The 113083-nt window shown below is 47.5% G+C and carries 107 protein-coding genes, 1 tRNA gene and 1 rRNA gene; 66 read left to right on the forward strand and 43 right to left on the reverse strand.

Annotated elements, in window-relative coordinates; all coding sequences use genetic code 11:
* Window positions 1-96: ribosomal RNA gene (gene rrf / locus H7F15_RS17765) — 5S ribosomal RNA — on the forward strand; the annotation flags it as partial.
* 287 nt (window positions 97-383) lie between these two features.
* Here rrf and H7F15_RS17770 read toward each other — a convergent pair.
* The 5 genes from H7F15_RS17770 to H7F15_RS17790 all read right to left on the reverse strand — a co-directional run bounded on the left by H7F15_RS17770 (window position 384) and on the right by H7F15_RS17790 (window position 4868).
* Window positions 384-1100, reverse strand: coding sequence for an SAM-dependent methyltransferase (locus tag H7F15_RS17770; protein WP_185198349.1), 717 nt, complete (start codon window positions 1098-1100; stop codon window positions 384-386).
* 106 nt (window positions 1101-1206) lie between these two features.
* A complete protein-coding gene (locus H7F15_RS17775; RefSeq protein ID WP_185198350.1) occupies window positions 1207-1983 on the reverse strand; it encodes an alpha/beta fold hydrolase in 777 nt (258 codons plus the stop codon).
* Window positions 1984-2064: 81 nt separating this feature from the next.
* Window positions 2065-3117, reverse strand: coding sequence for a selenide, water dikinase SelD (gene selD / locus H7F15_RS17780; protein WP_185198351.1), 1053 nt, complete (start codon window positions 3115-3117; stop codon window positions 2065-2067).
* A 2-nt stretch (window positions 3118-3119) separates the two neighbouring features.
* Window positions 3120-4148: a tRNA 2-selenouridine(34) synthase MnmH gene (mnmH, locus tag H7F15_RS17785; RefSeq protein WP_185198352.1), complete on the reverse strand. Its 1029-nt coding sequence runs from the start codon at window positions 4146-4148 to the stop codon at window positions 3120-3122.
* A 6-nt stretch (window positions 4149-4154) separates the two neighbouring features.
* Window positions 4155-4868 carry a pyridoxine 5'-phosphate synthase gene (locus H7F15_RS17790; RefSeq protein ID WP_185198353.1) on the reverse strand — a complete coding sequence of 238 codons (714 nt, stop codon included), beginning with the start codon at window positions 4866-4868 and terminating at the stop codon, window positions 4155-4157.
* A gap of 169 nt (window positions 4869-5037) precedes the next feature.
* On the opposite strand from H7F15_RS17790, the gene H7F15_RS17795 reads away from it, so the two are divergent.
* The 16 genes from H7F15_RS17795 to hemH all read left to right on the forward strand — a co-directional run bounded on the left by H7F15_RS17795 (window position 5038) and on the right by hemH (window position 19782).
* Window positions 5038-5499, forward strand: a complete 462-nt coding sequence (locus H7F15_RS17795; RefSeq protein ID WP_185198354.1) for a GatB/YqeY domain-containing protein — start codon at window positions 5038-5040, stop codon at window positions 5497-5499.
* A gap of 134 nt (window positions 5500-5633) precedes the next feature.
* Window positions 5634-6152 (forward strand): CvpA family protein, encoded by a 519-nt coding sequence (locus tag H7F15_RS17800; protein WP_185198355.1) that lies wholly within the window; start codon window positions 5634-5636, stop codon window positions 6150-6152.
* Window positions 6153-6197: 45 nt separating this feature from the next.
* Window positions 6198-6593, forward strand: a complete 396-nt coding sequence (locus tag H7F15_RS17805; RefSeq protein WP_255481317.1) for a PH domain-containing protein — start codon at window positions 6198-6200, stop codon at window positions 6591-6593.
* Between the two features lie 28 nt (window positions 6594-6621).
* A complete protein-coding gene (locus H7F15_RS17810; RefSeq protein WP_185198357.1) occupies window positions 6622-7191 on the forward strand; it encodes an aminodeoxychorismate/anthranilate synthase component II in 570 nt (189 codons plus the stop codon).
* A 27-nt stretch (window positions 7192-7218) separates the two neighbouring features.
* Window positions 7219-7992, forward strand: a complete 774-nt coding sequence (locus H7F15_RS17815; RefSeq protein WP_185198358.1) for an alpha/beta fold hydrolase — start codon at window positions 7219-7221, stop codon at window positions 7990-7992.
* Entirely contained in the window at window positions 7989-8654 is a 666-nt protein-coding gene (locus H7F15_RS17820) for a CBS domain-containing protein (protein ID WP_185198359.1), read from the forward strand. Before H7F15_RS17815 ends, H7F15_RS17820 begins: the two co-directional genes overlap by 4 nt.
* 30 nt (window positions 8655-8684) lie before the next feature.
* Window positions 8685-10049, forward strand: a complete 1365-nt coding sequence (locus tag H7F15_RS17825; RefSeq protein ID WP_255481318.1) for a POTRA domain-containing protein — start codon at window positions 8685-8687, stop codon at window positions 10047-10049.
* Window positions 10050-10059: 10 nt separating this feature from the next.
* Window positions 10060-10947, forward strand: a complete 888-nt coding sequence (locus H7F15_RS17830; protein ID WP_185198360.1) for an NAD kinase — start codon at window positions 10060-10062, stop codon at window positions 10945-10947.
* Between the two features lie 110 nt (window positions 10948-11057).
* Window positions 11058-12071 (forward strand): DUF6089 family protein, encoded by a 1014-nt coding sequence (locus H7F15_RS17835; RefSeq protein WP_185198361.1) that lies wholly within the window; start codon window positions 11058-11060, stop codon window positions 12069-12071.
* 48 nt (window positions 12072-12119) lie between these two features.
* Entirely contained in the window at window positions 12120-12884 is a 765-nt protein-coding gene (locus H7F15_RS17840; protein ID WP_185198362.1) for a DUF6089 family protein, read from the forward strand.
* Window positions 12885-12944: 60 nt separating this feature from the next.
* On the forward strand, window positions 12945-13688 hold the full coding sequence (locus tag H7F15_RS17845; protein WP_185198363.1) for an isoprenyl transferase: 744 nt from the start codon (window positions 12945-12947) through the stop codon (window positions 13686-13688).
* A 7-nt stretch (window positions 13689-13695) separates the two neighbouring features.
* The gene (gene bamA, locus H7F15_RS17850) at window positions 13696-16179 is read left to right on the forward strand and encodes an outer membrane protein assembly factor BamA (protein WP_185198364.1); all 2484 of its coding nucleotides are present in this window, start codon (window positions 13696-13698) and stop codon (window positions 16177-16179) included.
* 15 nt (window positions 16180-16194) lie between these two features.
* Window positions 16195-16857 (forward strand): OmpH family outer membrane protein, encoded by a 663-nt coding sequence (locus H7F15_RS17855; protein ID WP_185198365.1) that lies wholly within the window; start codon window positions 16195-16197, stop codon window positions 16855-16857.
* Between the two features lie 30 nt (window positions 16858-16887).
* On the forward strand, window positions 16888-17511 hold the full coding sequence (locus H7F15_RS17860; RefSeq protein ID WP_185198366.1) for an OmpH family outer membrane protein: 624 nt from the start codon (window positions 16888-16890) through the stop codon (window positions 17509-17511).
* Between the two features lie 84 nt (window positions 17512-17595).
* A complete protein-coding gene (locus tag H7F15_RS17865; RefSeq protein WP_185198367.1) occupies window positions 17596-18633 on the forward strand; it encodes an RluA family pseudouridine synthase in 1038 nt (345 codons plus the stop codon).
* 120 nt (window positions 18634-18753) lie between these two features.
* Entirely contained in the window at window positions 18754-19782 is a 1029-nt protein-coding gene (gene hemH / locus H7F15_RS17870; RefSeq protein WP_185198368.1) for a ferrochelatase, read from the forward strand.
* Window positions 19783-19907: 125 nt separating this feature from the next.
* Here the strand turns inward: hemH and H7F15_RS17875 are convergent, their stop codons facing one another.
* From H7F15_RS17875 to glmM, 3 genes are all read right to left on the reverse strand, one after another.
* Window positions 19908-20489, reverse strand: coding sequence for a TIGR00730 family Rossman fold protein (locus H7F15_RS17875; RefSeq protein WP_185198369.1), 582 nt, complete (start codon window positions 20487-20489; stop codon window positions 19908-19910).
* A gap of 83 nt (window positions 20490-20572) precedes the next feature.
* Window positions 20573-21715 carry a cysteine desulfurase family protein gene (locus H7F15_RS17880; RefSeq protein ID WP_185198370.1) on the reverse strand — a complete coding sequence of 381 codons (1143 nt, stop codon included), beginning with the start codon at window positions 21713-21715 and terminating at the stop codon, window positions 20573-20575.
* Window positions 21716-21851: 136 nt separating this feature from the next.
* The gene (glmM, locus tag H7F15_RS17885) at window positions 21852-23243 is read right to left on the reverse strand and encodes a phosphoglucosamine mutase (RefSeq protein ID WP_185198371.1); all 1392 of its coding nucleotides are present in this window, start codon (window positions 23241-23243) and stop codon (window positions 21852-21854) included.
* 124 nt (window positions 23244-23367) lie between these two features.
* Between glmM and mazG the strand changes: the two genes are divergently transcribed.
* The 13 genes from mazG (at window position 23368) to H7F15_RS17950 (ending at window position 35343) form a co-directional block, all read left to right on the forward strand.
* Entirely contained in the window at window positions 23368-24177 is an 810-nt protein-coding gene (gene mazG, locus H7F15_RS17890; protein ID WP_185198372.1) for a nucleoside triphosphate pyrophosphohydrolase, read from the forward strand.
* A gap of 511 nt (window positions 24178-24688) precedes the next feature.
* Window positions 24689-25555 carry a MotA/TolQ/ExbB proton channel family protein gene (locus H7F15_RS17895; protein WP_185198373.1) on the forward strand — a complete coding sequence of 289 codons (867 nt, stop codon included), beginning with the start codon at window positions 24689-24691 and terminating at the stop codon, window positions 25553-25555.
* A gap of 25 nt (window positions 25556-25580) precedes the next feature.
* Window positions 25581-26186 (forward strand): biopolymer transporter ExbD, encoded by a 606-nt coding sequence (locus H7F15_RS17900; protein ID WP_185198374.1) that lies wholly within the window; start codon window positions 25581-25583, stop codon window positions 26184-26186.
* Window positions 26187-26204: 18 nt separating this feature from the next.
* Window positions 26205-26726 (forward strand): biopolymer transporter ExbD, encoded by a 522-nt coding sequence (locus H7F15_RS17905; protein WP_185198375.1) that lies wholly within the window; start codon window positions 26205-26207, stop codon window positions 26724-26726.
* Between the two features lie 3 nt (window positions 26727-26729).
* Window positions 26730-27557 (forward strand): energy transducer TonB, encoded by an 828-nt coding sequence (locus H7F15_RS17910; RefSeq protein WP_185198376.1) that lies wholly within the window; start codon window positions 26730-26732, stop codon window positions 27555-27557.
* A gap of 199 nt (window positions 27558-27756) precedes the next feature.
* Window positions 27757-28599, forward strand: coding sequence for an energy transducer TonB (locus tag H7F15_RS17915; protein WP_185198377.1), 843 nt, complete (start codon window positions 27757-27759; stop codon window positions 28597-28599).
* 127 nt (window positions 28600-28726) lie between these two features.
* Window positions 28727-28984: a hypothetical protein gene (locus H7F15_RS17920; protein WP_185198378.1), complete on the forward strand. Its 258-nt coding sequence runs from the start codon at window positions 28727-28729 to the stop codon at window positions 28982-28984.
* Window positions 28974-29912 carry a substrate-binding domain-containing protein gene (locus H7F15_RS17925; protein ID WP_185198379.1) on the forward strand — a complete coding sequence of 313 codons (939 nt, stop codon included), beginning with the start codon at window positions 28974-28976 and terminating at the stop codon, window positions 29910-29912. The genes H7F15_RS17920 and H7F15_RS17925 overlap by 11 nt, the downstream gene beginning before the upstream one ends.
* Before the next feature lie 51 nt (window positions 29913-29963).
* Window positions 29964-31613 (forward strand): tetratricopeptide repeat protein, encoded by a 1650-nt coding sequence (locus H7F15_RS17930; RefSeq protein WP_185198380.1) that lies wholly within the window; start codon window positions 29964-29966, stop codon window positions 31611-31613.
* 812 nt (window positions 31614-32425) lie between these two features.
* Entirely contained in the window at window positions 32426-33313 is an 888-nt protein-coding gene (gene era, locus H7F15_RS17935) for a GTPase Era (RefSeq protein ID WP_185198381.1), read from the forward strand.
* Window positions 33314-33382: 69 nt separating this feature from the next.
* Entirely contained in the window at window positions 33383-34696 is a 1314-nt protein-coding gene (der, locus tag H7F15_RS17940; protein WP_185198382.1) for a ribosome biogenesis GTPase Der, read from the forward strand.
* Between the two features lie 80 nt (window positions 34697-34776).
* On the forward strand, window positions 34777-34968 hold the full coding sequence (locus tag H7F15_RS17945; protein WP_185198383.1) for a hypothetical protein: 192 nt from the start codon (window positions 34777-34779) through the stop codon (window positions 34966-34968).
* Between the two features lie 189 nt (window positions 34969-35157).
* Window positions 35158-35343, forward strand: a complete 186-nt coding sequence (locus H7F15_RS17950) for a hypothetical protein (RefSeq protein WP_185198384.1) — start codon at window positions 35158-35160, stop codon at window positions 35341-35343.
* A gap of 60 nt (window positions 35344-35403) precedes the next feature.
* Here the strand turns inward: H7F15_RS17950 and H7F15_RS17955 are convergent, their stop codons facing one another.
* Window positions 35404-35973, reverse strand: a complete 570-nt coding sequence (locus tag H7F15_RS17955) for a hypothetical protein (RefSeq protein WP_185198385.1) — start codon at window positions 35971-35973, stop codon at window positions 35404-35406.
* 187 nt (window positions 35974-36160) lie between these two features.
* On the opposite strand from H7F15_RS17955, the gene H7F15_RS17960 reads away from it, so the two are divergent.
* On the forward strand, window positions 36161-37243 hold the full coding sequence (locus H7F15_RS17960; RefSeq protein WP_185198386.1) for a hypothetical protein: 1083 nt from the start codon (window positions 36161-36163) through the stop codon (window positions 37241-37243).
* A gap of 7 nt (window positions 37244-37250) precedes the next feature.
* Here the strand turns inward: H7F15_RS17960 and murQ are convergent, their stop codons facing one another.
* From murQ to H7F15_RS17980, 4 genes are all read right to left on the reverse strand, one after another.
* The gene (gene murQ, locus H7F15_RS17965; RefSeq protein WP_185198387.1) at window positions 37251-38066 is read right to left on the reverse strand and encodes an N-acetylmuramic acid 6-phosphate etherase; all 816 of its coding nucleotides are present in this window, start codon (window positions 38064-38066) and stop codon (window positions 37251-37253) included.
* A 56-nt stretch (window positions 38067-38122) separates the two neighbouring features.
* Window positions 38123-38995 (reverse strand): hypothetical protein, encoded by an 873-nt coding sequence (locus tag H7F15_RS17970; protein WP_185198388.1) that lies wholly within the window; start codon window positions 38993-38995, stop codon window positions 38123-38125.
* A gap of 33 nt (window positions 38996-39028) precedes the next feature.
* Window positions 39029-39310: a cytochrome b5 domain-containing protein gene (locus tag H7F15_RS17975; protein WP_185198389.1), complete on the reverse strand. Its 282-nt coding sequence runs from the start codon at window positions 39308-39310 to the stop codon at window positions 39029-39031.
* Between the two features lie 163 nt (window positions 39311-39473).
* On the reverse strand, window positions 39474-40631 hold the full coding sequence (locus H7F15_RS17980; RefSeq protein ID WP_185198390.1) for a formimidoylglutamase: 1158 nt from the start codon (window positions 40629-40631) through the stop codon (window positions 39474-39476).
* 219 nt (window positions 40632-40850) lie between these two features.
* Between H7F15_RS17980 and H7F15_RS17985 the strand changes: the two genes are divergently transcribed.
* The 7 genes from H7F15_RS17985 (at window position 40851) to H7F15_RS18015 (ending at window position 50410) form a co-directional block, all read left to right on the forward strand.
* Window positions 40851-42614, forward strand: coding sequence for a long-chain fatty acid--CoA ligase (locus H7F15_RS17985; protein ID WP_185198391.1), 1764 nt, complete (start codon window positions 40851-40853; stop codon window positions 42612-42614).
* 156 nt (window positions 42615-42770) lie between these two features.
* Window positions 42771-43313, forward strand: coding sequence for a hypothetical protein (locus tag H7F15_RS17990; protein WP_185198392.1), 543 nt, complete (start codon window positions 42771-42773; stop codon window positions 43311-43313).
* A 221-nt stretch (window positions 43314-43534) separates the two neighbouring features.
* Window positions 43535-43969, forward strand: a complete 435-nt coding sequence (locus H7F15_RS17995) for a MarR family winged helix-turn-helix transcriptional regulator (protein ID WP_185198393.1) — start codon at window positions 43535-43537, stop codon at window positions 43967-43969.
* 23 nt (window positions 43970-43992) lie between these two features.
* Window positions 43993-46395: a 3-hydroxyacyl-CoA dehydrogenase/enoyl-CoA hydratase family protein gene (locus H7F15_RS18000; RefSeq protein WP_185198394.1), complete on the forward strand. Its 2403-nt coding sequence runs from the start codon at window positions 43993-43995 to the stop codon at window positions 46393-46395.
* Window positions 46396-46487: 92 nt separating this feature from the next.
* Window positions 46488-47666, forward strand: coding sequence for an acetyl-CoA C-acyltransferase (locus H7F15_RS18005; RefSeq protein WP_185198395.1), 1179 nt, complete (start codon window positions 46488-46490; stop codon window positions 47664-47666).
* Window positions 47667-47707: 41 nt separating this feature from the next.
* Entirely contained in the window at window positions 47708-49501 is a 1794-nt protein-coding gene (locus H7F15_RS18010; RefSeq protein WP_185198396.1) for an acyl-CoA dehydrogenase family protein, read from the forward strand.
* A 177-nt stretch (window positions 49502-49678) separates the two neighbouring features.
* Window positions 49679-50410, forward strand: coding sequence for a glycosyltransferase family 2 protein (locus H7F15_RS18015; RefSeq protein WP_185198397.1), 732 nt, complete (start codon window positions 49679-49681; stop codon window positions 50408-50410).
* On the opposite strand, the gene H7F15_RS18020 is transcribed toward H7F15_RS18015, so the two are convergent.
* Window positions 50398-51846 carry a hypothetical protein gene (locus tag H7F15_RS18020; RefSeq protein ID WP_185198398.1) on the reverse strand — a complete coding sequence of 483 codons (1449 nt, stop codon included), beginning with the start codon at window positions 51844-51846 and terminating at the stop codon, window positions 50398-50400. The genes H7F15_RS18015 and H7F15_RS18020 overlap by 13 nt on opposite strands.
* A 282-nt stretch (window positions 51847-52128) precedes the next feature.
* Between H7F15_RS18020 and H7F15_RS18025 the strand changes: the two genes are divergently transcribed.
* Window positions 52129-52350 (forward strand): hypothetical protein, encoded by a 222-nt coding sequence (locus H7F15_RS18025; protein WP_185198399.1) that lies wholly within the window; start codon window positions 52129-52131, stop codon window positions 52348-52350.
* A 6-nt stretch (window positions 52351-52356) separates the two neighbouring features.
* Here the strand turns inward: H7F15_RS18025 and recG are convergent, their stop codons facing one another.
* The 6 genes from recG to mutY all read right to left on the reverse strand — a co-directional run bounded on the left by recG (window position 52357) and on the right by mutY (window position 58780).
* The gene (gene recG / locus H7F15_RS18030; protein ID WP_185198400.1) at window positions 52357-54456 is read right to left on the reverse strand and encodes an ATP-dependent DNA helicase RecG; all 2100 of its coding nucleotides are present in this window, start codon (window positions 54454-54456) and stop codon (window positions 52357-52359) included.
* A 122-nt stretch (window positions 54457-54578) separates the two neighbouring features.
* Window positions 54579-55106 (reverse strand): hypothetical protein, encoded by a 528-nt coding sequence (locus tag H7F15_RS18035; RefSeq protein WP_221627121.1) that lies wholly within the window; start codon window positions 55104-55106, stop codon window positions 54579-54581.
* A gap of 50 nt (window positions 55107-55156) precedes the next feature.
* Entirely contained in the window at window positions 55157-55777 is a 621-nt protein-coding gene (gene gldD / locus H7F15_RS18040; protein WP_185198401.1) for a gliding motility lipoprotein GldD, read from the reverse strand.
* Window positions 55737-57101, reverse strand: coding sequence for a gliding motility-associated protein GldE (gene gldE, locus H7F15_RS18045; protein ID WP_255481319.1), 1365 nt, complete (start codon window positions 57099-57101; stop codon window positions 55737-55739). The genes gldD and gldE overlap by 41 nt, the downstream gene beginning before the upstream one ends.
* Window positions 57102-57127: 26 nt before the next feature.
* Window positions 57128-57589, reverse strand: a complete 462-nt coding sequence (locus tag H7F15_RS18050; protein WP_185198402.1) for a single-stranded DNA-binding protein — start codon at window positions 57587-57589, stop codon at window positions 57128-57130.
* A 102-nt stretch (window positions 57590-57691) separates the two neighbouring features.
* Window positions 57692-58780, reverse strand: a complete 1089-nt coding sequence (gene mutY, locus H7F15_RS18055; protein ID WP_185198403.1) for an A/G-specific adenine glycosylase — start codon at window positions 58778-58780, stop codon at window positions 57692-57694.
* A gap of 313 nt (window positions 58781-59093) precedes the next feature.
* Between mutY and H7F15_RS18060 the strand changes: the two genes are divergently transcribed.
* From H7F15_RS18060 to H7F15_RS18070, 3 genes are all read left to right on the forward strand, one after another.
* Window positions 59094-59399, forward strand: a complete 306-nt coding sequence (locus H7F15_RS18060) for an HU family DNA-binding protein (RefSeq protein WP_007655567.1) — start codon at window positions 59094-59096, stop codon at window positions 59397-59399.
* A gap of 64 nt (window positions 59400-59463) precedes the next feature.
* Complete coding sequence (locus tag H7F15_RS18065; protein ID WP_185198404.1) at window positions 59464-60327, forward strand: lipopolysaccharide assembly protein LapB; 864 nt, start codon at window positions 59464-59466, stop codon at window positions 60325-60327.
* A gap of 208 nt (window positions 60328-60535) precedes the next feature.
* Window positions 60536-62131: an Rne/Rng family ribonuclease gene (locus tag H7F15_RS18070; protein WP_185198405.1), complete on the forward strand. Its 1596-nt coding sequence runs from the start codon at window positions 60536-60538 to the stop codon at window positions 62129-62131.
* A 69-nt stretch (window positions 62132-62200) separates the two neighbouring features.
* On the opposite strand, the gene H7F15_RS18075 is transcribed toward H7F15_RS18070, so the two are convergent.
* Window positions 62201-62863, reverse strand: a complete 663-nt coding sequence (locus H7F15_RS18075; protein ID WP_255481320.1) for a porin family protein — start codon at window positions 62861-62863, stop codon at window positions 62201-62203.
* Window positions 62864-62938: 75 nt separating this feature from the next.
* On the opposite strand from H7F15_RS18075, the gene gldB reads away from it, so the two are divergent.
* Both gldB and H7F15_RS18085 read left to right on the forward strand, forming a co-directional pair.
* On the forward strand, window positions 62939-63931 hold the full coding sequence (gene gldB, locus H7F15_RS18080; RefSeq protein ID WP_185198407.1) for a gliding motility lipoprotein GldB: 993 nt from the start codon (window positions 62939-62941) through the stop codon (window positions 63929-63931).
* Window positions 63932-65149 (forward strand): glycosyltransferase family 4 protein, encoded by a 1218-nt coding sequence (locus tag H7F15_RS18085; RefSeq protein ID WP_255481321.1) that lies wholly within the window; start codon window positions 63932-63934, stop codon window positions 65147-65149.
* Window positions 65150-65248: 99 nt separating this feature from the next.
* On the opposite strand, the gene H7F15_RS18090 is transcribed toward H7F15_RS18085, so the two are convergent.
* Window positions 65249-65749, reverse strand: a complete 501-nt coding sequence (locus tag H7F15_RS18090) for a YdeI/OmpD-associated family protein (protein WP_185198408.1) — start codon at window positions 65747-65749, stop codon at window positions 65249-65251.
* A gap of 223 nt (window positions 65750-65972) precedes the next feature.
* On the opposite strand from H7F15_RS18090, the gene H7F15_RS18095 reads away from it, so the two are divergent.
* Window positions 65973-68798, forward strand: coding sequence for an outer membrane beta-barrel protein (locus H7F15_RS18095; protein WP_185198409.1), 2826 nt, complete (start codon window positions 65973-65975; stop codon window positions 68796-68798).
* A 93-nt stretch (window positions 68799-68891) separates the two neighbouring features.
* Here the strand turns inward: H7F15_RS18095 and H7F15_RS18100 are convergent, their stop codons facing one another.
* From H7F15_RS18100 to H7F15_RS18130, 7 genes are all read right to left on the reverse strand, one after another.
* Window positions 68892-69584, reverse strand: coding sequence for a hypothetical protein (locus H7F15_RS18100; protein WP_185198410.1), 693 nt, complete (start codon window positions 69582-69584; stop codon window positions 68892-68894).
* 139 nt (window positions 69585-69723) lie between these two features.
* Complete coding sequence (locus H7F15_RS18105; protein WP_185198411.1) at window positions 69724-70737, reverse strand: hypothetical protein; 1014 nt, start codon at window positions 70735-70737, stop codon at window positions 69724-69726.
* Window positions 70738-70898: 161 nt separating this feature from the next.
* Window positions 70899-71582 (reverse strand): endonuclease III, encoded by a 684-nt coding sequence (gene nth / locus H7F15_RS18110; protein WP_185198412.1) that lies wholly within the window; start codon window positions 71580-71582, stop codon window positions 70899-70901.
* Window positions 71583-71601: 19 nt separating this feature from the next.
* Entirely contained in the window at window positions 71602-71832 is a 231-nt protein-coding gene (locus tag H7F15_RS18115) for a hypothetical protein (protein WP_185198413.1), read from the reverse strand.
* On the reverse strand, window positions 71807-72409 hold the full coding sequence (locus H7F15_RS18120) for an RNA polymerase sigma factor (RefSeq protein ID WP_162428452.1): 603 nt from the start codon (window positions 72407-72409) through the stop codon (window positions 71807-71809). The genes H7F15_RS18115 and H7F15_RS18120 overlap by 26 nt, the downstream gene beginning before the upstream one ends.
* 433 nt (window positions 72410-72842) lie before the next feature.
* Entirely contained in the window at window positions 72843-73220 is a 378-nt protein-coding gene (locus H7F15_RS18125) for a group III truncated hemoglobin (protein ID WP_185198414.1), read from the reverse strand.
* A gap of 156 nt (window positions 73221-73376) precedes the next feature.
* Entirely contained in the window at window positions 73377-73712 is a 336-nt protein-coding gene (locus H7F15_RS18130; protein WP_185198415.1) for a hypothetical protein, read from the reverse strand.
* Window positions 73713-74233: 521 nt separating this feature from the next.
* Between H7F15_RS18130 and H7F15_RS18135 the strand changes: the two genes are divergently transcribed.
* Window positions 74234-75487, forward strand: a complete 1254-nt coding sequence (locus H7F15_RS18135) for an MFS transporter (protein ID WP_221627122.1) — start codon at window positions 74234-74236, stop codon at window positions 75485-75487.
* Window positions 75488-75552: 65 nt separating this feature from the next.
* On the opposite strand, the gene H7F15_RS18140 is transcribed toward H7F15_RS18135, so the two are convergent.
* Window positions 75553-75675, reverse strand: coding sequence for a 30S ribosomal protein THX (locus H7F15_RS18140; RefSeq protein WP_185198416.1), 123 nt, complete (start codon window positions 75673-75675; stop codon window positions 75553-75555).
* 66 nt (window positions 75676-75741) lie between these two features.
* Complete coding sequence (locus tag H7F15_RS18145; protein WP_185198417.1) at window positions 75742-76743, reverse strand: T9SS type A sorting domain-containing protein; 1002 nt, start codon at window positions 76741-76743, stop codon at window positions 75742-75744.
* Window positions 76744-77313: 570 nt separating this feature from the next.
* Between H7F15_RS18145 and uvrA the strand changes: the two genes are divergently transcribed.
* From uvrA to H7F15_RS18180, 7 genes are all read left to right on the forward strand, one after another.
* Window positions 77314-80121, forward strand: a complete 2808-nt coding sequence (gene uvrA, locus H7F15_RS18150) for an excinuclease ABC subunit UvrA (protein WP_185198418.1) — start codon at window positions 77314-77316, stop codon at window positions 80119-80121.
* Window positions 80122-80935: 814 nt separating this feature from the next.
* Window positions 80936-81697 (forward strand): triose-phosphate isomerase, encoded by a 762-nt coding sequence (tpiA, locus tag H7F15_RS18155; RefSeq protein WP_185198419.1) that lies wholly within the window; start codon window positions 80936-80938, stop codon window positions 81695-81697.
* A 94-nt stretch (window positions 81698-81791) separates the two neighbouring features.
* On the forward strand, window positions 81792-82157 hold the full coding sequence (locus H7F15_RS18160; protein ID WP_185198420.1) for a DUF6150 family protein: 366 nt from the start codon (window positions 81792-81794) through the stop codon (window positions 82155-82157).
* A gap of 8 nt (window positions 82158-82165) precedes the next feature.
* Complete coding sequence (gene prmA / locus H7F15_RS18165; RefSeq protein ID WP_185198421.1) at window positions 82166-82993, forward strand: 50S ribosomal protein L11 methyltransferase; 828 nt, start codon at window positions 82166-82168, stop codon at window positions 82991-82993.
* A 24-nt stretch (window positions 82994-83017) separates the two neighbouring features.
* Window positions 83018-87817 carry a hypothetical protein gene (locus tag H7F15_RS18170; protein ID WP_185198422.1) on the forward strand — a complete coding sequence of 1600 codons (4800 nt, stop codon included), beginning with the start codon at window positions 83018-83020 and terminating at the stop codon, window positions 87815-87817.
* Window positions 87818-87974: 157 nt separating this feature from the next.
* Window positions 87975-88619 carry a glycerol-3-phosphate 1-O-acyltransferase PlsY gene (gene plsY / locus H7F15_RS18175; RefSeq protein WP_185198423.1) on the forward strand — a complete coding sequence of 215 codons (645 nt, stop codon included), beginning with the start codon at window positions 87975-87977 and terminating at the stop codon, window positions 88617-88619.
* A 26-nt stretch (window positions 88620-88645) separates the two neighbouring features.
* A complete protein-coding gene (locus H7F15_RS18180) occupies window positions 88646-90070 on the forward strand; it encodes a dipeptidase (RefSeq protein WP_185198424.1) in 1425 nt (474 codons plus the stop codon).
* Between the two features lie 94 nt (window positions 90071-90164).
* Here the strand turns inward: H7F15_RS18180 and H7F15_RS18185 are convergent, their stop codons facing one another.
* The 8 genes from H7F15_RS18185 to H7F15_RS18220 form a co-directional block, all read right to left on the reverse strand.
* Complete coding sequence (locus tag H7F15_RS18185) at window positions 90165-90812, reverse strand: porin family protein (protein WP_255481322.1); 648 nt, start codon at window positions 90810-90812, stop codon at window positions 90165-90167.
* Window positions 90813-91134: 322 nt separating this feature from the next.
* On the reverse strand, window positions 91135-91680 hold the full coding sequence (locus tag H7F15_RS18190) for a porin family protein (RefSeq protein WP_185198425.1): 546 nt from the start codon (window positions 91678-91680) through the stop codon (window positions 91135-91137).
* Between the two features lie 219 nt (window positions 91681-91899).
* Window positions 91900-93438 (reverse strand): YifB family Mg chelatase-like AAA ATPase, encoded by a 1539-nt coding sequence (locus H7F15_RS18195; protein WP_185198426.1) that lies wholly within the window; start codon window positions 93436-93438, stop codon window positions 91900-91902.
* 138 nt (window positions 93439-93576) lie between these two features.
* Window positions 93577-94236 carry a hypothetical protein gene (locus H7F15_RS18200; RefSeq protein ID WP_185198427.1) on the reverse strand — a complete coding sequence of 220 codons (660 nt, stop codon included), beginning with the start codon at window positions 94234-94236 and terminating at the stop codon, window positions 93577-93579.
* 75 nt (window positions 94237-94311) lie between these two features.
* Window positions 94312-94884: a D-sedoheptulose 7-phosphate isomerase gene (gene lpcA, locus H7F15_RS18205; protein ID WP_185198428.1), complete on the reverse strand. Its 573-nt coding sequence runs from the start codon at window positions 94882-94884 to the stop codon at window positions 94312-94314.
* A gap of 9 nt (window positions 94885-94893) precedes the next feature.
* Window positions 94894-95241 (reverse strand): hypothetical protein, encoded by a 348-nt coding sequence (locus H7F15_RS18210; RefSeq protein WP_185198429.1) that lies wholly within the window; start codon window positions 95239-95241, stop codon window positions 94894-94896.
* Window positions 95242-95370: 129 nt separating this feature from the next.
* Complete coding sequence (locus H7F15_RS18215; protein WP_185198430.1) at window positions 95371-97209, reverse strand: ABC transporter ATP-binding protein; 1839 nt, start codon at window positions 97207-97209, stop codon at window positions 95371-95373.
* 235 nt (window positions 97210-97444) lie between these two features.
* Entirely contained in the window at window positions 97445-99133 is a 1689-nt protein-coding gene (locus H7F15_RS18220) for a capsule assembly Wzi family protein (protein ID WP_255481323.1), read from the reverse strand.
* A 213-nt stretch (window positions 99134-99346) separates the two neighbouring features.
* Between H7F15_RS18220 and upp the strand changes: the two genes are divergently transcribed.
* Entirely contained in the window at window positions 99347-100003 is a 657-nt protein-coding gene (gene upp / locus H7F15_RS18225; RefSeq protein ID WP_185198431.1) for a uracil phosphoribosyltransferase, read from the forward strand.
* A 210-nt stretch (window positions 100004-100213) separates the two neighbouring features.
* Complete coding sequence (locus tag H7F15_RS18230) at window positions 100214-100621, forward strand: small multi-drug export protein (protein WP_185198432.1); 408 nt, start codon at window positions 100214-100216, stop codon at window positions 100619-100621.
* 59 nt (window positions 100622-100680) lie between these two features.
* Here the strand turns inward: H7F15_RS18230 and H7F15_RS18235 are convergent, their stop codons facing one another.
* The 3 genes from H7F15_RS18235 to H7F15_RS18245 all read right to left on the reverse strand — a co-directional run bounded on the left by H7F15_RS18235 (window position 100681) and on the right by H7F15_RS18245 (window position 102860).
* Complete coding sequence (locus H7F15_RS18235; protein ID WP_185198433.1) at window positions 100681-102039, reverse strand: DEAD/DEAH box helicase; 1359 nt, start codon at window positions 102037-102039, stop codon at window positions 100681-100683.
* A gap of 280 nt (window positions 102040-102319) precedes the next feature.
* Window positions 102320-102652: a type II toxin-antitoxin system RelE/ParE family toxin gene (locus H7F15_RS18240; protein ID WP_185198434.1), complete on the reverse strand. Its 333-nt coding sequence runs from the start codon at window positions 102650-102652 to the stop codon at window positions 102320-102322.
* Complete coding sequence (locus H7F15_RS18245) at window positions 102642-102860, reverse strand: hypothetical protein (RefSeq protein ID WP_185198435.1); 219 nt, start codon at window positions 102858-102860, stop codon at window positions 102642-102644. Before H7F15_RS18245 ends, H7F15_RS18240 begins: the two co-directional genes overlap by 11 nt.
* Before the next feature lie 69 nt (window positions 102861-102929).
* Here H7F15_RS18245 and H7F15_RS18250 point away from each other — a divergent pair, with 69 nt between their 5' ends.
* The 5 genes from H7F15_RS18250 (at window position 102930) to H7F15_RS18270 (ending at window position 106475) form a co-directional block, all read left to right on the forward strand.
* A complete protein-coding gene (locus H7F15_RS18250) occupies window positions 102930-104264 on the forward strand; it encodes a dihydroorotase (protein ID WP_185198436.1) in 1335 nt (444 codons plus the stop codon).
* Between the two features lie 2 nt (window positions 104265-104266).
* Window positions 104267-104635, forward strand: a complete 369-nt coding sequence (locus tag H7F15_RS18255; protein WP_185198437.1) for a hypothetical protein — start codon at window positions 104267-104269, stop codon at window positions 104633-104635.
* Window positions 104636-104996: 361 nt separating this feature from the next.
* A tRNA-His gene (locus H7F15_RS18260) sits at window positions 104997-105073 on the forward strand.
* 134 nt (window positions 105074-105207) lie between these two features.
* The gene (locus H7F15_RS18265; protein WP_185198438.1) at window positions 105208-106131 is read left to right on the forward strand and encodes a PfkB family carbohydrate kinase; all 924 of its coding nucleotides are present in this window, start codon (window positions 105208-105210) and stop codon (window positions 106129-106131) included.
* 143 nt (window positions 106132-106274) lie between these two features.
* The gene (locus H7F15_RS18270; RefSeq protein WP_185198439.1) at window positions 106275-106475 is read left to right on the forward strand and encodes a hypothetical protein; all 201 of its coding nucleotides are present in this window, start codon (window positions 106275-106277) and stop codon (window positions 106473-106475) included.
* A 69-nt stretch (window positions 106476-106544) separates the two neighbouring features.
* Here H7F15_RS18270 and H7F15_RS18275 read toward each other — a convergent pair whose 3' ends face one another.
* Complete coding sequence (locus H7F15_RS18275; RefSeq protein WP_185198440.1) at window positions 106545-108272, reverse strand: M61 family metallopeptidase; 1728 nt, start codon at window positions 108270-108272, stop codon at window positions 106545-106547.
* Window positions 108273-108548: 276 nt separating this feature from the next.
* On the opposite strand from H7F15_RS18275, the gene rpmH reads away from it, so the two are divergent.
* From rpmH to H7F15_RS18305, 6 genes are all read left to right on the forward strand, one after another.
* Window positions 108549-108710 carry a 50S ribosomal protein L34 gene (gene rpmH / locus H7F15_RS18280; RefSeq protein ID WP_162347583.1) on the forward strand — a complete coding sequence of 54 codons (162 nt, stop codon included), beginning with the start codon at window positions 108549-108551 and terminating at the stop codon, window positions 108708-108710.
* A gap of 44 nt (window positions 108711-108754) precedes the next feature.
* Window positions 108755-109165, forward strand: a complete 411-nt coding sequence (gene rnpA / locus H7F15_RS18285; protein ID WP_185198441.1) for a ribonuclease P protein component — start codon at window positions 108755-108757, stop codon at window positions 109163-109165.
* Between the two features lie 28 nt (window positions 109166-109193).
* Complete coding sequence (locus H7F15_RS18290) at window positions 109194-110849, forward strand: S41 family peptidase (protein ID WP_185198442.1); 1656 nt, start codon at window positions 109194-109196, stop codon at window positions 110847-110849.
* A 120-nt stretch (window positions 110850-110969) separates the two neighbouring features.
* Window positions 110970-111662: a tRNA (adenosine(37)-N6)-threonylcarbamoyltransferase complex dimerization subunit type 1 TsaB gene (gene tsaB / locus H7F15_RS18295; protein WP_185198443.1), complete on the forward strand. Its 693-nt coding sequence runs from the start codon at window positions 110970-110972 to the stop codon at window positions 111660-111662.
* Window positions 111663-111674: 12 nt separating this feature from the next.
* Window positions 111675-112184: a DUF2480 family protein gene (locus tag H7F15_RS18300; RefSeq protein ID WP_185198444.1), complete on the forward strand. Its 510-nt coding sequence runs from the start codon at window positions 111675-111677 to the stop codon at window positions 112182-112184.
* Window positions 112185-112534: 350 nt separating this feature from the next.
* Window positions 112535-112870, forward strand: a complete 336-nt coding sequence (locus tag H7F15_RS18305; RefSeq protein WP_185198445.1) for a hypothetical protein — start codon at window positions 112535-112537, stop codon at window positions 112868-112870.
* Window positions 112871-113083: the final 213 nt, after the last annotated feature.

Here is a 113083-nt window from a genome sequence, read left to right on the forward strand (position 1 = left end):
CCGGTGAGCACCTCTTCCCATCCCGAACAGAGAAGTTAAGCCCGGACGCGCCGATGGTACTGGAGTCACATCCGGGAGAGTAGGTGGCCGCCAACCCCAACAAAACACCCCTTGTCCCCTTAAAAAGACAAGGGGTGTTCTCGTTTTAACGCATAAGAAGGAGAGAGGGAACGATAACTATCATAGTCTCTTTAGATAGCTCAATTTGATGCTACCCCTGATTCAATCATTTTATAGCTTAATCGAGCTAAGACTGACTAAATAGATCGATACTAAAAATTATAATTCAAAAGCTTAATATTAATTGCATAGTATTTATGCGAACTTATCAAACAAAAATGGCAGCTCTAAAAAGCTACCATTTTTGTTTATTACTTCTAACGCTATCTATAGATCAGGAACACAGCGGGCTGTTTATGAATGTCGGGCAACTTGCCTTTCCATTGGCTAATTGTCTTTGTCTGAATGAATTCATGTTCTGGTGAGGTGATGTTCGCTGCTATGCAAAGTTTTGTTTCCGGATGGAGTGTAGTGAGCAGGTCTTCTAAGAGTTTGTTATTCCGATAAGGCGTTTCCATAAAGATCTGAGTTTGTTTACGCTGTTGCATTTCCTTCTCTAACTGACGCAAAGCTTGTAGTCGTGGACCTTTATCTATTGGTAAATAACCATGGAAGGCAAACTGTTGTCCGTTAAAGCCACTGGCCATTAAGCTCAGTAGGATGGCAGATGGACCCGCAAATGGAATAACTTTAATTTCTTTTTGATGTGCATATTTTACTATTTCTGCACCTGGGTCAGCAATACCGGGGCAACCAGCTTCTGAAATAATTCCTGCATCTATACCTTTTTCAACTATGGGTTTTAATGAAGCCTGTACCTGTGCTGGGGTAGCATCCTTATCTATCTGAACAAATGTTAACTCTTCTATAGTTAGTTCCGGGCATATCATTTTAACATAACGACGGGCCGTACGAAGATTCTCAACTATAAAATAGCTTAAATTACGAACTGTGTCTTTTACCTGTGGCGAGATAACCTGATCAGCTGTGCCCTCTGCCAGTATAGTAGGAATCAGGTATAAGTTACCGGTCTTTTTCATGCTACAAAACTATTAACTATAAGCGGATAAAAATATAAAAGCTGCCTCGGCCACTTAGCAAAGACAGCTTTTAAACTATAGGTGAATTATACTATTGATAACAGTTCTATAGTGAATCTGCACTCAGGAAAGTAGTTACCAGTTCATATACCTGATCGGGGGCTTCAGCATGTACCCAATGCCCGGCATTTGGTATAGTTTCTACTTCAACTAAGGTAAATAACCGCTCGATGCTGTCATAAATATCTTCCGGTTTGATATACCGTGACCGGCCACCTTTAATAAACAAGGTATGCTTTTTAAATGGCACATCCGATGTAATGGCTTCTGCAACCATTGCATAATTTCTCTCAATCGCATCCAGGTTCATGCGCCATCCAAAAGTGTTGTCCTCTTTGCGGTAGAGGTTCTTCATCAGGAAAAGGCGTACATCTTCTTCCTGTATTTGTTTCGCTAATTGTGCATCTACTTCACCGCGGCTCGTAACACTTGCCAGATCTACCGACTGCAGCGCATCTATAATTTCGTCGTGGTGCGGTGGATAGGCTTTGGGAGCAATGTCTACAACTATAAGCTTGGTGATGCGGGTTGGATATTTCAGCGCGTAGTTCATGGCAACCTTACCACCCATCGAATGGCCCATTATAGCTGGCGTTGGGATTTGTAGTTCATCTACCAGGCGTAATACGTCTTCGGCCATGGCATCATAATCGTGCTCCTCGGAATGTGGCGAACGACCATGGTTGCGAAGATCAACCAGAAAAACATTGTAGTGCTCAGCAAAACGTTTTGCCAGCGTCTGCCAGTTGTCTAATGTGCCAAACAAGCCGTGCAGGATAAGCAACGGTTGACCATGGCCCATTTCTTTATAGTGTAGTTTCATTATTTCAGTTATCAGTTAACAGTAAATAGGTATCAGTTTAGGCTTACGAAACTATAGTTTGAGAGATATAGACTATAGTAACTATAGTACAGTTATCAGTTTTTCTTCAGCTCCGCGCTCTTTTAAAATACCCAATGGCTGAAGGTCTAAGCTATAGTTGGCAAACAGTTGCAACACTTCATCGCGGCCAGCCGGATCGACAGCCACTAACAGACCGCCGCTTGTTTGCGGATCGCAGAGCAGGTGTTTCTGGTCTGGAGTAAGGTCTGCTATTTTGTGGCCGTAGCTGTCGAAGTTGCGGTTTGTGCCGCCTGGTATAGCTTTCTGTGCCAGGTACTCCAGCGCTTCCTGTATTACCGGTACTTTATCAAAGAAAACCTCTGCGGCCAAATTACTGCCTTCGCACATTTCCGATAAGTGGCCTAACAAACCGAAACCGGTAACGTCGGTCATGGCTTTTACTTGTGGCAGTTTGCCAAGTTCAGCACCGATCTTATTCAGCTGCATCATTTGCTTTGGTGCCAGGTCAGTATGTTCTGGTTTAAGGATTGCTTTTTTCTGAGCGGTAGTAAGGATGCCAACACCAAGCGGTTTAGTTAAGTATAGTTCGCAGCCGGCAGTGGCCGTATCATTGCGTTTCAGGTTCGGGATGTCGAGCATGCCGGTAACAGCCAGGCCAAAGATTGGCTCGGGGCTGTCGATGCTGTGGCCGCCGGCTAAGGGGATACCAGCTTCGTGGCAAATACTGCGGCTACCTTCAATTACACGCTTAGCAACCTCGGGTGTTAGTTTATCTATCGGCCAACCCAATACAGCAATCGCCATTATCGGAGAGCCGCCCATGGCATACACATCCGAGATAGCATTAGCCGAGGCAATACGACCGAAATCATAGGCATCATCAACTATAGGCATAAAAAAGTCGGTGGTGCTGATAACGGCGCGGTCATTGCCAATGTCATAGACAGCGGCATCGTCGCGCGACGAATTACCAACTATAAGCTTTTTATCTTCGGGATAGCTGATGTCGGAATGGAGGATAGCGTCCAGCACTTTTGGTGCAATTTTGCAGCCGCAACCGGCTCCGTGGCTGTACTGGGTAAGTTTTATAGTTTGAGCAGATGTTTCTTCCATGGTTAAATCAGGTTGTTGGTTTTGGCGAAAGCTATGAGTTGCTGTGCGTTTTCCTCGGGATCTATAGTTTGTAGCGGCAGCATGTGTACCTGTTGCTTTGGTTTTAACTGATAATGATATGCTTTGTCGTAGTACGAAAGCGCAATCTCCACCATTTTCTCCATATCGCCGGTTGCAATGGCGTCCAGCGCCTCTTGGGTAGCTAAACCGCCCAGGCGTTTCTTTATCTTAACTATAGCTGCTTCCAGTACGGTTTTATCGGTGCGGCAATATTCGTGCGCCAGCTTTTGCACGCGCAGTTTTTTAGGTACATCTATAACTATAGTTGGCCGCTGCTGCATGTAAGTGAAAAACTCATGCGGCATTTTTACTCGACCGATCGTTTCACCTTCATCTTCAAACCAAACCGACTGCTCCGGATTTAGTTTTAAAAGTGCAGAGCCAAGCAGGTTCTCGAATTGCTCTGTAGTGGGTTGTGCGGGCATGCCTATACTTCCGAAGGCAGAGCCTTTGTGGTTAGCCAATCCTTCCAGGTCTATAGTTTGCTGGCCAAGCTTTTGCAGGTAAGGCAGTATGTCTGTTTTGCCACTACCCGTAAAACCGCTGAGTACAACTATAGGCCATGGCTTCGTGAATTGCTCCTGTATAAAGTGCCGGTACGCTTTGTAACCGCCTTGCAGCAGGTGTACCTTAAACCCCGCAAAGCTCAGCAGCCAGGCCATTGCCCCGCTACGCATACCACCACGCCAGCAATGCAACAGTACTTCCTTATCCGGAGCTATGTTGGTAGCACTTTTCACAAACTCCGACATCTTTGGCCCAAACAGATCCAGGCCCAGTAACACGGCCGGGTCGTGGCCTTGCTGTTTGTAAGAGGTCCCAACTTTTGCACGTTCTTCATCCGTAAAAATCGGAAAGCTTTGCGCCTGTAAAATATGGCCAGCTTCGTATTCTTTGGGTGCGCGCGCATCCAGCACAGGCAGCTTTTCAGCCTTCTGCAGAAACTCCTCTATCGTTACCGGGTTTATCAAAATGGCTTATTTAAGCTGGCGCAGGTATAGTTGTATGGTGTTCTCCAGGCCATAGTACAGCGCGTCGCAGATCAGGGCGTGGCCAATGCTCACTTCCAGCAATCCAGGCAGATTATCTTTCAGATATTTCAGGTTGTCCAGATCCAGGTCGTGGCCGGCGTTCAGGCCAATGCCGTATTCCTGTGCCTTAACAGCTGCTTTTACATAGGGGGCAATGGCTGCTTCGCGGTTGGCGTGGTACTGGCGGGCGTAATCCTCAGTGTATAGTTCAACGCGGTCGGTGCCAACTATAGCAGCGCCTTCAATCATGCTTTCTACCGGGTCTACAAAAATAGAAGTGCGGATTCCCAGACTTTTCATTTCCGAAATTATATCCGTCAGGAAGTTCTTATGTTTTATAGTATCCCAGCCGGCATTGGAGGTGATGGCATCCGGGGCATCGGGCACAAGTGTTACCTGCTCCGGCTTTACGTCTTTTACCAATTTCAGGAAATCAGGTGTCGGGTTGCCTTCTATGTTAAACTCGGTTGTAACTATAGGTTTCAGGTCGTATACATCCTGGTAGCGGATATGGCGCTCGTCTGGGCGCGGATGCACGGTGATGCCCTGTGCTCCGAAGCGCTCACAATCTTTGGCAGCCTGCACTACGTTTGGTCTGTCGCCGCCGCGGGCATTCCGAAGCGTGGCTATTTTGTTTATATTTACACTGAGTTTGGTCATGTTGCTTGGTTGCCGCTTATAGGTACGGCTATTTTACTTTTAAACGAGATGACTAAATTAATGGAAATTTAAATAAGATGTTATGCCCGGGGTGTTGCCTCTAAAGCAAAAGCTCCGTAGAAGTAGCATAACTCCTTGTGCTGATACATACTATAAAAGATTAAAAACTATGACCTTAAAAGAAAGAGTAGAAGCTGATATAAAGCAGGCCATGCTGGCAAAAGATAAACCACGCTTACAGGCCCTGCGAAGTATAAAATCGCTGATACTGCTGGCCGAGACCGAAAAAGGCGGTGGCGAAGGCTTAACTCAGGGCACCGAGCTGAAGCTGCTGACTAAAGCAGCCAAACAGCGCCGTGAATCGGCGGAAGTATATGCACAGCAGAACCGCGCCGACCTGGAGCAGATTGAACTGGGCGAACTGGCTGTGATTGAAGAATACCTGCCAAAACAGCTGGATGAAGGCGATCTTCGCATCCGGTTGGTAGAGATCATTCAGCGCCTGGGAGCTACCGGGCCATCGGACCTGGGACGTGTAATGGGCGTTGCTTCTAAGGAGCTGGCTGGTCAGGCTGATGGTCGTGCCATTTCTGCTGCGGTAGGAGCTTTGCTGAACAACACCGATTTTTAATTTACGATCAAAACTATAGTTACCACCTTCATCTATAGTTGGTAGCCTAAACCGATTATTTTATCTTAGCGCTGCTGCATTGGCTTTACACCTGTGCAGCAGCGTTTTTATTTAGATTCTATAGTTTCTGCCCCATGAGCACTTTCGATTATTTCCTGCTGGTCCCGATCTTGTTTGGGGCATTTATGGGCTTCCGGAAAGGGTTGCTGCTGGAGCTGGTGTCCTTACTGGCGCTGGTGCTGGCGATACTTGGCGGGCTGAAGTTTCTGAATGTGGCGCTGCCTATAGTTCGGGACTTTGTTGGCGATGTGGGTGGTGTGCTGCCGTACCTTACATTTATAGTTGTTTTTATCGCGATCATTATCACTGTTTACCTGATCGGGTTCATCCTCAAAAAGGCCATCGACTTTACACCTTTTGGCTTCTTCGATAATTTTCTGGGAGCAATACTGGGTGCGCTGAAGTGGTGCTTTGCCATCAGCCTGTTGCTTTATGTTTCGGATATAGCCGGCATAAGCATTACAGAAGAGACCGCTTCTGAATCTATAGTTTACCCGGTGGTGCTCAAAACCACGCCTTACGCCCTGGACATCCTGAGCTATGTACTGCCATTCGTTAAAACACTGATGGATTCGTTGAAAGGGTTTTTTTAAACTATAGTTATGGTAAAAAAATATAAAGCAAACCGGAAAGGCCCTATGCCTTATATAATAGCCTTGTTGGTGTTGTTACCCTTTGTGGTTTTTGCGCTTGATACAGAGGCTTTCCTGAAGCAGCCTTATATTTTATTACCCTTGCTGGCCCCGCTGGCACTTCTCTTATGGTCTTTCTTTGGCACCTGGTACAAAGTAGTTGACGGAAAGCTAAGGTATAGATCAGGTTTCCTGACGGGTGAGATCAACATCAGCCACATAAGGCAGCTTATAGTTGGCGAAACCATGTGGGCAGGCATTAAACCGGCAATTGCCAGCAAGGGCATTATTATAAAGTATAACCGTTACGACGAGATCTACATTGCGCCGGAAAACAACTCGGAGTTTGCAGAAGATTTGAAAGCACTAAACCCAACTATAGAGATTATCTATAAGCAGTAACTTAATACCTTATCAGTACATCCAATCCATGTTGCTCCTGCTCGATAACTTTGATTCGTTTACCTATAACCTGGTGGACTATTTTGGTCAGTTGGGAGTGGAAGCGCATGTGGTCCGCAACGACGTGCCGTTGGCAGAAATTAAGAAACTGCCCATTAAAGCTATAGTTCTCTCGCCGGGGCCGGGTACGCCGAACGGAGCAGGTGTGTTGATGGATGTGATACACGAATACCACGAACGCGTACCGATGCTGGGCATTTGTTTAGGGCACCAGGCGCTGGGCGAATTTTTCGGGGCAAAGCTGGAGAAAGGGGAAAAGCCCATGCATGGCAAGATCTCAGAAATAATCTGCGAACCGGATCCGATTTTTGAAAATCTGCCGGAGAAGATGGAAGTGGTACGCTATCATTCGCTGGTGCTGCGCCACACGCCGCCAACTATAGTTCCGCTGGCTCACACAGCTACAGGCGAGCTAATGGCATTTAAGCATAACTCATTGCCACTGTACGCGTTACAGTTTCATCCGGAGGCGGCGCTTACTACTTATGGCTTAGAAATGCTACGAAATTGGCTGAGTATTGCTAATATTGCAGTATAATTTATATTTTTTGCATAGTTTACCTATATGGATCTACAAGTCAGACAAGAAGGCGAATTTCAGTATATTGATGAAGGGCAGGGAGAAGTGCTATTGCTATTGCACGGCTTGTTTGGCGCTCTCAGTAACTGGAATGGCGTCGTAGACCATTTTTCCAAGAATTACCGCGTTGTTATTCCGCTCATGCCTATCTACGAGATGGCGTTGCACAAGGCCGGCGTACCCGGACTGGTTAATTTTGTGGAAGACTTCGTGAAGTTTAAGAAGCTGGACGACCTGACCCTGCTGGGTAACTCGCTGGGCGGACACGTAGCACTGGTTTACTCCTTAAATAACCCTGCCAAAGTAAAGCGCCTGGTGCTTACCGGTAGTTCTGGCCTGTTCGAAGACTCGATGGGGGGCTCTTTTCCGAAGCGCGGCAACTATGAGTATGTAAAAGAACGCGTAGAGTATACCTTCTACCGCCCTGAAACGGCAACAAAGGAACTTGTTGATGAAGTTTTCAACATTACCAACAGCAATGCCAAGTGTTTGCGTATCATAGCTATAGCCAAGTCGGCGCAGCGCCACAACATGGCCAAAGATATTACAAACATTAAAGTTCCTACCCTGTTAATCTGGGGACTGAATGACACCATAACGCCGCCGCTGGTAGCACACGAGTTTAACCGGCTGATGGAAAACTCGGAACTATACTTTATAGATCAGTGCGGCCACGCCCCTATGATGGAACATCCGGAGCGTTTTAATAGTATCTTAGAAAGATTTTTAGACAGAACCAGCATACAGCAACCCACATGATCGCAGAAGAACTCATCAACCAAATGATCCCGCCGCTTAAGCTCTATGATACCGTAGAAAAAGCGCTGCGCTGGATGGATGAGTTCCGTGTAAATGAATTGCCTGTAGTTAGCAACCGCAAGTACCTGGGCATGGCTACCGAGCAGGACCTGGTAGACCTGACCGACCGCAACCAAACCCTGAAAGAAGTTGAACTGGATTACCAGGATGTGCATGTGATGCACTTTCAGCACTTTTATGATGTGATGGAAGCGGCCATTAAAAACAAGATACAGGTAGTGCCCGTGCTTGATGAGATGCAGGAGTACATGGGCATTATAACTATAAACGATACCCTGGCAGCCTTCGGGCAGATGTCGGCGTTGCAGGGGCAGGGCAGCATACTGGTGTTGAGCATGCCGGAGCGCGATTATTCCCTGAGCCAGATCAGCCGCCTGATTGAAGAAGAAAACACTAAAATTCTGAGTGCCTACGTGTCGCCGGACGAGCTGGATCCCTATAACATAAAGCTTACGCTAAAGCTGAACGCCACCGATCTCTCACGGATAATTGCCACGTTAGAGCGTTTTCAGTACCGCATTACAGCCCAGTTTAACGATGGCAACTCCTTTGATGTAGGCAAAGACCGCCTGGATATGTTATTCAAGTACCTGGATATCTAAAGACCGGTGCTACGGATCAGCCTGCTTTTTATGCTTATAGTCTGGAACTGCGCCATGGCAGTTGCTTTGTCGTGCACAGAGCCGAAGGTAGTGATACAAGCGGTGCAGTTTACCGGCAATGAGACCACCAAAGAGTTTGTGCTGGCCCGCGAACTCACCTTTAAACCCGGCGATACGATTGTTACCGAAAGTCTGGAAGCACAACTCGAGGAAAGCCGCAAGCGCATCTATAATCTCCGTCTGTTTCACCATATCAACTATAGTTATACCTGCACTGATGGCCAGGTTATAGTTACTTATACCGTGCAGGAGCGTGTGCATTTGTACCCTATTCCTGTGTTCGATATAGCTGACCGTAACTTTAACGCCTGGCTCGAGAAAAAGGACCTGCGCCGCCTGGACTATGGCATTGTGCTCACGCGTAAAAACTTCAGAGGTAGGAACGAGGACATCCGCCTGCGCCTGCAGCACGGCTTTAACCGCCGGCTGGAGCTTTCGTACCGGGTGCCTTACCTGGGCGGTAGCCGCAACTGGGGCTACGAAGTAGGTATAGCCGATTACCGCAGCCATACCATCAGTTACAACATCCTGAACAACCGCCAGTATTTTTATGAGCAGGAAGAAGGCATGCCCATTAACCGGACAAGTGCCGCCGCCGCGATAGTTCACCGGCAGAGTGTGCAACGCCAGTCAGCGCTCCGTTTGGCTTACCTGCACGAGGAAACCTCCGATACCATAGTTACCCTGAACCGCGACTACTTTAACACCGGCCTGTCACATCGCAACTCCATTCGCCTCGACCTGACACATGTTATAAACCAGCGGAATACCTTTGCCTACCCGCTTACGGGCAGCTATTTTGATGTGGGCATCGGCCATGCTTTTTTCCTGAACGATACGGGTACTGGCTTTACAACTGCACGTGCCAAGTACGTAAACTATAGCCAACTATCAGAAAAATTTTATTATACTGTAGGTGCCGAAGTGCAGGCACGGCTGGGCAGCAATTTTGCTGTAACCGATAATGTGGCGCTTGGCTACCGGTCACTGGTGCGTGGCTACGAACTATACGTGGTAGGTGGGCAGCATTACGGGCTTTTTAAACAGGGTCTGTCGCGGGAGATGCTCAACATAAAAGGCATCCATCTTAACTTTATAAAAAACCCGAAGCTGAACAAAGTGCCCTTAGCGTTGTATTTAAATGCCTTTACCGATGCCGGGTATACTATAGATGAGGTGTATGATGCCCATAACCCGCTTACAAACAAGTTGCTGGTAGGTGGTGGCATTGGCCTGCATGTTGTTACGTTTTATGATATTGTACTGCGCGGCGAGTACACGGCCAACCGCGAAGGCAACCGGGGCCTTTACCTGAACATGGGATACCCTTTTTAATGAACTGCTTATGAGAATTGCTATACTTGGTAAACCTTTCAGCGAACGGATCGCACCTTTTATTCAGGAACTGTTTGATGAATTGCTGCGCCGCAAAGCAGATATGATGCTGGTAGAGCATTTTCAGTTGTACCTGCAAAACACCCTGCGTATCCCGAATGATATTCCGACCTTCCGGCGTGGCGATGACCTGGCTGGTGTGGATGTGGTGCTGAGCATTGGCGGTGATGGTACCCTGCTGGATACGGTGACCTATGTAGGGGCGCAACAGATACCAATACTGGGTATAAACACCGGCCGTCTGGGCTTTCTTGCTACCATTTCGCACGATGCCATCAACATTGCGCTGGATGCTTTGTATAAAGGCAAATATACCCTCGACGACCGCGCCCTTATCAGCGTAGATTCCGATCAGGACATTTTTGAAGGCGTTAACTTTGGTTTAAATGAGTTTAGCTTACAAAAACGTGACAGTTCGTCTATGATTGCGGTGCATACGTATATTGATGGAGAATACCTGAATTCTTACTGGGCAGATGGATTGGTAGTGGCTACGCCTACCGGCTCTACCGGGTACTCGCTAAGTACCGGCGGACCGTTGGTGCTACCGCAAACCAACAATTTTGTTATTTCACCCGTATGTCCCCACAACCTTAATGTGCGGCCAATGATCGTATCAGACAAGAGTGTGATCTCGTTTGAAGTGGAAGGTCGTAGCAGCAGCTACCTTGCTTCGCTCGATTCAAGGTCTGTGCCCGTTGATATGAACGTGAAGCTGGCTGTCAGGCGGGAAAAGTTTGTAGCAAGGCTGGTAAAGTTGCCTCACGTCAACTTTTTTTCTACGTTGCGCAGCAAATTAAACTGGGGAATGGATAACAGAAACCTCTTTCAGAAGTAACAGATTAAATATATGTAATATTATTTCTTTAATAATACATAATCTTTATTTTTGTCTTTATAACTTTAGGAGGGGTGTCTGTAAAGCAGCCACTTGCATAGCATTTTGATATGAAAAAACTTTGTACCCTTGTCCTGCTGCTTGCCTTTGCCATGTGTTTTGTGGCTACTGATGCAGATGCTCAGCGCTTCACATTAAGGAAGCGGTACGCGTCTGTCGGGGTGCACCTGGGAGCTATGAACTACTTCGGCGATATCGTACCTCAGCCGGATTTTACCAGTCTCCGCTTCAAATCTACCCGGCCAAACGTAGGTATCAGCTATACTTATCGTTATTTCCCGCGCGTGTCGGTACGTGGCAGTTTTCACTGGGGCCGTATATTAGGGGATGATAAGTTAAGTGCAGCTGCTTCCGAGTCAGAGAACCTTGGCCGCTACAAACGTAACTTATCCTTCCGCAACGATATCAAGGAGCTGAGCGGCGTAGTTATAGTTGACCTGTTCGAAAACCGCCAGACCTACCGCCGCCGTCCGGACTTCGTGCCATACGGTTTTGTGGGTGTTGCCGTATTCCACCACAACCCGAAAGCATATTACAAAAACGGTTCCCGCAGCGATATAGCTGCTGCAGACGATATTCCGACAGGCTGGTATGAACTACAACCCCTTGGTACGGAAGGCCAGTATGTAGAAGGAAAAGGTTATCCGGAGCCATACAAGCGTGTACAGTTTGCTATTCCGTTTGGCTTGGGTGTGCGATATAAAGTTGACAGATACTGGGACTTAAGCTTTGAAGTTGGCTGGAGAAAAACATTTACCGATTACCTGGATGATGCAAGTACTTCATTTGCGGACAAAGCAGACCTGTTAAACAATAATGGAAGTACAAATCCTAAAGCATCCGCTATCTTATCTGACAGAAGTTTTGAAGGCGGTGCTCAGGAATTCCCAAGCCAGATAATGCCTGATCCATCTCCGGGAGTTCCTTATAAGAGGTTGAACGGTTATGGCACATCAGCTAATACTATGCGCGGTGACAGGACCGATAAGGACTGGTACATTGTTACGGGCGTAAGTGTAAACTATATTTTAACACCAAGAATCAGAAGTCCGAAGTTTAGATAATAGAACAAAGTACTGTTCGTTGTTACCTAAACCCTGTTTAGCGAATACATGATTTTACATAAGATTAAACAAGCACTCCTTATTTGTGTAATGCTGCAAGTAGGGAGTGCTTTTTTTACCACTCCTGCAGTAGCACAAGCTTTTATTACCAGCGAGATTGGTATTGGGCTTGGCGGTGCCAACTATAAGGGGGAACTTGCCCCTAATTACCGCTTTCTGAACAACCAGCCTGCGCTTACACTCTTTTACCGTCGCGACCTTAGCCCGTCGTTTACAGCACGGGGCGGTATTATGCTCAGTCACCGTATTGTAGATGATAATACGATTGGCGATGGAGTGCAGGACCTGCCCCTACCTAACTATAGGCAGTCCGAACTGCGTCTCAGCCTGGCCGAAGTATCAGCTGTAATGGAGTATAACTTCTTTGATTACTACGACCTTTCGCAGAAGGTCCGGATCTCGCCCTACTTTTTTGCGGGTGTGGCCGGCCTGATCTATAACAAAAAGCTTACCTCCGATAACCCGAGTCTGGATGAACTGAACAAGCCATTTGATACGGACCTGACAGTGAGCATCCCGTTCGGTGTTGGAGTGAAGTATGCCCTGAACAAACACTGGAACCTGGGGCTGGAATTTGGTACCCGCATGTTGTTTAACGATAACATGGATTTCCTGACAGAAGCAGACGGTAAGCACGTGGCCAACCCATACGACAAAGACTGGTATTTCTACAACGGAATAAGCATTTCCTATACCATTTACACTATAAAATGTCCGCCACCATACAGGCGCCAGCCAGGCATATTAGATTAGCCATTTAAAATTTAATTAAATTATCCTGCTTTTTGTAACTTGCAAGGAAATAGTGGTTAAATGGATCTCAAGGAGAAAGTAGATAGGAACAATTTACCCAGGCACATAGCCGTTATAATGGACGGCAACGGGCGATGGGCTAAGCAGCGGGGAGGATTACGCATTTTCGGACATAAAAGTGCGATTACAGCTGTGCGCGAAACCGTAGAGGCGGCCGCAGAGCTTGGCGTAGAATACCTGACTTTGTATGCTTTTTCTACGGAGAACTGGTCGAGACCGGCGAGTGAGGTATCGGCGCTGATGCAGCTGCTGGTAACTACCATACGCAAGGAGACGGCCACACTTAACAAGAACAACATACGGCTGCAAACTATAGGCGATACGGCCAGCCTGCCGGCAAGTTGCAGACGGGAATTAGAGGAAGCCATAGAAATAACGAGCAACAACAGCCGCATGACGCTGGTGCTGGCCCTGAGCTATAGTGGCCGCTGGGAGCTGACGCAGGCCATGCGAAAACTGGCAGCAGAGGTAGAGCAGGGTAAATTGCAGGCTTCCGAAATTAATGAGCACATGATCGCAGAAAGCCTGGCAACCGCCGGTATGCCAGACCCGGAACTGCTTATCCGGACCAGTGGCGAGATGCGCATCAGTAACTTTTTATTGTGGCAATTAGCTTATACCGAATTATACATTACCGAACTGCTTTGGCCGGATTTCCGGAAGGAGCACCTTTATGAGGCAATATTATCTTATCAACGTCGCGAGAGGCGCTTCGGAAAGACGAGTGAACAACTAATCAAGTAAAATATTAATGACAAGATCCATTTGGGTGCTGTTCTTCCTGCTTCTGGCAGGTACAGCCTCTTCACAAGTGCGCAACAACCCTACGCAAACAAACCCTGTAGATTACATGCAGCCGCGCCAGTATCAGATTGGCGGCATTACCGTGAGCGGGGCTAATTTCCTGGATCCGAATGCTCTTATAGCTGTTACAGGCCTGAAAGTGGGTGACGAGATTACCGTGCCCGGCGAGGATATAGGGCAAGCCATCCAGAAACTATGGGCGCAGGGTATTATCGGCGATGTGGATGTAACCATTACCCGCATAGAAGGAAACCAGATCTTTCTTGATTTTCATCTGAAGGAGCGTCCGCGTCTTTCCAGATTTGAGTTTTCGGGGGTAGGTAAATCGCAGCAGGAAACCCTGCGCGAGAAAGTAAGCCTGCAGCGCGGCCGTACCGTGAACGACGCCACCCTGAACAGCACACGTACGATCATCAAAAACTACTTTGCCGAAAAAAGTTACCTGAATGCGAAGGTGAATATTATGCAGCGCCCGGATTCGCTGTTGCCAAACAGTGTGGTGCTCGATATCCGCATCGATAAAGGCGACAAGGTAAAGATAGGTAACATTGATATAGTTGGTAACGAAGCCTTCTCTGACAGAAAACTGGAGAAGCAAATGAAGAAGACAAAAGAGAAGAGCATTCTTAACCTTTTCTCTTCCTCCAAGTTCCAGGAAAACGAGTTTGAGAATGATAAACAGCTCCTGCTGGATTTCTATAACTCAGAAGGCTACCGCGATGCGGTTATAGTTTCGGACTCGGTTTACAGAATAAGCGACGACCGCCTGGGCATTGTGATTACTGTAGATGAAGGCAAGCGCTATTATTACCGCAACATTACCTGGAAAGGCAACTTCCTGTACGACGACGAGTACCTGACCCGCGTGCTGGGTATAGAAAAAGGTGATGTGTATAACCGCCAGGAACTGGACAAACGCCTGAACTATAACCCGACAGGGATTGACGTGTCGGCGCTTTACCAGAACGACGGTTACCTGTTCCAGAGCATTGATCCGGTGGAAGTACGTGTAGAAGGCGACTCGATTGACCTGGAAATGCGCGTGTACGAAGGACCGCAGGCAACTATAAAAAATGTAGTGGTTACCGGTAACACCAAAACAAGCGAGCACGTGATCCGCAGAGAGCTGCGCACCTTGCCTGGCGAAAAGTACAGCCGCGACGATCTGATCAGAACAAGAAACGAACTGGCAGCCTTAGGGTACTTTGACCCGGAGAACATCGGTCTTCAGCCTATCCCGAACCAGGAAGATGGTACCGTGGATATACATTACTCTGTAGTTGAGAGACCAAACGACCAGATCAGCTTGTCTGGTGGCTGGGGTGGTTCTATCGGAGCGATCGGTACGGTGGGCTTAACACTGAACAACTTCTCTACCCGCAAGTTCTGGGATCTGGATGAGTGGAGACCAGTGCCAAGTGGTGACGGACAGCGCCTGTCGCTGAACGTGCAGGCAAATGGTAAGTACTATCAGTCTTATTCATTGTCGTTCACAGAGCCGTGGCTGGGTGGCCGTAAAGCAAACTCACTTACAGTAAGCTTGTTTAAAACAGTTTACCGCCGCTCCAGCAGAAACGAAGCAGACTCGAAACTGAATGTGGACGGAGCCTCTGTAACATTAGGCCGCCGCCTGAAGTGGCCGGATGATTTCTTCCAGATGAGCCACTCGTTGTCTTACAGCCGTTATAACCTGGACAACTATACCTACCTGTTCCCTGATTTTACAGATGGTATATCCAACAGTATCTCGTTTGTAAACACACTTTCACGCTACAGCATTGATAACCCGACCTTCCCGACACGTGGTTCGCAGCTGACACTGAGCGTAAACCTGACGCCGCCTTACTCGCTGTTTAAGGACAATGCAGGCAAGTACGAGTTTGTAGAATTTAATAAATGGATGTTTGATGCATCGTATTTTATAAACTTGGCAGGGAAATTGGTGTTGAATACCAGAGCGCACTTTGGTTTCCTGGGCAAGTATAATTCTGATGCTACCATTGGTCCTTTTGAGCGCTTCAAACTGGGTGGTGCCGGACTTGGTGGCGGTAACGTATTTGTTGGTACCGAGTACATTGGTCTGCGCGGATACGAGGATGAAAGCGTGGTGAATGAGAGTGACCCGACCGTGCAGCAGGCAGGTGGTATAGCTTACAACAAATTTGTAATGGAACTACGCCAGCTGATCTCGCCGAGCCCGGCCGCAACAATTTATGGTTTGGCCTTTGTGGAGGCAGGTAACAATTTCGGATCATATAAAGACTATAATCCGTTTAAGTTATATCGCTCGGCAGGTATAGGTGCCCGTATCTTTATGCCAGCCTTTGGCTTACTTGGATTTGACTATGGCTGGAGACTGGATGATCTGCCAGGTCAGCAGGATGCGAAGCGAGGTATGTTCCACTTTATTATCGGGCAGCAGCTGCGCTAACCAAATTGAATTAGTATGAAAAAGTTTTTGTTCATCTTTTTAGCTGGCTTTTTTCTGACGCATATTTCCAATGCGCAGAAGATTGGGTATATTGATTCGAACTTTATACTGAGCAAAATGCCTGCTTACAACAAAGTACAGCAGGAGATGGACAAATATGCGGAGACCTGGCAGCGGGAGCTCGAAAGCCTGCAGAAGGATGTAGACAAGCTGAAACAGGAATACCGTGCCGAAGAGGTGCTGCTTACCGAAGAAATGAAGAAGAAGCGCCAGGCCGAGATCAGCAAGAAAGAAACAGAGGTCCGGGATTACCAGCGAAAGGTTTTTGGCTACGAAGGCATGATGTTTAAGCGCCGCCAGGACCTGATGCGCCCGATACAGGACGAAGTTTTTACAGCCGTAGAAAAAGTATCGAAAGCAAAGCAGATCGCGATTATGTTCGATAAGTCGGGGGACCTGGTGATGATCTATACCAACCCGGTGCACGATTATACAGAGTATGTGCTGGAAGAACTGGGGCTGGCATCTGATAAAGCAAACACCCCGGGTGCACGGCCAGCCGATGCGCTGAAAGAGAGCCCTGATGATTTGCCGGCAGTAGGAGAGGAAGCCCAGGAAGAGCAGAAACCGGTGGAGCAACCAAAAAAGCCAGCAACTAAAAAGAAGCCAAACAACTAACCAGAATAACTATTATTAATTAACCAACCAATGATGAACAAAATCAAAACCTTAGTAGTAGCGTTTTTACTGATCAGCTTTGCCTCTTTTGCACAGAGCAACGACCAGCCCCTGAAGATTGGTTATACTAACGTTGAATACATCTTACTGCAAATGCCAGAAAGCAAGCAGATAGAGTCGTCTTTGAAAGACCACAGCACACAGCTTGAGAACCAGCTGAAAGGCAAATACAGCGAGTACGAAGCCAAACTACAGGCATACGAAAAAGGCGCTGCTACCATGGATAAAACTATCCGTGAGGACAAAGAAAAAGAACTGATGAACCTGAACAACTCTATCCAGGAGTTCCAGCGTAACGCGCAGCAGTCGCTTCAGCAGAAAGAGAAATCTTTAGTTGATCCGGTTATCGCTAAAATCGACAAAGCTATTAAAGATGTAGCAAAAGAGAACGGCTATACTTACGTGATCAGCAACCAGGCTTTACTGGCAGGCCCAGAGGATGGCGACATCTCTCCGCTTGTACTGAAGAAATTAGGTGTTGACCCAACAAAAGCTGCTGCCAAGCCAGAGCCGGCTGCTGCAAAGCCAGCTGCTACACCAGCTAAGACGCCTGCTAAAACACCAGCAAAATCTAATACTAAGAAGAAGAACTAATAACGTACTTTCTTATAGTTTTGAAAGCCGATGTGATAAACTTCGGCTTTCTTTTTATTTATAGTTTATAGTTACAGCATACCCGTGGCAGATTACGAAGAACAGGACATAACCGCAGAAGACTCCGACGAACTATACGAGCACCACCGCATTGTAGTGGATAAAGGGCAGGCACTGCTCCGTGTAGATAAGTTTCTGATGGACCGGCTGGCCAATGTTACCCGCAACAAACTACAGGAAGCCATCAGGGCGGAATCGGTGCAGGTGAACGACAAGCCGGTAAAGGTTAGCTACAAAGTAAAGCCACTGGATGTAATAACCATAACCCTGGCCGAGCCACCACGCGATACCGATATAGTGCCGGAGAACATTCCGCTAACTATAGTTTACGAAGACGAGGAACTACTGCTGGTAAACAAACCGGCCGGCATGGTGGTGCACCCGGCTTACAACAACTGGACCGGCACGCTGGTAAATGCCTTAACTTACCATTTGCAAAACCTGCCTACCCACCGCAACGGCGAGGGCCGCCCGGGGCTTGTGCACCGCATTGATAAGGATACATCCGGGTTGCTGGTTATTGCCAAAACAGACTATAGCATGGCTTTTCTGGCCAAGCAGTTTTACGACCACACCATAGAGCGCACCTATTATGCACTGGTATGGGGCGTGCCAAAACAGGATGCCGGAACTATAGTTGGCCACGTAGGCCGCAGTGCCAAAGACCGTAAGGTGATGACCGTTTACCCCGATGGCTCTTATGGCAAGCATGCAGTTACGCATTACAAAGTGCTCCGCAAGTTTAAATATGTAACGCTGGTGCAATGTAACCTGGAGACGGGCCGCACACACCAGATACGGGCGCATATGAAACACATTGGGCATCCGCTTTTTTCAGATGCAACCTATGGCGGCGATAAAATTGTGTACGGAACCCCGAATGGCAGTTACAAAGCTTTTGTAGAGAATGCGCTGAAGCTGATGCCGCGGCAGGCGCTGCATGCCAAATCGCTGGGCTTTATACACCCCACTACCAAACAGGAACTGCAGTTTAATTCCGAACTGCCTGAAGATTTTGTAGCTGTACTGGAAAAGTGGGCACTGTATGAGAACGAAGCGTAAACAATTTCTATAGTTACTGCTTTACACATCGTTGTCTCTATTGCGCTATAGAAATTATTGATCAACAACTAACGTGCTATAGTTCGTATCTTTGTAAAGCAACCGTACCAAAACGTATAGATGAGCAAAAAGAATAAGGGCAAAACAGGGGTGCTGCTGGTAAATCTGGGTACACCCGATACGCCCTCTACACCTGATGTAAGAAAATACCTGCGTGAGTTCCTGCTGGATAAGCGCGTGATAGATATTAACCCCGTAGGCCGCTATGCCCTCGTGAACGGCATTATCGCCCCGTTTCGTGCGCCGAAATCTGCCAAGGTCTATCAGCAACTATGGACCGACCGAGGTTCGCCGCTGATGTACCATGGCCGCGACCTGCAGGCAAAACTACAGACAGCCTTAGGAGAAGATTATCACGTAGCCTTTGGGATGCGTTACCAGAGCCCGAGTATAAAAAGTGCGTTGGAAGAGCTGCGCGAACTTAGTGTGGACCGCATCATTGTAGTACCGCTGTTTCCGCAATATGCCGCCGCTACCACCGGCTCGGTGCACGATAAGATCATGGAGATCGTGAAAGACTGGTGGATCATACCAAGCATTAACTTTATCTCCAGCTACTGCGACGATCCTAATTTTATACAGGCGTTTGCTGAGCTGGGTAAAAAGTACATGGCCGAAGATACCTATGATCATGTGGTGTTCAGTTACCATGGCGTACCCGAAAGGCAGGTGTTAAAAGGCAGTGATCATGGTTACTGCAAACTGGGCTCCTGCTGCAACAGCTACAACAAACGCAACAAATACTGTTACCGGGCTTCCTGCTTTGTTACATCCAGGTTGCTGGCCGAGGCCCTTGGCCTGCGCGAAGACCAGTACACAATAGCTTTCCAGTCCAGGTTGTTGAGCGACCCATGGCTGCAGCCATATACCGATGACGTATTGAAAACGCTTCCGGCCAAAGGCATTAAGAAAGTGCTGGCCTTTAGCCCAGCCTTCGTAGCCGATTGCCTGGAGACAACTATAGAGGTAGGCGAAGAATTTAAGGAAATGTTTGAGCACGCCGGCGGCGAAAAATGGGTGCTGGTAGAAAGCCTGAACTCAAGCGACGCCTGGGTAGATGCCCTGAAGCAAATGGTGTTGGAGAATTGATAAGACTTGAAAATGAGGAGATCTGAAAATCTGAAGATCATCTCCGCAAAACTATAGCAAAAGAGCCTCTGAACATATCAGCGGCTCTTTTGCTATAGTTGAATTTAGATCTGTAAAATCAGCAATCAGATCCTTTTAAAGTCAACCCAGTAATCAGAGGTGGCATCGGAATAGGAGCGGAGCTTTTGGAGGAGGATGATGGGGTCCTCTTCCACGATAATATTATGGCGCTGGTCTGCTTTTACAAAGCCTTCGGCAACTGTGTGGTCGATCATCTCAAAGAACCTGTCGTAGTAGCCATTGATGTTGTAAAAGGCCACCGGCTTCCGGATAATACCTAACTGGTTCCAGGTAATGATCTCGCAGATCTCATCGAATGTGCCAAAACCGCCTGGCATGGCAATAAAGGCATCGGAGCGGGCGGCCATCATAGCCTTGCGCTCGTGCATGGTCTGTACCACATGTTGTTCATGCAGCCCGGTATGGGCCACCTCGCGGTCAACCAGGCTTTGCGGGATTACGCCTATTGCTTTGCCCCCATGTGCCAGCACCGCATCGGCTATCACCCCCATCAGCCCTACATTGCCACCACCATACACCAATGCTATAGTTTGCTCGGCCATCAGCTTGCCTAACGCCGCCGATGCAGTGCTATAGTTTGGGTTTATGCCTATGTTGGCTCCACAAAAAACGCCTATGCTTTTCATTTTAGGTTCTGTTTGTAATTAAATAAAGAAAAGCTCCGGTTTTACTGTCGGAGCTTTTCTTGTTAGAATCTATAGTTGCGTTACTAAGCTGTAACCTTGTTGTATAGTTTGGCCAGGGTCTCCACGGCATAATCAATCTCAGCCTCTGTATTGTATTTGCTGAACGAGAAGCGAACTGAACCACGGGCAGGATCAACGTTAAGGGCACGCAGCACATGCGAGCCGGCATTGGCACCACTACTGCAGGCACTACCACCTGATGCCGAAATTTTGGCAATGTCCAGGCTAAACAGCAGCATCTCGTTGATGTCAGACGCAGGCAGGCTAACGTTCAGTACCGTGTAAAGGCTCTTATCTCCGAACTCCGACATGCCGTTAAAGCTCACATCGTCCATCTGCTCACGCAGTTTATAAATCATTCTGTCCTTCAGGCCTTGTATATGTCTGGTGTGATCTTCCATATCACGGTAAGCTATCTCCAGCGCTTTTGCTAAACCAATAATGCCGTACACGTTCTCGGTACCGCCACGCATGTTGCGCTCCTGCGCACCACCTTGAATAAGAGGCTGTATTTTATAGTTTGCATCGCTGTACAGGAAACCAACACCTTTCGGGCCATGGAACTTGTGTGCAGAGCCAACTATAAAATGAGCGCCCAACGTTTGCAGGTCGTGCTTATAGTGTCCCATTGTCTGCACCGTATCCGAATGGAAAACCGCGTTGTACTTTTGGCAAATCTCACCTATTGCCTGGATGTCGTTCAGTGTACCGATCTCGTTGTTGGCGTGCATGACAGATACCAGCGTCTGTGGTTGGTTGGCCAGCAATTCTTCCAGGTGCTCTAGGTCCAGGTTGCCGCGCTCGTCGTGGCGCAGGTAGCTTACCTGTACGCCAAACTGTTTCTCCAGCATCTCCATGGTGTGCAGCACGGCGTGGTGTTCCATTCTGGTAGTAATGGCGTGCTTAATACCTAAGGTGCGGCAGGTGCAAACTATAGCTGCATTGTCGGCCTCGGTACCACCCGATGTAAAAAAGATCTCGGCAGGCGATGTATTTAATAAACCAGCTACTGTTTTACGCGCTTTTTCGATGGCTGCCCTTACCTCACGCCCGTGAGAGTGAATAGAAGAGGGGTTACCATAGTGCTCCAGCATAAACGGAGCCATAGCATCAAAAACTTCCTTGTCTAAAGGAGTGGTGGCAGCATTGTCTAAATATACACGCATGTTGGTAAGGGTTTGCATTACTATATAACGAACTACTAAAGTATCAAAAAAAGTTGCGCCAAGGAGAAAAGAACTTTACTTCTTCTCCTTGGCGCAAAGGATATTTGTTAAACAATATGTCTACAACAACAGCACATTATGCTTTAACAGAGATGATTTCTTTAATGTCAGCAATAATTTTATTGGCCAGGTGCTCTGCCGTAGCGTTGCTATCCGACTCGGCATAGATACGGATGATCGGCTCGGTGTTGGACTTGCGCAGGTGCACCCACTCTTTGTCGAACTCAATCTTCACCCCATCTATCGTATTAATCGGCTGCTTGGCATAGCGCTGCTGCATTTGTGTTAACACAGCATCTACGTCCACATCCGGGGTAAGCTCTATCTTGTTTTTAGAGATATAATAATTCGGGTAGCTGGCACGCAGGCGCGTCATGCTCATATCGGCTTTAGCCAGGTGCGTCAGGAACAGGGCAATACCAACCAACGCATCGCGGCCATAGTGCAGTTCAGGGTAAATGATACCACCATTGCCTTCACCACCAATTACGGCATTCTGCTCTTTCATCATGTTTACCACGTTTACTTCGCCAACGGCAGCCGCATAGTAGTTACCGCCTGCTTTCTCCGTAACATCGCGCAACGCTCTGGTAGATGAAAGGTTAGAAACCGTATTGCCTACTTTATTCTTCAGGATATAATCTGCTACAGCTACCAGCGTGTATTCTTCGCCGAACATGCTGCCATCTTCGTTTATCAGCGCCAGGCGGTCCACATCCGGGTCCACTACAATACCCAGATCAAACTTGCCTTTCTCGATCACTTTGGAGATTTCGCGCAGGTTTTCTGGAAGCGGCTCCGGGTTGTGCGGGAAATGTCCGTCCGGCTCGCAGTATAGTTTTTCTATCGTTTTAACGCCCAGCGCTTTCAGCAGCATTGGCACAGCAATACCACCGGTAGAGTTAACGCAATCGATAGCGATCTTAAATTTCTTTGCTTTTACAGCTTCCACATCTACTAAAGGCAAGGCCAGTATCGCTTCAATGTGTTTGTCTATCGCATCCTCGCGCTGGGTGTAGGTGCCTAACTCTGTTACCTGTGCAAATTCAAACGCTTCTTTATCGGCCAGTTCCAGCACCAGTTTGCCTTCCGCATCCGAAATAAATTCACCTTTATAGTTCAGCAGCTTCAGCGCGTTCCACTGTTTCGGGTTATGGCTGGCTGTAAGTATAATTCCGCCACCGGCTTTCATTTCCGGCACCACCATCTCCACAGTTGGCGTGGTTGATAAACCTACATCTACTACGTTAATGCCCAAGCCCTGCAGGGTGGCACATACCAGTTTGTTTACCATGTCGCCGGAGATGCGTGCATCGCGGCCTACCACAATAGTGTTGTTGCCGGTAGTCTGTAATACCCAGGTCCCGTAAGCAGCAGCAAACTTAACCACATCTACAGGGGTTAGTGCTTCGCCAGCCTGCCCACCTATCGTTCCTCTTATTCCTGAAATTGATTTTATTAAAGCCACTTGAGTAAAAGTTAATAGATCGCAAAAGTAGCAATAATTCGATTTATAAGTTTACACTTTGATCTAATATATGCCGGAGTTATTCTTACAAACACCAGCAGCCGTATTTTAGTATATTTGCCTTATGGATACTACTGTTTTTGATGATACTCCGCGCGGCCGGCAGCTGCAGGCCTTCAACCGCCTGCTGGATGTGATGGACGACCTGCGCGAGAAATGCCCCTGGGACCGCAAGCAGACTATGGAGAGCCTGCGCCACCTAACTATAGAAGAGACCTACGAACTATCGGATGCCATTTTAAAGAAAGATCTGCCTGAAATAAAAAAAGAGATCGGCGACCTGATGCTGCACCTGGTGTTCTATGCCAAAATAGCCTCCGAGCAAAATGCCTTTGATATAGCCGATGTACTAACTGCGCAGTGCGAGAAACTGATTTTCAGGCACCCGCACATTTATGGGGATGTAACCGCTGCTACCGAAGAAGAAGTAAAAAAGAACTGGGAACAGCTGAAACTGAAAGAAGGAAACAAATCGGTGTTGGGTGGCGTGCCTGGGTCGTTGCCGGCGCTGGTAAAGGCCATGCGCATACAGGAGAAAGCCCGCGGCGCCGGTTTTGACTGGGACGATAAGAGCCAGGTATGGCAGAAAGTACAGGAAGAGCTGTGTGAGTTTGAAGAGGAATTTAATGTTGCCGATACCACAACTATAGATAAAGAACGTGCCACTGCTGAGTTCGGAGACCTGCTGTTTTCACTCATCAATTTTGCACGCTTCGTAGATATAAACCCTGAGGAAGCCCTGGAAAGAACCAACCTGAAATTTATTGAGCGATTTAAGTATCTGGAGACGGAGGCAGCTAAAGATGGAAAGAGATTACAGGATATGAGCTTGGAAGAAATGGATTTTTACTGGAATCGTGCAAAAAAACTGTAGGCACGCATACAGTTTAAGTTTTCATTTTATATATTTAAATCGTTTTTCTTCAGAAAATCATCAAAAGGTGTTTAAACATTTAACACACAGGTAAATTAGAATATTTAAAGTGCATCACTCGTAACGACAGCTTAGGACCTGTTGCAGTGCCGAAAGTAAAGCCCCCGATAGTTACTCCGTTTAAGTTTAAATGCAACAATTGTATGCCGCCTGTGTATAATGGTAGTGCTCAATTTTTATATTTAAATTTTTTAAGAGATTGTAAGGCCGACTGAAGTTATACTTTGGATAATATTCTAAAATACATAGATTTGTGAATGTGCTTTTAAATTCCGGTGCCGGCGACGCAGTTTTGTAGAGAGTAAGTGTGTGGCAGGATTTACAGGATAAACTCCCTTTGGTAAAAAAGATAGAGCTATAAAGAACTAAAACTGAAACAATTACATTTTTATAATAACACAATCAATTTTAAATTACAACACAAACAGCTAAACTTTAAACTTTAATCAAAATGGAAAAAAAGACTGCAGTAGTGAGCAAAAATGCTAATGTAGAGAAAAAACCAAGTGCAGTGGGCTCTCTATTTGCGAGCATAGTTATTCCGCTTGCAATTATAGCATGTGTGCTTATCTATATGTTCGTGCTTGGTAACCCTGCCAACTTCGAAGGAAATGATCCTGCTAATCACCCGCTTCCAGGTAACTATCTTGGTATAGTTTATAAAGGTGGCTGGGTTGTTCCAATCCTGATGTCACTTAACCTAATGGTATTCATCTTCGCTATCGAGCGTGCACTTACTATTGGTAAAGCAAAAGGTACTAAGAGCGTTGCTGATTTCGTACGCACTATTTCTGCAAAACTTAACCAGCGCGATGTAAACGGTGCTATTGCTGCCTGCGATGCGCAGAAAGGTTCTGTAGCAAACGTAGCGAAAGCTGGTCTGCTGAAGTACAGAGAAATGCAGACTGAAACTGAACTGCTGAAAGCAGAGAAAGTAGCTGCTATCCAGAAAGAGATCGAAGAATCTACTTCACTTGAGCTGCCAATGCTGGAGAAAAACCTGGTGGTTATCTCAACTATCGCCTCTATCTCTACACTGGTAGGTCTGATCGGTACGGTACTTGGTATGATCAAAGCGTTCTCGGCTCTTGCAACTTCAGGTGCTCCTGACTCAGTAGCGCTTGCAAACGGTATCTCTGAGGCCCTTATCAACACAGCCCTTGGTATCATCGGTTCTACGATCGCGATCATCGCTTATAACTACTTTACAAGCAAAATCGACGAGCTTACTTACAGCATCGACGAAGCTGGTTTCAGCATGGTGTCTACTTTCGCTGCGCAGCACGATGCAGCTAACGTAAGACCACAAACTGTATAAGTTACACCGTATTTAACCAGATAAGATGCCAAAAGTAAAAGTAAAAAGAACAAACCCCTCATTGGACATGACGCCAATGGTGGACTTATTCTTCTTGCTGGTTACTTTCTTTATGCTGACTGCAACAGCCCGTCCTGACGAAGCTGTTATAGTTGATACCCCTTCATCTGCTTCAGAAATCAAGATACCGGATACCAACGTAATTACTATTACGGTTGATAAAAATGACCGTGTATTCTTTGGAGTGGACGGACAGCAGACAAAGGAAGCATTGCTTGATAAAATTGGAAGTAAGTATGGCGTGAGCTTCACCCCGGAAGAAAGAAAAACTTTCTCGCTCCTGAGCAACTTCGGTGTGCCGATCAATCAGCTTAAGTCTTACTTGTCAATGGAATCTAATGCACGCAAGGAGGTAAACCAGCCGGGAATACCAGTTGACTCTACTCATAACGAGCTTGGTGACTGGGTACTGCAAACACGCCTTACAAACCCGAATGTGGTAATTGCCATTAAGGGCGACCAGGATGTGAGCTACCCAACCGTGAAGCGCGTGATTGATATCCTGCAGGATAAAAAGGTTAACAGATTTAACCTGATTACTGACATGGAGATGAAACCAACGGCACTATAATTAGAAAGGAGAAAAGAAATGGCAGAAATACAACAACAGGCCGACTCCGGTAAAGGTGGGAAAAAACGCGCCAAACGTCAATCAACCAAGATTGACATGACGCCGCTGGTAGACCTTGCCGCCCTTCTGATTACGTTCTTCATGCTTACAACCACGTTTAACAAGCCACAGACCATGGAAATTAACATGCCTGTGAAGCCTGATAACATAGAAGAGCAGATTGCCCTGAAAGCAAGTAACGCCATGACTATTATTCTTGGCGAAGACGACAAGGTATTCTACTACTTCGGGTTGGCGGAAGATAAGCCAGAAGTGCTTGAGACAACATACGCCGCAGACGGTATCCGCAAAGTTCTGGTATCACCACAGGTTAAGTCTAACGACAAAATGACCATTATGGTGAAGCCTATGGATGGTTCCAGATACAAGAACATGGTGGATATCCTGGATGAATTAAAAATAACTGATACCAAAAAGTTTGCGTTAGTTGAGATAGCTGATGCGGATATAAAACTGGTACAAGAACAAATTGGAGGTTAAGAAATGGACGCAAGTAAGTTAGCAAAAGCATCGCTCGATGATATCGTCTTCGAAGGACGAAACAGAGCTTATGGTGCCTACCTACTTCGCAGACTTTACAACAAGCATATCACGGTTGCGACAACAGTAGCAATTATCTTGTTCTTCCTGTTCCTGAGCATTCCTTTGATCAGTAAAATGATACAGGGAGACCAGGATGATGAACAAGTGGTAGAGCGAATTGTAACAGAAGTAGACCTGGCCCCGCCACCACCACTGGATGAGACGACGCCGCCACCGCCGCCACCTCCACCAGATCTTCCGCCACCGCCGCCACCGGTACGTGCTACTGTAAAGTACACCCCGCCGGTAGTTAAACGTGATAACGAAGTGGCTGAGGAGGAAGAAGTTCCGGATCAGGAAGTACTGGAAGAAATTGACGCCGGTAAAAAAACAGTGGAAGGCGTTAAGAACGCTCCGTTAGACTTAGGTGAAATTGACGGTACCAGCGACGTAGTTGCTGAAGTAGTGGAAGAGAAGCCTTTTGACTATGTAGAGCAGATGCCAACTTTCCCTGGTGGTGAGATGGAACTACACAAGTGGGTAAGCAAAAACACAAACTATCCGCCGGCTGCACGTCGTGCAGGCGTGGAAGGTCTGGTTGTTGTTACCTTCGTAATCGGCAAAGACGGATCAGTATCAGATGTTAAGGTTGTGAAAGGCCTTGGCGCAGGAACTGATGAAGAAGCCGTTCGTGTAGTGAAAGCAATGCCAAAATGGAATGCTGGTAAACAGAACGGTAGAGCTGTGCCAGTTCGATATACCTATCCATTCCGCTTCAAACTGCAATAGTTTAACTATAATTATAGAAAACCCGGTCATGAAAATGGCCGGGTTTTTTTGTGCAAAATAAAAAAGCTCGGCAAGCATACTATTTAAAATTATTTCCGTATATTCAGAATACTATATTCAACAGATCAATGCAATTACCAAAAGATAAAAACAGCGAAATGAACACCTGACATATTGTTAAACTAAAACCCCCAAAGCCATGAAAGAGAGCTATTTATTCGACATGACCCTGAACAACATTGTGTTTGAAGGGCGGAACAAAGCCTACGGCGCGTACAAATTGCGCAGCATTTACCACAGGCATATAACTATAGCAGCTATAGTTGCAGTGGCAACTTTTTCAGCAGGGCTGGTAGGGCCATTAGTAAACAGTATGGTAGCCGGCGAAAAGGAGAAATATGTTAAGCCCACGCTTACCATTAAGGATCCGGTTGTGATTTATCTGCCACCGCCACCCGTTGCCCCGCAACCCGAGAAAGCACCTGCTTTGCCGGCAACTCCCGAAAAGGTGAAGATAGCCACAGAAGTGTATGCCGACACCAAAGTTGTAAGGGACAAAGACGTTGTGAAAGAAGTGGAGCTGGCAAACCAGGAAGATCTGAAGAATGCTAATTTCGGGACAGCCAAAGAAGAAGGGATAAAGCCGGATAACCTGAACACCACCCTGCCAGAAGATGCCCTTAACGGAATTGACGGAGGGACAGGAGAGACAGCACCTGCAGACGAGGCGCTGATATATGCTGATGTAATGCCACAGTTCGAAGGCGGCATGGATGACCTGATGAAATACCTGCAGCGCAAAATGCGTTATCCGGGAGCGGCGCAGTCAGCTGGTATAGAGGGTACTGTAGTAGTAACATTTATAGTTGACCGTACCGGCAAGGTAAGCAACGTGCAGGTGCTGAAAGGCCTCGGGTTTGGTACCGACGAAGAAGCAATGCGCGTTGTAAAAGGAATGCCGGACTGGACTCCGGGCCAGCAGAATGGTAGACCTGTGGCTGTGCGGTATACCTTGCCCATTAAATTTTCCCTAAAAAAATAAAAATCAGCTAATAAAACAGGGGGCAGAGACTAAAAAAGCATAAGCTTTGTAGTCTCTGCTTTTATATTTAAAGTGATACCATTAACTTTAATGGTTAAAGAATTCGTATGTTACTATAACGTGTAACATGTTAAGACCACAGAAAGAAAAGCCAAACACTACATCCTTCGCCAAGTTTGTGCGGATTTTTACCCTGTTGATGACCCTATTGTATATGTTGGCAGGGCTGTTCATTATATTTGCGGATGAACAAATGATGAACATTGGCATGGCGCAGAACACCCGCTACATGCTGGGCGGTATCCTTATCCTCTATAGTTTAGTACGGTTTGTACGGGCCTATAAAGCAAATACAGACAAAGACAGAAACAGGTATGAAGAATAGAATATGTGCGGCGCTGCTTGCAATGGGAGTAGCTGCTTTAGTAGGGTGCAATAACTCCGGAAACGCTCCGACCGATACACCTACCTCCGGTAAGATCAGCATTAGCGTGGACGAATCGTTTCAGCCGATCATTGAAACGCAGGTCAGCACCTTTGAGGGCATCTATAAGTACGCTGACATTACCGCCAACTATAGACCCGAAGGACAGGTAGTAAAAGACTTGCTTAATGACAGCACCCGGATAGCCGTATTGTCGCGGGAACTGACACCGGAAGAAAAAGAAGTTTTTGATAAGAAGCAGCTGGTACCACGCTATACCAAAATAGCGATAGATGCCATTGCCATAATTGTAAACCGCAACAACCCGGATTCGCTGCTGACCCTTGAACAACTGCGCAACGTGTTTGACGGTAAGGTAAAAAGCTGGCAGCAACTGAACGGGAAGAGCAACCTGAAAGACATAACCATTGTATTTGATAACAATAATTCGAGTACGGCACGTTATGTGAAAGATTCGCTTACCACAAACCATACGTTGCCACAAAACACATTTGCATCAGACTCGCACAAAGCCCTGATAGATTACGTAACACAAAATGAGAACGCCCTGGGCGTGATCGGAGTGAACTGGATCAGCGACCTGGACGACACAACGGCAATTGGTTTTCAGAAACGAATTAAAGTAGTGGGCATCAGTACAGATCCGGCGCCTCTCTCAACAGAAAGTTATTATCAGCCGTACCAGGCTTACATTGCGCAGGGCAAATACCCGCTGCTCCGGTACCTTTACATCATCAGTACCGAAGGGCGCACAGGCCTTGGCACAGGTTTTGCAGCATACGTAGCAGGAGATAAAGGCCAGCGCATTATTCTGAAATCAGGATTGGTGCCAGCTACAATGCCGGTGCGTGTGGTGGGGCTTAACTAAGAATACCTTTACTCAACAATTAGTGCATATAAACTTAACAAGCAAATTAAAATGACGAACAACTGGAAGTATATCCTTTTGATGGCCACAGCCTTCCCGACTGCAGCTGCTTTTGCTCAGACAGGAGATGCGGGTAAAAGAGCGTTAGACCTGGAGCGTTACGACGAGGCAAAATCGATCTATAAAAAACAGCTTAATGATAAGAATGCAGATAAAGCTTATTATACATTAGGTGATATTTATCTTAAAACAGAGAAGCTGGACTCGGCTGCTTATTACTTTAACCAGGGTATTGCCAAAAACAAGAAATCTGCCATTAACTATGCAGGTTTAGGTAAACTGGCCATGGAGCAGGGCAACAAAGCAGAGGCAGAAAAGAATTTTGACCAGGCCCTGAAGCTGAGCAAAAAGAAAGATGCAGATGTGCTGGCTGCTGTAGCAGAAGCTTATATTAATGCTGATAACAGAACAGATGCTGATCTGCAGAAAGCGGTTGAGTACCTGCAGGCTGCCGTGCAGCGCGACAAAAACAACGCCGCAGCTTACCTGCTGTTAGGTGACGCGCAGCTTGACCTTAAGAAAGGTGGCGAGGCCATGACCTCTTATGATAATGCTATCCGTATTGATGCAAACAATACAAAAGCATACCTGAGAAGAGGCCAGCTGTACACCAGATCAAGAAACTATGCTGAAGCTGAAGCTGCTTTCCAGAAAGCGATTGAGATAGATCCGAACTTTGCACCGGCTTACCGCGACCTGGGCGAACTATATTATTTCGCAGGCCAGTACGACAAAGCACTTTCTACCTTCCAGAAATATGTGGATATGGCAGAAAAAACGCCTGAAACAAGAGCGAAGTATGCTTCATTCCTGTTCCTGACCAAGAACTACGACAAGACGCTGACAGAAGTACAGGAAGTGCTGAAAACAGATCCGAACAACACAGTAATGAACCGTCTGTTGGCTTACTCTTACTTAGAGTTAGGCAAGCCGGAAGAAGCGCTGAAGGCAATGGAGAGCTACCTGCAGAAAGTAGATAAGAGCAAGCTGATTGCAGAAGACTACGAGTACTATGGACGTATCCTGAGCAAGAACAACCAGCACGCCAAAGCTACAGAAAACCTGCAGAAGGCAATCGAGATGTCGCCTGACAAAGTGGAACTGTACCAGGAACTGGCATCAGCCTATGCAAAAGCAGGGCAGTACGACAAAGCTGTAGCCGTGTACGACAAGAAGCGCGAGAGAACAGAGCCATCTAACGCTGACTTCTACTATGTTGGTAACATTTACATGCAGGCTGGTGCCGAAGCTGCCAATGCAGGAAATGCTGCCAAGGCAAATGAGTTCTTCAAGAAAGCAGATGAAACGTATGCAAACGTAACTACCAGTAACCCTACCTACGCGTATGGCCACTACTGGAGAGCACTTGCCAATGCCAACATGGACCTTGAAAGCTCTAAAGGTTTAGCGAAGCCACACTTTGAGGAGTTCATTAAACTGGCCAGCGCTGAGCCCGATAAGTACAAAGCAGCTCTGATTGATGCAAACAATTACCTGGGCTACTACTACTATGTAACGCAGCCAAACAGAGAACTGGCAGAGAAACATTACAAAGAAGTACTGAAGTTAGATCCGAACAATGAGCAGGCAAAAGCTGCTATGAACGAGATCAGCAAAACGCCAGCTAAAAAGAAGAAATAAGGTATAAACCTTAGCTATACACAAAAGCCTGCTCCCATAGAGCAGGCTTTTTTTGTCCGGGCCAATGATTAGAGGGATTAGGTTGATTGATAGGATTTCTGTTTAGGCTATAGTTAGAACTGCTATAGTTTCATAGTTACGGTTGGTCCAACCACCCCTACCCCTCCTTAGCCAAGGAGGGGAGCTATGCCACTACTATAGTTTGAATTTTTAGATTTATAGTTACAGACCAATAGTAGGCAGGCGCAGCCTGCCCCAAGGAATTATAGCCACGAGGAAAGCTACAGAACTATAGCTGTGCCAGTAAACTATAGTTTAGCTATCGAAAGATTACAGTCTTTGGGTTGAGCGCCTTGTAGATTTCCGGTGGCGCAGCCATTGCGAGGTACGAGCAAAGGAAATGTACACCGCGCGATGCCCGAAGACGGGGCCTCCCGGCCTGGGAGGGAGCCAAGTAAACTATAAAACAGTAGGTAAGTAGAGCTCTCAGGATTAGAAGCAACTATAAAACAACGGCTTGGTTCCAGCAGTAGGCAAAGCAGACTATAGAACTATAGCATTTCAGCATCAACTATAGTTTGAGATAGATTTCTCACTACGTTCGAAATGACAAAAGAGAGGAATGAACTATAGAACACATAAGATGTCTTGACTGTGCTCGACATGACACTTCAGAAACTATAGAACTATAGCAGCAAGAAAGCTGCAAGCTATCCCCTCTCCCTTACTATACAACTATAAATCAATAAATTCAGCGAAAGACAGGCCGTCTCGTAAAAAAGAAGTAATTTTGCATCCTTAAATTTCAGAGCATGACAGAAACTCCGCATAAGGCAGGTTTTGTAAGTATAGTCGGGAAACCAAACGTTGGCAAATCTACGCTAATGAATGCATTGGTGGGCGAAAAGCTTTCCATCATTACCTCTAAAGCGCAGACAACGCGGCACCGGATCATGGGTATTTTGAATGGCGACGATTTCCAGATCGTGTATTCAGATACGCCTGGTATTATAAAACCACAGTATGCCCTGCACGAGTCGATGATGAGCTTTGTGCGTACTTCACTGGAAGATGCTGATGTTATCCTTTTCGTGACAGACATTTACGAGAAGCACAACGAGGATGACGTGATCAAAAGATTACAGCATGCACAGGTGCCTATTCTGCTGCTGATCAACAAAATTGACCAGGCTACAGAAGAGGAAGTGAAGGAGAAAGTGGCTTACTGGCAGGAGAAGATGAACCCTACTGAAATCCATCCGATCTCAGCGCTGCACAAATTTGGCTTAGACCAGTTGTTCCAGCGGTTGCTTCATTATCTGCCCGAACATCCGGCCTTTTACCCGAAAGATGAACTGACTGACAAGCCGGAGCGTTTCTTTGTGTCGGAGATCATCCGTGAAAAGATTTTCCTGAACTATAAGAAAGAGATCCCTTACAGCTGCGAAGTTGTGGTAGAGGAGTTTAAAGAGGAAGAAGAGATCATCCGGATAAGAGCCGAAATAAGTGTAGAGCGCAAAAGCCAGAAGGGTATTGTCATCGGCAACAAGGGCGAGGCACTAAAAAAAGTGGGCATGCAGGCCCGCATTGATATGGAAGAGTTCTTCCAGAAAAAGATATTTCTTGATTTGTATGTGCGCGTGAACGAAAACTGGCGAACAGACCAAAAGCTGTTAAGGCGATTTGGTTACAGCGAGTAAGTAGGCGCATGTATTAAAGCTTCGGGGCAAGGTGCTCCGGGGGCACTTTAACTATTTTATATTTTAATAATGTCAACAAACATTATTGCCATTGTAGGCCGCCCGAACGTGGGTAAGTCTACTTTATTTAATAGGCTTGTCGGACGCAGACAGGCTATTATGGACAACGAAAGCGGCGTAACCCGCGACAGAAGCTACGGCCACGGCGAGTGGTGCGGTCACTTTTTTACCGTTATTGATACAGGCGGTTACGTGCACGGCTCCGACGATATTTTTGAAGGCGAAATAAACAAGCAGGTAGAACTGGCCATTAAAGAAGCCGACGTGATCCTGTTTATGGTGGATGTGGATGCCGGCCTTACAGGCCTGGATGAAGAGTTTGCCCATGTACTGCGCCGCTCAGATAAACCCATTTTTTTAGTAGCAAACAAAGCTGATACCAACGCCCGCGCGCACCAGGTTGGTGAGTTCTATGGCCTGGGTATTGCCGATGAGATTTATCCGATCTCTTCGCAGAGCGGCTCCGGAACCGGCGACCTGCTGGATGAAGTGGTAAAACATTTTAAAGACAAGGGCATTGAAGACCCGGAAGCTGGTATCCCGAAAATCGCGGTGCTTGGTCGCCCGAACGTAGGTAAATCATCGTTTGTGAACCTGCTGCTGGGTGTGGAGCGAAATATTGTGACGGATATTGCCGGAACTACCCGCGATGCCATTCACTCGCACTACAAAGCGTTCGGGAAAGAGTTTATTATAGTTGATACCGCTGGTCTGCGCCGCAAAAGCAAGGTGAACGAAGATATCGAGTTCTATTCGGTGATGCGCTCTGTGCGTGCCCTGGAGGACTCCGATGTGTGTATTGTGATGCTGGATGCTACCCGCGGCATTGAAGCCCAGGACGTGAACATTATTACCCTGGCCGAAAAGAACCGCAAAGGCATTGTAATACTGGTGAACAAATGGGACATGGTAGAGAAGAATACCAACAGTTCTAAAGAGTTTGAAGAAGAGATACTGGACAAGATCGCGCCTATCAAGTATGTTCCGGTTGTCTTTACATCAGTGCTTACCAAGCAGCGTATACACAAAGCCATAGAGGTGGCCATGCAGGTGTACGAGAACAAGACACAGAAAATACCTACCTCAAAGCTGAACGATGCCCTGTTGCCGGATATAGAGCGTTACCCGCCGCCATCGGTAAAAGGGAAGTTCATTAAAATAAAGTACGTAACACAGCTGCCTACCCATAACCCTACGTTTGCTTTTTTCTGCAACCTGCCGCAGTATATAAAAGAAGCGTACACCCGTTACCTGGAAAACAGAATCAGGGAACATTTCGGGTTTGAAGGTGTGCCGATAAAGGTGTTGTTTAAGAAGAAATAAAAAAATATTCGCGAAAACATTACGGCATTAAAATATAGTTATATATTTGTAACTCGTTTTCAAAAAAACAACAAAACATCATGAAAAAAGTATTCGGTTTATTATTCGTTGCTGGTCTGTTCGCTTTCGCATCTTGCAACAATGCAGAAGAAACAGCTACTGAAGTTGAAACTACTGAGACAACTGTAGAAGAGACTGTAGTTGAAGACACTACTGCTGTAGAAGTTGACACAACTGCTACTCCAGTTGATTCAGCTGCTGCTACTCTGTAATCAGCAACAGTAACCGCCCGGCGTATGGCCGGAGAAGAGAAAGGCACCTGATTTCAGGTGCCTTTTTTGCTTTTATACAACTATATAGATTTGTTCGCGTATTCGGTGGCATAATAGCTGAAAGTAGCATAAAGCTTTGCGATGGGCTGCTCCGGCTAACAAAATGCGTTAAACCAAAACAGACACAATATGAAAAAGTCGATTTTTATGCTAGTGGCCGCAGGCCTGTTTACATTTGCATTTGCATCATGCGACTCGCCTGCTGAGAACCGCGCCGAAGAAAATGCAGAACAAATGGAAGATAATGCTGAAGATGCAGCCGACAATATGGAAGATGCTGCCGAAGACACAGCAGATACTACAGAAGTGATGTAGTTGCACTACTACAATAAAACTATAAGGGGCGGCACCGGTAAGGTGGCTGCCCCTTATAGTTTAAGCACCCAGCCGGCGCTGCATCAGGTTCTGGATGAGCGCGTACAGCCTTTTAGGGGGCATGGTGCGCCAGTTTACCATCTCCAGGTTGCCGCCATAGTTCAGGTAATAGTCCAGGTTATAGTTCTTCATCTCGCTCAGCACAAAATCTTGGAAACCGATGGCCACGATCCAGCCATCTTCCACATCCTCAAACCATTCTTCGTAATAGGAGTCATCAGAGCCGTGGAAGTTAAAGATGTTCTCGCCGATAAGAATAAAATGCGTGATGCCTTCTTTCACCATCGGGTCGATGATGTTGCGTTTCAGTTTCATGATGTCGTTGTGCAGCGCGTCGTTCCACTCGCCTATAAACTCGATAACGGCAAACCCGAGCTCATAATCTGCAAAAAGAATCTTCAGGAACAGCGTTTCAGACTCGATGTCGTCCCATTGCGGGTGTATGTAATAACCATAGATGGTATTCGTATACTCCGACAGGCTGTTTTCGGCGCCAAACAGCGGGGATCTTGGGTCTTCTGAAGCCGAATAAAGCTCCAGCCAATTGTAAAAAGGCTCTATGTTATGCATAAATGTTACTTTCTGTCGTTAAAAATAATAACACAAGCCGGACTGTAGGAGTATAAAGTACCGCCTGCTGTTTTTCGGATATACTATTGGCCTAAACTATAGTTATAGCTCCGGAGTAAAGTTATATCGGATATTTTTTGTTTTAGTGATGCGGCTTTGGATTGCCTGCTTTTTACCCTAACGTAGTATGTCGTTAAATTATACCTGCTTCCGCTCCCTGCTTTTGGTATTTGTGTTGCTGCTGGTACGCCCGGTACTGGCAACCGATACCGATTACATCAAAGCCTATCACCCGCTGGTGCACGAAGCCGAGTTACTGATCATCAATAAAGACTATGCCGCAGCACTCGAGAAATACAAGACTGCTTTTGCTGCCGTGCCGGAGCCCTTCGCCCGCGACTACTATAACGCCGCTGTGTGTGCCACCCTCTCCGAAGATAAAAAGCAGACCTTCGATTACCTGAAACAGCTTGCCCTGAAAGGCGTGGACCTGGCTTTTGTACAGAAGCAGAAAGTGTTTGAGCCGCTGTATGAAACAAAGGACTGGCGAAAATTTGAGAAAAAATACCCGAAGTATCACCGGAAGTACAAGCGCCGCACCAACCAGGAGGTAAGAGCTGAATTAGACGAACTGTACTACCGCGACAGGAAATACCGGTTTGCCGAAGGCGGCCTGCGCGTATACGCGGATACACTGCGCAAAATTGAGGATGAAAACGTAGATATGCTCCTGCGAACTATAGCCAGGCATGGCTTCCCCGGCGAGAAACTGATAGGAGCAGGAGCTGCCATGGAGCAACTGCCTCGCTTCAGTATTGTTATAGAGCGACAGACCACTGCCAAAAAAGGCTTCGATTTTACGCCGTTGCTGCAGGAGGCCGTGCAGCAGGGCAACCTCACACCCCAGGCGGCTGCCTACCTAATGGAGGCACAGGCCGGTAACCGCAAATACAAAACAATAGCGCTGGTAAAAGTAGCCTGCACCAACCCAAAAGACTGCGAAGGACCAAAAAAACTGAAACTGTTGGATAAATACTTGGTAGAACGCTTAAGTACCCGCGAAGAAGATAAAGTAAACACCCTGCGTGCCAGCCTTGGCCTGGAGCCCCTGATCGACTATCGTAAAAAGGTACTTTATAGTTTGCAGGATAACCGGTTTATGCTGGCCAGTAACTGGTCTGTAAAAAACTATGTGGTGCCAAGCAAAGAGGCCGCCAAAGTACTGACAGACGGATTTATAGTTGCCGAAACAGCGCTGGCATCGGAGTAACTATAGGTTAACCCTGTTGCTCTTTTCTGTAGGCTTCAATTGCTGCGCGTACGCCGCCGTGCTTCTGCAACAGAGCTTCGGCTTCCGGACGGGGCAACTGCAGTTCTTCCATCAGCATGCGGGTGCCACGGTCCACTAATTTCAGGTTCGAAAGCTGCATGTCCACCATCTTGTTGCCTTTCACGCGGCCCAGCCGGATCATGGTGGAGGTGGTGAGCATGTTAAGCGCAAGCTTTTGAGCGGTGCCGGCTTTCATGCGGGTACTACCGGTTACAAACTCCGGCCCGGTAATGATCTCTACCGGGTAGTCGGCGGCGGCAGCTACGGCGCTATTGGCGTTGCAGACGATACAGCCCGTGGCTATGCCGTGCGCACGGCAGGTTTTAAGGCCACCTATCACGTAAGGTGTTCTGCCCGATGCAGCTATTCCAACTACAATATCCTTCTCGTTAATGTCATGCGCCTGCAGATCTTTCCAGGCCTGCTCTTCGTCGTCCTCAGCAAACTCTACTGCCTTACGTATGGCTGTATCGCCGCCTGCTATCAGACCTATTACCATGCCGTGCGGTACACCGTAGGTTGGCGGGCACTCCGAGGCATCTACCACGCCCAAGCGGCCACTGGTACCGGCACCAATATAAAACAGCCGTCCGCCCTGCTGCAAGCGCTCTATGGTGGCATTAACCAGTTGCTCTAACTGTGGTATGGCTTTCTCTACGGCCAGTGGTACAGTTTTATCTTCCTGGTTTATGCTTTCCAGCAGCTGCCGCACGGGCATTTGCTCCAGGCCGTCGTAGTTAGATGCGGATTCGGTAGTAGACACTATAGTTAAGTATGAATGATGGATTAGGAATTAAGAATGGACGCCGGAGCTATAGTTTACGCATTGCTGGCTGTGCCGGACTTTTGCAGCAGTTGCTGATGGTAACTGATCAGGCCTTCGCTGGGGCTTTGTATGATCGTGCCTACGTGCAAGCCATACTTCCTGGCTGCTGATTTCAGGATGTCGGCAAAATAGTAAGCTATAGAGCCTACAAAGTTAACCGGCAGCTTGGTATGGTCTTTATACTTGAGCACATGGCGTTCAAAAAACAGCTCAAAGTTCTCGTAGATCATCTCTTTTATAACCGGATGCTTGCGCTTGTCGTGCATAAACCTGGCAAAGGTGGCAATGTAGCGGCTGGGCACATCGGCGCCGTACAACGTGTCCAGAAACGTGTCTTTGGAAAGATGATAGGTGTTTTTTAACGATTGTGCCAGTTCATCGGGAAGCTCACGGTAAAAGTATGCTCTTAGTAAAAGCTTGCCCATGTAGGCACCGCTTCCTTCATCGCCCAGCAAAAAGCCCAGCGAGGGTACATTGTCTGTTATTTTAGAGCCATCGTAGAGGCAGCTGTTGGAACCGGTGCCCAGTATGCAGGCAATGCCCGGGTTATGGCCACAGGCGGCGCGTGCAGCACTCAGCAGGTCGTGGTCTATGTGCACTTCACTTTCCGGGAACAAGCGCTGCAATGCATCCGATACCCGTTTGTTACGCTCCGGCGAACTGCAGCCGGCACCGTAAAAGTAAATGGCCGCCGGTGCTTTATGGGTTAGCTGCGGCAACAAAGTTTTTTCCAGCTCGCTGTATATCTCTTCTGCATCCTGGTACATAGGGTTAAAGCCAATTGTCTGCACATGCTCTAACACATTCGTAGCCGTCAGGATATTCCAGTCTGTTTTGGTAGAACCGCTATCTGCAATAAGAACCATAGTTTATTTCTTTATACACTGTATTAACCCGGTTTATAGTTTATAGTTATCCGGGCCGGCATCGGTTGTCCGGTAAACAGAGTTTTTTACCAGCCCGATCGCCTCAAATTTATCAAAAACATACGCAGTATGCGGGGCATCTTTCAGTTCTTCGGTCAGGTCCTGCCCGGCCCAGTGCTCGTAGTGCTTGCCCGCGCGCCACAGCCGCGACTTCTGCACATCATAGATCACACCTTTATATGCCACCCAGATATCGTCCCGGTCCTGCCCGTTGCGCAGCGCAAGTTGCTGTAAAGTATATTCTGGTAAAGTCATTTTCGTTGATTTGAAGATTGGGAAATTTGGAGATGTAAAGATGACTTCAGTTTATAAAATTCGGTAATCTGATCCACTTAACCCCAATTCAGCTTTACAACTATAGTTTATGTTCAGTATAATTTTCAAATCTCCAAATCTTCACATCTCCAAATCTGTAAAATTACCCTATCCGTGCCTGTGTCAGAATCCAGCGGTTAGGTACCTCGCCGTTGGTTGCCTGCAGGTAGTCTTCGTAGCTGCAGGGCACAATGTGCGGGCTTTTGCCTTCCGTCAGCGATTCTACTTCCAGCCACCATTTCTCGGATTGCTTGCTTTTATAGAATACCATGCGGTCGGGTTCCTCGTTAAAGGCCACTGCATATTTGGTAAACTGGCCGCTACTAAAGCTGATCTCATTTTTACGGTGATAAAAGCCTTCGATAAAATACCAGATCATGGTAGCTATAGTTGCAGCTGTTAACTGGCGGTCGTCGAGGGCGGGGTTGTATTCGTAAATGCCCAGTGATGTCAGGTTATCGTTCAGGCCGGCATACCAGCACAGCTGGCAGGCTTCTTCGCCGGTAAGGCCAAACGGGTTGGCTGGTTCGTAGCCCGGTGCATCCTGGTGGCGGATGGCCGAGATATCTATCGTTAAAAGATCTGCCAGGCGCACCACCGGTTCCATTTCCTGCACATTGCGGTGTACTTCCCCAACGCGGTACGCTTCAAAATGCATCTTCTCCAGCGTAGCCATCACTTCCGGCTCCACAAGGTACGACTGGTAACCGATCTGTCCCAGGCTGAACAGGTAGTTAGGTTCGTGCATCAGTATCTGGCGCAGCTGCTTTTTATTGGCCGTTGCGTCGGTGTCTTCGGTCATGTCTACGCTGCTGTCTATGGTTACCATGTTCACTACACGTTCCAGGTGCTCGTAGCCCATGTACTGGCCGTACTCCAGATCGTGCGAGCCGCCTATGATAACCGGTATGGTGTTATGCGAGATCAGTACTTCCACGATCTCTTTTATGCGCAGGTAAGTATCATCCAGCGTAATGCCGGGGCGCAGGTTGCCCATGTCCACTACTTTGCAGCTGCCGGTACCTTTGTTGAGCGTGTATAGTTTCTGGCGCACCGCGCGGGCCGGGGCCATAGCTGGTTCGGGGTTTTCGGTGCTGCCGCTGCCGCGGTGTTCGTTTACGCCAAAAATGGCAATATCGGCAGCGCGCCAATCCGGGAACTTGCTTACAAAGCGGCTGATATATGCGCCCAGGGTGCGGGGCTTGTTCATGGCCGCAAAAATGTCTTCGTTCAGCGGCTCAAAAAAAATAGACAGGTTCATAAATGTCGGGCTGTTTGTAGCACTCTATAGGCCGGGCAGGCTGCTGCGATCAACCTGCCCGGCCTATAGCACTCTAATATAAACCTAAATAAATATTTGTGTGCCGGAAAGTGGCAGAAATAAAAAAAAATAATTAAAATGCACTAACGAAAGCCCGACTCTCAGGCTTACCCTGCTCCTGATGTAGCAGGCAACAACCACCAAACCACAAACACGAGCATGAGTATTACCCGTACTATTGACCTGCTGTCTCATCAGCTGGAGAGCTATCCGAAGCCTGACTGCCTTGCCTCTAAAGTAAATGGCCAATGGGTAAAATACAGCACCCAGGATGTGCAGAATATGGCGAACCTTGTGAGCTTAGGCCTTCTTAAGTTAGGGATCGGTAAAAACGACAAGGTAGCGATCATCTCTTTCAACCGTCCTGAATGGGTATTTGCCGACTTTGGTATTCAGCAGATAGGGGCTATTAGTGTGCCCATGTACCCTACCATTACCGTGGAGGACTACCGCTATATTTTCAACGATGCCGAAGTAAAAGCCATATTTGTTGCCGACAGCGAACTATACAACAAGGTAGTGGCCGCTACTGAAGGGCTGGAAGGCATAAAAGAGATCTTTACATTTGATGAAGTGCACGGTGGCAAACACTGGAGCGAGATAGTGGAACTGGGCAAGCAGTCCGGGGAAACTGAAAAGCTGAACGAGCTGCGCGCCGCTGTAACACCAGACGATACCCTGACCATTATCTATACATCGGGCACCACGGGCAACCCGAAAGGCGTAATGCTGACGCACAATAACCTGATCAGCAACGTGCAGGGCACTGTGCCGTACGTGCCGGTAAACAATACGCACCGCGCACTCAGCTTCCTGCCGCTTTGCCATATTTTTGAGCGTATGCTGCTGTATCTGTACATGCGCATGGGTACCTCTATTTACTATGCCGAAAGCATTGAAAAGGTAGCTGAGAACCTGAAAGAGGTACAGCCGCATGTATTTACTACGGTGCCACGCCTGCTCGAGAAAGTATATGACAAGATTGTAGCCAAAGGCATGGAACTGACCGGCGTGAAGCGCAAGCTGTTTTTCTGGGCACTGGAACTGGGCCTTAAGTACGATACACAGGAGGACCAGGGATGGTGGTATAACCAGCAGCTGGCACTGGCCAATAAACTTATTTTCAGTAAGTGGCGCGAGGCGCTGGGCGGTAACGTAATTGCCATCGTTTCGGGTGGTGCGGCGCTGCAGCCACGCCTGGCACGTGTGTTCTGGTCGGCTAACATCCGCGTTATGGAAGGATATGGCCTGACGGAAACATCGCCGGTAATAACGGTTAACCGCTTTGAGCCGGAAAATAACATGATCGGAACGGTGGGCTTGCCTATAGATGGTGTGGAAGTTAAAATTGCCGAAGAAGATGGCGAGATCCTGACCCGCGGACCACACGTGATGAAAGGCTACTACAAGCGCGACGACCTGACTGCCGATGTGATAGACAGCGATGGCTGGTTCCATACCGGTGACATCGGGGAGATGGTGCAGGGCAAGTACCTGAAAATTACGGACCGCAAAAAAGAGATCTTTAAAACATCTGGCGGTAAGTACGTGGCACCGCAGCCAATCGAGAACAAGCTGAAAGAGTCTGTGGTGATAGAGCAGGCGATGATCGTGGGTGAAGGGCAGAAGTATGCGGCAGCGCTTATAGTTCCATCGTTTATGGGCTTACAGGACTATTGCCAGCATAAAGGAATTCCTTATACCTCTGATGCCGATATGATTACCAAGCCGGAAATACTGGATAAGTTCCAACGCGAGATCAACAAGGCAAACCAGGGACTGGCGCAGTACGAAACCATCAAAAAGTTCACGCTCATCCCGAACATGTGGACTGTAGAAACCGGCGAGCTGACTCCAACCCTGAAAGTGAAGCGCAAAAACATCAGCGCCAACTATAAGAAAGAGATCGACAGTATGTTTTAAACTATAGACTATAGTTTGTGCTGCTCTTGTTGCTAAAGCTATAGTTTATTACCAGTAATGTCATCCTGAAAGGATCCTGGTTAAAGGTAGGTGAAGCACCTGCTCCAAACCCAGGCTTTTCAGGATGATTTTTTTGTGAACCAATCTATAATTGCCATGCGCAGATACCTGGTTATAGTTTTAGCTATAGTTTGTTTTGCCTGTAAAGAGCAGAAGCAGACTGAAACTATAGTTGCTGAGAATTCTGAGCCGGTGAAAGCTGAAGAGATAGAATTTGAAAAGATTACTCTATCAATGTGGTGTCCATGTCCTAAATGGAATACTAAAGATTTAGAAATTCTATCTGATGGTACTTTTTATTATAGGTTAAGAGATGATTATGATGAAGCTATGAGAGAAAACTATAAAGGAGAAATTGATTCTATAGGCATGGCTCAGGTATATACATTTCTAGACTCTCTGGATTTTAATACTCTTAAAGCCAGCCTCACCGAAGCGCAAGATGCTGCTGATCACTCAATACATATTAAATTATCTGATGGTGAAGTCAAGTTAAGAGGTGATTTAGATGACAAGGGCGCTTTGGCAGTTTATAAGCTATTCAAGTTTATTGATAAGAATAAAATGAGTGTTAATGAAAGTCACTACTTTAGTACTGAGAAAGAAGTTAGGTTCATACCCCCATATCCCCTCCCGTAACTGCATAGGTTCAATTCTTTATACTAAACAAAATTGTTTTGTACACACCTAAGCCCTTCCCACACAGGAAGGGCTTTTTATTTATACCAACTATAGCACAAACTATAGTATCTGTAAATCGCATCTGTCGTACTATAATTTTATGCATGCCGAATAAATTTTCTGAAATAGTATGCTTGCATAACATTTATTTTTTATATTTGGTATATACCAATGTGTTTATGAAGCCAGAAGAGACAGTAGATTATAATGTGAAAGTATGTTGGCATGCCATTTCGCGCATGTACAACACCGAGGCCGCCAAAAACGACATTACAACATCTATAGGGTTTGTGTTGTTGAACATAGACCAGGAGGCAGGTACGCCTGCTACCAAGATTGCTCCTTTGCTGGGTCTGGAGGCCCGCAGCCTTACCCGCATCCTGAAAAGCATGGAGGAAAAGAAGCTGATCTTTAAAGTTTCGGACCCCAGTGATAAACGTTTGGTGCGCATTTTCCTGACCAAAAAGGGACTGGAGAAAAAGGAGATTTCGAGAAAGACCGTGCTGCGCTTTAACCACAAGGTTTACGAAACTATAGCACAAGAAGAACTGGATGCATTTTTCAGAGTGTGTGGCCGCATACAAACTATGATCGAGAATAAAGAGATATTTTAACCATAGACAACTATAGCTATTCTATGAAGAGGATAATTAAGAAAGTAGCCGTACTTGGTTCCGGTGTAATGGGCTCGCGTATTGCCTGCCATTTTGCCAACATCGGGGTGCAGGTGCTGCTGCTCGACATCGTACCGAAGGAGCTGACGCCCGACGAAGAGAAAAAAGGCCTGACGCTGGAAAACAAAGCCGTTCGTAACCGCATTGTAAACAGCTCGCTACAGGCAGCACTGGCTTCTAACCCGTCGCCGATCTACCGCAAGGCAGATGCACGCCTGATACAGACAGGTAACTTCGAGGACAACATGAAGGATATCGCTACCGCTGACTGGACCATTGAGGTAGTAGTGGAGAACCTGAAGATCAAGAAGATTGTGTATGACCAGGTAGAGCAGCATCGCAAGCCGGGCACACTCATTACGTCCAACACATCGGGCATTCCGATCCACATGATGCTGGATGGTCGCTCTGATGACTTTAAAAAACACTTCTGCGGAACGCACTTCTTTAACCCACCACGCTATTTAAAGCTTCTCGAGATCATCCCGACGCCTGAAACCGATCCGGCTATAGTTGATTTCCTGATGCACTACGGTGATCTATACTTAGGTAAGACAACTGTATTGGCTAAAGATACACCAGCCTTTATAGCGAACCGTGTGGGTATCTATGCCATTATGCAGGGCCTGCAGGTAATGAACAAGCTGGGTCTGAATGTAGATGAAGTTGACAGAATTTCCGGCCCGATCATCGGCCGTCCGAAATCAGCTACTTTCAGAACCCTGGATGTGGTTGGTCTGGATACATTGGCTAACGTAGCAAACGGACTTTACCAGACAGGCGAGAAAGATGAGTCGCGTGAGTTGTTCCAGTTGCCGGGCTACCTGCAAAAGATGGTGGAGAACAAATGGCTGGGCGACAAAACCGGCCAGGGTTTCTACAAGAAAACAAAGGACGCGAAAGGCAAAACCGAGATCCTGACGCTGGATTTAAATACACTGGAGTACGGACCAAAGCAACGCGCTAAGTTCCAGAGCTTGGAAGTTCTTAAGCCGATCGAAGATCTGAAGAAGCGTGTGAAAATGTTCTCTCAGCAGAATGACAAAGCAGCTCAGTTCTTTAATGAATCGCTTTATGGTTTGTTCCAGTACGTGAGTAACCGCATTCCAGAGATCTCTGATGAGCTTTACAGAATAGACGATGCCATGCGTGCCGGCTTTGGCTGGGAGCTTGGTCCGTTTGAGTACTGGGATGCCATTGGAGCCCGAGAAGGCGTGCAGCGCATGACCGAAGCCGGTTACAAGCCTGCTGCCTGGGTAGAAGAAATGCTGAACAGCGGCAAAGAGTCTTTTTACATTGTAGAGAACGGCACGCGCCGCTACTACGACATCAACAGCAAAGCATACAAAGCCATACCGGGTGCCGAGAACTTTATTATTCTGGAGAACCTGCGCGGCAATAACGTGATCTGGAAAAACACAGGCGCAACTATCACTGACTTAGGCGATGGCATCCTGAACGTAGAGTTCCATACCAAGATGAACACCATGGGCGGCGACGTGATCATGGCGCTGAACAAAGGTATAGATTTAGCCGAGAAAGATTTCCGTGGAATGGTAGTGGGTAATCAGGGAGCTAATTTCTCTGCTGGTGCCAACGTGGGCCTTATCTATATGTATGCCCTGGATCAGGATTATGATGAGCTGAATATGATCATCCGCCAGTTCCAGAACACCATGATGCGCATGCGCTATTCGGCTATACCTGTAGTAGGTGCACCACACGGTTTAACTTTAGGCGGTGGCTGCGAGCTTAACCTGCACGTCGATCACATACAGGCTGCTGCTGAAACCTACATGGGCTTGGTAGAGTTTGGTGTTGGTCTGATACCAGGCGGTGGCGGTACAAAAGAAATGACGCTTCGCGCTGCCGATATGTATGCCGACGGCGATATAGAGTACAACGACCTGAAAAATGTGTTCCTGAACATCGGTATGGCGAAAGTATCTACGTCAGCGAAAGAAGCGGTTGACTTAGGTTTTATGCGCAAATCTGATGGCATCACTATAAACAGCAACCGTTTGATAGCTGATGCCAAAGCGCAGGCAATACTTATGGCAGATGCTGGTTACACTAAGCCAGTACAGCGCACCAACATTAAGGTGCAGGGCAAAGGCGCTTTAGGTATGTTCCTGACAGGTGCCAATGCTATGTTTACCGGCCGCTACATGTCGGAGCACGACCTGAAGATCTCTCAGAAACTGGCTTATGTAATGTGCGGCGGTGATCTGTCTGCCCCAACTGAAGTAAGCGAGCAGTACCTGCTTGACCTGGAGCGTGAGGCCTTCCTGTCCCTGACAGGGGAGCGCAAAACATTAGAGCGTATCCAGAGTATCCTGACCACAGGCAAGCCGCTGAGAAATTAATGTCTAATGAATAATGGGTAATGAATAATGATTAGACTCTATGATAAGAGGAATCAACAATCAGCCATTTAACAATTTAGCAATTAGAAAATATGAACAATGCATATATCGTAGCCGGATTTCGTAGCGCCGTGGGTAAAGCGGGGCGTGGCGGATTTCGGTTCACCAGACCTGATGACCTGGCCGCTGATGTCATCAAACACCTAATGGCTTCTGTGCCAGCCTTAGACCCGGAGCGTGTAGACGACCTTATAGTTGGTAATGCCGTGCCGGAAGCAGAGCAGGGCTTACAGATCGGCCGTATGATCTCGTTGCTGTCGTTGCCAATGTCGGTGAGCGGTATGACGGTAAACCGCTACTGCGGATCTGGCCTGGAAACTATAGCTATCGCTGCCAACCGTATTTCGGCTGGCATGGCTGATTGTATCGTGGCAGGTGGTACAGAATCTATGTCGCTGGTGCCAACAGCTGGATGGAAAACGGTGCCGAACTATAAAATTGCAAGCAAGAACCCGGACTGGTATCTGAGCATGGGCTTAACGGCCGAAGCTGTGGCTGCAGACTATAAGGTTTCACGTGAAGACCAGGATGAGTTTGCTTATCACTCTCACCAGAAAGCGATCAACGCGATCAAGAACGGTTACTTTAAAGAGCAGATCGTGCCGATTACGGTGGAAGAAACTTACCTGGATGAGAACGGCAAAAAGAAAACCCGCAGCTATGTAGTGGATACGGATGAAGGCCCGCGTGCTGATACCTCTATGGAAGCTTTAGCTCGCTTAAAGCCGGTGTTCGCAGCAGGTGGTACGGTAACAGCCGGTAACTCTTCTCAGACTTCGGACGGTGCTGCCTTCGTTATAGTTATGAGCGAGCGCATGGTAAAAGAACTAAACCTGGAGCCAATTGCCCGACTGGTAAGCTACGCTACTGGTGGTGTTGATCCACGCATTATGGGTATGGGCCCGATAGCAGCTGTTCCGAAAGCCCTGAAAATGGCTGGCATGACACTGAACGATATCGACCTGATCGAGATGAACGAAGCCTTTGCAGCCCAGTCTATAGCCGTAATGCGCCACCTGGATTTTGACCCTGCTAAACTGAACGTGAGCGGCGGCGCTATTTCGCTTGGTCACCCGCTGGGTTGCTCTGGTGCAAAGCTGAGTATCCAGCAGTTCCACGAGCTTCGCCGCTTAGGCAAGAAGTACGGCATGGTAACCGCCTGTGTTGGTGGTGGCCAGGGGGTAGCCGGTATCTACGAGCTACTGAAGTAAACTAACTAAAACAGTATCTAACATCTTAAAATATACTATCCATGGAAACTCAGAATAAAACCGCAATACTTAAAGGTGGTGAGTTCCTGATAAAGGAAACGAATCCGCAGGACGTGTTTACGCCCGAAGATTTTAATGAAGAGCAACGCATGATGGCCCAGACCTGCCTGGACTTTGTGCAGGAAGAAGTTTACCCGCTGCTGGACAGACTGGATAACCACGAAGAAGGCCTGATGGAAAACCTGATGAAAAAAGCAGGTGAGCTTGGTCTGTTCGCGGTATCTATACCAGAGCAGTATGGCGGCTTGAACATGGACTTCAACACGTCGCTGCTGGTTACAGAATCAGTAGGTGGTGGCCATTCGTTCCCGGTTGCTTTTGCGGCACACACCGGTATCGGAACACTACCAATTTTATACTTTGGTACTGAGGAGCAGAAGCAGAAGTACATTCCGAAGCTGGTAAGCGGCGAGTGGATGTCGTCTTACTGCTTAACGGAGCCGGGCTCTGGTTCGGATGCGCTGGCGGCTAAAACTAAAGCAGTTCTGAACGAAGCAGGTACGCACTACATCCTGAACGGCCAGAAGATGTGGATCACAAACGCAGGTTTTGCAGACGTGTTCATCGTTTTTGCGCAGGTGGATGGCGATAAGTTCACTGGCTTTATAGTGGAGAAAGATTATCCGGGCCTGAGCCTTGGTAACGAAGAGCATAAGATGGGTATCAAAGGCTCGTCTACGCGCCAGGTTTTCTTAACAGACTGCGAAGTACCGAAAGAGAACGTGCTGGGAGAGATCGGCAAAGGTCACCTGATCGCTTTCAACATCCTGAACATTGGCCGTATCAAACTATGTGCGGCTACACTGGGTGCATCTAAAAAAGTAGCCGACCTGTCAGTGAAGTATGCCAACGAGCGTCACCAGTTTAAACTGCCAATCTCTAAATTCGGTGCCATCCGTTATAAACTGGCTGAGCAGGCAATCCGCATTTTTGCTGTAGAATCGGCACAATACCGTGCTGGTATGGATATTTACCGCATGGAGCAGGAGCTGATGGCTGCCGGTAAAGACGAAAACGAAGCATTGCTGGGAGCTGCCCGCGAGTTTGCCGTTGAGTGTGCCATGCTGAAAGTAGAAGGTTCTGAAGTGCTGGACTACGTGGTAGACGAAGGTGTACAGATCTATGGTGGTTACGGTTTCTCGGCAGACTACCCTATGGACCGCGCGTACCGCGACTCACGCATCAACCGCATCTTTGAAGGTACCAACGAGATCAACCGCATGCTTACCGTGGATATGATTCTGAAGAAAGCCATGAATGGGGAGCTTGACCTGATGGGCCCTGCACAGGCCGTACAAGGCGAACTGATGTCTATTCCGGATTTCGGAGCGGAAGAAGAAGGCGGTATTTTTGCGGCGGAATACAAAGCAATCCGCAACCTGAAAAAAGCTATTCTGTTAGTGGCAGGCACGGCGGTGCAGAAATACATGCAGTCTCTGGCTAAAGAGCAGGAAGTACTCATGAACATTGCCGATATGGCTATCAAAACCTATGTGGCGGAGTCTACTTTGCTGCGCGTGGAGAAAATGATCGGCACAAGAGGCGAGGAAGCTGCGGCTAACCAGATTGACATAGCCCGTGTGGTAGTGAATGACGCAGTAGATGCATCGTTTATAGCCGGTAAGGAAGCTATCGCATCTATGGCTGAAGGAGATGAGCAGCGCCTGTTGTTCATGGGCCTGAAACGCTTCACCAAAAAAGACCTGTTCAATACAAAAGATGCCCGCCGTCGTATTGCAGCAGCGCTTATCGAGGCAAACGAATACGTGTATTAATTTCTGACCATTTATAGTTTGGAAAGGCTTTCTCTGTAAGAGGAAGCCTTTTTTGTTTTTAAGTGATTTTAAAAATGGGACAATCTATAGTTTAAAATAAAATTTTACTGGCGGGTAAGGCAAAACTATAGTTTGTTTTACGTATGGTTAAAAACACATTAACTGTGCCGGAACACCATGAACGTAACCTGCCTTATTCCTTGCTATAACGAGCGCGAGCGCATTGCCCGCGTGCTGCAGGTAGTTGTCGCCACTAACTATATTACCCAGATAATTTGCGTGGATGATGGGTCGGAGGATGGCACGGCAGATTACATTGAAGCCTTCTGGCCGGAGGTAGAGGTGGTGCGCCTGCCCTGCAATGTTGGTAAAACAGCTGCTATAAAATACAGCCTGAAGTACGTGCGCTACAATACGCTGCTGATGATGGATGCCGACCTGCAAGACCTGTGTAAAGATGAATTAGAAGCAGCGCTGAAAGCTTACCAGGAGAATATCATGGTGGATATGATCATTATGCGCCGCATCAATTCGCCGTGGTTTGTAAAATGGTACCGCAGCGATGTGTTGCTGTCCGGGGAGCGCATTTTGCAGACAGATGACCTGAAGAAAGTGCTGAAACAACGATTAAAGTGCTACCAACTGGAGGTGGCTATAAACCGCTACATGTTGCGCCACAGGAAAACCGTACGCTGGATGCCCTGGTCGGCCATGAATACCTACAAAGTAGATAAGCTTGGTGTGCTGGATGGCTCCCGGAAAGAGTTTAAGATGTATGTGGACATTGTCAACTACGTCGGGTTCTCGCACATGTGCCTGCAGCTGGCATCGTTCACCAAAAAGCTGAAATACAAAACTGATAAGCCAGCCAAAAAAGCGCAGCTGTACTTTAAGAGCTATTTCAGTTGAATGTGATATAGTTTAAGGCTGGCTTCACGCTTTTTAGGGCGCACTACCACACTTACATCCTTATCCGAGAACCAGGCCGTGAAATCCTTTACATAAGCCAGCTCTTTGTCATTGGCAACATTCAGGCGTACGCCTTTGGGCTCGCTTGTCTGGCCGGTTTTAGTGTCTATCTGGCGCAGGTACAGGTCATATTTTCCGTCCAGCTCTTCCAGGGTCAGCAGGTTCAGGGTGTTGCCGTTCAGGTAAGCGCTGTACGATATCCCCGAGAAGGCATCTTCGGCCGGGGCCTGCTGGTTTTTCATCAATACCGAGTTCCAGTCGGAGTTCATGTACTCATCGTAGGCAAACAGCAGCATTTCTTTGGCAAAGTAAGGCGATGTTTTGCCACCCATGGTGTATTTCTTTTCTGCCAGCACGATCAGTTTGTTATCAGTTGTTCTGAACAGATCGCTCAGGTACAGGTCTACAAAGCGGGTAGGCTTTTTCTCGTCTGATTTGTTCAGGGCATTTACTTTCGCTAAAAACTCATCCGTAAACCTGAACTCCTGGGCAAATACCATGTCTTCGTTCTCGAAATCGAATTTTACAGCTTTTAAACTATGGTAAAGGCCTGTTGCCTCTTCGGCGGTAATTACGGCGCCGTATAGTTGGTTATCGGCCATCAGCTTAAACCGCGAATCCATGATGTAAACTTTTTTGCCGTTGAACACACCGCCTACCAGCACGCTCATTACCCTGGCTTTCGGGTCTTTCAGGTTATACTGGCGCACGGTCAGGCGGTTCATGTTGTCCGAGATCAGGCTCAGGTACTGCTCGCCGCTATTGCTCACCTGCACATCCACTGACAGTATATCGCGAAGGTCGTTCAGGTTATAGTTGGTGTTTTTAATTTTGGACAGCTTCGCATCGTACAATGCGCCGCTCATGCTTCTGATCTTATAGTTGGCATCGGCCTGGTAATGGAAAACCAGCAGCTTTGAGCCATCCTGTGAAAAAGCAATGCCTGGCTCGCGATTGGTAACCGGGCTTTCCTGCAATAGTTGTTTGTCTTTCAGGGCACCGCTGGCCAGGTCTATGTAGTACCCGTGTAGTTGCTGCGTGGCGCCGGTTTTGGTGTGTGCTACAACTATAGCTGCATCCCTGGAGGCATAAAATCCATACACTGTGTGCTCAATTGTAAGTGGCAGTGCGGTGCTCCATTGCTGGTCCAGGCCCGACATGTACTTTTCGACTGCGTAGCTGCCGTTGGCTTTGCGGCTCAGTATCACAAACTCTTCAGGGCCGGTAGGTATAGTTTTGTTGGTAATACGCTGGTTATACCTGTCTTCTGTTAAGTTAGGGTGGTACTCGAAGGGGATGTTTCCTTTTTTACGGGACTGGCCAAACGAAACAACAACTATAAGGGCAAGGGCAAAAGTTAAGAACAGGTTTTTCACGGGGCAAAAGGTAAGATTTCTATTCTCAAACTTAAACTATAAAGCAGGAATAGGCAAGCATTAATTTGAGCTGACCGCCCGAAAAGGGAATGCTATAGTTTAACACAGCGCAAACCGGTTTTGTAGCACGACTATAGCCTGACGATATGTTCATGTGTTCAAGTCTGTCTGCATCAAAAAAACACACGGTCAGCTGTTAAAAAACGGCCTTTACCCAGATGCCTTATTTGCCTGCAACAAGCGGTAATGCTACCCGGTACACGTATGTAGTTTTACTATGGGATGAAATTTGTACTTAAGATATTAGCCTTTACAGCACTTTTACTGATAAGCAAACTTACGAAAGAAGACGAACTGAAATCTGCACCTGACGGCACCCCACAGGCTATAGTTAGCACACCACATACTGCTACAACGGCACAGCTACCAGTACACAAAACAGCTGGCAGCCACCCGGAAAAGGATGTACAAAGCTTTGTGGCCACACAGGCAGCTATAGAATAAAGGATGTTAGCTGATACGGCTCCAGTTTACAGTATTAGCGCTCAGCGACTGAATATGCCGGCGGATGTTCTGGTGTTCGGCGTGTTCGAGTTGCGGGTCTTGCTGGAGTATAGTTTGGGCAGCCGCACGCGCTTCCTGCAGGATTGGTGCATCTTTGGCCAGGTCCGAGATCAGCAGATCGAGCACACCGCTTTGTTGTGTTCCCATCAGGTCGCCCGGGCCGCGTAGCTTCAGGTCTATGTCGGCAATCTCGAAACCATTGTTGGTGCGTACCATCGTTTCCAGGCGGGTTTTGCTGTCCTTGCTCAGCTTATAGCCCGTCATCAGGATACAGTAGCTTTGCTCGGCGCCACGGCCTACACGCCCGCGCAGCTGGTGCAACTGCGACAAACCAAAACGCTCCGCACTTTCAATGATCATCACCGAGGCATTTGGCACGTTTACGCCTACCTCAATTACAGTTGTAGCCACCATGATCTGCGTTTCGTTTCGCACAAAGCGCTGCATTTCATAGTCCTTGTCCTGAGGTTTTAGTTTGCCATGCACCATACTTACCTGGTACTCCGGAAAAGCACGCTTTACACTTTCATAGCCATCCATCAGGTCTTTATAGTTCTCCATCTGCTCCGATTCTTCAATCAGCGGGTACACGATGTACACCTGACGGCCCAGCTTTATCTGGTCTCTTACAAACTGGAAAACCCGCAGACGGTGGCTGTCAAAACGATGTACGGTTACGATCTCTTTACGACCGGCCGGCATCTCATCAATCACCGATACATCCAGGTCGCCATACAAGGTCATGGCCAGAGTGCGCGGAATAGGAGTGGCCGTCATTACCAACACGTGCGGAATAATGCGCGGATTTTTGCGCCATAGTTTGGAGCGCTGCTCTACACCAAAGCGGTGCTGCTCATCCACAATACACAAGCCCAGGTTATGGAACTGCACCACATCTTCCAATAGGGCATGCGTACCTACGATCATCTTCATTTCGCCGGAGCGGAGCTGTTCGTGTATGGTTCTGCGCTCTTTGGTTTTGGTGGAGCCGGTAAGTTTGCCAATATTAATGCCCAGCCTGTCAGCAAACTCTTTCAGGCCGGTGTAGTGCTGCTCTGCCAATATCTCGGTCGGCGCCATCAGCACCGATTGTGCCCCGTTATCGGCGGCTATCAGCATGGTGATGAAGGCAACTATAGTTTTGCCCGAGCCTACATCGCCCTGCAGCAGGCGGTTCATCTGCTTCCCTGAGGTCAAGTCCTTATGTATTTCTTTGATAACCCGCTTCTGTGCGCCAGTCAGGTCGAAGGTCATGTGGTTTTTGTAGAACTCCGTTACGGTGGGCACTTGGGTAAATATCTGCCCGGCCAGGTCGGCGCGGCGCACTACTTTCTGGCGCAACAGGCGCAACTGTATGTAAAAAAGCTCTTCAAACTTCAGCCTGAACTTGGCTGCATTGTATTTCTCCACCGACTCCGGAAAGTGAATGTTCACCAGCGCACTGCGCTTGTCTGTGAGGCGGTAACGATCGATCAGATCCGGCGAAAGGGTTTCCTGTATGTTAGGAGCCGCAATTTTCAGCAGTGTTTCGATGTATTTCGAGATCACTTTACTGTCGATGCGGTGGGCCTTTAATTTCTCGGTTGTGTTGTAAACCGGCTGCAGGAAAGCGGTCGTTTGTTTGGCTTCGCTTAGTTCCTCCAGTTCCGGGTGCGCCATACTGAATTTGCCGTTAAACTCGGTCGGCTTTCCGAAAACGATATAGTCGGTATGGTTCTTCAGGCTTTTCTCCATCCACTTCACCCCCTTAAACCATACCAGTTCCAGTTCGTCGCCGGCTTCGTCTACCAGGGTAGCAGCCAGGCGTTGCTTGCGGCCTTCGCCTAACAGTTGCTTGCCCCGCACACGACCGCGCACCTGTACATAGGGCATGCTTTCGTCGAGCTCGGCTACACGGTAAAACTGAGTGCGGTCTAAATACCGGAACGGGTAATGCTGGATCAGGTCGCCGTAGGTATACATGTTTAGCTCCTTCTGCAACAGCTCGGCGCGCTGCGGCCCAATCCCTTTCAGATACTCGATCTTGGTATGGAAGAAGTTGCTCAAAACCTATGGGGTGAATTATGAATTAGGAATTAAGAATTATGAATGAGATAAAGATACTGAAATTGTCTGAATCAGGATTTGTGGGATTTATTGATTAGCAGGATCCGAAAATATAGGTTCTTCTATAGATCGAAGTCAAAGAAGTAAGCTTTCAGGTTGTCGTGATCGTACCAAAAGTATTTATGGTGTTGGTTTCCATCTGTCCAGCTATATTTCTGGAGCTTACTTATCCGTTCCTTATCCCACCATTTGAAATCATCTTGTAAGTAAAATCCATTATCAGTATTTAAAGTATCGATGGTTAAGCCATGAATTGCTATGATTTTATCGGAAGTTGTAGCACTGCAGGTAAACGAAAACATATAGTCTGTATCTATACCAATAGCGTCATCGAAGCAGTAAATGTCTTTAATATCCGAAGTAAGTTCAGCTTTGATAAAGTCTTTAAAACGCTGTTTATTATTTTTAGTATCAGGTTTGTTGTAATCAAAAGGTGGGAAAAACTTACTTGTTATTCTCTTGTCTACTTCAGATTTAACTTTCTCTATAACTTCAATATTTATTTTTTTGCTTTCGTGGTAGAGTTCTTCACAGGAAACTATAGTTATAGTCACAATAAAGAAAATTAATGATCTACCAAATCTCTTCATCTATAAATAGAAGTTGTCTGTAGTTATACCTTCCGAAAATCAACCAACAACTACTTCCCGTCCTGCCACTTCAGTGTGTTCAGCATGTGCACTACGTCGCGTTTGATGAACTCGATAACGGGAGCAAGTGAGTCGTTTTGGGTGGCGGTTCTGAAGTAAAGCGCGCCGCGCAGGAAATGCTTAGTAGAGTCGGTAACGTAGAATTGGAACTGGCTGGGTACTTCGCCTTCCAGCTCAAAAACGGAAGCCATGTCGCCGGTTGGGGTCCGGATCTCGGTTTCTTCAATAGCGTAGGCCTTTATCTGGTGCTTGCCGGTTAGTTTGCGGGCATCTTCCACCATCTCGTTCAGTATTTTGTCGCTTCCCTGCAGGTCCTTGTAAGTCAGCTGCACATCGGCGCCCATGGTTGGGTAAATAATGTGTATCCAGTGCGGCTGCGCGATCATCGAGGAGTCGGGGCGAACCTTGGCGTGGCTGGAGTACTCGAAACTATAGGGATGCTCCGGGTTAAGCTGCTGGTAGGTCTGGGCCGGAAGATCGATGCGGTTATAGCCTTTTGGTTTTGGGGTATACTCTGTTTCGCAGGAAACTATAGCCAGTGCCAGGGCAACCCACAGCCCTAATTGCAGGTTAGTCCACCTGGTGGTAACGCTTCTTTTTACTTCCGACATTTATTTTTACTCGTTTTACGCGTTTGCTGTCCGCAGATTCTATCGTGAAATGGAACCGGCCATAATCTATAGTTTCGCCCGGCTTTGGTATGCGTGAAAAAAGTGCCAGCATCAATCCTGCCACCGATTCGCTTTCTCCTTTTACTTCATCAAAAGCATTAAAAGGCACTTCTGTAATTTTACAAAAGTCGTGCAGCGATGTCTTGGCATCAAATATAAAGGTATTTTTATCTAACTGGGTATAGATGATCTCATCGTCTTCGTCAAACTCATCGTTTATCTCGCCTACGATCTCTTCTACAATATCTTCGAGGGTAAGCAGGCCGGTAGTGGCACCGTACTCGTTCAGTACTATGGCCATGTGCACGTGCTTGTCCTTAAAGTCTTCAAACAGATCGGCGATGCGTTTATTGTCCGGCACAAAGAAAGGCTCGCGCAAAAGTTCCTGCCATTTAAATTCCGGGCCTTTATCCAGATACGGCAGCAGGTCTTTTACGTACAGGATGCCCTCAATCTTGTCGGTACTGTCAGTATAAACCGGCACGCGAGAGTAGCCCCACTTTGTTATTTCCGGCAGCAGTTCGGGCAATGTAAGCGTGCTCCGGAACGCGATGATATCAATACGCGGGCGCATGATCTGCCTGACGCTGATAGAACCAAAGTTTACAACACCACGCAAAATGCGGCGCTCTTCCGGCGATGTTTCCTCATTGGTAAGGGCTACATCCAGGCTATGCTTCAGTTCCTGCATGGTGTGGTTATAGCTTCTGGCACCGTATTTATTCTCTATCCAGCTACTGATGGCGGTTAACAGTTTTGCCAGCGGCTGTACCAACGGCCTGAGCGCAACTATAGCTGGTGCCGTGCGGCGGGCTATAGACAACGGCCTTTTGTTAGCATAAACTTTGGGCAGTACTTCCCCGAAAAACACGATGAAGAACGTAGCAAAAAGCATACAGCCCACCACCTCAGCTATAGTTAATGAGCCGAACAACAGCCAGGCAATGTAGGCAAACAGCGTAATGATGCCTACATTAATGCCGTTGTTGATGATGAGGATATGGGTGAGCAGCTGCCGCGGGTCTTCGAGTAGCCGGGTAATCTGCTTATCAGCCGTATGGGTACTGTGCTTCAGTTTTTCCAGCTGTGGCTCCTGCAACGAAAAAAAAGCTGCTTCCGCCCCTGAAGCAAGGGCAGAAAGCAGCAAAAGGATCATACAGCCAACTATAGCTGCGATATATTCAATCCTGAGTAAAGCAGATGTGTTCTGTAAGAACTGCAGTAAACTATAACTCAGGGGGTCTCCAGGATCTAAACTTCCCAAAATGCTCTGTTTTAATTAAACATAGGTTAGAACGGCAGGTCGTCCGGCTCGTCGTTCTGGGCAACGCCGGCTGCCGCAGGGGCTGCACCGCCGCTATAAGTACCGGCTGTAGAAGTGCTGCCACCATAGTTGCTGCCACCTTCTGCTTGTCCGCCTTCGCCACGGGTTAGCATGGTCATGTTATCGGCTACAATCTCGGTAGAGTAACGCTGGTTGCCTTCTTTATCCTGGTACTGGCTGGTTCTGATTTTGCCTTCGATAAAAACAGACTGCCCTTTTTTCAGGAACTTTTCGGCTACTTCGGCCAGGCCACGCCACAGCACAATGTTATGCCATTCTGTTTTTTCTACGCGCTGTCCGTTTTTGTCTTTGTAAGACTCGGAGGTGGCCAGTGGGAAACGGGCTACCGCTACACCACCTTCCAAATGACGTACTTCCGGGTCTTTGCCCAGGTTTCCGATCAGGATTACTTTGTTTACACTTGCCATGCTTTTAATGTTTAATAGTTAATTGATTTGGGCTACTCCGGCAACCAAGCCGGAGGCAATATGGCTTACTGAACTACAAATTTAGAGTTTATTTAGTTCAGTCTATAAATGTAATAAAATCTTTGCGTCTTTCAAATAGTTGCTGATCAAAACTGGCTTCGGAAGTTCATCTATTTTTTCGGGGTTGTATATAGCCAGCCGGGTTTCCTGTTCTACTTCATTCTTAAGCCTTTCGCTCAGTTGTATAAGGTAAAATTTAGCGGTTATTTTCTGATGGCTCAGCACGTGTTTATACTCCTTGCGAGGCCCGGAAAAATGATCTGCCGCCACAGGTATACCGGCTGCATTCAGTTCGGCCAGCAACGCATCGGCGTCTAAATGCTTGTCAGCACTCTCGTACAGGTAAAAATCGTATAGTCCCTGCCAGATGTCGCCTTCCAGCCGCTTGCGCATGTAATACCGGCCCTGCCACGCAAACACCAGGTAATGGAAATAACGTGGCCTTGCCGCTTTCGCCTTCGATTTTACCGGAAGTTCCTGCACCAGGCCATGCGTAAAGGCAAAACAGCTCTGTTGTAACGGGCAAAACAGGCAGTCGGGCATAACAGGCGTGCATTGTATGGCACCAAACTCCATAATGGCCTGGTTGTAGGTATCCGGTTCATCGGCGGGCACCAGTTTATCGGCCTGCTCCTGAAAAATTTTGCGCGATGCCGGTGCTGCTATGTCATCTGAAATGCCAAACACACGGGAAAGCACCCGGAATACGTTACCATCCAGAACGGCTACCTGTTCTTTAAAAGCAAAAGCTGCTATAGCCGCCGCCGTGTAGCTGCCCACGCCTTTCAGTTTCAGTAGCTCGCTATAGTTGCCGGGGAAGTTGCCGCCGTATTCCTGCACAATCTGTTTGGCTGTGTGGTGCATGTTGCGTGCCCTCGAATAATAACCTAGGCCCTGCCATAGGCGCAGCACTTCGTCTTCGGGGGCAGCGGCCAGGTCCTGCACGGTAGGGTAGGCTTCGGTAAACTTATGGTAGTAGGGCAGCCCCTGGTTTACACGTGTTTGCTGCAGAATAACTTCTGAGAGCCAGATAAAATAAGGATCGGTGGTGGAGCGCCAGGGCAGATTTCTTTTGTGCCGGTGGTACCAGGTGATCAGAGTCTGTGAAAAGAAAGGTGTGTTTTCGGTCATGAACGGTTGCTGCAGCTGCTGAAATAGAACTGTTAAAGTTATAGTTTTGTTCTCATTTCCGGGCGCTGCTGCGTGGCCGCAGGAAACAATGCCTGTGCCATCCGGTGCGGGTGTAATGGCTTTCCGGAAGGTGTAAACAGCTGAATAAGGGCGCTTAAGCAGCTATAAATTATACTTAATAATTTAAGCATAAAACTTTTACATCTCGAAAAGTAAAATTACCTTTGTGCCCCGAAAATCACGAAGATGGTGCAATTATCGTCTTTTTGTATTAGAAAGTTAACATATTTTAAAATTCATAAAACTTAAGAAAGTGACTAAAGCAGAAGTAATATCAGAGATTGCTGATAAAACAGGGATTGATAAGGCTGATGTACAATCAACGATTGAGGCTTTTTTCAAAGTAGTGAAAGACTCAATGGCTGATGGCAACAACATCTACGTGAGAGGTTTTGGAAGCTTTGTAAATAAGAAGCGCGCGAAGAAAGTAGCCCGTAACATCTCTAAAAACACATCTATCATCATCGACGAGCACTTTATCCCAAGCTTTAAGCCGTCTAAAACCTTCATCGCGAAGATCAAGAACAGCAAAAAGATCAAAGAACTGGCTCATTCCTAATTCTTTCGTATCTTTGCGGTCTGATTTCACAGATTGTTAAGTATCACCCTTTAGGATTTATATCATGAATCGCAACCAGATTATATTAGTTATTGTGGCTATTGCCCTGATAGCAGGCATCTTTTTATTGCCTAAAGTGGTTGTGAACGAAGGGGATAAAGACAATCTGGCCAAAACCGGAACTGAAAGCACCATGCCGGAAGGCCACTCGGCAGACGATGGCCACGGACATGGTGAAGAAGGCGCTGCTGCCGACCCGCACGCTACTGCCACACCGCAGCAGCTGATGGAACTGGCCACTGTAAGAAGCCGATACAACAAAGCGACCGACAACCAGCAGCGTACCTTGCTGGCTAACGAACTGGCCGAAGCGTACGCCACAGCCGGTAAGTATGACAGCGCTGGTTATTACTTTGAAACAGTTGCACAGGCCAGACCAGGCGAGCGCAACTATAGAAAAGCCGGCGACAGCTATTTTGAAGCCTTTACGTTTGCGGCAACACAGGAGCGTGCTGCCGAGCTGGGTGCCAAAGCGCGTGGTATGTATGAGCAGGTGCTAAAAAACAACCCTGCTGACCTGGATGCGAAAACCAACGTAGCCATGACCTACATTGCGAGCTCAAGCCCGATGCAGGGAATCACGATGCTGCGCGAAGTGCTTGCTGCTGATCCGGATAACCAGAAAGCCCTTTTCAACCTGGGTATTCTTTCTATCCAGTCGCAGCAGTATGATAAGGCGGTTGGCCACTTCCGTAACCTGGTAAAAGCTAACCCGGAGCACGTGGAAGGCAACTTCTACCTGGCTGTATCGCTTGCTGAGACGGGGGAGAATGAAGAAGCAAAGGCCTTGTTTAACAAGGTAAAAACGATGAAAGATGACCCGGCGCTGGCGGCCTCAGTTGATGAGTACCTGGCCCGGCTTAAATAAAATTAAAGAAATTAGTTAACACATAAACTTCAAGACTATGCCTTGCGGAAAAAAAAGAAAAAGACATAAGATCGCTACGCACAAAAGAAAGAAGCGCCTAAGAAAGAACAGACACAAGAAGAAGTAATTTCTTCTGCGTTTCAGGGAGCCCACTTTGCTACCGCAATGTGGGCTTTGGTCTATACATCCACCTAATCTTTGAGAGAAATTGAGCAATGAACTAATCATCAATTCTACTCAGGATGGAGAGCGCATCGCTTTATTGCAGGACAAACGGCTTGTGGAATTTCACCACGAGAAAAAAGATACCAATTACATAGTTGGCGATATCTTTTTAGGGACTGTAAAAAAAGTAATGCCAGGCCTAAATGCTGCCTTTATTGATATCGGTTACCAGAAAGATGCTTTCCTGCATTACCATGATCTGGGGGCCAACATCAAAACGCTTAACAAATTTGTTAAGGTAGCACAGACACAGAAGAACGCATCGCCTAAACTAAACCAGTTAAAATTTGAGCCGGAAATAGACAAGCTGGGCAAAATAGCTGACGTACTTAAAAAAGGACAGCAGCTGTTAGTGCAGATTGTAAAAGAACCTATTTCTACCAAAGGCCCACGCCTTTCCTGCGAAATATCACTTGCAGGGCGATACCTGGTACTCGTACCGTTCTCAAACACGGTAAGTGTATCTAAAAAGATCGTAAGTAAGGATGAGCGCACCCGTTTAAAGCGTCTGATCACCTCGATCAAGCCCGAAAACTTTGGTGTTATCATTCGTACGGTGGCTGAAGGGCGTGATGTAGCAGAACTCGACAGAGACCTGCGCAATATGCTCACTAACTGGGAAGAGGGCTTTGTAACGCTTAAAACGGCGAAGCCATGCGATAAAGTAATAGGCGAGCTCGGACGTTCTTCTTCCATTTTGAGGGATTTGCTAAACGAAAGTTTTGACAGCATAGTAGTGGACGATGTCCAGCTTTATGACGAGATCAAAACATACATCGGCAGTATTGCACCGGATAAGTTAAAAATTCTGAAGCAGTACACCGGCAAAACCAAGACCTTTGAACACTACCACATCGAGAAACAGCTGAAGGCTGCGTTCGGGAAAACAGTAACAATACCAGGGGGCGGTTACCTGGTAATTGAGCACACCGAAGCACTGCATGTAATTGATGTAAACAGTGGGAATAAATCAAATACCGAAACCGATCAGGAGGCTACGGCTCTGAACGTAAACATGATGGCAGCCCGCGAAGTGGCCCGCCAGTTGCGCCTCCGGGATATAGGTGGTATCATAGTAGTAGACTTCATCGATATGAAGTCGCCGGAAAACCGCCAGAAAGTATACGAGGTTGTAAAAGAAGAACTGAAACGGGACCGGTCAAAGTCCACCGTTCTGCCAATCTCTAAATTCGGCCTGATGCAGATTACGCGTCAGCGGGTTAGGCCGGAGCAAAACATTGTAACCGGGGAAGTTTGCCCTACTTGCGGCGGCACCGGAAAAATATCAGCCAGTATTCTGGTTACTGATGAAATTGAAGCAGCTGTAGACGACCTGCTTGTAAGCCACAACCAGAAGGGCCTGACCATATACCTGCACCCGTTCGTGTACGATTACTACACCAAGGGCATCGTATCGAAGCAGATGAAATGGTTCTTTAAGTACTTCAGGTGGGTGAGCTTGGTAAAAGATACTTCGCTGGGCATTACAGACTTTAAAGTGATGGATGACCGGGGCGAAGAGATCGAATTACGCACCGCTTTTGCAGAGGAAAGCGCAGTGCAGGAAAAAGAAGATTAAACTATAAATAGAAGAGCCGCTCCGGTGCAAACCAGAGCGGCTCTTTTGTTTAGCTATAGTTGCTATAGTTTAGAACTTAACGCCTACATCTATCGAAACGCCATTGTTCTTCAGGGCAATGTTCTTATCGCCCAGCAGCCTGCTATAATATTTGTTGTCGATGTCGGAGAGGCCACGGTGGTAGGTAAGGCCGGCAAACAGCTTGGTGCTTTCGCCAAACTGAAATTCGGTACCGCCGCCCAGCATCACAGACGCCTCAAAAATATTGAAGCGCTTGGCCGTCTTCTCGCCGTCAATTACTTTCTTATCGTTTACCTTGGCTGCCACTTTGGTGTTCAGCGAGCCACCAACCTGGAAGTATAAAATAGTTTGCGGGGCTATTTCGTTTGTAAACAGCTTAAGGGAGATAGGCAGCTCTATGTACTGAATAGATATGTCGTCTTTCGCTCTGTAAGGGTTTTGGTTTTCGTCGAAACCGGTGTAGGAAAACTCAGAGCCTTTGCTGCGGTAAATAAGGCCAGTGCTGAAGGCATAATTCTGAGCGAAGAAATAATCTGCTATCACGCCCACGCCCAGGCGCAGGTTGTTGTTTTCTTTCTCGAAGTTATACTTGTCTTCGGCTACAAAGCGATTGCCCGATATCGTTGGTGAAACCATCAGGCCGATCTCTACCTGGGCGGCAGCGCCATACCCAAAGCATAGAAACAGGAGCAAAAACGTAAGTTTTTTCATTTGCATAAGTGTTTGTGATAATCGTGTTACCTTAGTACGTAGGAACCTTCTATTTTTGTACAAAAATAAACAGTAATGTCATATAGATTAGTATATATAGCCATAGTTCTTTTTATAGCCGGTTGCAGCAGCAATACCTGTGACCTCCCGAAAGAGATTAAGCGCATACCTGTGGACGTGGAAATAGAACGGCTGGAGAAAAGTTTTTTCGAAATCAAGAACGAGCAGGAGGTACGAACCTTTATGAAGGAACATCCGCTGTTTACCGCTAAGTACCTGCAGGCCGATCAGTATCCGCACGATTCTATCCTTGTGAACTCGCTCCTTGGCCTGGCTACCAACCCCTCGCTCGATTCGCTGGCGCAGCAGGCCATGAAGACTTTCAGTGATATGAGCCACGAAGAAGAGCAACTGGAAACAGCCTTTAAAGTTATCAAGCATAATTATCCTGATTTTAACGTGCCGCAGGTAAACACTTTTGTGTCCGGGCTGGGGCAGGATTTGATGGTATCGGATAGCCTGATCGTGCTGGGTCTTGACTTTTTTATCGGCAAAGATGCGCTGTACCGCCCCGATACCTATGAGTACATTCTGAAGCGTTACGAGCGCCCATACATGGTGCCGGCTGCCATACTGCTGCTGTCCAACAAGTTTAACAGAGCCAACATACTGGACAGAACCGTGCTGTCGGAGATGATAAGCGCTGGTAAAGCCTATTACTTTGTACAAACAGTAATGCCCTGCACACCCGAGCACGAGATAATTGGCTACACCGACCAGCAGGTAGCTGATATTTACCACAACGAAGGCCGCATCTGGGCACATTTTATAGAAAAGAGCCTGCTGTACGACAAAAACCCGTTCCAGATACAGAAATACATAGGCGAGCGCCCCAACACACCTGAAATTGATAGCTCTGCTCCTGGCAGGCTTGGCACCTGGGTTGGCTGGCAGATCGTGAAGAAGTACATGGAGCGTAACCCGGACGTAACACTGCCTGAGCTGATGGCCGAAACCGACTATAAAAAGATCTTCAACGAATCGAAGTACAAACCGGAGAAACGCTAATTGCTGCCGGCCTACCTGATGCGTATCACCATCCTTCACCAGCACTTCGCTAACCCCGACTGCCCGGCCACCTGCAGGCACTATAGTTTTATGGAGCGCCTGGCAAGTCGCCACCGCCTGACGCTGGTTGCTACCAACGCCTGGCGGCGCCTGCGCATGCAGCACGCCTATAGTTGGGTGCCTGAAGGAGTTGAGTTGCACGAATGTAAGGTAGCCTATGCCAACAAAATGGGCATTTTGCCAAGGTTGGTCTCGTTCGTGGCCTTTGCTGCCTGCTCCTTTTTTAAACTGATGCGCCTGAAAAAGCCGGATGTATTTTGGGCGGTGTCGGTGCCGCTTTCTGTGCCGTGGGTAGTAGCACAGGTGGCAAAGCTGCGGAATGTACCTTGGGTATTTGAGGTGCAGGATCTGTGGCCCAGCTTCCCGATTGAGATGGGGGCCGTAAAGTATACCTGGCTGCAGAAACAGCTCTATAACATGGAGCTTTCATTATACCGGCAGGCATCGCACATCATCACGCTCTCGCCGGACATGACAAACTATGTGGTGAGTAAGGGGATCGATCCGGGGAAAGTTACCACTATAGTTAACGGAACCGACATTGCTAAAGCTAACGCTGTAACTATAGCCGATGTGGAAGCGCTGCGCACGAACTATAAGCTGCAAGGCAAAAAAGTAGTGCTGTATGCCGGCACCTATGGCCGCGCCAACGACATCCCGACCATCATACAAACGATAGAACTGCTGGCGGACAACCCAACTATAGTTTTTGTGCTTACCGGCACCGGTTATTATAAGCCCCAACTACAGGCGCTGGCCCAACGCGTACCAAACCTTATGCTTTTAGAGCCGCAGCCCCGCGACCAGGTCTTTGCGCTTTTTAAGTTAGCGGATCTGTCGTTGGTGACGTTTAACGACCTGCCTGTGCTGGCATCAAACTCTCCGGCCAAGTTTTACGACAGCCTGGCCTGTGGCACGCCTGTTATTGTTACTAACCCCGGCTGGACCAAAGCGTTTGTAGAGAACTATAGTTGCGGCTGGTATACACCCGCGGAGCAGCCTGCCGCACTGGCGCAAACAATAGAATACGCTTTAAGCAAACCGGAAGCATTGCAGCAGGCCGGCGCAAACGGAGCAACTATAGCCCGGCAGTTATTCGACAGAAGCCTGCTGGTGAAGGATGTGGAAACTGTATTTGAAAAGGTAGTTAAACTATAGTTCTTCCGGCCCTGAAATTTTCTCCAGACCAACTATAGATCTGAATTCCTGACTCGGTTCGGAAACCCAAACTATAGTTGCTTGGGAGCAAAGCGGCTCTTACTTGCCTAACATCTCCCGGAAAGATTCTTTGCCAACCGGCAGCTGTTTCAGGTTGTTGATAAGCAGCAAAGCCCTGTCGATGCGGAGTTGAGTGCTTTTAACACCGGCTACATAGTAAATAATGTACCGCTGCTTGCCGGGCGGGAGCAACTCAAAACGGCGTTTGCCTTCGTCGTCCTGCGCCAGCAGTTCCGTCAGCTCTTCGGGCACTTCCATTCCAAACTCGCTTTCATCCGGCGCCAGGCTTACCTGTACATCACTGCCACTTTGTAAGCCCAGTTTTTTCAGCCGCGCATTGTTCATACTGATGTAACCTGCCCCTTTACCCAACGCTACCAACCCTGCCTGAAAGGTAAGCTTATCATTTAAAGTACAAAGCAGGCGCACTTTAAACCTACCACCCAATTGCTCAACTATAGCAGGCGGTACTTCTATATAATGCCCCGGCAGGTGCGGCAGTTTACTGATGCAGGTCTTATAGTTTATAGTTGGTTTCATAAGGCATTTACGGTTAACCTTTAGCTTTCCTGATCTCAAAATGTTGGGCAGATAGGCTACCTATAGTTGCAGCTCATATAGTGCAGCGGTCAGTTTAGCATCTAAAATCCAAAGGCAACTATAGTTTGGTAAGGATATATAGATTTAGCTATGTTTACAAGCTTAAATAATATATATTGGTTAAAAATTGATATCCGGTTTATCCCGGTCTCTCCAAAACCCTATGAAAACAGCTTACTCTTCCGCACTGGCGCGGTATGTCCTTTCCGCTGCGTTATTGTTCATCCTTGTAGTTAGTCCGTTCCGCATATTCGGGCAAGCCCCGAAAAGTGCTGAGATAAAAGGCTCGCTGACCGACGCCGAAACAAAGGAAGCGTTGGTTTATGCCACTGTGGCTGTTTACACGGCCCAGGATACAACCATGGTCACGTTCAGGATGAGTGATGCTAAGGGCCAGTTCAGGGTGCCGGGTTTGCCGCTCGATCAGCAGCTGCGTGTGGTTATTACCATGGTGGGCTTCAACGTTTACCGAAAAGAGTTCTCACTCACAACCGCACAGCCTGCCTTAGACTTTGGCCAGATCGTTATGGAGCAGTCATCAAGCATGCTTGGCGAAGTGGTGGTTTTAGCCGAGATACCGCCCATACTGGTAAAGAACGACACGCTGGAATTTAATGCCTCATCTTTTAAAACACTGCCCAGCGCCTTAGTAGAAGACCTCCTGAAAAAGCTGCCAGGGGTAACCGTAGATGCAGCAGGCAATATCAGGGTTAACGGCAAGGCGGTGCATAAAATACTGGTTGACGGGAAAGAGTTCTTCGGCAGCGACCCAACTATAGCCAGCCGCAACCTGCCTGCCGATGTCATAGAAAAAGTACAGGTAATGAATGACCCGGAAGTACTTCGCCGCGACCCCGACCTACCTGCCGGCGATATACCCCAGGTGATAAACCTGACCTTTAAAAAAGGCATCAAGAAAGGGATGTTTGGCAAAGTGTATGGCGGTGTCGGCACCGATAACAGGTACGAAGGAGGCGGCATCCTGAATGCTTTCCGGGACACAACGCAGATAAGCATTATAGGCTACACCAACAACCTGAATAAGGCCGGTTTTGGCATGGGCGATATGCGGAAAATAGGTGGTTTTGACCGGAGCGGGATGAGCAGTATCATGGTGCATAGCGATGGCGGTTATGCTATCAACGGTATCTCGTTCGGGGGCATGGGCGAAGGCGTTCAGCAGTCGTCGGGTGGCGGTGCAAACTTTAATACCGTTACCAAAAAAGGCGTAAAATTAAACCTGCAGTATTTTTATGGCGGCATTAAAGATAACCTGGACCAGATCATAAATTCCAGGCAGTTTTTAGAGAACGATACCTTAAACTCCCGCCAGGTAACCGACAAGCGTGGCCGGAACTACAACCACCAGATAGGCGGTAAACTGGACTGGAAACTGGACTCGCTCACAGACCTGACCATCTCGCCAACTATAGCTTACAGGCAAGGCCTGTCGGATCTGAACAGGTTTATCACTACTTACCGGGATGCAGGTGAACCAGTAAACACAAGCCAGAACGACGAAAATACCGAAGACGGCAACCTTAACTTTTCGGGAACATATGCCCTCAACCGCATTTTTGCTAAAAAAGGCCGCATCTTTAACCTGAATGGTACTTACGAGTATGCGGTGTTCTCGCAGGACAAGTATAACATAGCGCAGAACCAGTTTTTTGAGCCGCAACCTACAACCTCAGAGCTAAATCAGTTCCGGAACAACGACAGGACCCGCGTAAGCATTCAAAATGCTGCGTCTTACACAGAACCGATCATAAAGGACCTGAGCGCAGTTTTCAGGCTCAATTCAGAATATTTCAGCGACGATAACACCATCAGCACTTTCCTGCGCGACCCGGAGAGCGGCGATTACCTGGTGCCTGTAGAGGATTTTTCGAGCCGCTACGACCGCAGAGGCTGGCGGACCCATGTTACAACGGGCCTTAAATGGAAAGTAGGAAAAGCCACCATACAACCTTCGGTGCGGTTTACAGCCCTGGATATTAACAGCGATTTCAGGGACGGAAAACCTATCGCACAAAATTATTTTTATGTGTTCCCGTCGCTGAACGTGCGTTGGAAGGAGCTGTCGGCGAGCTATAGTGTAGACCTGAAGGAACCCGACGCGGTTGACCTGCAACCTATAGTTGATAACACAAACCCCTTGTTTATACGCTACGGCAACCCCAACCTGAGGCCAACAGTGTCGCATACTGTTAACCTGAACCTGTATAAGTTTAATATGCAGAAGGCGTTCAACTATAGCTTTTTTGCCTATGGCAGCATCAGCAACGACGCCGTCACAAGGCAGCGAACCGTGGAAGCCAACGGCGTGCAGGTGGTGCGGCCTGTAAATACAGATGGTAACCGTAGTTTGAATGGCGGGACCAACATTTCCAAGGACTTTAAATATAAATCGGGAAGGCAGATTTCGGTAGGGGCTGGTATGTTTGGCGGCTTTAACAGATCGCTTCTTATGTTGAATGATGTAGAAACCTACAGCCTCCGCTGGAACCTGAGCCCGTCGGTAAATGCCGGCTTTAACCTGAACGATAAATTTGAGTTTGACCAGAGCCTGCGGTTTAACATACAGGGCAGCCGCTACGAGCAACAGGTGTTTGCAGACCAGGATTTTGTAACACGCACCTCGGAAACAGGAATTGTACTGCGGATGCCTAAAAAGATAGTATGGGAAGCCAATTATGAAAACTGGTATAGCTCTAACACTGTGCCGGGGCTTCAGAACAGCATTGGCCGGTTAAATGCTGCCGTTACGTTCCTGTTCATGAAAAACGACCGGGCCCAGTTAAAGCTATCGGTTTACGACCTGTTGGACCAGAATGTAAATGCTTACCGCTCTATCAAAGAGAACATGATCGAAGATTTCCAGTCGATGACACTGACCCGCTACGGCATGCTGACCTTTACCTACAACATCCGCAATTTTGGTGGCAAAGTAGGAAGCACCAGCAACAATTCGCTTTTCAGGTTCTAAACCATAGTTAACCTTAACGGTTAAATCCCGAAATTAAAAAGCCTGCTGCAACTATGGTTACAGCAGGCTTTTTAGTTGCTATAGTTGATAAACCTACTGCGCCGGAACTATAGTTTGATGAGGTATGGAGCTATAGTTTATAGTTTCGCGGTTGCGGTCGGCCCAGTATGCCCAGATAATAAGTAGCCACTGCATTTGCCCGCCCCAGGCTACAGCATCCATACTTGGCGGCACTGGCCCGAACAGGTTCATAAAATAGATCACAACCAGGAACACTACCAACGCCCAGAAACTATAGTTGCCGGTCTTGTTCTTCGCCTTTGTAGTACGCAGGTATAGCCACAAACCAACTATAAATAGTAGTCCTTCCATAGCTATAGTTGCTATAGTTGATGTCCACAATCCAAAGCCCAGCATAGGCGCATCGCCGGGGTAAAGCGGCAGATCCGGCACGTGAACGATGAGGTCGATAAACCAGTGGCTGATAACCAAAAAGCCAAGCATAACTGCCGAGCGTGTGTCTTTTTTGATGAGCCAGTATACCAACCCGAACAGCAGGCCCCAGCCTAGCACCAGCAGCAAACTATGGGAGATAGGATAGTGGGTAAACTTTAGTGGCACCAGCACGCCTGGTTCCGGGGAGATCATAGCTTGCTCCAGATTGAGCATAAGTAGCGTAGGCCAGAGCAGATCGAGAAACTGCGCAGCCAGGAATAAAGTGCCAAGCGATGGCTTCGGGGCTGCGGCCTTGCCTGCCAGACCAACAGCAAAATGACCTAAGAACATGAGAGTGGGTTGGGGTTAGTTTTTAAAGTTTTGTTTTATGCTGGTGCGAGCTTTTAGCTCATACTAATCTTCTGGTTTAGAAAGTACGAGCTACAAGCTCGCACTAGCGGGGAGGTACAAATTTGTCCTTAAATTTTTACTAATTTGTTTTGAAGCCCAATGATTTAATCCTGCTTTCTATTTCGTTGTCTATTTTTGTTTTTGAAGTATAAAAGCCGAAATTTTTAAGTGATTTCGGTAGCTTTTTACTAATCAAATCATCGAAGTCAAGGCTTGTTTTATAAATCAAAAGCCTTCTTAGGCTTTCTAATTGCTCCAGTCCATCCAAATGAGAGAATGTTTTGCAATTTATAATTGCCAATTTTTCAAGATGAATTAGTGGTTTGTCAAATAACAGATTAGTTAGCTGAATCTGATCTTCTATCTGGAGATTCTTTAACTTAGTGAAAGATGTAATGTTCCTTAGCTCCTTGAAACCTCGCACTCGTAGGATTTCAAGTTCCTCTATTTCGTTACCTTCAATTTCACTTATATCACTTCTTCCTCCTAATATAAACTTAAGCGTTTTCAACTTTTTAAGTTTATTAATAAATGCGACATGAACTTTGCTTATCGAATTAAGTGACAAATATTCCAGCTTACTAAGCTCTCCAATAGCTTCTATGTTTTTCGTGTGGCCGCAACATACCAAGTGTTTAAGCCCCTGATATTCTTTAAGGTATTCTAGGTTTAAAGCTTTCGTTCTTGTGTCGAAGAGTAATAGTTTTTGCAGTGACTTTAAGTTTGCTGAGTTTAAAAACTCAGTCTCTTTCAACTCAAAGAATCCAATCCCAAGTGTATGGAGATTATTTAGTTTATTAAGGTAAAGTAGATTCTCTGCATGATACAGGCAATCTATGTAAAGAGATTTTACATCTAGTAGCTTTTCAAGGAGTTTGCAATCAAAGCATCCTTTGTTTTCATAGTGCCCATAAAACCTAATCTCGAGTAACTCATTGTTGCGAGCGCACAGCTTATTAAGCTCAGCAAGAATTTTGTCATCGTAAACCCTTTCTGAGAATTGAACGACAACAGTATTTCCATTGCTCAGCATTGATTCAATCAAATCAATATCAAGTGTGGCAGGATTGTTTATTCTGTTAATGGGTAACATTCAAAGTTGTGTAACTATTGTAAGAATTAACACATATTAGGCTTGTCTATTAAAAGCAGCAGATAAGCTAAATACAATATAGCTTAAAAACTATATACCAACAAAAAAGCCCACCGCAACTATAGTTACAGTAGGCTTTTATAGTTCATAAGTTCAGCTAATTAAATACCGCCCAGTTTGTTCTCCGGGTCATCGGGTATGTTCGGGAAGTTTTTCTGGAAGAAAGCGCAGAAATGGGTGAGGGGGCATTCTTCGCATTTCGGGCGGCGCGCGATACAAATGTAACGGCCATGCAGTATAAGCCAATGGTGCGCTTTGGCGATCAGTTCTTCGGGCAGGTTGCTTACCAGCTCGCGTTCAACTTCCAATGGCGTTTTCGCTTTTTTATCAACTAATCCCAAACGCTTGCTAACCCGGAACACGTGCGTATCTACAGCCATAGCTGGCTGGTTCCAGATAACCGAAACTATCACGTTGGCAGTTTTGCGGCCTACGCCCGGTAGCTTTACCAGTTCTTCCACGGTGCTGGGCACTTCGGAGTTAAACTGCTCTACCAGCATGCGGCCCAAACCTGCCAGGTGTTTCGCCTTGTTGTTCGGGTACGATATACTTCTGATGTACTCAAATATCTCTTCCGGTGCGGCAGCGGCTAAGGCTTCCGGCGTGGGGTAAGCTTCGAAAAGGGCAGGCGTTACCATGTTCACGCGCTTATCGGTGCATTGCGCGCTTAGCACAACGGCCAGTATAAGCTCGTAAGGGTTGGTATAAGCCAGTTCGGTTTCAGGCTCCGGAAAGTTATTGGTAAAATAATCGATCAGGAGCTTGTAGCGTTCTCGTTTGCGCATAAAAAAAGTTTGCAGTCAGTTAAGACTGCAAACTTAAGCTTTTTGAGTAATTCAGGATATTATTTATAGCGCGGTCGCTCGGGCTTTTGGTGGCGCCGTCTAATAGTCTTTGGATCAGCAGGAGGTCGGAGCAGTCGTCGGCCAGCTCGTTATCGTGCATAAGTGCTACCTCCAGCTGTTCCCGGGCATCGTCTGCCAACTCATTGTATACATACTGGATAAGCTCATTCTGAGTAGATGTTTTTATCATAAGCAATATTACCGTTTAGCATCTTCTTCCTGAGATTGATAAGCGCATAGCGCATACGTCCCAGGGCTGTGTTGATGCTCACACCGGTAGCGTCTGCTATTTCCTGGAAGCTCATGTCGGCATAATGGCGCATCATAAGTACTTCCCGCTGCGATTGTGGCAGCGTCTGGATCAGCTCGCGCAGGCGGGCAACGGTGTCTTCCTGTATCTGCAACGACTCGGCAGAGTCGGCGGCAAAAGCCAGGGTGTTAAACACATTGCTTCCGTCTTCCAGCGTGATCATCGGGCTTCGTTTCTCTTTCCTGAAAAAGTCGATCGCCAGGTTATGGGCAATACGACAGATCCACGACGAAAACTTGCCTTCTTCGTTGTACCGTCCGCTCTTCATGGTGTGGATCGCTTTAATAAAAGCATCCTGCATCAGGTCTTCGGCGGTATACGTGTCTTTAACGATCAAAACGATCGTTGTAAATACTTTGTTCTTGTGTCGGTTTACTAACTGTTCGAACGCATTCTCATTACCTGAGATGTAGAGCGAGACTAAAGCAGAGTCGCTCATCTGGGTAGTTGTATTCATCGTAAAGCTACATTAGTTTAACGTAGAGCTTTATATCATATTGTGCGCTTTAGGGGTTTTTGAACAGTTTTTTATTTGAAGTGTAGTGTCAAATATATGTAATGCTATTTTTCTATGCAACAGGAGTTACCGCTTTATGCGAAATAAAATTTAACACCCGGTACACGAACTATAGTTGGCAGAACGTTGAGGCTCCGCTTGCAATAGGTAGTATACGTTGGTATAGTATAAAAGAGTATGATTTTAATTTAATTTATTTTTCCACATATAGTAACCTGCTGTATATGAATATATTGTATTCCTGATTAACGATAAAAGAAGCCGGATGTAAACTATAGTTGGCAACTGGTAGACACATGAAAAACGTCTGTAAAGCTGCACCTGTACCGGCAGCCTCACAGACGTTACATCAGGAAAAGTAAGGTAAAATTTTTTAGATGGCCTGGTAATCGATCAGGCCTAAGCGCATCTGGAACACCTGGGCAATGCTGGTGGCTTTCTGTTTTATCTCTTCCGCCATCATGCCTTCAAAAAGCTCGTCCACGGTTTTAAGGAACAGTTCTATCCAGCGCCCGAAATGCTCGCGGTTAATGGGCAGGCGCATGTGCTTCGGGAAAGGCTGGCCTTTATAGCTCATGCTGCCAAATAGCACGGTGCTCCAGAACCTGTACATCAGGGGCAGGTGGTGGTCCCAGTCTATTTTTGCAAAATCGTTGAACACAGGCCCCAGCAGCTCATCCTTGTTTACATGGTCATAAAAGGTATCTACCAACAGCTTTATGTCTTCCTCGTTTTCTATGTCCCGTTTCATGTTTAAGTCTTTTCTAAGATGCAAGTATAGCGCGGCACATACAACGATAAAATGACATTGGTCAGTATCAGGCAGATGAGGGTGGCGGAAAAGAAAAGATCCTTCGGAAAGGGACTAACCTCTGCGAAGGATCTTGTGCTATAGTTTAGTAAATTTCTATTCCCGGGTATATCTTTTTAAACGGTTTAGTATAAGCAAAATACGTCTGTTTATCTCCCGCTCTTCCACGGGCTTGCATTGCGCCGAAATATCAGAAGGCTTCTGCAGTTTTTGTTCCAGGGCTTTCAGGTGGTCCAGGTAGCACTCCAGCGTGGTGCACGATATGTTTTTAAAGGTGTCTTCTTCTGCGCTGGTTGCCTTGTTGCGTATGTTAATGGCTTTTGCTATTTCTGCATTTATCAGCTTGGTTACGTCGGTGCTTGTCGTAATTTCCTGCTGGTACACCTTCTTCTCGATGTTTCCCAATAAACTTTTGATGTCCAGTAATTCCATAGTGTCAAAATATCTAAGAGTAAAAAAATAAGTAAAGCGCATGCTGCCGTGCTCCATCCGCAAATGGCCGGAGCATACGTGTTAACCCAAAAAGGTTTATGTGTTGTGTAGCTTATCTGCGCGCCTTTCTTTACAAGATCCGGATAGAATGATGACATTGGCGCACAAGCCGGAGAACAGAAGCAATGGCTGAGGAAGATGTCCCTGTTCTCTAAAAAGTTATACTTCTATTAAAGCCCTTGTGTTGCGGATTTCCTGTTAAAAAAAGGCAGTGATTTCATGATTGTTATTAAGTCGTTGTTAATGAGTATGTTGTGGTAAAATATTGTGTTCAGAAGTAATGTGAGCCGTTTTTGGTGCCGAGGGGTAAATTTAAATTTGATAACACTTGCAATAAACCTGCAACTATAGCTTGAAACTGCTGTGCAGGTGTGTACATTTGTGCCTGCTTTTTACTGTAACCGGCTCATAGCTGGGATTAGTGCAAGCATTTTTTCGTTAAACTGAAAGAGAAGAAGGGATTGGAAAAGATAAAACACGACCCTTACGCAGTGCTGCGACTGCCGGAGTTCCGGTTATACATTTCGGCGCGCCTGTGCATTACCCTGGCCATGCAGATACAGGCCGTTATAGTTGGCTGGCAGATCTACGACCTTACCAACGACCCGCTCTCGCTGGGGCTGATCGGCCTGGCCGAGGCTATTCCTTCTATAGTTGTGTCGTTGTATGCCGGTTACCTGGCCGATATGGTGCCCCGTAAAAAGATTATTATGGTAGTAGTAACGGTACTGATGCTATGCTCGGCGGCGCTGCTCTACTTTACACTGGATATAAGCAATACGCTTGCGGTTTTCGGGGTACTGCCTATTTACGCGGTCATCTTTATCAGTGGGCTGGCGCGTGGTTTTATGAACCCGGCCGTATTCTCGTTTATGCCGCAACTGGTAACAGGCAAGCAACTATACGCCAATGCCATTACCTGGAGCAGCACTACCTGGCAGGCAGCTTCGCTGGTTGGTCCGGCTATAGGGGGCCTGGTGTATGGTTTTTACGGTATCACGGCTGCTTATGCAACGGATGCTATCCTGGTATTTCTTTCGCTGGTGTCGTTTGCACTGATCGGGGCCAAGCCGTTGCCGGAAAATATTAATCCTCAGAACCTGAAGGAAAGCCTGAAATCGGGGCTGAAGTTTGTGTTCGGTAACCAGGTTATCTTAAATGCGATCTCGCTGGATATGTTTGCGGTGCTGTTTGGAGGTGCCGTAGCGCTGCTGCCTGTTTTTGCTTCTGATATCCTGAAGATTGGCCCGCAGGGGCTCGGTTTTCTGCGCGCAGCACCGGCAGTTGGCTCTGTAGTTATGGCCGTCTGGATGGCCTACCACCCGATTACGGTACAGGCCGGTAAAAAAATGCTGTGGTGTGTGGCCGGTTTCGGTGTGAGCCTGATCCTGTTTGGTTTCTCTACCAGTTTCTGGTTCTCGCTGGTCATGCTTGTCCTGAGCGGTGCTTTTGATAGTATAAGCGTCATCATCCGTTCTACGCTCATCCATACCCTTACCCCGGAATACATGAAAGGCCGGGTATCATCGGTGAACAGTATTTTTATCGGCTCTTCTAACGAGATAGGGGCTTTCCGGGCGGGGGCTATGGCCAGCTGGCTGGGAGCAGTGCCGTCGGTGGTGCTGGGCGGTTTAATTACCTTAGGGGTAGTGGGCATTACAGCTGCCAAAGCCGACAAGCTCCGTAACCTGGACCTGGAGCCGCAGACAGCGTAACTATAAACTATAACTATAAACCAGGAGCGGCACCACATCTGCTGTAGTGCCGCTCCTGGTTTTCCTTACTTTTCGGCTGCCTGCTTTTCTGAAGCAGCATTTTTCTTGTTGGCTTTGTGTGGTCGCCTATTGCCGTAGCTACCTTTGGCTATCTTGCCTTTTTTCGATTTTTTATCTCCTTTTCCCATAATTGGTTTAGTTAGTTTAGCAGATGCTACCTCATACGGGTAAGGTATAGTTATTGGTTATAGTTGTTATTCCAATACCACACGCTGGTGCACTACCTGGTTGCCCATAGTTGCAGTTAAAAAGTAGAGTCCTTTGAGCTTAGGTAGTTCATGCATTGGCAACTCAAACAAATGGCTCCTGCTGGTTATAGTTTTAGTGTACACTACCCGGCCGGCTACATCCTTTAGCTGTAAAATAGTTTGCTGGTTAGCTGCATTGCTGATAGTGATATTGCAGTTACGGTTTTCGCAGGGGTTTGGCAGAATGGCAGCCTGCATGGCGTCTCCGGCATCCCAGGCAACGGCTACTGTAGCAGAATAGCTGTGTGTGTTATCGAAGTCCACCTGCTTCAGACGGTAATAGTTTATGCCCCGCAACGGCAGCTTATCCAGTAAACTATAGCTTTGCGGCGTAGATGTGGTGCCACGGCCCTGCACGGTGGCTATACTCTTAAAAGACTTGCCATCGGCGCTGCGCTCCACATCAAAATGGCTGTTGTTCAGTTCGCTGGCTGTCTCCCATTTTAAATCGATCCCACTTTCGGTGGCTTTCCCTTTAAAACTGGTGAGCTCAACGGGGAGCGGAGTAATATCTCCGCATTCAAAAGACTCATCATACCAGAGGTCAACCATAACCTTTTCACCGTTGTCAAGCCAGATTGTTACTTTTAATATTCCATCCTTAAAGGTATTCGCGTTTATCTTAAAAGGATAGGTATTTACTTCTGCCGATATCTCACTATCAGGAATCGTGTGATCCTGTCCCTGAGTTGGAGTAACTGTTATTTCTGAAACAATATCACAGATGTCCTGAAAAAAAAGCTCGACATCTAATTGGTCATTCTGTGGGCCTCCTCCCTGGTTTATAGCAGGAGTAACGCTCACATATCCAATTCTAAAACAATCATTATAGGTATAAGTGCAAGGCTGTGGGTCTGGTACTGGTGTGGCTTGTGCCAGCGTCTGGTGAAGTGGCAGAGCAATTAAAATGGAGGAAAGAAGTATAGTGCAATAAGTAAAATTTTTCATAGCGTGGGTATTTAGGTTCGGAACTATCGGCAGTATCGGCTACATACCCGGTGTCAGGGGTAACGGGGTGTTGCGGCTTTAGCGAGGGTGCGTGAGTAAGCCGTATTGTAGAGGGGAAACAGGCGCTTTTTGCAGGCAGCAACAGGTAAAAACTTCTGTCGCCAGGCAGATGGGCAAAGCCGGCGTTACCTGTGAAAGTATGTACAATCTTTGCCAGCCTGTGCCTGTGCAGTTACTGTAACTAAGTGTACGATTTCTATAGTTTCCCGTTAAATTAACATAAGTGTTTTTAGCAGAAGCAGTGCAAAATTTTATGGGTGCTGGTCAGGGCTGGGTATTTACAAACTTAGCCCAAAAGCTAAACCTTTTTTTGCCGGATACTGTTACAAAAAGATGCTCTACGCTGTTAGGAAGCGCAATTCGGCTAAACCCGTAGCAGGCACTGTAACCTTATAGAGGCTGTTGTCCTGTTCGCTTCAAAATGATGTCGGGTATTTGTAACTTTACACAATTATCTAAAATAGAAAAACGGATTTGGGTGAAATTAAATTACCGGGATCTGACGCTACTATGGCCATAACTCCTGACTATAACATCGACGAACTGGATGCACGCCAGAACATTATCATAAAAGGTGCGCGCGTACATAACCTGAAGAACCTGAGCGTGGCCCTGCCGCGTAACCAGTTTATAGTTGTAACCGGTTTGTCAGGTTCCGGAAAGTCTTCGCTGGCGTTTGATACATTGTATGCCGAAGGGCAGCGCATGTACGTGGAAAGCCTGAGCTCTTACGCACGCCAGTTCCTGGGTCGTATGGATAAGCCGGACGTGGATTACATCAAAGGCATCAGCCCGGCCATTGCTATTGAGCAGAAAGTAAGTATAAAAAATAACCGATCCACGGTTGGTACCAGCACCGAGATCTACGATTACCTGAAGCTGCTGTATGCCCGCATTGGTAAAACCTATTCGCCGGTTTCGGGTGAGGTGGTGCGTAAAGATTCTGTAGCCGATGTGGTGGACTTTATCTTTTCGCTGGAAGATGAAGCCCGCGTTATGATACTGGCGCCGCTGCACCTGCAGAAAGACAGAACCCTCGCCAAAGAGCTGGACCTGTTGCTGCAGAAAGGCTACTCCCGAATTTATGCCGATGGTACCGTTTACTTTATAGAGGAACTGCTGGAGCAGAAAAACCCGAAACTGGGCAAAGAGATCTATATCCTGATCGACCGGGCAGTGATCTATAAATCAGACGAAGATCTGCAGTTCCGGATTGCCGACTCGGTGCAGACGGCTTTTTTTGAAGGGCAGGGCGAGTGTCGCGTAAAATTTGGCGACGATGAAGAGCGTGTGTTCTCTGATAAATTTGAGCTGGATGGGATGGTGTTCGAAGAGCCTTCGGTTAACTTCTTTAGCTTTAACAACCCCTACGGTGCCTGCCAGACCTGCGAAGGTTTTGGGTCGGTGCTGGGCATTGACCCTGACCTGGTTATTCCGGATAAAAGCCTGACCGTGTACGAAGGGGCAATTGCGCCGTGGCGAAGCGACAAGATGAACGAATGGCTGCAGCCGCTGATCAAAAATGGCATCCGCTTCGATTTCCCGATCCACCGCCCGTACAACGAGCTTTCTCAGAAAGAGCAGGAATTGCTCTGGAATGGTAACAAATACTTTGATGGTCTGAACGATTTCTTCAGGCACATCCAGTCGCAGACACATAAAATTCAGTACCGTGTCATGCTGTCGCGTTACCGTGGCCGCACTACCTGCCCCGATTGCAAAGGTTCGCGCCTGCGCAAAGATGCCAGCTATGTGAAAGTGAACGGCAAAAGTATAACGGACCTGGTGCTGATGCCGATTACACAGGTGTTGCCATTCTTCCAGAACCTGCAGTTAACTGAGCACGAAGAGAAAGTAGCTGACAGACTGGTAACCGAAGTAACAAACCGTTTAGGATACCTGGAGCGTGTTGGCTTAGGCTACCTTACCTTAAACCGACTATCCAATACCCTTTCAGGTGGCGAGAGTCAGCGCATCAACCTGGCAACTTCCTTGGGTAGTGCGTTGGTGGGATCAATGTACATCCTGGACGAGCCAAGCATCGGCCTTCACCCCAAAGACTCTGAGCAGCTGATCGGTGTACTGCGCTCTTTGCAAAAGTTGGGGAACACGGTTATAGTTGTAGAGCACGAAGAAGAAATGATGCGCGCTGCCGACCAGCTCATCGATATTGGTCCGGAAGCTGGCTCAGGTGGTGGTAACCTGATGTTCCAGGGTACGCTGGATGAACTGACCAAAAAAGCGGATACCTATACGGCTCGTTACCTGAGCGGTCGCATGGAAGTGCCTGTGCCACGCCAGCGCCGCAAATGGCGAAACGCGATCGAGATAATCGGGGCTCGTGAGAATAACCTGAAAAACCTGAACGTGAAAGTGCCGCTGGATGTGATGACAGTGGTAACAGGCGTAAGCGGTTCCGGTAAATCGACGCTGATCAAGAAAATTCTGGCGCCGGCTATGCAAAAGCTGCACGGCTCTACCTCGGAGGCAACCGGTAAATTCGACAAGCTGGCCGGCGATTATAACAAGATCCAACACGTAGAGTTCGTGGACCAGAACCCGATCGGAAAATCCTCGCGCTCTAACCCGGTTACCTACGTGAAGGCGTATGATGCCATCCGTACACTGTATGCCGATCAGCCATTAGCCAAAGCGCGCGGATTTAAGCCATCGCACTTCTCGTTTAACATAGAAGGTGGCCGTTGCGAAGTGTGCCAGGGTGAAGGTCAGGTAAAGATCGAAATGCAATTTATGGCTGACATTTTCCTGACCTGCGAGAGCTGCCACGGCCAACGCTTTAAGCAGGATGTGCTCGATATCAAGTATAAAGACAAGAGCATCTCCGAAGTACTGGACATGACCATTGCCGACAGCATCGACTTCTTTGCCGATCAGCAGAAGATCATCGAAAAGCTGCGGCCATTGAATGATGTAGGCTTAGGGTACATCCGTTTGGGTCAGTCGAGCAATACACTTTCCGGTGGTGAGGCGCAGCGCGTAAAACTGGCATCCTTCCTGACAAAAGGTATACAGCCACACCACGAGAACATCCTGTTCATTTTTGATGAACCCAGCACCGGCCTGCACTTTCACGACATCAGCAAGCTACTGCAATCCATCAACGCGCTTATCGAAAACGGCAACACCGTCGTTATCATCGAGCACAACATGGACATCATCAAATCCGCAGACTGGATCATAGATCTCGGCCCGGAAGGTGGTATAAACGGTGGTCATCTGCTGTTTGAAGGCACCCCGGAAGATATGGCGAAGCTGGACGATAACCATACCGCCCGTTTCCTGAAGGATAAACTATAGTTTGAACTATAGATAACCTCACCCCAGCCCTCTCCTAAAAACAGGAGAGGGCTTTTTGTTTATTGCTATAGTTAGAGCGGTTCTATAGTTGCTACGGCTTTATTCTTGTCTGAATCAGGATTTACAGGATTTAGGGATTTTCAGGATTTGGACTTTTGCTATAGTTACCAGCTATAGTTCTATAGTTGCTGTAATCAAACCACCCCTGCCCCTCCTTATCCAAGGAGGGGAACTCTGATACTGCTTTAAATTTAGCTACAGTGCTATAGTTGCAGACCACGAACAGACAGGCGCAGCCTGACACAAGGAACTATAACCACGAGAAAAGCAGATCTGCTTTAGCCAAGAGCATATACAGCAGCTATAATTAAAAAAGTTACTATCGAACTGATCTCAGTCTTTAGGTTGAGCGCCTTTGACTTATTGCGGTGCCGTCAGGCAATCCGAGGCACGAGGATAGCAAGAAGGCAGCAGCGCGATGCCCGAAGACGGGGTCTCCCGGCCTCAGAGGGAGCCAAACAAACTATAAAACTATAGGTAAGTAGAGCTCCCAGGATTGGAGGAAACTATAGTACAACGGCTTGGTTCCATCAGTAGGCAAAGTCAACTATAGAAGGATAGCCTTTGAGCATCAATTATAGGCTATGATAGATTTCTTGCTACACTCGAATTGACAAGAGAGAACAAATAAGCGTAATCGCCAACACCACCTAACACGACAAATAATACCGCTCATATACCATAAATTACTAACTTGCCGTAAAGCAGCGGAAGCTGATAAACCAACTATAAATTCATCATCAAACTATAAAACATGAGAAAACGAATTGTTGCCGGCAACTGGAAAATGAACAAGACCTACGAAGAAGCGTTGTCGCTGGTGTCGGAGATCGATAACATGGTGAAAGACGAAGTGAATGGCGATGTAACCGTGATCGTGGCGCCGCCTTTCCCATTCCTGCAAAGCGTAGGTAAACTTACCCAGGGCAACGATAAAATGTACTTAGCGGCCCAGAACGTGAGTGAGCACGAAAGTGGCGCATTTACCGGCGAAGTTTCGGCAAGCATGCTGAAGTCGGTTGGGACGGAGTATGTGATTATTGGCCACAGCGAGCGCCGCATGTACCACCACGAAGATGCCCAGACACTTTACAAGAAACTGAAAGCAACTATAGCACAAGGCTTAAAACCGATTTTCTGTTGCGGCGAACCGCTGGAAGAGCGCGATGCAGACCGCCATTTCGAGTATGTAGGCAAGCAACTGCACGACAGCCTGTCGTACCTGAGCAACGAGGAATTTGACCAGGTAGTGGTAGCCTATGAGCCGATCTGGGCTATTGGTACCGGCCGCACAGCCAGCAGCCAGCAGGCACAGGAAATGCATGCTTATATTCGGGAGGAACTATCCAGAATGTTTGATGCCGAAGCGGCTTTTAACTGCTCTATCCTGTATGGCGGTAGCTGTAACCCGGGCAATGCGAAGGAATTATTTGCGCAGCCAGATGTGGATGGCGGCCTGATTGGGGGAGCATCCCTGAAGTCCAGAGACTTTGCCGATATCATTAAATCGTTCTAAGACCGAAAAATTATAGTTAAAAAGGCTGCTGATATAGGATGTTAGCAGCCTTTTTTGTTACCTTAATTCGTTATCTTTGAGTAAAATGTGAATTATGTCTTTGTTTTTTACCTTTTGGCTGGCGCTTTTGCCTTTTTTTAAGCCTGCGGTACCAGCCGCCGAAGCAATGCCTGCCAGCAACGACCGCTGCCGTATTTATGGCAGCATTTACCTGGAGCGCGATGCCAGGTACAAAAACGACGCCCGCTATTCTGTTTTTCTGAACGAAGATGAAGCCTTTGCCGACATGGTGGTGTACCGCGAAAGTAACAAGCTTTTTGCCGATGCCACCGCTGTGTGGTACATCACACCCAACAAGGCCTTTGCCGATCATATTTTATACGTAACCGATAACCGTAACTTGGCTGATATAACGGTGCACTTCACAACGGTGCGCTCATTTGCCACTTGCCGCGAATAATACAACACATGGATTTTATAGAAGTAACCTTAAAAGTAAACGCTGAATTTGCGGACATACTGACTGCCGAGCTGGGAGAGCTGGGTTTTGATGCCTTTGTAGAGAATGAGGACGGTTTCAGTGCTTACATTGACGAAGACAAGTTTAGCCAGCCGGAACTGGAAGAGACTATAGCCCGCTACACAGACTTTACACAAATAGACTATAGTACCCGGAAAATTGAGCGCCAGAACTGGAACGAAGAATGGGAGCGTAATTTTGAGCCGCTTTTTATCGGAGATAAAGTTTCTGTCCGCGCCTCGTTCCACGAGAAACCTGCCAATGCGGAATATGATATCGTGATCAACCCGAAAATGTCGTTTGGCACGGGCCACCACGAAACCACTACGCTCATGATTGAAAACCAGCTGACCCTAGACCACCAGGGCAAACGTGTGCTGGACATGGGCTGTGGCACCGGCATACTGGCTATTATGGCCGGCGAACTGGGCGCCAAAGAGATTGTAGCCGTAGAAATTGAAGACTGGACCGTAGAGAACGCCCGCGAAAATGCAGAACTGAACGGTTACGGAACGATAGATGTGCGCCTGGGCGGTGCTGAAACTATAGCCGGCGATAGCCCTTACGACATTATTCTGGCCAATATCAACCGCAACGTATTGCTGGAAGATATGCCTGCCTATGTAGCAGTTCTTAAAAAAGACGGCTATCTGCTGCTAAGCGGATTTTATACCGAAGACCTCCCGATGCTGCAGGAGCGGGCAACCGAACTGGGGCTTACCTACCTGTCGCACCATGTAAAGAACAACTGGGTTTCAGCCATCTTTCAGAAATAGCCATTATCTTAAACGTACTACTCTATGAAGTACAGACTTTTACTCTTTCTTTTTTTATGTACAGCCTTTGTAGCGCAGGGGCAAAGCAAATTCTCTAACAAACCCGCCGAGTTTATTACTGAAGCCAAAAATCTGATGGTGGCCGGCAAGGTAACGAACGTGGAGCAGCTGAATGCGGACCTGGATGATATCTGGAACAGCGGCAAGCTGACTGAGAAGCAGAAAGCGCAGGTAATAGATATTTCGCAGCGCATGTATCGCAAAAAGATGCGTTCCAACCCGCACTTCTCCGATTTTTACATTATGCTGACTGCCGCTGTAAACAAGCACAACCTGCGTGGCAACAGCCTGAGCAGCATGCTGGATGTGGTAGAGAAAGCAGTAGATAACGAGGACCTGGCCAACGTAGGTAATTTCCTGAATACAAGCAAACTGTACCTGACAACAGGCCGCATTTTCCAGAAGGCAAACTATAGGTTATATGCTACGGGCGGTAATTTCAGCTTTACCTATGAGGGAGAATCTAAAAAAGACGACAGCAAACCGGAAGGTGCCAGTGCCTGGGACAACATCTCCTGGGATGATGAAACAGAGGCAAGTACCGAAAGCACAGACGATGGCTGGGGAGACGAATGGGGAGCACCTGTAACCAAACCTAAAACCGAGGCTCAGAAAAAAGAGGATGCTAAGAAAGCTGCCCAGCGTCGTAAAGAAAGCCTGAAGCAGCGTTTCATTCCTGCACCGCCAACTGTGTCGGGCCCTACCCTGAAGCTGGAGAGTGTAGATATTGTTTTTGCCACCAACTACGACTCTACTGCCATTCAGAAAACCAGCGGACAGCTTATGCTCTCGAAAGGCATATTTGTTGGCGAAGGCGGCTCTTACGACTGGGAAGCAGGCGGCAGCCAGGCATCGGCTATTTTCAGGAAGTACGATTTTGATGTAACCTTTGCCGGCTTTAAAGCACCGGATGCCACTATAACTTACAACGCAGTGCTGGCCTCGCCGGTAGAGGGTTCTTTTGAGTTCCGGAGCACAAAGCGCGGTGCAAAAGGCGAAAAACTATACCCCCGCTTTGCCTCCTTTACCAACGATGCGCAGGTAAAAAGCCTGGGCGAAAGAATAAACTATAAGGGCGGCTTTTCGCTTGCCGGCGATTTGATCGGGAGCCGGGCACTGGACGGCAGCCTTTCACAGATCACAGTGGTAGATGGTGGAAAACCCAAATTCAGCTCGCGCGCGCTCAACTATACCCTGAATGATTCGGTGATCGTAGCCTCGCGGGCGGCCGTGTCTATTTACCAGGAGAAGGATTCTATCTCGCACCTGGCAGTACAGCTGCGTTACTCCAAGCCAAAAAACACATTAACGCTTACCAAAGACAAAGGCCCGTTCAGCCGCACGCCGTTCTACGATACGTACCACCAGATGGAGATCGTGGCAGAGCGTGTTTACTGGGACCTGAACACACCGGATATCAACTTCTCGGTGCTGAATACCAAAACCATTATACCGGTGCAGCTCGAGTCTACCAACTATTACTCCAACAACCGCTTTCAGCAAATGGTGGGTGTAGCTACGTTTCATCCGCTGCAGATGCTGGTGGCCTATGCTTCCAAATCCAAGAAAAGCGAGTTCTATGCTGCCGATGTCTCTAAATTCAATAACATAAACGAGCAGGCCATCCGGCAGGCAGCCCACAACCTGTCCCGCGAAGGCTATATTGATTTTGATAACAGCACCGGCTACATTGCCCTGAAGCGCAAAGCCTGGCTGTATGTAGGAGCATCCAAAAAAATGATGGACTACGACCACCTGGTTATCCGATCGGTGGTGCCATCCGGCCGCAATGCTACTCTTAACATGAACAACAACAAACTGGAGGTGCGCGGTGTGAATAAAATCGCCTTTAACATCGATACCGCCAGTGTGTACATCATCCCGGATAGCTCTATCGTGCGCATCCTGGATAACCGTAACATCGAATTTGGAGGCCAGGTATTTGCCAGCCGACTGGCGTTCAAAGGGTCGCAGTTCAAGTTCAATTACGATGAGTTCATGATCGATATGCAGCAGCTGGATACGATCGCGATCGTTACCAAAGAGCGCAAATCGTCGCGTGGCAAAGTGACAGACCAGGTACTTACCAGCCGCACGGGCAGTTTAACAGGCAAACTATACATCAACAAGCCAAATAATAAGTCTGGCAAAGAGTTTTACCCCGAGTATCCTAAGTTTGATGCCCCGGTGGGTGCGCAGGTAACATTTAACCGGCCTGATGTATTGGGTGGCGCTTACGACAGCACAGTTTACTTTGACATGCCGCCGTTTAAGCTCGATAGTTTAAGTGCCGGCAAGGGCGCCATTGGTTTCGATGGTACTTTCCATTCGGGTGGCATTTTTCCGCCGATCAAGACCAAACTGACCATGATGCCTGACCAGACGCTGGGCTTTTATTACCAGCCGCCTGCCAAAGGTATACCTGCTTTTGGTGGCAAGGGCATTGCCTTCGATACCGTGATGATGAGCTCGAAGGGTATCCAGACCAAAGGTACGCTTACTTACCTGACCGCTACCCTGGAAGCACCTGAGTATACGTATTATATGGACTCGGTGCGGACTGATAAAGGAGCAACCGTAACTATAAAAGAAGAAAAGCTGAATGGTGCTGAGTTCCCGGTAGCAACGCTTAACAACTTCCAGATGAGCTGGCTGCCAAAAGCGGATTCGATGTTCCTGCGCACACCAAAAGAACCGATGCTGATCTATAAAGAGAAGTATAAGTTTAAAGGCGTGGCTAAACTATCGCCGGGTGGTATGTACGGTCATGGCGAGCTCGATAACCCGGTAGCTAACGTAACTTCGCCGAAATTCCTGTTTAAACAGCGCAGCTTTGCAGGGAACAATGCCCAGATGATTGCCAAATCGGACGTGCAGGTAAGGCCGGCCATTAAAGCGCAGGGCGTGGAGTTTAACTACGACATGACCAAAGGAACAGTGGATTTCGGTATTGAGAAGCAGGGAGCCGCGAGCCTTGAGTTCCCGAGGGCCCAGTACAAAACATCGATGCGCAGTGCCCGCTGGGATTTTGCAACCGAACGCATTACCCTGCAAGCTGATAAAACCGGTAAGAACTACTTTTACTCGCTGCATCCTGAACAGGACTCGCTTAACTTTATGGCGGGTAGCGGTGTGTACGACCTGAAGAAGAATACCATACTTGCCGGTGGCGTGCCTTATATTGCCGTTGCCGATATGTATGTAATTCCGGATAGCGGTAAAGTGGTAGTGTCGGCTGATGCCACAATCCGTACGTTGCGTAAGTCGCGCGTGCTGGCTGACTCGGCACAGCAGTACCACAAACTATACGAAGGCAACCTGGATGTAAAAGCCCGTAAACTATTGTCCGGCTCCGCTTACCTGACTTACCTGAACGCTGCCGAAGATTCGTTTAAACTACACTTTACAAACTTTACGTTCGACAATCCGCAGGGCAAGCGCAAGCCTATCTATTCGTTTGCCACCGCCACCGTCGACGAGAAAGATAAGTTTTACATTTTCCCTCGGATCCTGTTCCGGGGTAAAGTACTGATGCATGCCACCAAACCTTACATGGACTTTGACGGCGAACTGAAGCTGACCTTTACCGGAAACGAAGCCGACTCGGACTGGTTCTCTTATAAAAAGGATACCCTGAACCCGTCCAACGTCCGCATCCCGATACAGAAGGCAAAGGCAGCAGACGGCACTCCGCTCCGCACAGGTATACACTTGTCCGCAGCTACAGCCAAACTATACAACACCTTCGTGTCGCAGAAGCAGAACGAAGATGACCTGGACCTTTTCCTGGTTGATGGCTCGATCTCTTACAACAAAGCGAACAAGGAGTTTAAGATAGGGCGGGAAGAACGGGCGTATGCTAACTCGTATGAGGGTAGCGTGCTGCGTTACAGCGAAGCTACCAATACCCTGCACTTCGAAGGCAAACTGAATTTCCTGAAGTCTACCAGAAACTTTGGGTTGGATGCCTCGGGCAGTGGTGTGGCCAACGTGGATAGCAGCAAGTATAAGCTGGATGCCTTCCTTGCCTTTAACATGGAAATGCCGGAAGCCGCGCTAACGGCCATGGCCGAACACCTGGAGGAGAATACCGGTGCAGCCCCTGAAGCAATGGATAACAGCGATGCAACGTACTATAAGCTGGGCGAATTTGTGGGCGACCGTGGTGTACGCAAGTATATCAACGAGTCGGGTAGCAACTACATTCCGCTGCCTAAGCTGGATAAGTCGCTTGTCCGCAGCCTGATCCTGAACAAGGTGGACCTGCACTGGTCTAACGACCAGAAGGCCTGGTACAGCATCGGCAAAATAGGTGTGGCCAGCATCCTGAAAGAAGACGTGAATGCCATGGTAGATGGGTATGTAGAGATAAAGCAGGACCTGAACGGACAGCCAACCCTGAACCTTTATCTGCAGGCCGACCAATATACCTGGTACTATTTCAGTTATTATGAAAACGGCCTGACACTGGTTTCCTCGAATGATAAATTTAACCGGGCGGTGCAGGCAAAATCAAAACGCAGCCGCGGCACCACGCTCAACTATGGCTTTTACCCGGGCGAGACCATTGATAAAAACCAGTTCCTGGAGTACTTTACTAAAACTTATTTAGGCGGTAAAGATGGCTTTAAAGTGGTTACACAGCAGCCCGAAATAGATACAACCGACGATGTGGACTTTGTAGATGAGGCGCCCAAAAAGGAGAAAAGGAGGAAAAAAAATAAAAAAGGCAGTGAAGAAGAAGCAGAAGCCGGCGGCTTATAACCACTAAGTATATAGTTCGCGTATATTATTTAACAGGTGCAAGGCTTTAGAATTAAGATTAGATTTCTATATATTTGATGTTCTGAAGCCGCCCACACTGCTAATTACCTGCAAAGTGGAGAACATCTGGCTTACGTAAAACAAGAATCTTACATTGATGAATATACTTTTGATTGCTGTACTTTGTGTGGCTGCTTACCTGATTGGCTCTGTATGTACTGCTGTATGGCTCGGCAAATGGTACTATGGTATCGACATTCGCCAGCATGGCAGCGGAAACTCGGGCGCCACTAATACATTCCGGGTACTGGGCAAAAAGCCAGGTACTATCGTGATGCTGATCGATATTTTTAAAGGCTGGCTAGCCACTTCGCTTGCCGGGTTTCTGGTGCTTTTTAACGCCATCCCTGCCGACGACCTGATCATTTACCAACTGATAATGGGTATGCTTGCCGTGATCGGACACATCTTTCCGGTATATGAGCGCTTTAAAGGTGGTAAAGGCGTAGCTACCCTGCTGGGTATGATGCTGGCCATCCAGACGGATGTAGCGCTGTTGTGCATGGTAATCTTCGTGATCGTATTGTTCACGTCGCGTTATGTATCGCTTGGCTCTATGATCGCAGCGCTCTCCTTTCCGATCCTGTTGCTGTTGCCCCGCTTTCACCCGGATAACCCAATACTTATCATTTTCGGGTTCATCCTTTTTGCCGTAGTAGTTTTAACGCACCGCAAAAATATAAACCGCCTGATAGCCGGCGAAGAAAGCAAAGCCAACATCAAGATAGGCCTGAAGAAATAAACTATAGTTTAGGTAATACTATCATAATGCCACTCTTTTCGGAAGGGTGGCATTTTTTATTAACTTTAAGTCAAACCAATGTACAACCGATGAACAACTATATCTCCGAGAACAAAGACCGTTTCCTGAACGAGCTGCTCGATATGCTCCGTATCCCCTCTGTAAGTGCCGATCCTAAATTTAAGCAGGATGTATTGCGCACCGCCGAATTTGTAGCCGACAGACTGCGCGAAGCCGGAGCCGATAAAGTAGAACTATGCGAGACTGCCGGTTACCCGATCGTGTACGGCGAAAAAATTATTGACCCGAACCTGCCAACGGTGCTGGTATACGGCCATTACGATGTGCAGCCCGCCGACCCGTATGAACTATGGAATTCGCCACCGTTCGAGCCTGTAATAAAGGATGGTAAAATTTATGCGCGTGGTGCCTGCGATGACAAAGGCCAGATGTACATGCACGTAAAGGCTTTTGAAGTGATGATGCGCAATAACACGCTGCCTTGCAACGTGAAGTTTATGATTGAAGGGGAGGAAGAAGTTGGGTCGGCTAACCTGGGCACGTTTGTGAAAAACAACAAGTCGAAACTGGCTGCCGATGTGATCCTGATCTCTGATACCGGTATGTTGGGCAACGATACGCCATCCATCACCACCGGTTTGCGCGGCATGAGCTACATGGAAGTAGAAGTGACCGGCCCTAACCGTGACCTGCACTCCGGTTTATACGGCGGCGCTGTTGCCAACCCGATCAATATCCTGTGCCAGATGATCGCTTCGTTGCACGACGAGCACAACCGCATCACCATACCGGGCTTTTACGATAACGTGAACGAGCTGAGCAAGGAAGAGCGTGCGGAAATGGCGCGTGCGCCGTTTAGCCTGGATAAGTACAAGCAAGCGCTGGATTTGAGCGATGTGCATGGCGAAGAAGGCTATACAACGATGGAGCGTACCTCTATCCGCCCGACACTGGATGTGAACGGCATCTGGGGTGGCTATACAGGCGAAGGTGCTAAAACAGTGATCCCATCCAAAGCATTTGCCAAAATATCGATGCGCCTGGTGCCTGACCAGACCTCTGAAGAAATAACTGAGAAGTTTACCAAGCACTTTGAAAGCATAGCACCGGGCAGCGTAAAAGTAGTGGTGAAGCCACACCATGGCGGCGAGCCGGTAGTTACTCCAACCGATTCTGTTGCTTACCAGGCAGCGGCCAGAGCTTATGAAGAAACCTTTGGCATTAAACCGATACCGGTGCGCAGCGGCGGCTCTATTCCTATAGTTGCCATGTTCAAATCAGAACTGGGTCTTGATTCGGTGCTGATGGGCTTCGGACTGGACAGCGATGCCATACATTCGCCAAACGAGAACTTCGGTGTATTCAACTACATGAAAGGCATCGAAACGATACCATTATTCTATAAGTACTATGCCGAAATGAGCAGGTAACTATAAGCTGACAATTATAAAAAATCCCCGGCGCAACTATAGCACCGGGGATTTTTTTGAACTGCTCTTTTCTCGGCAGTTATATTTTCACTGACTATCTGGCAGAAGGGATGGTGATTCCCAATGTGAACATGATAGTAGAGTGACGGGCATTGCTGATGTCGCCGCCGTAGGTAATGTCCTCATCCACGAAGTCGGAGAATGCGCCGTTGTAACGTACACCCAGGTTTAAGCTGTTGCCTAAAGCTAATCCAACGCCGGCTGCATACCCGAACTCAAATTCTTTCAGGCCATCTTTGTCTTTGCTATCGCGTGTAGAGGCGCGCTCAATGCCATTCTCATAGGTCTTGGTCTCGTTGTTCACGCTAAGTAAATACGATGCCTGCGGGCCAGCTTCGAAGTACAGCGGACCGGCTTTGATCTTGGCAAGAACAGGTAGATCCAGGTAGTTATAGTTTACTTTACCTACATACCGGAAAGTACCTACTTCCACATCGGCATTCTTAAATCCTTTCTGCGAGTAAAGCAGTTCCGGCTGTATGGAGAAGAAGTTATCAACGATGCCGATGTTGTACGTGATACCACCATGGAAGCCCCACTTGTTTTCGAAGTTGTCTTCGTTGCGCAGGTCGCCGGAAATATTGGACAGATTTGCACCAGCTCTGATACCTACTCCGGATTGTGCCTGTGCTGCTGTAGCACCTGCAAACAGCATAGCGCCTATAATCAATAGTTTTTTCATGATCTTATGAGTTTTAAAATTGTACTACTTACGTACCATAAACGGCAACGTCTATACTTTTAGCTTTCTTTTTCTAAAATTTAATACACGTGTGTTACGAATGATCGGAAGCCTGAACTATAGCTTTAACCGGCCCTCGTGCTGATTGCAATCTGATTGCGGATATACAACAACAATGCCAGAATATAGTTTAGGCCTATATAGGATGCACTAATATAGTTCGGTCAGGTAGTAAAAGGGTGGCTGTCAGGGGGTATAAAAATCAAAAGCCCGGCACTGGCCGGGCTTTTTTCCATAGTTCTAAGTTGTACTAAGGCAAATATTATCTGCTACCGAAAGTATAGCCGAGCGTCAGCATAAATACATCGTTGTAAATTTTGGCGTCGCCCTCGTCCATAAGTTTCGAGAAATCGCCGTTGTAGCGGACGCCTATACTAACGCCCAGCGGAGTGCCAACACCTAAACCGGCTGCGTATCCTAAACCAAGCGTTTTATAGTCTGCATCAAAGTCCTGGTTATCGCCAACGTTTACAGACAGCTGAGGACCACCCTCAAAGTAAAGCAGGCCGGTATTTACTCTTGCCAGCACCGGTACATCCAGGTAATAAAGTCGCAGGTCATCGCCTAATCCTTCAGCTCCTTTCATAGAGAAAAGCAGTTCCGGCTGCACCGAGAAAAAGTTATCGCCGGAGAGCGGAATGTTTGCGGTTAAGCCTGCATGGCCTCCAAAAATTCTGTCAGCATCACCTGCATCATCTCCTGAAAAGCCGGAGTAGTTTGCCCCCACACGCAGGCCAAAGCCTACCTGGGCCTGAACAGAGAGTGTTGTAACCAGAACAAGGGCAAATAAAGAAAGTAATTTTTTCATAGTTGTAATCTCTTTAAAGTATTCTGAACCGGGTGTTGCTACCCGATGTAAGCCTATTACGGATGCTTTTCATAAAAGTATAGAAATTGAGAACTGATTTAAGGCAGGAGAGCTGCTGCCTGTGCAGATGTACAACTATAGCCACCAAACAAAACTCCCCGATCCTTTAACAGAAGACCGGGGAGTTAACGTGTTATGTTGTAATGGTTTATGGGTGCATCAGGCAGCCCAGCCTTCGCGGTCCAGACTGCGATACTGAATGGCCTCCGCCAGGTGTTCAATTTTTATATCAGAACTTCCGGCTAAGTCAGCTATAGTTCGGCTTACTTTCAGGATGCGGTCGTAGGCGCGGGCCGAGAGGCCCAGGCGTTCCATGGCTGTTTTCAGCAGGGCTCTGCCGGCATCGTTTATCTGGCAAATGTCTTTCACCATCTGCGACGGCATCATGGCGTTGGAGTGTATCTGCGGAAAATCTGTGAAGCGTTCCTGCTGCACAGCCCTGGCTTTTACCACACGTTCGCGCACTGTAGTGCTGTCCTCGGATTTGCGGGTGGCTGTCATTTCGTCAAAAGTAACAGGTGTAACTTCCACATGTAGGTCAATACGGTCCAGCAGCGGGCCGCTTACTTTATTCAGGTAGCGTTGCACTACGCCCGGGCCGCATACACAGTCTTTCTCGGGATGGTTATAAAAGCCACACGGGCAGGGGTTCATGCTGGCCACCAGCATAAAGTTGGCCGGAAAATCTATTGTGGTCTTAGCTCTGGATATAGTTACACGGCGCTCCTCCAGGGGCTGACGCATAACTTCCAGCACTGTGCGCTTAAACTCCGGTAGCTCATCTAAAAACAGCACCCCGTTATGCGATAAGGAAATTTCGCCGGGTTGCGGAACACCACCGCCACCTACCAATGCCACATCTGATATGGTATGGTGCGGAGAGCGGTAAGGTCGTGTGGTTAACAGGGAAGATGCTTCGCCTAATTTACCAGCTACCGAATGGATCTTGGTTGTTTCAAGGGCTTCGTGCATCGAAAGCGGCGGCAGAATAGAGGGCAGCCGTTTAGCCAGCATGGTTTTACCGGCGCCCGGCGGGCCTATCATAATCAGGTTATGGCCACCGGCGGCAGCTATCTCTAAAGCGCGTTTAATGTTTTCCTGGCCCTGCACATCGGCAAAGTCTGCGGCGTACTGGTCTACCTGGCTTTGAAAAATTTCGCGTGTGTTTACCTCCAGCGGATCGATGTGCAGTTGCCCATCCAGAAAATCGATAGCTTCCTTAATGTTGTTCACCCCGATCACGTCCAGGTTGTTAACTATAGCAGCTTCGTTGGCATTCTGGGCGGGCAGTATAAATCCTTTAAATCCTTCTTTGCGGGCTTGTATGGCGATCGGCAGTACTCCTTTTATTGGCCTGAGAGAACCATCCAGCGACAGCTCACCCATGATCATATACTGCGAAATTTTGTCAGTGGCAATCTGTCCGGAAGCGGCGAGCATGCCCATGGCAATGGTCAGGTCGTAGGCAGAGCCTTCTTTGCGAATGTCGGCAGGTGCCATGTTGATGACCACTTTCTGGCGCGGCCGTTTGTAATTATAGTGCTTAAGGGCAGCTTCTATGCGCTGCTCGCCTTCTTTTACAGCATTATCGGGGAGGCCAACAAGAAAATATTTTGTACCTGCGCTAACGCTTACTTCTACGGTTATGGTATAGGCATTAACGCCCTGCACCGCACTGCCAAATGTTTTAATGAGCATACTTTCTGATAAAGGAAGTATAAGTTTATCCTGATTGGAGCCGGAACATCACCTTTCTGAAAATAATTCCGGATTAAGACAATCCGGAGTAAAGTTAATGAATTGAAATAAGTGGCGGCCCGAAAAGTAACCGTTGTGCTATAGTCTGGTCATGTCGGGGTGCATGGGCAGGTAGCTGTTGGTTACGTCTTCGCCCGCCTGGTGAATGGTGACAGCAATGCAGCTGCTATCCGATACTGCCGTCTCGAAAGCAATGCCTTTTGCCATATCATCGAAAATATAGATACGTTGCCGACCGGACTGGTAATAGGCAATGGGAGCTATTGTATAGTGTTGCCTTATAGTTGCGATGGGGCTGCCTGCGCCAAGGCTTTCGGGTGTTTTAAAAGCGGAAGAGTTTACGCGCACCTGTCGCACCAGCAGGTTATCTTCCGGGCCTTCGGTGTAGCTGCGGCTGAAATATACGGCTACCACATGGTTTTTCCGATTCTTGCCAAACCAATAGGAGAGGGCTTTGCCCATGGCTGCATCCCCGCTATCAGGCTTCCCGAGGATATTACTCACCTGTTCGGCAGTCTGGCCCAGGCTTACCTGTCCGATGCGCTGCCCTGGAAGGATGAGAAAGGTCGTATCCGGGGTAGGTTTTTCAACTATAGGTTGCGTTGTTCTGGTTGCAGTATCCGGGGTGGGAACAGTGGTAGTTGCCTGTTCGGGTATGTGGTTTTCCGCAGTCTTTGCGTTCTTGTCGGAGCAGGACTGTAGCAGAATTAAAAGTGAAAGGCAGAGCAGGTAACGCATAGTATAAAGGCTGATAGTAGTTATAGTAACTATAGACCTTATACGCGCTTTAGGGTTTGCTGTAAACTATAGCTGTCAGGTAAGTTGCTTTTCCAGTAATAGTATCAGGATGTGGATGACCTTAATGTGGATTTCCTGCACGCGATCGGCATAGCCCATGTGCGGAACCCGGATTTCCACATCGCAAACCGGTGCCAGTTTTCCACCATCCTTGCCAGTTAAGCCTACTACTTTCATGCCTTTGGCTTTGGCAGCTTCAGCTGCTTTCAGCACGTTGGCGGAATTACCGCTTGTGCTGATGGCCAGCAACACATCATTGGTATTGCCCAGCGCCTCTACATAACGCGAAAATACATGATCGTAGCCATAGTCGTTGCCAACACAGCTCATATGGCTGGCATCTGAAATAGAAATGGCCGGGAGGGCACGGCGGTTATCGCGGTAACGTCCGGTCAGTTCTTCGGCAAAATGCATGGCATCGCACATAGAGCCACCATTCCCGCACGATAGTATTTTACCACCGGCTTTTATGGCTTCGGCCATAGTTATAGCAGCGCGCTCAATAGTGGCAATGTTGTTTTTATCAGCAATAAAATTTGCCAGCGTTTGCTGCGCCTGCTCCAGTTCTGCCAGTATAGTTGTATTCATGTTGCGTTATTAGACCGCGGCAACCTCCAGGCGTTCCTCGGCAATCGGGGTTCTGAAGTTGTTGCTTCTGAACTCCTGACGTCTTTCGTAAAGTTCCACTTTCAGGTCGTTTACCTTTAGCTGGGCAATGTGGTTCTCGTAGCGCAGGTTGCCACTGTATAAACTGCTCAGCACAACTTTTACCAGTAACAGCGCTGCGCCAACGCCTCCCAGTATCTTGTATAGTTGCAGAATCTGGGCATCGGTTTTAACCTGCGTAAATATTGCACTCTCGCTTACTGCATTGGTAAGCACAAGGGCCAGTGTCAGGGCATAGGCTACTGCCACAATGTTAAAAAGCGTATTAAGTATTCTCATGCTTTCAGGGTGTTAAGGTGTGTATTCAAGTGTGGTTAAATCTATAAAAAGATATTCTTAAATTAAAATATCCTGCTGCTAAAACCTTTAAAAACCCTGTGTTATGAAAAAAATAATACTATATTTTGGTTATTGTACCAGTTGCATCTGCGTTAATTTGGAATAAAGTCCGCTGGTTTGCAGCAGTTCGTCGTGTGTTCCGCGTTCTACGATTTGTCCTTTTTGCAGTACCAGAATCTCATCGGCGTGCTGAATGGTACTTAAACGGTGTGCGATCACAATGGAAGTACGGTTCTTCATCAGGTTGGTCAACGCTTCCTGCACTAGTTTTTCCGACTCCGTATCCAGCGCCGAAGTGGCTTCGTCCAGGATCAGGATCGGTGGGTTTTGCAGGATAGCGCGGGCAATGCTCAGGCGCTGGCGCTGGCCACCCGATAATTTGCCGCCGCGGTCGCCGATCATGGTCTGATAACCCTCTTCGGTATGAACTATAAACTCGTGCGCATTAGCAATTTTAGCAGCCGCAATCACTTCCTCTTCAGTCGCATCGGTTTTGTTAAAGGCAATGTTGTTAAAGATGGTATCGTTGAACAGGATAGACTCCTGCGTCACCACCCCGATCTGCCCACGAACAGATTCTATCGTATAGTCGCGGATGTCATGGCCATCGATCAGGATTGCGCCTGAAGTAGGATCATAGAAACGTGGTACCAGGTCAGCCAGGGTAGATTTACCACCACCCGACGGACCCACCAAGGCTATCGTTTTGCCTTTCGGTATCCGGAAGCTGATGTCCTGCAGTACGGCTTTCTTGCCATACGCAAACGATACATCCCGGAACTCGATCTCATTCTGGAAGGCTGGCAGCACTTTGGCATCCGGCTTATTCACGATCTTCGGTTTTGTATCGATCACCTGCAGCACACGGTCGCCGGAAACGAGGCCGCGTTGTATGTTACTGAAGGCACCAGACATGGCTTTGGCCGGCACCAGCACCTGCGAGAACAGGATGATATAGGTAATGAACTCCGCCGCAGACAGATCTGATTGCTGGTTAAGCACCAGCGTACCGCCATATAGCAACAGGCCTGCCACTACCGTTACCCCTAAAAACTCCGAAAGCGGAGAGGCCAGGTCGCGTTTATGGGCAATAGAGCGTTGGATGCGGGCATAGCGGTTGTTCTGGTCATGGAACTTGCTCAGGATGAACGGCTCGGCGTTGAAGGCTTTTATCACACGCATGCCGCTCAGGGTCTCATCTATAATCGTAAGTATAAAGCTCAGGGAGTTCTGTCCTTCCTGTGCCTTGCGCTTCAGTTTTTTAGACAAGCCGGCAATAATACCACCCGACAGCGGCAGCAAAATAAGCGAGAACAGCGTCAGCTCTACAGACATATTGAAGAGCAAAACAAAGAATGCAATGATCGAAACGGGCTCCCGGATAACCACGGTTAATGTACTTACCACCGAACTTTCCACTTCCTGAATATCCACTGTCAGACGGGTCATCAGGTCTCCTTTTCGCTCGTTACTGAAGTAGCCCATGTGCAGTTCTGTTACCCGCTGGTACACGGCCCGGCGCATGTTGCGCACTACATGGGCACGCAACTCCCCAATTATCCGGAAGGCCAGGTAGCGGAACAGGTTAGCCAGGAAAACTGAGATCACAATGATGATACAGACAAACATCAGCGCGCCCTGGCGGCCTTCATCCAGAATGATCTGCCCGAAATGATAGTAAAAGAAATCCTGGAAGAACTCTAAGTTTAACCCAAACTCAGGTTTTACAGCTACCATTTGCCTTACCTGGTCGTCGCCTACTTTGCCAAAAAGCACATCCAGCAGCGGAATAAGAAGGGTAAAGTTGAACAGGCCGAAAATGATGCCCAGAAAAGTATAGATAGTATAGAGCGGTACAAACCGGCTATAAGGTTTTGCAAACTGCAGTATCCGAAGGTAGGTCTTCATGTTAATAATAGTGTTGCTGTAGCTAAAGCGTTGTGGCTATAGTTTGGGCAACAGGTGCCTCCTGCAAGCGGGAAGCTAAGGGTTTTGAATTAAATTTTGTGAACTGGCTTCTCCAGTTTCGGTGCAAAGATAACGGATAACAAGCAGTTTTAACGCATGGTGCCATTTGCAAACAAAAAACGGCTACACCTGCCCGTTGCAGGTATAGCCGTTGTGCCGGTAACTATAGTTTCTGTTAGAATTCGTGCAGGCGCTGCGGAATGTTCCATCGGAACGAGAATGAAGTATAGGCGGTGTTCAGATCGCTGGTGTTTATTTCGGCATCGGTTCTTCGGATGATCTGTTTCAGGTCCACAAACACATTGTGGCGCAGCTGGAAACTGGCTGTCAGGTCTAAGTGTACCTGGTTAGTGGTATTGCCCTGGGCTATTTTGTGGCCATAGTCTGACGGGCGTTTGGTATATGGCAGGTTTACATTACCACCCCAGTTTATTGTATCGGTTGCCGAATATTCGTCCTGGCCGAATTTGGTGTAGATGGCTGTGCCGGTCAGGTTCAGGCGTGGGATAGGCTGGTAACGTACCACTCCGACCAACTCGTACAGGTTGGCGCCGGTCGGGTGTGCCAGTGGCTGGTTAAAGTGCTGGAAGTTCCTATAGTTGTCGAGGTGCTGGTAAGTGTATGGACGGATAATGTTCACTTCGCCCTGCAGGTCCAGGTTATCCAGGCCAAAAGCGTTGATGTATTTGGCACCTAACTGACCAGCCTGTTTATTGGCCCACCAGCCGTTACCGGCTTTTACTTCGTTCAGCAGAAATTCATCCAGCATCAGCTGGCCGTATAGTTGCACGCGGTTCCAAATGTTCCATCTAAAATCAGCTGCCAGCGTTACGTTGTCTTCGCTGCCAATTGCCTGCTCTACGCTTCTGTAAAAAATGATTGGGTTCAGGTACTGCAGCTCAAAACGGCCTTTGCGACGGCCAAAGATCACGGTTTCAGAAACCCCCAAATCAAAGTTGTCGGTTATCTGTACGCCTAGGCGGTGGAAAGCCATGTATTTTTTATCGAACAGCACGTCCTGTTGCAGGCGTCGGTACTCGGCAGTAAGTTCCTGGAACAGGTTTATGTAATGGATGCGCCAAACCTGCGTGTTCAGTTTCAGGAAAAAGGCCGGCGGTGCATAGTCTGACAGCAACAGCGAGCGGTAGCCGTTGCCGATAAAGTGGCGGTCGTGGCCCAGTTGTATCTCCACATGCTTTGTAAGGTTATAGTTCAGGTAGCCTCGTGCCTGCAGAAAATCAAAGCCGTCGCCTTTAAAGCGTTTCCACCAGCCTTCGTGCGGCACCACATTTTCCTGCTCAAAGCGGCGCACCACATACTCCGGGAATTTGGCCTGCGTTTCGGCAATAAAAGTGTAAAAGCCTAATCGCTCATCAATCATACCTTCTACCTGCAGGCCACGGGTGTTGGTATAGCGCATGCCATCCGACTGGTTGTCGTTGCCAACTTCGAGGTGCAGTACAGGGCTCACACGAACTATAAAATCACGGCCTTCATAATGATACAGGTCGGTGCGGTTCTTATAAAAGGTGTTGAATAGAGGGCGTGCGCTGGTGTTGTTTTCCTGGTTGGTATAGTTCCAGTTGTCGTTCAGCAGGTATTCGGTGTTAAACTGATCTGCCCTGGTCTGGGCGTTGCGGGCGCTTATTTCGGCCAGTTGTGCTACATCCTGCCTTCCGTACGGGCGCACGGCCGGGTGTAGGCGCTGCGTCTCGTTGTTGATGGGTTGGTTGCCATACAAAATCTGGTATCGGTCTATCAAGCGGTAAATGTCCGGGTCGTAGGGCACGTAGGTATCCTGGGCCTGCAGGGTTGTGCTGCCGGCCAGGCCAAGCAGCATAAGCAAACACGCTATTTTCTTCATGAGTGGTGTGTTCAGGTAGATAAAGTGTAATATCCTGAAAGCCGAATTTACTGCTTTTATATGATTTTGTTCGGGTGTGATAGAAAATATACAGGATTGGCAAAGCATGCCATTCCATAACTATAACTATAGATGCCGGCAACTATAAATTTATAGCCGGAGATTGGTGCAACGCCGGTACTTCTGTATCTTTAGCAGGAAAATAACCCTACCATGCAACACCATAACCTGCATATCCTGACAGCCACGCCCTCGCTGGCCAATCATTTTGTTGCCGAACTCCGCGATGTGAATGTGCAGCACGACAGCATGCGCTTCCGCCGTAACCTGGAACGGCTGGGCGAGTTGCTGGCTTACGAAATATCCAAAACGCTGCCTTATACTACAGCCGGAATCACTACGCCACTGGCACAAACCCAAACCCAACTGCTGGTAGAGCAACCGGTAATTGCTACTATCCTGCGGGCTGGTTTACCGCTTTACAATGGCATCATGAACTACTTTGATAAGGCTTTCAGTACGTTTGTGGGCGCTTACCGCGTGGAAGAAGAGAACACCGAGCTGCAGATAAACATGGAGTACCTGGCCTCTACCAACCTGCACGACAAGATCCTGATCCTGGCCGACCCGATGCTGGCAACCGGAAAGTCGCTGGTAAAATCATATAAAGGCATGCTGCGCCATGGAAAACCGAAGCAGGTACACGTGGCTGCGGTTATTGCGTCTCCGGAAGGGGTGAAGTACCTGCAACAGGAAATACCGGAAGCACATATATGGTTGGGCGCCCTGGATGAACACCTGAATGAGAAGTCGTACATTGTGCCTGGTTTAGGAGATGCCGGCGATCTGGCTTTTGGTCCAAAGATCTGATACTGAACTTAGTGCCTGCATCGTTATGTTGGTGAAGTGGCGGGTTGGCAACTGCGCTTTATAATCCAGTTAACTTGTTGGTATACTTATATTTGCCGCCCTGGCAAATTGCGTATATGGTAATTATACAGATGCCTTTTTTAATATAATACAATTAATTGATAGGACTGCGTGGAAGTAATTAAATATCTGTCGGTTTACCTGGTGAGTATGGTTAAGTTTTTTGCCGGGCCCGTTACAGGCGCTTCGGTGGGGCTTACTTATATGGAGTCGGTGTTGCTGACCATTGCCGGTATGATGACCACTGTAGTGATCTTTTCCCTGATCGGCAGAGAATTCTCGAAATGGTGGTCGAAGCGGCAGCGCGAAAAGAAACAACCGGTTTTTAGTAAAAAGAACCGCCGCATTATCCGGATCTGGAAGAATTTTGGGGTGGTAGGTGTGGCTTTCCTTACTCCGATCTTACTTACACCTATAGTTGGTACCGTGGTAGCTGCCCTGTTTGGCGCACCACGTAAGCAGATTTTTGTACACATGCTGTGGAGTGCTATAGTATGGAGTGCCGTGCTGAACCTGATGGTATTTGAATTCGGAGATTTTGCTTCGCGGTTTTTCTAAACTATAGTTTGACCCATAAATAAAAGAGGCCTGCAAATGAGTTGCAGGCCTCTTTTATTTTAGCGCTTTCTACTGCCTTTCTTTTTGGTTTTCTGCCAGCCGGAGTTCTTCGGGTCACCTTTCTTTTTGCCCTTCTCGAAGTTGGACTTGTGGCGGCCTTTCTTCTCATGGAAAGCACCTTTAAAGTCCGGGTCGTCGCGGCGTTTCTGGCGGTCAATTTCCATAGCTATGTCCTGCTGCTCCTCAAAAGTGGTTTCGTGTATTTCCACTTCCTCCGGCAGCGGCAACTCCGGTATCTGCATGCGTATGATTTTCTCGATGCGGCGCACATGGTACATCTCACCTTCGTTGGCAAAAGTGATGGCAGCGCCTTCCTGCTCGGCACGGCCGGTGCGACCAATACGGTGCACGTAATCTTCGTACACAAACGGCACATCAAAATTAATTACGTGGCTCACCATCGTTACGTCGATGCCGCGGGCTGCCACATCGGTTGCCACTAAAAAGCGCACATCGCCGCCCTTGAAAGCTTCCATGGAGTTGATGCGTGTATTCTGGCCTTTGTTGCCGTGTATGGCGCGTACTTCGCCATACTCTCTGCGTTCCAGGTACTTGGCTACGTTCTCAGCGTTCTTCTTGCTGCGCGTAAAAATGATAACACGGTTAAAGGTATCGTTGTCCTGGATCAAGTGCTCGAGCAAAGCAATTTTGGTGCGGATGTTTGGTACACGGTAAAGTGTTTGCGTAACCGTTTCAACTGGAGTGGCCTGTGGCGTTACTTCTACTCTGGTCGGGAACTCCAGAAACTCTTCCGAAAGCTGAATAACCTTATCAGGCATCGTTGCCGAGAAAAGCAGGTTCTGGCGCTTACGCGGAATCACTTCCAGTAACTGGCGGATCTGCGGCATAAAGCCCATGTCCATCATCTTGTCAGCTTCATCCAGTATCAGCGTTTTCAATTCTTTCAATATAAGGTCACCTTTCAGGTATAGTTCCATCAGGCGTTTTGGTGTAGCTACCAGTATGTCAATGCCTTTGCTTATAGTTTCGATCTGGGTTTTAGGGCCAAGGCCACCATATATGGCGGTGTAGCGCAGGTCGGTGTATTTGGCCAGCAGCTTAATATTCTCTTCGATCTGCATTACCAGTTCGCGGGTAGGCGCAACTATAAGCGCGCGCGGGTGCTGGCCCTGTGCATACTTCACCTTCATAATAAGCGGCAGCAGAAAAGCCGCTGTTTTACCGGTTCCGGTCTGGGCAATACCCAAAATATCGTGCCCCGCGGAAATAAGCGGAATGGCCTGTAATTGTATAGGTGTTGGCTTCTCGTAACCGGCATCAGCAATGGCGTTCAGCAGCTGCTTGTTCAGCTTAAAATCCTCGAACGTGGTAACTTCTTTCTCTGCTTCTTCGGCCATGGTACTATCGTTTATTCTTTATTTGTACCTGCAAAAGTACGGTAATTTTATGGGAGAGAAGAATAATGCATTTAATACAGTCTCAGAATGTGCGTATATTGTAAGACTATGGAAAAGGCAGTTAAGAAAATAGGGCTCCGGGAAAAGCAGTCTGACTTTGTTTTTTGGCAGAGTAAATCACCAGCAGAACGCCTGGCTGCTGTAGAATTGCTTCGTGATCAATACATAAAATATATAATCAAAGATGCTGAGCCCCGGCTTCAGAGAGTTTGTAGAATTGTTAAGCGTTCTTAATCCGTTTTACTTCTTCTTTTATATCCTTGTCGCTTAACGAAGCAATTTCAGATTTGTCGTAGATGGTAAGGAGATATACTTCTTTATCTGTAGTTACAACATAGGTAATAATGCGCATGCCGCCACTTTTACCTTTTCCTTTGCTCTTTACAGCTAATCTTATTTTGTAAGTATGGTGGCCTAACTCAGTACCTTGTGTTGGGTTTTGAGCTAAATCAGCTGCTAATTGACGTAGTTCGTCGTGCAGTGAGCTGTACTTTTTTAGTAACCGCTTTGCCTGCTTTTTGAACCTGTCAGTAGGTATTATATTATAGCTCATCCAGGAAATCAGTAAGGCTCTGTTTGGGCTTTTTCCCTTGCTGCATTTGAGCAACATCTTTAAAAGCTTCTGTCAGATCATTTCTGATCTTCAGCTTCTGCTCATAATACAAGAGCTTCTCCTGCAGTTTTTGCCAGTCAGAAATTGGTACCTGTACCGCCTTTAGGTTGCCATCCTGATCATTCAGATAATTAATATTGATTTTCATACTATAAAGATAGTGAGACTATAGTTTAAAAGTTACAAAGATTTTAGAAGACTCACGTATCTTAGCACCATGAAATCAATCCTGATAAATAACGCCCAACTCGTAAACGAAGGAACTATAACCACTGCCGATGTGCTGGTAAAAGATGGCCGCATTGCGCAGATAGGCCAAACTATAACTATAGAAGCTGATCAAACTATAGATGCTACCGGCCTGCATTTACTGCCCGGTGTAATTGATGACCAGGTGCATTTCCGGGAGCCGGGCCTGACGCACAAGGCAACTATAGGTTCGGAAGCACGGGCAGCTGTAGCGGGCGGAACTACGTCTTTTATGGAGATGCCCAACACAGTGCCTAATGCTACTACACAGGAACTGCTGGAAGACAAGTATAAGATTGCAGCCAACACATCGCTGGCAAACTACTCTTTTTACATGGGTGCCACCAACGATAACCTGGCCGAAGTGCTGCTCACCAACCCGAATACTGTTTGCGGCATCAAGATATTTATGGGTTCTTCCACGGGGAACATGCTCGTAGATAATGCCGAAACGCTGGAGCAGATCTTCTCTAAGGCCAAGCTGCCAATTGCCGTGCACTGCGAAGATGAGCAAACGATCCGTGACAACATGGCCATCTATGAAGAGAAATATGGCGAAGATATACCGGTTAAGTGCCACCCCGAAATCCGTAACGAGACTGCTTGTTTTAAGTCATCTTTCCTGGCGGTGAAGCTGGCCGAAAAGCACAACACGCGCCTGCACATCCTGCACATTTCAACAGAAGAAGAGCTGAAGCTTTTTAGAAACGATATTCCGCTGGAACAAAAGCGCATTACCGCCGAAGTTTGCGTGCACCACCTGTGGTTTGATAAGGAAGACTATGATAAGTATGGCACCCAGATAAAGTGTAACCCGGCCATAAAAGAACATCGGCACAAAGAGGGATTGCTGCAGGGCTTACTGGAAGATAAACTGGACGTGATTGCCACCGACCATGCGCCACACCTTTGGGAAGAGAAGCAGGGTAAGTATAAGCAAGCGCCATCAGGAGTGCCATTGATTCAGCACTCGATGCAGATGATGCTGGAGTTTGTGAAGCAAGGCAAGCTGACACTGGAGAAAGTGGTAGAGAAAATGGCGCACGCACCGGCTATACTTTTTAACGTGCGCGAGCGCGGCTACATACGCGAAGGTTACTGGGCCGATTTGGTACTGGTAGATCTGAACAAGCCCTACACGGTTACCAAAGAGAACACCTACTATAAATGCGGCTGGTCGCCTTTCGAGGGGCATACGTTTAGCTCAACTATAGCGCATACTATAGTTTCCGGGCACCTGGCGTATAGCAATGGCGTGTTTGATGAGAGTAAGAAAGGGGAGAGGCTGCTGTTTGACCGGTAACTATGGATTTAGAAAAGTTTAAGGAGCTACACTATAAGTTCTTCGGGAAGGAGTTGCCGCAGGAAGTGCTGGAGTCGGAAGAGTATGAAGCCTATGAAGAAGCCATACACGAAGACGAAGCCTGCTATAGTTGGGCTACTGCCAAAAAGCTAACGTCAGCAGGTTTTGACTATAGTAATTACTGCTGCATGATGATGGCCGATAAAGTGTTCGAAAGTCTGGACGAAGATGGCGAGATAAAGTACGACGACCCGGAAGTGATCATCAATAAATGGGACGAAGGCTTTTATGGCATACCGGTACACAACGGCAGCGCAACTATGGTGGTAATTAACTACTGCCCGTGGTGCGGTACCAAGTTGAGTAAATAAGTTGCCTGGCAAGTGCAGAACGACTATATTCAGGAAACAAACTATAGTTGCAATGACACACAAACCAAACTTTTGGGAAATCTATAAGAAGGATGCATTTAGTAATAGCAGGGCAATGCCGCTTTTACTTTTCCTCGGACTTTGGGTCTTGTTCGTATTTGCTTTATATGAGTTCAGTAGTGTGCAGATGCCCAGGTGGTTAATTGGTTCGGTGCCACTTGTGTTCGCCGAGCTGGCCTATATCTATAGTTGCTTCCGGAAGTATAAAGCTGCGATGAAGTAAAAAAAATAACCAAAAATGCACTCCCGGTATTGCATTGTGTGATTTGCTCCGTATATTTGCACTCTCAAACGAGACACGGTGATCGTAGTTCAGTTGGTTAGAGCACCAGATTGTGATTCTGGAAGTCGTGGGTTCGAATCCCATCGGTCACCCCAAGCCCTTGAAGCTAACTTCAGGGGCTTTTTTCATTTTAATGGTTAAATTGCTTTATGGTTAAATTGTTGATTCCGTATGCGAGCCAGCAAAACCATTCAACAATTAAACAATTTAACAATCAACAATTAAAAATATGAGCTTAGTAGTAGTCGGTTCGATGGCGTTTGATGCGCTGGAAACTCCCTTCGGTAAAACGGATAAGATTGTAGGTGGCGCCGCTACGTACATTTCTTTGTCTTCTTCATACTTTGTGAAGCCGGTAAACGTGGTATCAGTAGTGGGTGGCGATTTTGACCAGGACCACATTAAACTGATGCACGAGCGCAACATCAGCACCGAAGGCGTGCAGGTAAAAGAGAATGAAAAATCTTTCTTCTGGTCTGGCCGCTACTTTAACGACATGAACAGCCGCGAAACGCTGGTTACAGAACTGAACGTGCTGGGCGATTTTGATCCCATTATTCCGGATAGCTACCAGGGCTGCGAATACCTGATGCTGGGTAACCTAGCACCACAGGTGCAAAAAACAGTAATCGAGCGCCTGACGCAAAAGCCGAAGCTGATTGTGATGGATACCATGAACTTCTGGATGGACATTGCTTTGCCAGAGCTGATGGAGACGTTGAAACTGGTAGATGTGTTATCAATAAACGACGAAGAAGCACGCCAGTTGAGCGGGGAGTATTCATTGGTGAAAGCTGCCAAAAAAATCATGGCCATGGGTCCTAAATTCCTGATCATCAAGAAAGGGGAGCACGGTGCGCTGTTGTTCAACGAGGATAAGGTATTCTTTGCACCAGCTTTGCCACTGGAAGAAGTGTTTGACCCAACCGGCGCCGGCGATACGTTTGCGGGTGGCTTTATCGGCTACATTGCCAGCACCAACGATATCAGCTTCGAGAACATGAAGCGCGCTATTATTTATGGTTCGGCCATGGCATCGTTCTGCGTTGAGAAATTCGGTACAGAGCGCCTGAAAGACCTGACCCAGGAAGAAGTTGATAACCGCGTACAGCAGTTCGTAAACCTGGTAGCTTTTGATACTGTGCTGCAGTAAAACGGTAACTATAAACTATAGCAAAAGGGAGGCTTAAGCTTCCCTTTTTTGTTGCCCATGGCTGGCGCACCAACTATAGTTTTGTAACTAAACGAGGCAAACAGCTGTAAAACTAAAGTACGAACTACTTAAGAACCCAGGCTATGAGCATACAGAATAAGAACAAGAACACGCAGGACGAGTTAAAGAAGAATAATCCGAATCAGCAGGATCCGAAGAAGCTGATGGGTAACGTGGACGACAACCCACCACGCAATGCGCTTAATGAATCTGACACCAAAGTACAGAATCCGAACAGGAACCTGGCGAAAGGTGGCAATAACACGCCTTACAGCAAAAAGTAAGGTGCGCTAAACAAAATAAGACTATGGAATAATGGCGCGGGCAGAGGGTTTACCTTTTGCCCGCGTTTTTTATGCCTCAAAGTCCTGGTGCAGCCATTGTTTAAAGTTCTCTTTTTCCGTGGCTGTGGCATCCGGCCGTTTTTCTATAGTATACTTTGGGTAAAATGTCTTGGCAGAAGGCGTAAGGATAATCTGGCGCAGTTGCTTCTCCCGGAAAAGTGTCAGGGTTATTGTTTCAGAAGGGGAAAGCTGCTGTAGCAAGTGTTGCAGGTTTTGCTCCAGTTTGCGGCCATTCAGGGCTACCAGCTCGTCGTCTGTGCTTAGTTCATTAAAAGCCGGAGAAGCCGGTGCAACAGCCGTAACTTTTATAGTCTGCTCCTGTGTTACTTTAAACCCAAAGCGGCTTTCGTAAAGCAACGTGTTCTCATGCTGTTTCAGGGTGCAGCCTACATAGTGCAGGGCTTCGTCCAGGGCGGGTTCTATAGTTGCGGTGCCGTTTATATAGTTGTCGAAGTATTCTTTACATGATTGACCGGCAACCTCCTCTACCAACGTGGCATAATCCTGCCCGGTATAACCTGTCGTTCGCTTGCCAAAACGCTCCCATAGTTCCCGCATAACCTTGTCCAGGCTGGCATTATTGTTTGTTGTTTTGCGTAGTTGCAGGTCCAGGAGCAGGGCAGTCAGCGCTCCTTTAATATAGATAGATACCTTGCGGTCCGGGATGCCGGGTTTGTAACCATCCAGCCACAGATCAAACGACGAGTCAGCAACCGACATATGCTGGCGGCTATAGTCTGCGAAGTAGCGTTGCAGGGTAGTGTTTAGCTCGTCGAAGTACTGTTGCGCTGTAAAAACGCTTGCACGTGCCAGCATATAATCGCCATAGTAGGTGGTAATGCCTTCGGCTACGTAACCGGTTCTGAAGTAATTCTCCTGCGCAAAATTGTAGGGGAGCATCTCCTTGGGGCGTATCTTTTTAATGTTCCACGTGTGGAAAAGCTCATGCGAACTAACACCCAGAAACTCTTTATACAGCGCCGGCGACATCAGCAATTCGCCTGGCCCTAAAGTTATGACCGTAGAATGGCTGTGCTCCACACCATGGTAGGTGCGGTAAGGCAAGATAATGTTCAGGTAATGGTACTCCGGCACCGGGAAATCCCCGAATACGTCGAGTTGCGCTTTGGTAAAGGCTTCAAAATCTGCAACTATAGTTGGCCAGTCGGGTTTGCAATCGCCTTGTATCCAGATGTGGAAAGTGGTGCCGGCCAAACTATAGCTGGCGTGCTGCAAAGTGGCGCTGGCTATAAACGGACTGTCCACCAGCTCATCATAGTTTTCAGCTCTTAAGGTATGCTTCCTGATCTCGGGTAAGCCGCAGGCGATCTGCCAGTTTTCGGGTATAGCTATAGTTAGTTCGCAGGGTTCAGGTTCTCGTCCTTCTACAGCCATCAGGCAGTTTACCGGGTTAATATAAAGCATCTGCTCATCCAGCCACGAGCCGCCCGCATCCATCTGTCGCGCATAAAAACTATAGTTTACAGTTACCGTTTTCGCCCCATTTGCCTCTACTACCCACCTGTCTTTCGTAATTTTGCGGCTGACTATAGTTGTACCCTGTGCCGTAGCGGTAACCTCGTATAGTTTCTGTGCAAAATGCTGTAGCTCGTACCGGCCGGGGCGCCAGGCAGGTAACTGTAAGTATAGTTCCTGTTGGTTATTGTCAGTTATAGTTATGCTGATGTGCAGCACATGCGACAGTGCCGAAGTATAGCTCAGGTGGTAGGAGATCATGGTTTAGTTGCTGGTTATTAGTTATTAGATGATAGTTTATAGTTGAATTACTGAATGGTTAAATTGCTGGGTTGTTAAATGGTTGTACCTAACTATAGAGCTTTCAGTTTACAAGAATTTGCAACAATGTATAGGCTATAGTTATAGTTCAGAAAAAATAAATAGTAAAACAACCAACAACCAACAACAAGTATTTAGTAAAAAAGTAGCTACCGGGTTTGATAATTAAAAAAGGTTCTCTAATTTTGCAGGCCATAATAAAACCATTGGCATACGATGAAAAGAACATTCCAGCCTTCTCAGAGAAAAAGAAGAAATAAGCACGGCTTCCGCTCAAGAATGGAGACCGCTAACGGTAGAAGAGTATTGGCCAGCAGAAGAGCCAAAGGCAGAAAGAGACTAACTGTTTCTGACGAGAAAAGACACAAGGCAGCTTAATTCCTTTTAAAGAAGGAAACAGCTTTGCTATAGTATAGCCGCTAATGACGACAGAAGCAGCTAACGAACAGCAAACCGGGCAGCCCACCAGACATACATTTTCGAAAGAAGAACGCTTGTGCAGTAAGCGCCTTATCACGCTGCTGTTCTCCAAGGGTTCTTCTTTTAATTTGTATCCGCTACGCTTTGTTTATTACTCCGAGCCTGGCACAACGCCTGCAACCACGCAGGTCGTTATTTCTGTATCTAAGCGCCACTTTAAGCGCGCCGTAGACCGCAACCGCCTTAAACGGCAAATCCGCGAGGCTTACCGCCTTAACAAACACATCCTGCTTGCCGATCCGGCCAAAGCACCCTCTTTGCTGGGCATTCTGTACATCGGTAAAGAAAAAAAATCCTTTCAATCTATCCAGAAAAAACTAAATTCAGGTTTGGAACGTTGTTTGAATACGTAGGCTAATCTCGTTCCCTAACCCGAATAATATGCATAAAAAATATCTTGCCGGCATTGTTGTGGCTGGTTTAGGCTTAGGTTTGGTATCTTTCAAATCCGACTCTGACCGTTACTTCGAGATCGCTAAAAACCTCGATGTATTTGCCACCCTCTTTAAAGAAGTGAACACCTACTACGTGGACGATGTGCCGCCCGCACAAATGATGCGCACCGGTATTGATGCCATGCTCAAGTCGCTGGACCCGTACACCAACTATATCCCGGAAGATGATATTGAAGATTTTCGTACCATGACCACCGGTCAGTACGGCGGCATTGGGGCGGGTATTGGCAGCCACAACGGTAAGGTGGTGATCCAGATGCCTTACGAAGGTTCGCCTGCTCAAAAGGCCGGCCTGGTTATCGGCGACGAGATACTGAAAATTGATGGCGTTAGTGTTACCGGTAAATCATCGTCTGAGGTAAGCAAACTGCTGAAAGGACAGGCCAACACACCTATTAAACTCGAAATAAAGAGCTACGGACAAACCAAGCCACGCACCGTAGAGCTCACCCGTGCCAACATTACTGTAGAGAATGTACCTTATATAGGTATGCTGGATAACGAGATTGGTTACTTCCAGCTTTCAGGTTTTACCATGGATGCCTCGCGCGAAGTGAAGCAGGCAGTGCAGAAACTGAAGGAAATGGGTGCTAAAAAGATCATTTTTGACCTGCGCGATAACCCGGGTGGTTTGCTGCACGAAGCAGTAAATATCTCGAACGTGTTTGTGGATAAAGGCAAAGACATAGTAAGCACCAAGGGGAAAGTAAAAGAGTGGAACAAGACCTACAAAGCGCTGGATGAGCCACTGGATAAAACCGTGCCGCTGGTAGTGCTTACCAGTTCGCGCAGCGCCTCGGCCGCCGAAATTGTAGCTGGCGTAATGCAGGACTACGACCGCGCTGTGCTGGTGGGCGAACGTACTTTTGGTAAAGGCCTGGTGCAGGCAACACGTCCGCTATCTTATAACTCCCAGTTAAAAGTAACAACCGCTAAATATTACACACCAAGTGGCCGTTGCATTCAGGCTATCGATTATTCGCACCGCAACGAGGATGGCAGTGTAGGCACTATCCCGGATTCGCTGCGGATAGCTTTTAAAACAGCCGGTGGCCGTGTGGTATACGATGGTGGTGGCATCAGTCCGGATGTGGAAGTGCCGCAGCAAGAGTTTTCTGAAATTGCCCGGACTATAGTTAGTAAAGGCTACCTGTTTGAGTTTGCAAACAAGTATAAAGCCGAGCACCCAACTATAGCATCTGCCAAGGAGTTCCAGTTATCAGATGCCGATTATCAGAAATTTGTCGCTTTCCTCGCTGATAAAGATGTATCATACACCACAAACGTGGAGCAGGAACTGGAAGAACTGACAACCAAATCAAAAGACGGCAAACACTACGACGACATAAAAGCGGAACTGGAAGCCATCCGTAAAAAAGTATCGCACAACAAAGCCAACGACCTGCAGCGTTTCCGTTCCGAAATTCAGGAAATACTGGAAGCTGAAATCGCATCGCGCTATTATCTGCAGAAAGGCTACATCGAAGCCACTTTTGATGATGATCCGGATATCCTGATGGCGAAGAATGTCCTGAACGACCCGCAGAAATATGCATCTTACCTGAAAGTAAAAGGCAAGTAAGATTATAAACGATAGACCAATGCAAAGGAGATGCTGTAATAGTATCTCCTTTGTGCTTTTTAAACTATAGCTTTATAGTATAAACCGGATGCCGTACTTTTGCAGTACACACATACGACTATGGCTTTACTTCTTTCACTCGAAACGTCCTCAACAGTTTGTTCGGTAGCGCTGCACCGCGATGCACAGCTGCTTGGTATATCAGAACTGCAGATCGAGAAATCGCATTCGTCGCATATTACAGTTATGATAAACCAGCTGATCGAGAACTGTGGCTATGAGCTGAAACAAATTGATGCCGTAGCGGTTTCTGGTGGACCAGGCTCTTACACGGGGCTGCGTATTGGTAGTGCTACGGCTAAAGGTATCTGTTACGCGTTGGATAAACCATTGATTTCCGTATCTACGCTCCATAGTTTGGCGCTGCAGGTGATACAGGTAACACCAGATCCGGAACAATATTACTTCTGCCCGATGCTGGATGCCCGCCGCATGGAAGTTTACACCTGCGTAGTAGATAATAAGCTGAACGAAACGTTGCCCGTTGAGCCGATCGTGTTGGATGCAGATCGTTTTTCCGCAGAACTACAAGCAAAGCCGGTCATCTTTTTCGGAAGCGGAGCCGGTAAGTTTAAGCAGTTTCAGGAGGCAAACCCACGGGCACTCTTTATAGATACTATAGTTCCGTCGGCAAAACCGGTCGGCGAACTGGCATTACAGAAATACAACCAACAGCTTTTTGAGGATGTGGCCTACTATGAACCCTTCTATCTGAAAGATGTTTATATAACAGGAAGCACAAAACAGGCATAAATTAGAATAGCTATGTCAGAGATAATAAATAAAGTGGCGCAGAGTGCGCTCGTAACTATAAACCTGGAAGAGTTGCTGCACCCCGGCGAGCGCGTGGTGTATGATATTAAGGATAACCTTTTCCATGGATTGATACTCCGGGAGAAAGATTTCAGAGCCTTTATAAAAGAGAACGACTGGTCTGTGTATGATGGCAAAAACGTCGCTATCATTTGCTCCGCCGATGCTATAGTTCCGACCTGGGCCTATATGCTGCTGGCAACAAAGCTGCAGAACCACGCGAACTACTATGTATTCGGTGACCTGGAAGCCCTGGAGCAAGCCCTGATGCAGGAAGCCATAGCCAAAATAGATCCGGAAGAATACCGCGAAGGCAAAGTAGTGATTAAAGGTTGCGGAAATATACCAGTGCCTACTTATGCTTATGTTGAGATTATGCGCAAACTACAGCCAGTAGTGAGCAGCCTGATGTATGGCGAACCATGCAGTACAGTGCCTTTATATAAAAAGCCAAAAGTGTAAGTCGTACACTATAGATAAAGCCAAAAGTGTAAGTCGTACACTATAGATATAGAACAAAGGCTCTACTATAAAGTGGGGCCTTTGTTGTTTTAAGATACTTCATCTAATATGGAACTATAACCTAGTGTTGAACTGTTACCACTTCACGGCCAAGCCAACCGGGCAGGCCGTCAGAAGGAAGAAGACGGGAGCCAGTTACAGGAAGCAGTCAGGCAAGGGAAACCTGAAAAATAATCCGGCTTATTTCCAGCCACTTAAGGGAGCGGGAAGGAAAACTTTACAGGCCGGGTTTGCAAAACGGCAAAAGGTTGCTACTTTTGCCTCCCCGTTCAGCAGGAAGGGCAAGGAAAGTGAGAGAGAAGAAAGCCAGTGAACGGAATGTAAAACCGCGCGCCAGCTGTAGCAGCCCCTATCCGGCTGCGGTTTCTTCGAAAGCAACTTCCGAAAAAAATCTTTTGACAGGTGCTTGCAAAGGCGGGAAAGTTTGCCGTATCTTTGCACTCCCAACCGAGCAGCAGGCCGGGGCGGGAAAACAAGCGCCGGGTGTTCTTTTAGAAGAGAAACCGGAAGCCTCGAAAAAAGAAAAAAAGATTTTTGGAAAGGTATTGCAAGTTCAAAAATGCTTCTTACCTTTGCACTCCCAAACGGACAACAGGTCTGCTGGGAACACGAAATTGAAAGCATAACAACAGCTACTACCAGGTAGCACCTTCTGAAAACGTTCAGAAGCAAACTTTCTCCTTCTTCACAACAGGTGAGGAGTGAGGGAAAGAAAAGAGTTCTTTGAGAGAGTGGAATTGAAACAGACAAGCACAAAGTCTAAATGGTGGGGCCGGCCACCTTTAAAAAATCCGGCAGAAAGATTAGCAAGCATACAGGGGCTGGATCAGGCGAGACAC

It is taken from the genome of Pontibacter sp. Tf4 (assembly GCF_014212495.1).
In the GTDB taxonomy this organism is placed as follows: Bacteria; Bacteroidota; Bacteroidia; order Cytophagales; family Hymenobacteraceae; genus Pontibacter.

Excerpts from the sequence above, each read along its gene's own strand:
- H7F15_RS17800 (WP_185198355.1), top strand. The coding sequence starts at position 5,634 with ATGAGCACTTTCGATTATTTCCTGCTGGTCCCGATCTTGTTTGGGGCA.
- era (WP_185198381.1), top strand. The coding sequence starts at position 32,426 with ATGACAGAAACTCCGCATAAGGCAGGTTTTGTAAGTATAGTCGGGAAA.
- gldB (WP_185198407.1), top strand. The coding sequence starts at position 62,939 with ATGTCATATAGATTAGTATATATAGCCATAGTTCTTTTTATAGCCGGT.
- gldD (WP_185198401.1), bottom strand. The coding sequence starts at position 55,777 with ATGTCGGAAGTAAAAAGAAGCGTTACCACCAGGTGGACTAACCTGCAA.
- H7F15_RS17900 (WP_185198374.1), top strand. The coding sequence starts at position 25,581 with ATGCCAAAAGTAAAAGTAAAAAGAACAAACCCCTCATTGGACATGACG.
- H7F15_RS18115 (WP_185198413.1), bottom strand. The coding sequence starts at position 71,832 with ATGATAAAAACATCTACTCAGAATGAGCTTATCCAGTATGTATACAAT.
- H7F15_RS18010 (WP_185198396.1), top strand. The coding sequence starts at position 47,708 with ATGGAAACTCAGAATAAAACCGCAATACTTAAAGGTGGTGAGTTCCTG.
- H7F15_RS18215 (WP_185198430.1), bottom strand. The coding sequence starts at position 97,209 with ATGAAGACCTACCTTCGGATACTGCAGTTTGCAAAACCTTATAGCCGG.
- nth (WP_185198412.1), bottom strand. The coding sequence starts at position 71,582 with ATGCGCAAACGAGAACGCTACAAGCTCCTGATCGATTATTTTACCAAT.
- H7F15_RS17915 (WP_185198377.1), top strand. The coding sequence starts at position 27,757 with ATGAAAGAGAGCTATTTATTCGACATGACCCTGAACAACATTGTGTTT.
- H7F15_RS18105 (WP_185198411.1), bottom strand. The coding sequence starts at position 70,737 with ATGTTACCCATTAACAGAATAAACAATCCTGCCACACTTGATATTGAT.
- H7F15_RS18195 (WP_185198426.1), bottom strand. The coding sequence starts at position 93,438 with ATGCTCATTAAAACATTTGGCAGTGCGGTGCAGGGCGTTAATGCCTAT.
- H7F15_RS18145 (WP_185198417.1), bottom strand. The coding sequence starts at position 76,743 with ATGAAAAATTTTACTTATTGCACTATACTTCTTTCCTCCATTTTAATT.
- prmA (WP_185198421.1), top strand. The coding sequence starts at position 82,166 with ATGGATTTTATAGAAGTAACCTTAAAAGTAAACGCTGAATTTGCGGAC.
- H7F15_RS18180 (WP_185198424.1), top strand. The coding sequence starts at position 88,646 with ATGCCACTCTTTTCGGAAGGGTGGCATTTTTTATTAACTTTAAGTCAA.
- H7F15_RS18100 (WP_185198410.1), bottom strand. The coding sequence starts at position 69,584 with ATGTTCTTAGGTCATTTTGCTGTTGGTCTGGCAGGCAAGGCCGCAGCC.
- H7F15_RS17960 (WP_185198386.1), top strand. The coding sequence starts at position 36,161 with ATGTCGTTAAATTATACCTGCTTCCGCTCCCTGCTTTTGGTATTTGTG.
- H7F15_RS18220 (WP_255481323.1), bottom strand. The coding sequence starts at position 99,133 with ATGAAGAAAATAGCGTGTTTGCTTATGCTGCTTGGCCTGGCCGGCAGC.
- H7F15_RS17930 (WP_185198380.1), top strand. The coding sequence starts at position 29,964 with ATGACGAACAACTGGAAGTATATCCTTTTGATGGCCACAGCCTTCCCG.
- H7F15_RS18095 (WP_185198409.1), top strand. The coding sequence starts at position 65,973 with ATGAAAACAGCTTACTCTTCCGCACTGGCGCGGTATGTCCTTTCCGCT.
- H7F15_RS18245 (WP_185198435.1), bottom strand. The coding sequence starts at position 102,860 with ATGAAAATCAATATTAATTATCTGAATGATCAGGATGGCAACCTAAAG.
- H7F15_RS18160 (WP_185198420.1), top strand. The coding sequence starts at position 81,792 with ATGTCTTTGTTTTTTACCTTTTGGCTGGCGCTTTTGCCTTTTTTTAAG.
- H7F15_RS17790 (WP_185198353.1), bottom strand. The coding sequence starts at position 4,868 with ATGACCAAACTCAGTGTAAATATAAACAAAATAGCCACGCTTCGGAAT.
- H7F15_RS17860 (WP_185198366.1), top strand. The coding sequence starts at position 16,888 with ATGATGAACAAAATCAAAACCTTAGTAGTAGCGTTTTTACTGATCAGC.
- H7F15_RS18200 (WP_185198427.1), bottom strand. The coding sequence starts at position 94,236 with ATGCGTTACCTGCTCTGCCTTTCACTTTTAATTCTGCTACAGTCCTGC.
- H7F15_RS18065 (WP_185198404.1), top strand. The coding sequence starts at position 59,464 with ATGAATCGCAACCAGATTATATTAGTTATTGTGGCTATTGCCCTGATA.
- H7F15_RS18000 (WP_185198394.1), top strand. The coding sequence starts at position 43,993 with ATGAAGAGGATAATTAAGAAAGTAGCCGTACTTGGTTCCGGTGTAATG.
- H7F15_RS18120 (WP_162428452.1), bottom strand. The coding sequence starts at position 72,409 with ATGAATACAACTACCCAGATGAGCGACTCTGCTTTAGTCTCGCTCTAC.
- H7F15_RS17880 (WP_185198370.1), bottom strand. The coding sequence starts at position 21,715 with ATGCGTGTATATTTAGACAATGCTGCCACCACTCCTTTAGACAAGGAA.
- H7F15_RS18250 (WP_185198436.1), top strand. The coding sequence starts at position 102,930 with ATGAAATCAATCCTGATAAATAACGCCCAACTCGTAAACGAAGGAACT.
- H7F15_RS17925 (WP_185198379.1), top strand. The coding sequence starts at position 28,974 with ATGAAGAATAGAATATGTGCGGCGCTGCTTGCAATGGGAGTAGCTGCT.
- H7F15_RS18015 (WP_185198397.1), top strand. The coding sequence starts at position 49,679 with ATGAACGTAACCTGCCTTATTCCTTGCTATAACGAGCGCGAGCGCATT.
- H7F15_RS18005 (WP_185198395.1), top strand. The coding sequence starts at position 46,488 with ATGAACAATGCATATATCGTAGCCGGATTTCGTAGCGCCGTGGGTAAA.
- H7F15_RS17855 (WP_185198365.1), top strand. The coding sequence starts at position 16,195 with ATGAAAAAGTTTTTGTTCATCTTTTTAGCTGGCTTTTTTCTGACGCAT.
- H7F15_RS18275 (WP_185198440.1), bottom strand. The coding sequence starts at position 108,272 with ATGATCTCCTACCACCTGAGCTATACTTCGGCACTGTCGCATGTGCTG.
- H7F15_RS17840 (WP_185198362.1), top strand. The coding sequence starts at position 12,120 with ATGATTTTACATAAGATTAAACAAGCACTCCTTATTTGTGTAATGCTG.
- H7F15_RS17815 (WP_185198358.1), top strand. The coding sequence starts at position 7,219 with ATGGATCTACAAGTCAGACAAGAAGGCGAATTTCAGTATATTGATGAA.
- H7F15_RS17950 (WP_185198384.1), top strand. The coding sequence starts at position 35,158 with ATGAAAAAGTCGATTTTTATGCTAGTGGCCGCAGGCCTGTTTACATTT.
- selD (WP_185198351.1), bottom strand. The coding sequence starts at position 3,117 with ATGGAAGAAACATCTGCTCAAACTATAAAACTTACCCAGTACAGCCAC.
- H7F15_RS18130 (WP_185198415.1), bottom strand. The coding sequence starts at position 73,712 with ATGGAATTACTGGACATCAAAAGTTTATTGGGAAACATCGAGAAGAAG.
- H7F15_RS18290 (WP_185198442.1), top strand. The coding sequence starts at position 109,194 with ATGCATAAAAAATATCTTGCCGGCATTGTTGTGGCTGGTTTAGGCTTA.
- H7F15_RS17775 (WP_185198350.1), bottom strand. The coding sequence starts at position 1,983 with ATGAAACTACACTATAAAGAAATGGGCCATGGTCAACCGTTGCTTATC.
- uvrA (WP_185198418.1), top strand. The coding sequence starts at position 77,314 with ATGGCCATAACTCCTGACTATAACATCGACGAACTGGATGCACGCCAG.
- H7F15_RS18185 (WP_255481322.1), bottom strand. The coding sequence starts at position 90,812 with ATGAAAAAACTATTGATTATAGGCGCTATGCTGTTTGCAGGTGCTACA.
- tsaB (WP_185198443.1), top strand. The coding sequence starts at position 110,970 with ATGGCTTTACTTCTTTCACTCGAAACGTCCTCAACAGTTTGTTCGGTA.
- H7F15_RS18035 (WP_221627121.1), bottom strand. The coding sequence starts at position 55,106 with ATGAAGAGATTTGGTAGATCATTAATTTTCTTTATTGTGACTATAACT.
- H7F15_RS17970 (WP_185198388.1), bottom strand. The coding sequence starts at position 38,995 with ATGGTTCTTATTGCAGATAGCGGTTCTACCAAAACAGACTGGAATATC.
- H7F15_RS17990 (WP_185198392.1), top strand. The coding sequence starts at position 42,771 with ATGCGCAGATACCTGGTTATAGTTTTAGCTATAGTTTGTTTTGCCTGT.
- H7F15_RS17920 (WP_185198378.1), top strand. The coding sequence starts at position 28,727 with ATGTTAAGACCACAGAAAGAAAAGCCAAACACTACATCCTTCGCCAAG.
- H7F15_RS18075 (WP_255481320.1), bottom strand. The coding sequence starts at position 62,863 with ATGAAAAAACTTACGTTTTTGCTCCTGTTTCTATGCTTTGGGTATGGC.
- H7F15_RS18265 (WP_185198438.1), top strand. The coding sequence starts at position 105,208 with ATGAGCTTAGTAGTAGTCGGTTCGATGGCGTTTGATGCGCTGGAAACT.
- upp (WP_185198431.1), top strand. The coding sequence starts at position 99,347 with ATGCAACACCATAACCTGCATATCCTGACAGCCACGCCCTCGCTGGCC.
- H7F15_RS18170 (WP_185198422.1), top strand. The coding sequence starts at position 83,018 with ATGAAGTACAGACTTTTACTCTTTCTTTTTTTATGTACAGCCTTTGTA.
- plsY (WP_185198423.1), top strand. The coding sequence starts at position 87,975 with ATGAATATACTTTTGATTGCTGTACTTTGTGTGGCTGCTTACCTGATT.
- H7F15_RS18090 (WP_185198408.1), bottom strand. The coding sequence starts at position 65,749 with ATGAAACCAACTATAAACTATAAGACCTGCATCAGTAAACTGCCGCAC.
- H7F15_RS18190 (WP_185198425.1), bottom strand. The coding sequence starts at position 91,680 with ATGAAAAAATTACTTTCTTTATTTGCCCTTGTTCTGGTTACAACACTC.
- mutY (WP_185198403.1), bottom strand. The coding sequence starts at position 58,780 with ATGACCGAAAACACACCTTTCTTTTCACAGACTCTGATCACCTGGTAC.
- rnpA (WP_185198441.1), top strand. The coding sequence starts at position 108,755 with ATGACGACAGAAGCAGCTAACGAACAGCAAACCGGGCAGCCCACCAGA.
- H7F15_RS17955 (WP_185198385.1), bottom strand. The coding sequence starts at position 35,973 with ATGCATAACATAGAGCCTTTTTACAATTGGCTGGAGCTTTATTCGGCT.
- hemH (WP_185198368.1), top strand. The coding sequence starts at position 18,754 with ATGAGCAAAAAGAATAAGGGCAAAACAGGGGTGCTGCTGGTAAATCTG.
- H7F15_RS17980 (WP_185198390.1), bottom strand. The coding sequence starts at position 40,631 with ATGAACCTGTCTATTTTTTTTGAGCCGCTGAACGAAGACATTTTTGCG.
- H7F15_RS18210 (WP_185198429.1), bottom strand. The coding sequence starts at position 95,241 with ATGAGAATACTTAATACGCTTTTTAACATTGTGGCAGTAGCCTATGCC.
- H7F15_RS18300 (WP_185198444.1), top strand. The coding sequence starts at position 111,675 with ATGTCAGAGATAATAAATAAAGTGGCGCAGAGTGCGCTCGTAACTATA.
- H7F15_RS17985 (WP_185198391.1), top strand. The coding sequence starts at position 40,851 with ATGAGTATTACCCGTACTATTGACCTGCTGTCTCATCAGCTGGAGAGC.
- H7F15_RS18240 (WP_185198434.1), bottom strand. The coding sequence starts at position 102,652 with ATGAGCTATAATATAATACCTACTGACAGGTTCAAAAAGCAGGCAAAG.
- H7F15_RS17975 (WP_185198389.1), bottom strand. The coding sequence starts at position 39,310 with ATGACTTTACCAGAATATACTTTACAGCAACTTGCGCTGCGCAACGGG.
- der (WP_185198382.1), top strand. The coding sequence starts at position 33,383 with ATGTCAACAAACATTATTGCCATTGTAGGCCGCCCGAACGTGGGTAAG.
- H7F15_RS17845 (WP_185198363.1), top strand. The coding sequence starts at position 12,945 with ATGGATCTCAAGGAGAAAGTAGATAGGAACAATTTACCCAGGCACATA.
- H7F15_RS17905 (WP_185198375.1), top strand. The coding sequence starts at position 26,205 with ATGGCAGAAATACAACAACAGGCCGACTCCGGTAAAGGTGGGAAAAAA.
- H7F15_RS17805 (WP_255481317.1), top strand. The coding sequence starts at position 6,198 with ATGCCTTATATAATAGCCTTGTTGGTGTTGTTACCCTTTGTGGTTTTT.
- H7F15_RS17795 (WP_185198354.1), top strand. The coding sequence starts at position 5,038 with ATGACCTTAAAAGAAAGAGTAGAAGCTGATATAAAGCAGGCCATGCTG.
- H7F15_RS18050 (WP_185198402.1), bottom strand. The coding sequence starts at position 57,589 with ATGGCAAGTGTAAACAAAGTAATCCTGATCGGAAACCTGGGCAAAGAC.
- H7F15_RS18255 (WP_185198437.1), top strand. The coding sequence starts at position 104,267 with ATGGATTTAGAAAAGTTTAAGGAGCTACACTATAAGTTCTTCGGGAAG.
- H7F15_RS17820 (WP_185198359.1), top strand. The coding sequence starts at position 7,989 with ATGATCGCAGAAGAACTCATCAACCAAATGATCCCGCCGCTTAAGCTC.
- H7F15_RS17825 (WP_255481318.1), top strand. The coding sequence starts at position 8,685 with ATGCTTATAGTCTGGAACTGCGCCATGGCAGTTGCTTTGTCGTGCACA.
- H7F15_RS17895 (WP_185198373.1), top strand. The coding sequence starts at position 24,689 with ATGGAAAAAAAGACTGCAGTAGTGAGCAAAAATGCTAATGTAGAGAAA.
- H7F15_RS18025 (WP_185198399.1), top strand. The coding sequence starts at position 52,129 with ATGAAATTTGTACTTAAGATATTAGCCTTTACAGCACTTTTACTGATA.
- H7F15_RS18230 (WP_185198432.1), top strand. The coding sequence starts at position 100,214 with ATGGTTAAGTTTTTTGCCGGGCCCGTTACAGGCGCTTCGGTGGGGCTT.
- tpiA (WP_185198419.1), top strand. The coding sequence starts at position 80,936 with ATGAGAAAACGAATTGTTGCCGGCAACTGGAAAATGAACAAGACCTAC.
- H7F15_RS17830 (WP_185198360.1), top strand. The coding sequence starts at position 10,060 with ATGAGAATTGCTATACTTGGTAAACCTTTCAGCGAACGGATCGCACCT.
- H7F15_RS17875 (WP_185198369.1), bottom strand. The coding sequence starts at position 20,489 with ATGAAAAGCATAGGCGTTTTTTGTGGAGCCAACATAGGCATAAACCCA.
- bamA (WP_185198364.1), top strand. The coding sequence starts at position 13,696 with ATGACAAGATCCATTTGGGTGCTGTTCTTCCTGCTTCTGGCAGGTACA.
- H7F15_RS18235 (WP_185198433.1), bottom strand. The coding sequence starts at position 102,039 with ATGGCCGAAGAAGCAGAGAAAGAAGTTACCACGTTCGAGGATTTTAAG.
- H7F15_RS18140 (WP_185198416.1), bottom strand. The coding sequence starts at position 75,675 with ATGGGAAAAGGAGATAAAAAATCGAAAAAAGGCAAGATAGCCAAAGGT.
- H7F15_RS17810 (WP_185198357.1), top strand. The coding sequence starts at position 6,622 with ATGTTGCTCCTGCTCGATAACTTTGATTCGTTTACCTATAACCTGGTG.
- mazG (WP_185198372.1), top strand. The coding sequence starts at position 23,368 with ATGGATACTACTGTTTTTGATGATACTCCGCGCGGCCGGCAGCTGCAG.
- H7F15_RS17835 (WP_185198361.1), top strand. The coding sequence starts at position 11,058 with ATGAAAAAACTTTGTACCCTTGTCCTGCTGCTTGCCTTTGCCATGTGT.
- H7F15_RS17770 (WP_185198349.1), bottom strand. The coding sequence starts at position 1,100 with ATGAAAAAGACCGGTAACTTATACCTGATTCCTACTATACTGGCAGAG.
- rpmH (WP_162347583.1), top strand. The coding sequence starts at position 108,549 with ATGAAAAGAACATTCCAGCCTTCTCAGAGAAAAAGAAGAAATAAGCAC.
- lpcA (WP_185198428.1), bottom strand. The coding sequence starts at position 94,884 with ATGAATACAACTATACTGGCAGAACTGGAGCAGGCGCAGCAAACGCTG.
- H7F15_RS17910 (WP_185198376.1), top strand. The coding sequence starts at position 26,730 with ATGGACGCAAGTAAGTTAGCAAAAGCATCGCTCGATGATATCGTCTTC.
- H7F15_RS17995 (WP_185198393.1), top strand. The coding sequence starts at position 43,535 with ATGAAGCCAGAAGAGACAGTAGATTATAATGTGAAAGTATGTTGGCAT.
- H7F15_RS18270 (WP_185198439.1), top strand. The coding sequence starts at position 106,275 with ATGAGCATACAGAATAAGAACAAGAACACGCAGGACGAGTTAAAGAAG.
- H7F15_RS17945 (WP_185198383.1), top strand. The coding sequence starts at position 34,777 with ATGAAAAAAGTATTCGGTTTATTATTCGTTGCTGGTCTGTTCGCTTTC.
- H7F15_RS18125 (WP_185198414.1), bottom strand. The coding sequence starts at position 73,220 with ATGAAACGGGACATAGAAAACGAGGAAGACATAAAGCTGTTGGTAGAT.